This window comes from Nocardia sp. CA-128927 (assembly GCF_050955855.1).
Lineage (GTDB): Bacteria > Actinomycetota > Actinomycetes > Mycobacteriales > Mycobacteriaceae > Nocardia.
In genome coordinates this window covers 340,585-451,151 of the sequence record NZ_CP192087.1, presented here as the reverse complement: position 1 = coordinate 451,151, position 110,567 = coordinate 340,585, and the positions used below count along the sequence as shown (strand labels likewise).

Genomic DNA, 110,567 nt, shown 5'->3' with positions numbered 1-110,567 from the left:
CTCGGGGATCTCTGATCTGCTCGTCGGTGCGGTGGCCGATTGGGCTCGCGCAGCCGGGCACGCGCGGCTGCACCTGTGGTTCACCGAATCCAATGCCCACGCTCGCGCGCTGTATGTCCGCCTCGGCTTCACCATGACCGGCCGCACTCGGCAAGCCATGGACGCGCGGACCGTTACCGAGGTCGAGATGGAGCTGGCGCTGATTTCGGGCTCGCGCCCGGCACCGCTGTCGGGTGCACAGCCAGGTCTACGCCTGCGGCTGCTCGGCCCCTGTGACGAGGCGCAGTTCCTGGCTGTGCGTGCTCGGCTGCAGGCCGACGGGTTCGACTTCGCCAAGGACTATCGAGGCCCTTGGCCGTCGTATCTCGACCGCATCGAACGCGCTCGGCGGAGTATCGACCTGGATCCGGGGACGGTTCCGAGCACCTTCCTCATGGCCGTGGACGCCGCCGGGCAGATCGTCGGCAGCAGCGATATCCGACACGCTCTCACCGAGCGGCTCGCTCACTGGGGCGGCCATATCGGCTACGTCGTCGCCCCGGAGCATCGCGGGCTCGGTTACGGCACCGAGATCCTGCGCCGAACTCTGCCGCGGGCAAAGGCTCTCGGCATTGGGCGTGCCCTGCTGACCTGCCGCAGCGACAACGTCGCCTCCCGGCGCGTGATCACCGCCTGCGGCGGCGACCTCGACACCATCACCGACGACGGGATCTGCCACTACTGGTTGCCGACCTGACGGGCACGGCCCGGTCGACCCCGTGCGTGTCGACCGGGCCGTGACAGCTAAACGGCTCACAGATAGCCTGCGGATTAGTCTCGGCCGAAGCTGCTGCCACGAAGTTCTGCGAATATTTCGTGCCGCGCGAAGCTGACGATCGTGTCGTAGATCAGAATCGCCGTGATCGCATAGATCAGCGTGGCGACGAGGTTACACAAGCGGTCCAAGGTGTTCTCCTTGCACTATCGACGGAAAGTGCTGTCAGGCAGAAGTGTTCGATCCTGGCGACCAGGCCGTAGCCCTCATTCGGGCTGCTGAGCGGTGTGCGCGGGTTGCACGTCGGCGCATGACTCCACCGGATCGTGATCGGTCGCGGGTGGCGGGCTGGGCTCGGCTCGTTGTTGGGCTCGGGTGACCAGTCGTATTGCCTCCTGGCACAACCCCGCCATCTTGGTGTCCCACTTCTGGTTTGCGGCCTGCTCGGTGGCCACCGGCACCGCGCCGTATTCGGCGTTCAGGGTCGCGTCTGCCCGGCTGAGCGGCAGACACTGGCGCGGGCAGGCGTAATGCATGTGCATCGCAGCTATCGCCTCGGCACGGGTGAGTCGCCCCGGATCGATGAGGCAGTCACCGAAACTTGTGATGGCACTGCCATTATCGGAGATCGCTGCGTTCACGACACCGCCCGCTCGACCGCGATAGCGTCGTCGACGATGTGCCATCCGCTCCACCAGCACGGGAGCTTCTCCCATGTCAGATGCGGTCGGATCGTGTTGTCGTCCACCGACACCGACCCGCACCACACCGCCGGGCAAGCGACCCGGACCAGTTCGTTGTTCGCGTCGCATTCCGCTCGACCGCAATCAGCGTGGAGCCGAACGCAGCCAGGCTCACCCGCCGCGACGCCGCGCGGGACCGAGTGACAGTCGGAGTCCGCGACCGCCGAAATCTGGTGAGGAACGGTCAGCGGGTGGGCATGCAGCCAGCGTCGCCACCTCATAGGCATACCCCGGCTAGGCCCTCATGGAACCAATCCAAGAAACCGGAGTAGTCAACCGCGCTCGATACCTCCATCACGCGACCATCCAGATCGCGGTAGAGCCGGGCATCAGGTGCAATCCGAAGCCACTCGCTACGCAACCTCACGAACGGCAAGTTGAGGCCGAGGCTCAGTGCCAGCGGGTCATGCATCCAACTACCGCCCCGCCTTTCGAACCAGACGCCGAAGTTCGCCGCCAGAAGCTTCGCCGCCGGATGGACCGATGAGCGCAGGCTTCCCGTCAACGCCCATTCAGGGGTGATGTGAATCGCTGGCGCGTTGGTGAAATCCGACAGCATCAACCTCGGCTTGTGCGCGACCCGCAAACCCAATCCCGCAGAGACGGTGTCGGTGCGTAGGTTGTGGCTGGCACGGCTCTTGTCTTGATATTTGTCGATCCAACCGCCCATCTGGGTCAAGACGAACCGCTCAGCCAGCTCCGGGGCAGCGGTCACCACAGCGGTGTAGTTGGTCATCGGCCCCATCCCGACCCAGTCGATCGGGCCGGTCGTGGTGGCGCAAATCCGAGCTACCGCATCGACCAGATCATCAGGCTGCGCCTTCAGGCCACCGAGGTAATCGTCCATCAGGAACCGCCGCTCGCTGCCCGGGAGTTCGAGGCCGGCGATCACCGGCACATCGCCACGATCCAGCAGATCCAGCACGTGGCGGGCAAGCCGAGCGCGCCGACCGCCAGTCTCATCAGCGGTGATCACCACGAGATTCTGCACGGTCCCGGCGGCCAGGATCAACGCCGCGAGGTCATCCGGATCGTAGAAGATGTCGCTGTCCACGATCATCAGCCTGTCCAGCCAGCCAGTCATTGCACGGGTATACGCTGGCGTCATCAGATGGCCGTTCAGCGGTGGTGGGTCATCGAACATGTTCTGTCGCACTCCTTTTCACTGTGATATTGCGGATTTCGGAAGGAAAGTTCGGTGCCGAGCGGACACAGCGGGTCGGTCACCGACGCCCCCGAGCGCTTCGAGGAAGCCCCCGTCCGGTCTGCTCGTGGTCAATGGCGGTCCCCGAGAGCAGGAAGCCGTCGCGCCCGGTTGCTGACCTCGGTGCACAGGTCGGTGTAGCCGTCTGCGAGCTCGGCCAGCCGATACCAAGCGGCGTGGACTTTCACATCGTCGGGTTCGAGCGTCATCAACAGGTGATAGGAATGCACGACAGCGCCCGCGAATCTGTCGACCACCTGGCCGAGAGTCTCGGTGTGCAGGGTTGCGGACCGGTGCGGGATCGGCAGCCGAGCCGACACCCACGAGTCGACATCATGGATGAGTTCTGCTCTCTTACAATGGATTTCGGAAGCTGCAGGCTCGCCGACCAACTGTTGCCAGTGCAGCTGGCCCAGTTCATTGGCGAGCTGGCAGAGCCGATGCTCATCGGAGAGTTGGCCCCGTATCGCCAGGAACAACTCGTCATCGGACGGGAGAGACAGCACAGGTCACCGCCCGTCCGGCCGCGCGGATGCGCAGGCGCGCACCGGGATCACCGCTTCAGCGCTGGAGTAGACGACATTTCGTCCTGGTCGATCACAGCCAACGCCGTATGCAGCACCATCGGGAGCGTCGGCAGATCCGCACCCGGATGCGGCGGCGAAAACCACGTCCACTCGATCCCGGCATCGGTCATCGGCAACCACACACGGGTACGCGGTGACAGCACTGTTCCGTCATGGCGCATCAACTCTGGTACCGCGCGGTTACGCACACGCCCACGGCGGCTGGCAAGGAAGATCCAGTGACCGCCTCGTGGGAAGTGCCGGATGATCGGCACCGACACCTCGTCACTGAAAGCCTTCTTCACCCGCAGCCCCAACGGCGGCGGCATCAAGACCGCGCCAACCGTGTCACCAGTTGCGATGAACGCCCGCCGATCGAACAACTCGACCGGCAGCCCGAACCGGCGGCGGTAGACATGAGCCACCTCATTGGGGGTGTGACAGCTCTCGAACATCACTGCACCGCCTTCGCGTGGCGTCCATCCTGATTGCTGACGACCGTCAGCAGCGGTCGCAACTCGATCGGCTCCCACGCACACTCGGCAGCGTCCCGCCGCCCCTCCGCCGCACCCGCGCTGAAACCCTGAATCCGCCTACCGCGCAGCAACGCTCGGCCGTGCATCATCGTGAACCAATCCGCCCGAGGCGGGCGCGGATACCCGGCCCCCTAGAGAGCGCTGGCGTCGGCCAGGTGCATTCAAATGCCGCCAGGCCAACCAGCTCCAGCGCCGTCAAACCCAGCTCAAGGCCATACTCGCCGATTGCGACCAATTCTTCGGCAGCGCGCAGTGCAGCCACAGCCTGGTCCGCGGAGAGCATCCGCCCTGGCAGAAATGACACCGTCCATACGTCATCACCTGCCAACCTCGCCTGATGTGCGGACTTGTCGCTCAACATCAGCGAGCCGCCGCCGTCTACGTGTACTGCCATGACCCACCTGCTTCCCGCCCGGCTCACCGCCAGGTCAGCCGAAATGGTTTATGCCATGGTTTGATTTAAGCTTAACTGCATACGTAATGCCATAGTTATGGCGCAGATTGATGAGGTAGTTTGTGCGCAGGCATCTGCAGCAGCGAAAGGAAGAGATGCGCGACGAGCGTTCAGACCCGTCGGCGTTGCGCTTCCTGGTAGGCCACGACCTCCGGGCAGCCAGAGAGGCCGCGCGGATCAAGCAGTCCGAAGCAGCGAAACATGTGGGCTGCACACCAGCGAAGCTCAGCTACATGGAGAGCGGCAAGACCCTTCAGCAACCCGATGAGGTGGCCGCCCTGCTCCGCTTCTACGGAGTCAAGGTCGAGGACGTCGATCGCACTGTCACGCTCGCGGGACGAGCCGATCACGGCACCTGGTGGACGCCGTTCGGCGAAGTCTTGCCAGACTGGTTCAAGACTTTCGTTGGCTTGGAGGGACTGGCCGCAAGCCAGTTCGAGTACGCCGACAAGGTGCTTCCCGGCCAGGTTCAGACTCCCGGCTACGCGACGGCCCTCCTTGGAGACAGCCTTCACATCCCTGCGATGGATCTTGCTCAAGCGGTCCGCGCGAGAATGGCTCGTCAACGCCTGACCGGCACCGAGAACCCGCTTCAGCTTCGAGCAGTCATAGAGGAAGTGGCACTCGACCGTCCGGTGGGCGGACCGACTGTCATGCGCGAGCAACTGGAGTACCTGCATGAGTTGATGGGTCTCGACAATGTCGAGTTGCAGATCATCCCAACCGAAGTCGCGGTCCACGAAGGTCTGCCCGGATCGTTCATCGTCCTGGACTTCGCCGAGGCGCGCGGGATCGCTTACGTGGAGTACCACACCGGCGCTCTCTACCTGCAGGACCAGCCGCAAGTAGACTTGTACACACTGGCGGCTGATCGGCTGCGAGACAAAGCGTTGTCGGACTCCGACACCGCTGCTGCTATCAGGAGCCGGATCTCGCATTTCAAGAAAATGGAGCGACAATGACCACCTCAGTCCGTGAGAGCTGGCGGAAGAGTTCCTTCAGCAACAACGGCGGCGCGTCCTGTGTTGAAGTCAAAGTCGCTGGCGGCCAGGTCCTTCTGCGTGACAGCAAGTACCTCCGAGATCCGGCGAACAGTCCTGACACCCAGCCGGTCATCTCGGTGCACGCAAGTCTGTGGGCCATATTTCTTCAGCACTGCGTTCGCCCAACCACGCCTAGGGGTCACGGGATGCCAGCGATCGAACGCAAAGCCGACGGCTGGGTCATGATTCATGGCAGTGACGGCAGCGGAGTCGTCTTGGCCTTCAACCCGGACGAGTGGTCTGCGTTTGTTAACGGCGTGAACAGTGGAGAATTCGAACTCGCTGCCGCGTAGGCGCTCCTCAGCTGTAGGGTCTCAAAACTTGTGGCGGAATCTCAGAATGTTTGGCGGTGACTTGGCGGATCCGCCACGGTTCTGAGATTCCGCACCCTCGCTGGCAGATTGGCTTGCCCGACTATTGCGGTGATCGAACCAATCTTCGCCGACTGCCGGGCAGTCGGCATCTACGATCGGCTCGCAGCAGGGCAGTCCGACTGCCCTGTAATGCCGATTATGTGATGTTCGGGACCACGGGCTGCGGCCAGTTCGGTCAGGTGCGGGTGGCCTCTCCAACGTTCGCGGTTTACGGTGCAAGGGGCTCGTCGACGGTGCTCACGATGCCTGCTCGGCGACGTTCATCATGGCGATCCAGCTGTGGGGCGCGTTGTCGCCGAGCATGATGTCGTAGATGTCTTCGCCTCCCGCTTCGGCGGCGGCACGCGAGAACATGGCCTGCTCGTACTCGGCCAGCGCGGCCTCGATGCCGTCGGGGTGCGCGGCGATAGCCTGGCCGAGTTCGGCTCCGTCCTGCATGGCCGTGTTCGCGCCTTCGCCGTTCGGGGGTGCGAGGTGGGCGGCGTCGCCGATCAGGGTCGCCCCGGGCATCCGAGCCCAGCGGTGCCCAACCGGCAGTGTGCAAAGGGGGCGGATGGCCGGTGCGGTGTCGCTGTCGGTGATCAGCGTGGTGAGCTCGGACGCCCACCCGTCAAACTCGGCGACAATCCGCGCCGACACGGCTGCGCCGTCGGTCACGTCGGTGTCGACAAGCCAGTCCTGTGGCGCCGCGAGCTGTACGTAGGTGTGCAGAGTGCCTCCTCTTTCCCGGTAAACCAGCAAGCCCTTGCCTGGCGCGAGCGCGAACAACGACCCGGCGCCGACCACCTCGGCCGTGGCGCGATGACGGGTGTCCGCGTCGAACATGAAGTACTCGACGGAGGTGACGCCCACGTACTGCGGGGTGGCGTCAGATAACACCGGCCGGACCCGCGACCACGCCCCGTCCGCCCCGACCAGCACGCTCGTGACGACGGTGGCACCGTCGGTGAAGCCCAGCTCGTGGCGACCCTCGCCGAGTGCTCGCACACCGCTGACCTTGCGCCCCCATTGCACGATGCCGTCCGGAAGCGAGTCCAGCAGCATCTGGCGTAGCTCGCCGCGCGATACCTCAGGGCGCTCACCCGTGCCGTCGTCGGGTCGGTCGAGCAGAACAGTCCCTGCCCGGTCCAGAACGCGATAGGACTCGCGGCCGGGCAGGACGAGACCGCGGAATTTCTCGATCAAGCCGGCCGCCTCGAGCGCTGGCTGGCCGTTCCAGGGGTGGATGTCGAGCAACCCTCCCTGGGTGCGCGCGGTCGCCGAGGCCTCGGCTTCATAGACCGTGACCGGGATGCCATGCACGTGCAGGACCCGGGCCAGAACCAGACCGCCGAGACCGGCTCCGACGATGGTGATCGGTGTAGTCATCGTGTTCCTCCGAGATGTTTGGATTGCCACTCCAATGACGCTAGCAGAAGTTTGGAGCGGCGATCCATACGTGGCAGAATGGATCCCATGGCGACCAAGTCTCGACGAGCCCCCCGACGCAAGGAGGCGCTGTCCAGGGATGTGATAGTCGAGGCCGCTACCGAAATGCTCGACGCCGAAGGCGAGGACGCGCTGACCCTGCGAGCGCTCACCGTGCGGCTGTCCACCGGATACGGGGCGATATATCACCACGTCACGGACCGCAACGACCTGCTCGCCGCGGCCACCGACCACGTCATCACGCCCATCGTGACCGACCTCGTCGCCGACGCCGAGCCCCGACAAGTGCTGCGTGCCATCGCGCTCGGCCTGTTCGATGCGGTCGTCGCCCATCCCTGGGTCGGTGGCCAACTCACCGGAGAGCCTTGGCGACCGGCACTGTTGGACATCTACGAGAGCATCAGCGAGCAACTGCAGGCACTCGACGTGCCTGAACAGGGGTTGTCCGACTCCGCAGGGGTGCTCGTGAACTACATTCTCGGCGTCGCCGGGCAGAACGCCGCGAATGCCCGTGCTCTCGCCAACAGCAAGATGGACCGATCGACTTTCCTCGCCACCGTCGCCACGCAGTGGGCGCAGCTCGACCCCGCTAGATATCCATCCGTGCACAAAGCCAGGACGCACCTGCGCGACCACGACGACCACGAGCAGTTCCTCAACGGCATCGATCTCATCCTCGCCGGTATCGAGATCGTGCACCGTGCGGGCAAGAACAGCCCTGCCCGGTAGGAGCCAAGGCCTCACCGCAAGCCGACCCAGCTGCGGCGCCCCACGACCACATCGGTAGAGGCAGTGGACTTCAGACCGAACGCACGCGGTAGTAGCCGCTTATCAGGCGATCACCCGGCGGAGTTCGCGAGCAGTAGCGCGGTCCGAGGGCAGGATGTCGTGACCACGGACGAAGCGTGCGGAAATGCCACCGAATTGAGACCGGCAACGTCCGCAATGGCGTGAGACAAACCGGAAACAGCCAGGTCAGTCAGGTGGCGGTCCGCCACGAATTTCAAGACCCTACATCAGCCGTCAGATCCGTACCTGAAAGCTGTTGCACGGGGACGCCTTTGCCGCCCGATGGCCCCTGCCAGCCTGGCATCACTGGTACGCCTTCTTAATCCGTGGTTGTCATCGAGCCTTCAATGGCGTCGAAGATGTCAACGTCAACCTGTTGTTGCCAGCTGGGGAGCTGATCCCAGTCTGCGACGTAGGAGGGTTTCGGGTCGGGAAAATGCTTGTAGATCTGGCCGATCCAGCAGAGAGCGACAAAGCGTCCGCGTTGTTCGCGGTTGAGTTTCTTGGCGGCTCCGTCGGTGGCTTCTACGAATGCGGCGATCTGCTGGTAGACCGCGATAGCGCTGGCCTGTTCCCACTCTGGCATCTGTTCCCAGGGCGTGACGTAGCCCGCTTTCGGCTCTCCCGGGTAGTGCTCGGTGACACCAGTGATCCAAGCGGTGCGGAAGATGCGCCCGCGGTCGATGTCGATGTCGATGTCGATGTCGTGCAACGTATCTCCTGAGTGTTCAGCGGAGTTGTAGCCCCGCGATCTGACGGCCGAGATATCCAGGGTGCGTTCGGCATTCGACGTCGAGTGCCGCATTGCCATTAAGTCACGAGCTATATCGGGTCTCGGCGCAGCGCTGCGGCGGCGGCGAAGTCCATCCGACCAACGAAAGGGGGTTCAGGCGCCGTACACGTCGGGGTCCGGTCCGGTGCGGCTGCCGGTGTTGAGGACGGCAAGCTGATCGCGGTCATCAGAGTCGAGTTCGAAGTCGAACACGTCCAGGTTTGATGTGATTCGTTCTGGTGTAACGGATTTCGTGATGACGATGTTGCCGAGGTCGAGATTCCAGCGCAGGAGTATCTGGGCGGTGGTCTTGTTGAGTCGCTCGGCGACTGCAGTGACGACAGGGTCGTCGATGAGTTGTCCATGAGCGAGGGGGCTCCACGCTTGGGTCGCGATTCCGTGCAGTGTATTGAACTCGCGCAGGTCATCCTGGGGCAGTCGTGGGTGCAGCTCGATCTGATTGACCGCCGGAACGGTGCCGGTCTCGTCCAGAAGTCGCTGCAGGTGCGTTTGCTTGAAATTGGACACGCCGATTGACCGCGCCAACCCGTCGTTCTTGGCTTTTTCCAGCGCGCGCCAGGTGTCGACGTATCGGTCGTGGGCGGGGGCCGGCCAGTGGATCAAGATCAGGTCGAGGTAGTCGACCTTGAGGTTCGCGAGGCTTTGGTCGATAGCTCGAAGGGCGGTGTCGTACCCGTTGTCGGTGTGCCAGATCTTCGTGGTGAGTTGGATCTGATCGCGGGGTACGCCAGCCTCTGCGATAGCGGTTCCGGTCCCGGTTTCGTTGCGGTAGTAGGCCGCTGTATCGATCGCCCGGTAGCCGACTGCAAGTGCGGCGGCGACCGCGGAGGTTGCGTCGGCGTCGGGAACGCGAAAGACGCCGAATCCGAGCTGAGGGAGAGTGGTTCCGTCGTTGAGCGTGATACTGGGAATCGAGCTGGCAGACATGGGTTCTCCGTTGTTGATTTGCTTAGTCAGGGATCGCGAAGCGGTAGCTCATCCGTACGGTGTCGGCCGCGATGACGGCCAGCATGACTTCGACGGCGCGGCCCTGGGTGTCGTACACGATGCGAGTGAGGTCGAAGACCGGTGTTCCACCCGGTAGTTGAAGGGCAACGGTCTCGGGGCTGCTGGGCATTCGCGCGGCCCAGTCCTCGCTGATTTCGGCGAGTGGGTCGCCTGCTTCGTCGAGGCGAGCGAATCCGCCGCCTGGGCCAGAGTTCTCCTCGGTGAGGAGTGTGCCGATCGCGAGATCGAGCGGGTAATAGGAGTCGGCGAGTTGGTGGGGTCGGCCGTCGACGATGGTGGTGCGGCGGCGCACCCACACGGCTGTGCCCGCGCCGATCCCGAAAGCCTCCGCGACTGCGGGTGGGGCGGGGACTTCCCCGAGTTCGCGGTAGAGCTGTTTCACCGAGAGGCCCTGGCTTCCGGCCTCCGCGTCGTGGATAGCGGTTCCCTGCCGCCAGCGGCTGCGCGCATAGCGTTCGATGCCGTGTCGCTTCGGGCGAAGCCGGGTTCGAACGTAGACCCCTTTGCCTTGCTTGGAAATGACAAGGCCCTGCTGGCGCAGCAGATCGACTGCTTTCCGTGCGACTCCGACGCTGCACAGATAGGTCTGGCGAAGCTGCTCGTAGGTGGGGAGTTGGTCGCCTTCGGCGTACTCGCCCGACTCTATGCGTGCACGCATGTCGTCGGCGATGCGCGTCTGGATTGACCTCTCGTCCGTGATCTGGCTCGCCATAGTGCCGACGATATCAGCACCTCACTAGTTCGCCACTTTGCTAGCAAAGTGGTTGACTGGTTGTGTGACTCGCGTTACGGTAGAAGCCCACACGAGACGCATCGCGAGGGACGCCCCTGGTGAATGAGCTGCTTCCTCTCCCCCGAGCCCATCTGGCGCGAATCTGTGCCCTCAGTGAGGTCCAGCCGTTCAGGTCCCCGCAAGGGCGATAGCCTTCGCCGCCAGCGATGACCGCCTCACCCAGGGGCGAGCCGCCGGGCTGCACGTTGCGTAACTCCGAAGTAGATCCAGATTCCGCACGAATAGATCGTGAAGGTGTTTGTCATGAACAAGCATTTCGTCGACCCGAAAACCATGAGCATTAGCTCGTTCATCGCCGACATTGAACTACTTCATAAGATGACGTCTGAGCACTTCAACCTCGACAGCCCGCGAATGGCAAACGGGATCACGGAAACCTTCGCATCGCTTCTAGACAAAGAGTGCCTCAGTCAGGAATCTTCTTCGATCAGCGATGTTTACGCCGATCTCGCACGCTATACACAGGGCATACTCAAGTGGAACCACCCCGGGGCGATGATCAATGTAACCCCACCGCCTTCGGTACCGTCCACAGCCGCCGCGAGCTATCTATCTTTGTTCAATCCCAATGGCGCGCAAGATATGTCGAGCGGACACTTGCTCGTCACCGAGCTCGCGGTCGTAAAATTCCTCGCCGAACTCGCGGGATTCGATCCCAAGCGCGCGGGAGGAGTCTTCACCTTCGGCGGGAAGTCGACCAACTTGCACGCGGTCAAGCACGGGATCCAACGGATCGAACCAGAGGCAGCTAAGCACGGTGTCAGCGGTGACATCGTCATCGTCTCCTCGAAGCAGGGCCACCCTTGCCATAGCGAGGTGTGTGGCTGGCTCGGCATCGGCGAAACGAAGTCACTGCGAGTCGGCACCGACAGCCGTGGCGTAGTCGACCTCGGACTGCTCGAGGCGACCCTGGACTCTGCCTTGTCAAAGGGCCTCAAAATCGCCACTATCTTCGCCAACGGCGGCACAACGATCCAGATGGCGATCGACCCTATCTCGCAGATCGCAGCCCTGCGTAACCAGATGGTCGAGAAGTATGAGCTGCCATACACACCACGAGTGCATGTCGACTCCGTGATCGGGTGGATATTCCTCTTCTTCAAGACCTACGACTTCGTCAAAAACGACCTCGACCTTCACCCACGGGTGCTGGAGAAGATCGCCCGGCAGGTCACGCGTATACGTGACATCAGCTACGCGGATTCCTTCGGAGTCGACTTCCACAAAACGGGCTTCTGCTCGTATACGTCCAGTGTGTATATCGCTGCCAGTCGAGGCGAGATATACCAGCAAGGCGGTATCGAGGACCCCGACCATCCCATCGGTGGTGGAGGAAAATTCGCCACACCCTACGACGAGGTGAGGTTCGGCAACCATTCGCCATTCCAGTACACCCTGGAACTTTCCCGTGCGCTGAGCGGCCCGGTCGAGGCGTACGTCAACCTCAAGCTCTTCGGCATCACGGGATACCAAAAACTTGTCGGCGAACTATTCGACGCCACAGAACACTTCAGACAACAGCTAGCAGCCACTGGACGCTTCGAGATGGTCAGCGACGACGACAGCGACGGATTCGCCACACTCTTCGTCGCGCATCCGACGGTAGGGTTCCGTTCGTTCTTCGATCTCGGAGAAGACGACCGTGCCTCGTTCGAAGAGCTTGGGCTCTATAACTATCGCTTCTATCTCTACTGCTTCGAGCGGCAGGAGCTCGGCCGTTGCCGCGTCGCGTTCGACTACTCGTCCGGATACCACTCGTTCCGGAGCGGTTCGAAGATCGGAGTGCAGAAGGCTTACCCGGTCTCGCCCTTCTTCACAAGGATCGAAGCGGTGTTGATGGCCGACGAGCTGACGGCGCTTCTGCATGAATTCGACGGGCAGCAAGACACTTTCGTGCTGCGCACCTCGCCGCATCAGCCACGGCCGATGATCTTCCGGTAAGAGCAGCGACGATGGAACCCGGCTACTACATGTCCACTTTCTTCGACTACGGAGAACTGCGGAACATCTTGGAAATCAAGCTGCGCCACGACCACGCCGCCGCCCTCTGGCACTACAACGGCTCAACGCTGAGTCTGGTGCGGTATTGGGAGTTCGAACGTCTCAGCGGCATCAAACAACACCCGCACGCGCTCTACAACCGAACCGTTGCGCACGCACTGATGGAGGAGCTGCTACGCGAAGAAGGCTTGTCGGTCGGTGATCTGTGTGCTGTGTGGGGAACCCGCGCATTCAACACCGACACGGACTACCGGGCCCAGTTCGATCAGACGTTTGCTTTCCACGGCGTCGCGCATCTGATGACAGCCATCCACTACGGCAACGACAACCCGTTCGGTGACACCATCGTTGGCCTCACTCTCGACGCAGGACCGGACAGCATGTTCGAGCAGGACGCCTACAGCCGCCACTATTACCCCGGCTGCGTGATACAGAACGGTCAGATGACGATGTTCTCCGTCGAGTCGCCCGCACGGCTTTGGAGCTACTCCCGAAAGACGTTCGGACTGCGCGAGGGCACACTGATGGCACTGGCCAGCGCCATCCCAGCATCGTTGGACGTGCCGCTGGCTGCATACGACCAGTATTCGTTCGACGGGCCGGCGGCCCGGACGAGTGCGCGTTCGGTGGTCGAAGACATCGTGCGGCGAGCTGATACCGCGATCTCACTCGACGCTGACCTCTGCTTCGACCCGCGGTTCACTCCGGCCGAGAACCGGCTCAGCTTGATCATGAAGGTCGTCGCGGCGATGTCGGAGCGGATCGTGTCACGAAACCTCGACTCGATCTGCGCGCAGTACAGAGTCGACCCTTCTTCGTCGATTCTGGCGATGGCCGGTGGATTCGCCCTCAACTGCCCGACCAACACCGCGCTCATCGAGCGTTACCGGTTCGCGGACTACCAGATTCCTCCGTGCACCAGTGACACCGGAATAGCTCTCGGAGTCGGCCTAGCCGCGTTCCACTCCGAGCTACGCAGCGGCAGCGTGAAGGTGCGCCTCGATACGGCCTACTACGGGCAGACCGGCGGCGAGATCGATGCCGAGGTCGCCGAATTCGCGCGATACGTCGAAGGCATCGACGAAGTCTGCGCCGAGCAGATCGCCGCCGAGCTCGCTATCGGCTCGATTGTTGTGTGGGTCAACGGAAATGCAGAGATTGGTCCTCGCGCGCTCGGGAACCGATCGCTGCTCGCCGACCCGAGGTCAACCGCTGTCCGCGACAGGCTCAACCACATCAAGCGGCGGCAGTGGTGGCGGCCCGTCGCGCCGGTGGTGATGGACGCCCACGCAGCGGAGTACTTCAACGGCTACCGGGATTCGCCGTACATGCTGCTCAGCTTCGCCGTGAAACCTGAGGCAGCCGCCTCGATCCCCGGCGTAGTCCATCTGGATGGAACAGCGCGGGTTCAGTCGATCACCTGCGAGCGAAATCCCCATCTGTACAGCGTGATAGACCACTTCAGGAGCCTGACCGGAATACCGATGCTGGGCAACACCTCGCTCAACGACGCCGGTGAACCGATCGTCAACCGGCTCCGAGAGGCGATCGCCCTCGCACTACGCAAGGGACTCACCTCGGTGTACTACGAGGGCCGCTACAAGATATCGCTGTGCCAGGCGCCGACCGAGATGGGCAAGCCGACCGCGGCCCGCCAAAGTTCGCACTACTTCGGTATCCCCGCCGACGTCGACGCCATCGACGTCAGCCACGCGAACCCACACCAGCTCAGCATCGAAGAGCTCACCTTCTACTACGACAATCCCCTGCAGTTCCGCGATGGCGATATCTCAACGCTGGCAGTGGCGGACTCGATCAAGGCAGCGACAGTGCGCTACCTTCGCGTCAATCCCTGCGAACTGACGCGCTGATGCGAATCGTCGAGGCTGACGAGGACACCCTGGTCCGGTACCTCCACCTCTATCAAGGCTGTTCGATCGTCGAGAAGAATTCGATGTTCTTCTTGCTGCTGAAGAACTACATGTGGTCCCTGAAGCCCTGCCGCTTTAAGGACAGGTTGCGGGGTGAACTCATCGTTCTGCATCGAACCCTCCACGATGACGACGCTGTACCCCGCCTGGTACGCAACGTCTGCGGACCGCAGAACGGCCTCCGCGCACCCAAACTCAACGAAGCGGCCACCCTCCGAGACGTTGTCGACACGGTCACTTTTCTTGCCCGGCAACGCGATCACAAAGTCCGGGCGTGCCTGCGATTAGCGAACGCGATGCATCTTGCGGGCTTATGCCCCTTGATGTGCTACTCGTTCGGGCGGTGGCAGCTGTCAGAAAACACCACCGTCCGCCAGGTCCGCGAGCTGATCGAGTTCTCCGTCATGACCCTCTACCGCGTTGCCGCGCGTGACAGCACGAGCGATGCCGCTGAGAGGGTATTGATCAACAGCGACGGTTCCAACAGCGACATCTATGCCTCACCGGATCGCCTGCGCGTCTACAAGGTCCCAAAGAACATGGCTGCCTTCGAGTTTCTCTCCGAACAGGAATACGGCATCGCCAAGTTCCTTCGATCGACAGCGCTTGCACCATACGTTGCCGCTGATTACGCCTACGACCCAGCCCGTCGCGTCATTTCACACGAACTCATCGAAGGGCGAACCGGCGAGCATTACCTACTGCCGGACACGGGATTGACGGCGCAACAGGTCCGCTCGTTGGAGGTGTTCTACTACCGCCACCGCAGTCTCTACAACATGGTGCTGCTCGACATTCACCCCGGCAACTTCATCTGGAACGAGCGCGCCGCCTGCTGGACTCTGATAGATCTCGGCGCTATCCCCACGATCGGGCGCGAGTACTACGAGCACGAGACCTACTCCGACTACCTGTTTCACATTTGGCAGCAACGCCGCCACTACATGGCCCAGCATCCGATTAGGTCCCTGGATTTCAGTATCGACCTCAACGTCTGATCGGACACAACCCCGGCAGCGCCCTGCTGAACGCCGAGGCCGCACGCACCCGCGCTGACCCGCCGGAAGGTGCGCCGCAGGCAGATTTTGGCGAGACATATACTGCGCGGCAGGCCGACATGCTCCGGCTCGGCCGCGCCTCCAACCAGACAGCTACCAAGAGAAACGGAATCACATGCCCACTCCCGTCCTGAGTGATTCCGAGGCACTGGAGCTGGTTCGCCGCGGCTTGCACACCGAGCTTCCCGCCGACCGCCTCGAGCAGCGCATGAAGACCGGACCACTGCGCGTCAAGCTCGGTCTGGATCCCACCGCGTCCCGCGTACATCTCGGCTGGGCGGTTGTCCTGCGCAAGCTGCGCCACTTCCAAGAAGCAGGCCACACAGCCGTGCTGGTGGTCGGCGACTACACGGCACGCATCGGCGACCCCACCGGCAAATCGGCGACACGCAAGCGGCTAACCGCCGAGCAGGTCAAGGAGTACAGCGAGCAATGCTTGGCACGTGTGACGCCCTTGCTCCTTCAGGACCGGCTGGAGATCCGGTACAACTCCGAATGGCTTGAGAACTTCGCGTTCGACGAGGTGCTAGGGCTTATTTCCAAAGCGACAGTATCGCAAATCCTCGAACGCGACGACTTCTCGAAACGATTTAAAGAGAGCCGACCGATCTCCATGGTCGAGTTCATCTACCCGCTGCTCCAAGCCTACGACTCGGTACAGCTGAAGGCTGATATCGAGCTGGGCGGTTCCGACCAACTCTTCAACAATCTGATGGGCCGAACAATCCAGGAAGCCTACGGCCAGCAGTCACAACTCGTCTGCACTGTCCCGTTGCTCGTCGGGCTCGACGGCAAAGACAAAATGTCACAAAGCCTCGGCAACGACGTCGCCGTCGACGAGGCACCAGACGACATGTTCGGAAAGCTCATGTCCATACCCGATACGGCGATCGTGGACTACTGCACTCTCGCGGCCTGGATGCCGAAGAGCGAACTGGACCCGATCGCAACGGGTCTGGCCTCTGGCGAACTCAACCCAATGGCAGCCAAGCGCGCCATGGCTGGCGCTGTCGTAGACCTCTACCACGGCCCAGGGGCCGGCACTGGAGCGGAAGCTGCGTTCGACCGAGTCCACGTGCATCGTCAGGAACCAGAAGAAATGCCCGTCCGTACTATCTCGTCCGTCTACGGAGAAGAATCCGAAATCACGCTCGCCACGCTGATCGCCGCCCTGTTCTCTGTCAGCAAAAAAGAGGCACGGAGGCTTATCGATCAGGGCGGGATACGGCTCGACGGGGAGCCGGAGCCTGCCGATCGCCCGGTCTCGGCTACCGAGCTGCACGGTGTGACGGTCCAGCGGGGTCGCCGCATGTTCGTGAAGATGACTGCAGAGAGCAGCTGAGGCCTCAGATCATGCGCAGCAGGTCATGAATACTCCCGACTCTCGCAACGTCTCCAGGCGAAGTTGCATCTCCGATCTGGACCACCCGGCATCCCAGGTGGAGTGCGGGAGCCAGGTCGACCTCATAGTTGTCACCAGCCACAACCACCGATTGCGCAGGCATATTGCCCGCGCGTATTATATCCCCGTAGACTGGACCCTTTGAATTAATGGAAAGCTCTTCGAGCGAAACTATAGAATCGAATAGATCGCCGATAGCGAGATACTGAAGCACTCGCCGAATATGACGAACCGGCGACAATGACACTATAAACTTCGGTATCCGCAATACTTCAAACGCAGCTCGAAGCGCCGGATCCGGGTAAAGACAGTCGTCATAGGAGATTCTGTCGTATACCGTGCGATAGAATCGATCCCTCTCTATATTCGCCTCAACCAAGCCATCAAGCACGCACGGGAATTTGCGTTCGAGTTCGCGCAGGCCCCCCTGATGGCGCGCGACATAGTCGTCAAAGAGTCCTGCGACCAGTGCATCAATCCGAGCCGTAAGAGGGTTACTACGCGGATAAAAGGTTCCATCAAGATCAAGAATGAGCGCCGCAGATTCCATAATTCCTCCGCGCGGTCAGTTGCTGATGACGACGTCGACCACCGTGTGTGCGATTTCGCGCGTACCGCTGTCGAGAACGTTCTGTCGATAGGTTTCCCAGTCGGCAAGTTTCCCCCTATCTCGTTCGGCGCCACGCGTGATCATCCGCTGCTTGATCTGCACTGCCGAGCTGTCGAGCCAGACCGAGTGCACCACAAGCGAATCCGGAGCCTGCGCCACAGCCCGAATATGCTGCCCCAACGAAAGCCCCGCGTCGGCCGCCTGCCGGATGACCGACAGAAACGGACCATCGAGGACGATCGGATGATGGACCGCGATGCCTAACCCGGTACGAATCAATCCCTCGTAGATACCGGGAACCATCACCGACCAGTACAACTCACTATTTCGATCGCTTGGATCCCCCACGAGCGCGCCCATGACATCCCGCTCAAGACGTGAAGCAAAGTCATCCTTGTCCAGCACGTACGCCCCCGCCTGTGCAGCAACCCACGCTGCGGCTGTCGACTTCCCTGACCCCGGAAACCCACACATCACGAGTACACCGTGATCAGTCAAAGCCTCGGAGGCGTCTGCCAAGGCAGCCAGTACCGACTCGGTCAAACCCACCGCTCGAGAATCCTGCCCAGTCTGCACAGCACCTGAGCCTAGTGCTCAACGAGCACCAGCGGCCCGAGTTCCGATTCTGGAAGTCATTGGCCCCATGGCCTTCGACGAAGTCCTGGCACTCGTACGGCAGTGACTGGCCACCGAAATGGGCATCTCAACGATCGGGCACCTCGACCACGCGATTCCGAGTTATCCGTATCCCGTTGCAGCACAACGGTTTTAACTTTCGAATGACTCGATATCGGGGTTCCGGTGTCGGTCGGCCAGAGCTATGTTCCGTATATACATTTCACGCAATACGAAAGGAACGAGCGATGCCCGATGCTGCCCTACCGACAGTGACCGCAACCATCGACAACAGCTATGCCCCAACGGGTTCGAACGCCATGGTCCATCTCGTCGATACGGTCGCAATCCCGATCGCGTCCAGCACCGAGGCGTGCGGGCACGGTTTCACCATCTGCTCAGAGTGCACCGCTAGCTGGGCGATCGACTACGTGATCACCGGGCGGCTGCCATGGGATACGACGGTCTCGGTGCGCGATCTGCTTCCGTTCGATCGGTGGCACGAGGGCGATCGCCGGGTCGCGCGCGTGCTTCAGGATTCGCCGCGACCGGGGCGGGTCATGGTGCTGTTCACCGACCACACCTGGGTGGAGGCGGCGGCAGAATTGCGTATCGACCGCACGACGTCGGCAGCTCCTCACGTACCCGAGTTCGAGTTGGTGCCCTCACCGGAGGTGATCGTGGCGGCGATGGCGATCGTGGATGAACGAGGGCTGGACGGGTTGGGCGAATTCACACGGGAGGATTGGCTGGAGGCGCGGCGACGCGCGACCGGCGCGGGCCAGGTTCCATCCTGACCCCGACATGCGAAATGAGCCCCGGCCGTGAGGCCGGGGCTCGATCGCGTGCGAGGGTTGTGTCAGGTGGTGGGTGCGTCGCCGAGTTCATAGCCGAGCAGGCCGAGTGCCATGGTGTAGCAGCCTTCGAGGTAGTCGGCGGTGTCCGGATCACGGTGCAGGACAAAGCTTCCGGGTTGGCGAAGCATCGACCACGTGGCGCACGCACCGGTAGCGGTCGCGGCGACGACGCCGACTTCGGCCTGCTGGTGCGGTAAGCCGGGTTGGACCCATACGGTGACGTATTCGTGGTCGGTGTCGCCGAGGCGCACGGGTGGGTCAAGTTTGTAGCAGCGGGCGGGTCCGATGTACCCGCCGAGGCCGTCGACGTGGAGCACGGCATACGCCATGGGGTTACCTCTCTTCGGGTGGGACGTCCTGAAATAGGCAGGTACGCAAGGTATTTGAGTCAGGGCGTGGGTGGCGTCGGCTCGAAGAGGTATTCGATGAGGGTGAGTAGCCCTGCCGCGCCGGGTGCGCCCGCGCCGCCGCCACCGGCGGGGAAGCCGCCGGGTTGGCCGGTGTGGCCTCCGCCGCCGGATTGACCGGCCTGCCACCACACCGGATGGCTGGTGCCCGCGGGCACGAGTCCGGATGCGCCGCCGGTCGATCCGGATCCCGCACCGCCGCCGCCTCCGGCGAGTAAGGCGACGACGCCGGAGCTCACTGATTCGCCGGGTTGGCTTGGGCCGCCGCCGTTTCCGCCGCGCATGTTCGATCGCCCGCCGGTGCCGCCGTGGTCGGCACCGAGTCCTGGTGGGGCGGTGATGAGGTCACCGAGTGCGGTGAGGCCGCCGTCGAGTCCGATGTCGCCGCCGGGACCGACGATGATGGCGATGGAGTCGGGTAGCTGGCTGGCGCGGATGCGGCGGGGATGTACGGCGGAACCGCCGCCTCCGCCGTTGGTGGTGTTGCCGCCACCACCTCCGGCTCGGTCGATGACTTCGACTGATTCCAGCTCGGGTGGTTTGTGCCAGGTGTCGTTGGTGGAGTAGAGCCGCAGGACGGCACGCATCAGCTGAAACGCTCGACGACGTAGAGGATCCCGACGCCGCCGTTGCCGCCGTTGCCTCGGGGTGGGGTCATACCGGCGCCACCTCCACCGCCGCCACCGGAGGGGGCCGCGCCGTGGCCGCCGCTGGTGGTCGTGCTGGGTGCGCCTCCTCCACCGCCGCCGCCGGTGGTGACCACGCTCGACGGTGTGCGGCCGTCTTGTCCGGGGAGTCCGCCGAGGGAGATTCCGCCTTGTCCGCCCGACATTCCCGGACCGCCGATGCCCGCGCCGCCACCACCGCCCCCTCCGCCTCCGTTGAGGGAGTACGGCGAATAGGAGTTGCCGCCCGCGGCGGCCGGGTATTGGCTGCCCGAGGAGCACCCTTTGCCGCCGTCGCCGCCGCGCACCATGCCGACTCCGCCGGGGCCTCCGGTGCCGCCGATTTCGGCTTCAGCCAATCCACCGACGCCGCCGCCTGCGGTGAGGAAGTCACCGAATTTGGTATCGCCGCCACCGTTTCCGGGTTGGGCGTCGCCAGTGCCGCCACCTCCGCCGCGTCCGATGACGATAGCGATGGGCAGGAAGTTGCCGTCACGGTCGCGCGGGAGAAGGGAGGCGGGGATGCTGTAGTGGACTTCCCCGCCGCCGCCTCCGCCGCCCCCGGTCTTTCGATTCGCTCCGAGGATGTCCCAGCGGCCGGCCGCTCCTCCTGCTCCGCCGCCGAGGATGATGACGTCGACGAAGACGATGCCCTTGGTGGGCGTGTAGGTGGCGTTGCCAGGGAACACGATCGTGCGGCCGTGCAGGGTGAGTTGTTCGTAGGCTTGGCGCAGCTCGGTGATCGACTGGGAATGGTCGTTGATGACGTTGACGACCTGGTTGTGCAGCCGCTGCTGGTAGCGGGAGAACACCGCCAGCGTCGCCTCTTTGAGCACCGCCTTGGCGGAGTCCTCGTTGATGTTCTGGCCAAAAACAGAGCCCAACACGAACGAGCCGTCGGGAGCGGGCTGGCCGGGAGTGGTCATCTCACCTCCGGGCACGAGGTAGGTGGCGGCATGCCACATCTCGGCTCGCCGCGCGGATCGGCGGCAGAGCATGGGAAAGGTCAGAGACGCCAGCGGAATGGGCGCACGACGCCGGAGCGCAGCAGCGCCTCGGTTGATAGACCGGTGGGGCTCAGCCGTCAGCGAAGTCGGTGAGCCATGACGAGCGCGTGAGTCGCAGCAGGGACGTCAGCCACGGTCGAGTGAGGGCTGCCTTATAGTGCGAAGATGTTCTGAAAGGCGGCTGTCAGAGGGGAGGCGGGGTGTCCGAGCTGCAGGTCGAGGTGGATCGACTCCGTGAGACTGCACGTTTCATCTCGGATCGGGCCCAGCGCATCAAGGATGGTGTCGACAAGCTCGACGGCACGGTCGGTCGGGAATTGCTGGTCGATGGATGGCAAGGCACGGCGGCGTCGGCCTATGACGAGTCCTGGGTCGAGTGGAAGCTCGGTGCCGAGCAGATCGTCGCCGCGCTGCAGGATTCGGCGGCGAACCTGCTGACTGCGGCCAATCAATACGAGATGCGCGATGGCGCTTTCCGGGACGCGATCAACCAATCCGGCAGGCAGGTGTAGCCATGGTCGAGGACTACAGGGTCGATCTCGGGCAGCTCGACGACGCGGTCGCGACGATGGCCGCGTTCGGTGCCGAGGTCGAGGGCTTGCTGCGGGAGGTCGATACCAAGGTCGCTGAGTTGCACCTGTCGTGGGCGAGCGAGGCCGCACAAGCTCAGCGAGCCGCGCACGACCGGTGGATGGCCGGTGCGGCGGAGATGCAGGACAACCTCGGCGAGTTGCGTGAGGTGGCCCGGCGAGCGCACACGAGCTACACCACCGCAGTCCACACCAATGTGGGGATGTGGCCCCGGTGACACCGACAGTGCCGCTCATTGTTCACCGAGGCGAGGAATACACCTCCGCCGGTGAGGTTTTCGGCCAGATGTCCACCGATTCGGTGACCACGCACTCCGCGTTGGTCACGGTGCTGGCCGCGTACAAAGGGATGGCTGGCAGCGACAGCGTCGGTACTCAGTGGGCCGCGGGCTATGACGAGGCCGCCCAGCTGGCGATATCGACCTCATCGAAACTGGCGACCGCGTGCGGTCAGACCAGGGACATGATCGCTGTCGGAGCCTACAACCACCAGGTCGCCGAGACCGGCGCTGACCTGCGCGCTCCGTCGCCGCCGCCCACGCCAGGGCTGTCGATCGATCCCTGCCTCCCCGAAACCACACCCTCGGCCGGTGGGAACGGAATCCCTGAGCCGTTCGGATGGTCGTTCATCAAGGATGCTGTCGGGTTCGCCTGGCCGAACGGGTACCAAGACCAATTGAACGCCGCTGAGACCGCGTGGCACACGGCCGCCGCCGACTACCGAACTATCGCAGGTCAGGCCCCGCAGGCCATCGATCTTCTCAACAATCAGCAGGCGCCCGAGATCGAGATCGCTGTCAGCACCTGCCAGACCCGACAAACGGACTTCAACGCGTTGGCTGATGCGTGCCAAACCCTCGGCGACGCCTGTGGTGAATACGCACATCATCTCGATGAAGCGCACCACAAGATCCTCGAGGAACTCAAAGCCTTCGTCATAGAAACCGCGGCGGCCGAGACCGCTTTCGCGATCCTCGCGCCGTTCACTGCGACCGTGTCCGAATGGGTTGGCAACGCCGCCCTGGCCGGGCGTATCACGGTCCGCGCCCGCCGCATCACGACGTTCATCGGCGAGTTCGCGACCAAGGTGACGAAGCTGGTCACCGATGTCGTGAAACCACTGGCCGAACGACTCAAACCGCTGTTCGAGAAGGTCCGCAACTGGGTCAGCGCGGCCAAGATAAAAATGACTCCGTTCGCGCGACGCGAAGCTGTGTCAGTCGACGGAAAGCTATTCTCCCGGATGGGGCCTCGCACCAACCGGGAGGTTCTCGAAAGCGGAGACCATTTGCCGATGACTCAAGAGACCATCGAGGAATACGCCCGCCGTGCCGGTGTCGACCTCCGGGGTGTCCGGGTGGACGTGGCCAATTCCGCCGATGATGTGCGCTACTTCGACTCCATGGAGGCCAGCGCCAGCACAGCACCAGGACATATCGCGCTGGCCCCCAGCGCATTTGCCGATGAACAGACGCTGCTGCGGAACCTGGTACACGAGCGTGTCCACATCGAGCAGTACGAGCAGGGCAGAGTGGGACTGGGGGTAACGAGGGAGCTAGAGGAGGAAGCGTACCGGGCTGATGAGGAGTTCTGGCAACGTTATCTCACGGGGAAGACAGGGGAATGAGTGATGAGTGAGTTCTATGTCGAGGAGATCTTCCCGGTCAGCTTCAGACCGAATCCGTTCGTGGTCGGACGGGCAGTCGGGGACTTCGCGGTCGGCCAAGAGATCGAGTTGCGGAAGAAGGACGGAACGACCTATCGGGGAGTTCTGGAAGCACTCGACTTTCATCGGCCCGGGCCGGAGAAGTTCTCGCTCGTCTTCTCCGCCGAGGTGTCGTCGCGGGTCGAGCCGGGTGATGTGATTTATTCGGTTCCCTCCGGACAGAATGTCCAGTCGCGATGACGACCGATATCCAGGAGTGGGAGCGCCAGCTCCAGCGAGAACTCGCCGAGATCCGCCGCAGCGGCCAACAACTCGCCAAGGCTACCGCCGTCGTGCGGGGGAGCGGCGAAGTACGCGGTGTCATTGTCGAGGTCGACGCGGACGGCGACATCACCAACCTCCAAATCGCGCCCGCTGCCATGCGATGGAGCGGCAACCAGCTCACCACGGCCCTGCTCGACTGCCATCGCAAAGCCCGAGCCGACGCCAGAGCCAAGGTCACACGTCTACTCGCCAAGGCCGACCCGCGGCTCGGCGCGCAGCTTCCACGGCCACACAGCAAGCCCGCCCCCACCGGTCGCTCCCAGCCGACTGAAGACGAGATTCAGCGCGCAGACGACGAATACTTCGAACGTATGAACCACGGCTGGACGAATAACCGCTGACCACAGCCTGATCGAATTCCTGCAGCACGCCAGACCATCTCATTGGTCCCGTGCGGGCCTGGGCGGCTCGGCAGATTTGACGGGCCGGACAGCGCGGCGGATGAGCAGCCCGGCGATCAAGGGTGCGATCAGGGTGTAGAGGGTCAGCAGTGGCTCCACCCAGCTGGTATCGACTTGCCGATTGAGCAGATACGCCGCGACAGCAGTGAGCGTGACCAGCACCGAGCGCACCAGCGCGGGCTCGGGAAGCCTCGGCGAGGGCGCGGTCACGGCTTGATCTCCCGTAGGGCGGCGGCGATCTTGGCGGGCAGCTCATCGATGCTCTGCTGCAGCCGTTCGAGGGTGGCGGGCAGGTCGATCGAGGACTCGTGGACGCGGCCGTCGACGTTGAGCAGGTATCCGGCCATCGTGTCGGTGGGATCGTCGGAGTCGCGGTAGTGCGAGCGCGACGGGTAGAGCTGGGTGAGTTCGCGATGGATCTCGTCGAGCTTGCGTTCCTGGTCGGGGGTCATGTCGGTGGTGTCCTTTCCAAAAAGAGCGGCGAGGGCGGGTTCGCCCCCGCGCACGGCGTTGACGTCGATGAGTTGCCCGGCGACGCGGGCGGTGGAGGAGAACTGGAGGATGTCGATGCGCTGGCCACCCATCGGCTCCCAGCCGGGATGGCTGTCGCCGGGGTAGAGCTCGCTGGCGAAGCCGTCGCCGGTCACGTAGTGGCTGTTCCAGATCCCGACCGGCAGACCGCTCAGCGACGGCGAGCCCATGCGTGAGTCCCAGTACCAGCGCGGCAGATAGATCGGCAGCAACTCGAAGCCGCGGGCGGTGAGTGCGGTGATCCGCGCCCACAAGTCGGCGATGCTGCCGTCGGCGTCGAGGTCCTCGTAATCGATCTGCAGGCGGCAGGCGCCACCGGAGTGGGCCAGCGCTGTGTCGGCTTCCCGTTCGGGATCGGTGCCGACCTTGCAGAACACATAGCCGCCCCATGTGTCGGGGAAATGGGTGGCCATTTCGTCTCGGGCCAGGGGCCAGCACGGATCGCGCCAGGTGCCTTCGGAGATCTTGTGCGTGGCGAAGCTGAACCCTTCGCGCCGGGCCGCGCCGAAATCGAAGTCCCGCTGGTGATTGGAGACATCGATGCCGAACAGTGTTGACATGGTTGGCCTTTCGTTCGGATAGCTGGCTGCGCCGAGCCACAGCAGCGGCTCCATTCGGCCCGGACCTGGTGGCACCCAGACGAATTCGTGCACTTCGACGTGCACGTGCGGAGCGACGCCGCCGTTGGTGTCAGGGTCGGGATCGATGTGGGCGATGCGTTGACCGGCCTCGACGCGCTCGCCGATGGCGACTTCGGGCACGACGTGCCCGTACACGGTGTAGCCGCCGCCATCAGCGGTGTCGTGGTCCAGGCACACCCAGCGCCCGAACCCCCTAGCAGGTCCGGCGCGGTCGACTCGCCCGCCCGCCATCGCGTAGACAGCGCGTCCGCCGCTGCCGCCGGGCCAGCCGAAATCCACACCCCAGTGCCAGCCGCCCTCGCGGGGACCGAAGTAGGAGGTGACGCGGTGGCCGCGTTCCATCGGCCAATATCGGTTCATCCGAACCTCCGTAGGATTCCGTTGCGGACCTTGCTATTTCGCTCGGTATGGATGACGCGGCGATGTTCGATCGGGTCGTCGAGCGCACGCAGGTAGGCGTTGACCTCGGTGACCGAATGCGCGCTCGGGTCGAAGCGGGGCGGGGTGTCGAGGGTGTCGATGACCTGGGCGGTCGGTGTCGCAGGCTCGGGTTCGTTGATCCGGTAGCCGAGATAGCGCAGCCGCTCGACCTGGGCTTCGCGCTCGCGCACGGTCATCGTGGCCGGGTCCTGGATGACGACCGGCTCAGGGTCGGAGACGTCGAGGTCGACCCACTGGCCCGCCCCGTTGAGCGAGTGCTGCTCACCGCGATACGGGCGCTGAAACTTCTTGGTCGCCAACGCCGGATCCATCGGCGGGCATCCGGCCTCGGTGAGATGTTTGGAGATGGCGCGGGCCAAGGGTTCGACGAACACGATCGGAGTGCGACCGATGATCGGAATGCATTGCAGCGCAGGCAGAAACCTCTGTTCTGGATCGTCGGGGTCGATGTCTTCGATGCGCCAGAGCGTGTTCACAGAACCCCCAGATCTCGTGCGAGGCCGGCGAGTTCATCGAGCATTTCCAGTCCCTTCAGCAGTGGGTCGTCGGGCTCCCGCGCGCCGACGGTGATATCCCAGGTCGGAGTGGTGCTGCGGTCCCAGGCCAGGACGATTTCGGTGATCCGGTCGACATAAACCCGCCCCGGCATCCCCCAGTCGCGCACCGTGGTGCCGATGCGGGTGCCCAGCCAGGCGTTTCCGTGCCCGTTCTGGCCGACGCGCAGGTTGTCGTAGCCGTCGACGACCTTGACCGAATGCGTGACCTGCTCACGGGTCCGCCACCTGCCGGTGCGCAAGGCGATCAGCGCGTTCAGGGTGTAGGCGCGATCGGCTCCGGCACAGAAGGTTTCGTGATAATGCGACCAGCCGAGGCTGCGTTCACGCGCCGGGTCACCACGCTTCTGGAACGCCCCGAAAACATCACTGAACAGCGGCTTCAGGATTTCTGAGGCCGTGCCCCCAAGTGGGGGCAGCAGCAACGAAAGCGACACGAGATCACCCAGGAGGTTGACCGCCGCGCCGAGCATTTCGTTGATTCCAGGGGCGCTGTGGCCTCCGGTGATGAAGCCGACGTCGGTGGCGGGTCGCCAGTGAAAGTTGTTGGATACCAAGCCTGTTCGGTCGCCGTCGCGCAGGACGATCCCTGGCGCTCGCGGGACTGTGCCTTTCCAGCCGGGGCGGGAGTATTCCTCGGGGAAGGTGGGATCCTTGATCTCCTCGATGGTTTCGACCATGCCGTCGGAGCCGATGCGAGTGACCGCGCGCACCAGTCCGTCGAAAAGGTTTCCCGCGAAGGAGGTTTCGGTGTCCCAGCCCGAGGAATCGACTAGGTCCCAGACTAGCGTTCCGTGGCGTAGGCGTGCTCCGGGCCACGGCGGCGGGTCGCCGGTGAGCCAGCGGCGCGGTTCCCAGGTCAGTTGCGCGTCGGCGACGATGCGCTGACTGACTTCATACATGGACTTGAAGCGGCTGTGCACCACCGCGAACTGGGAATGGTCATCGAGGATCGAGAGCGGTTTGACCACCTGCGACCAGGTCGAGGTATCCAAATTCAGCCACGAACGCGGATCCAGCGGATCCCCCACCGGCAGCGTCCACAGACGTCCCTCAAGGCGGAGCAAATTCAAGAACAGGGTCAGCAGCAAACTCCACCGGGCGGGCCCGAAGCAGTTGTGCACGACAACCCCGTTGGCGACGAAGCGGTGCACATCAGCGACCGCTATGTCGAAAACCTCGGTCTCACCGATGAATTCGAACGCGGTGACCTGTTCGGGGACCTGGTGGTCGGCCATGACCCAGCCGCCGACACCGATGTCCTGCGCGGGTATGAACCCGTCGGGAGTGAGGACCTTGTGGTCGCCGGTGAGCTCGATGGACTTGCCGGTTGCGGTGGTGAGCCGATAGACCGGCTTGATGCCGTTGCTCCACGACCCGGTCGGCGAGTGGTGGATGCGCCCGTCGACCACAATCTGGCACGGGCGCCCGGCCAACTCCCGGATCGGGCGGAGGACGATCTGCTCGCCCTCGCAGACCTGCACGAGGGTCTGTCCCGATACACACGCCCACGTCTTCGGGAACTGAAATTCCGGCGGGGTGAACGGATTACAGTAGGCGGTGATATGGCGTAAGTGCTCTGTGTCGTGCTTGAACGTCGCCCGGACGATGCGCTGACCGTGCTCGTCGCGGTCCTGCTCGAGGTCGTCGAGCATCCCGGACCATCTCGCCCCGTCGCGGTCGACGGTGATGAAAATGTTCTTGGTCGTTCGGGCGTCGTGGTTGGTCATCCACCGCGCGAGGTAGTAGGTCGCGGGCAGCTCGACAGTGCCTATGCCGGTGTCGTTTTCGATCGCGGAGAACTTCGCCGAGATCTCGTTGTGGATCTCCCCGCGCAGCACCCAGTTGCCGTCCCAGATCCGCATCAACGGAGGCAGGATCCGGCGATCGGTGTCGCGCTTGAGGCGCGCGACGATGTCGTCGAAAACCCGCTCGAAATCGATGGTTTCGACGCTTGTGCTCAATCCAGCCCACCCCAGGGGCGCGGCCACGGCCGCGGGCAGCGCACTTGGATTCCGGCACCGATCGGCGCACCGGTCACCGACACCGGAATCCGTGTCTCGGGAGTACGTCCCGGCAGCGGGTACACGAACCGCTTGCCGCCCATGCGCGCGTAGAACTCGGTGTCGAGACTGGAGTTGGCTTGGCCGTTGCGCGCCATCCGGTCGGTGTCGATGACGATGTGCTCACCGGCCAGCAACGGCGGCATCACGATCTTGCGGTCGGCGTCGATCTCGGCGCGATCGAATTCGTCACTGCCCCAAGAGAAGTCCGGGATCGTCCACACGATTCCGGCGGTACCTTGGAACACCCAGCGTGGCCAGATCTCGTAGTCGATCGGTAGCGGGTTGGCGACGGTGACGAACCCGGTCTCGACACCGCCGCCGGTGGTGTCGGTGGCGGTAATGAAGGTGGAGGTGGCGTCGTCTTCGAGCCAGCGCGGGTACGCGCCGATCAGTGGCACGACGACCAGGCCGTAGTCGTGGATGTTCGGGTCGCCGACGATCTTGACGCGCGGTTTGGCGCCCAGGCGCACCGGCAGTCGACGTTGGGTGTCGCCGATCTGGACCCGGACCATTGAGTCGCGGCGGAACGAAAAGCCTTGCCGGAAGGCCGAATCGGCGTGCCGCCACGGCAGCTGCGGAGTGCCCAGAACATGGAAGGCGAGGGAGAAGTCGAACTTCTCCTCGCGCAGCCCGCCGAAGTCCGCGCCGATCTGATAGGCCGTGGCGTTCCAGATTGTGGTGGTCGCGGTCTCATACATCGCGTCGAAGTCGGTGCCCGAGTCCTCATCGGCGAGCACGACTCCGCGATCGCCCATACCCGGACCGGCGACGGTGAACTTCTCCGCGCCCGGACCCTCGATCACGATGCGGGTGTCGGGCGGTGGGGTGATCATCGGCCCTGCCAGGTCTTGGCCCGCTGACGCTGATCCAGAGTCATCAGCGCCCATTCACGCCGGAACTCCGAAGCGCTCATCCCGGTGGTGAGGTTCTCGATACGGACACTGGCATCCAGCGCGGGCTCGGCGGCGAACCCGCCCATGAACGCCTGCATCTGCCCCGGACTCGACAGCACCGGCTCCGGACGGCGAGACAGGTTGATCGCGGTCTCACCGGGCATCAACCAGCCACCACGGTCGAAGACCCTGGGCCGCAGCTTGTCCCACCACTCCGGTGGCGGTTGCCCCGCGACCGGGGTGTAGCCGAGCTGTGCGGCGATCGACTCCGCAGAGAACGACGGCAACGGCCCGATCGCCGCGCTCGCTTTCTGCGCGGCGCTCTGCCCGGCAGCGATCAGCGGCGCGTAGTCGATGGTCCACCAGCGGGTTTCACCGAGCCCGAACGGGAGCTGTTCGAGCAGCGCGTCGAACGCGATCCCAGCGGCATCAGTGACGAAGTCCCGGACCCGGCCATGGATCTTGCTGCCGGATTTACCTAGCTCGTCGAGCTTGGTCTGCGCCCGTGAGAGCTCGGCGTCGGCCTTGAGCCGATCGTTGGCACTGGCCTCGGGATCGGCGTAGACCTCGTTGCGGTGCGTATTGGCCGAATCGACCGACGCCTGGGCGTCGATGCGGGCCACCTCGTCGTCGCTGAATTTCCGTTCCAGCGCGGGTGCTTGGGGCGCGGGTCCATTCGCGGTCCCCGAGGCCGCGTCGTCCTTGCGCTGTTGCAGGCCGACGACCTTCTGCTCGGCCTTCTCCACGGCGAGGTCGGCTTGGCGGCGGTCGGCGTCGGACTTGTCGGTGTCGGCGTAGACCTTGTCGCGGCGCTGCTTGGCCTGCTCGACCGAGACCTGCGCCGATTCCAGGGTGGTCTGATCAGCGTCAGTCCACTCCGTCTTCTTGCCGTTCTTGCCCGCGGTGCCGGTGTCGCTGGCTCCTTCAGCCCAGCCCGCGATCAGCTCGTTGGGTAAGTGAAAGGCATTGGTGAACTGGGCGTCGGTCGCGCCGACCGCTGGTGATCCCCGACGTGAGGTGCCATGGGAGCCACCGGATTCGACGGGCTGGCCGTTGATCGACGCGGCCATGTGCTCGGCGTTCGCACCGACTTGGAACAAAGTGCCGGCCGGACCGAGCCCGACTTGCAAGCCCGCAAGCCGACCGGCCAGCAGGTCCAGGGTGGTGTAGAGGCGCACAGCCGGGTTCGCCATGCCCATCGCCACCCGCTGCAGGAAGGAGATGAACCCGCTGCAGTCGAAACGGTCCGGGCCGACGCCACCCCACTCGTAGGGGTTGCCGGTAACCGCCCTCGCGGCAGCGAGGGCGTCTCGAATGCCGCGCGGGACTGCGCCTCCGGCGGCGAAACGTAGTGCGCCCGAGCGCATCGCGGCGCGTAGCCGATACATCGCGCCCTGGCCGCCGACGGAGGCGACTTCGCGGGCGGTGACGACGTGCTCGCCTGCGGACAGCCGTGCCACGACGCTGTCGGAGGTCGGGCCGCCGGGACCGGCGATGGCTCCGCCGTCGGCGTGACCCGGCAAAATGCTCAGGACGCTGGACCCGATCCGGCCCGCGACGTCGGTGACCGTGCCGATGACGCCTTTGACCCGGTCCCAGTATTCGAGGATCTTCTCGATCGCGGAGACCACCACATCGCGTAGCGAGGTGAACCAGCCCTTGCCGGTCTCGATCGCGGCACCGATGATCGCCCACCCGGCGCGCAGGCCGTCGGCGAACCAGGACACCTTGTCTCCGGCCTCACCGATCCCGGCTCGCCAGGCCGCGAGGTAGACCTGCACCCCAGCCCACCAGCCGCTGATCAGATCCGATACGAATTCGAAGACCGGTTGGACCACGCTGGTCCACCACCAGGACACGATGTCTCCGGCTTCGCCGAGCGCGCTCTTCCAGGCCGCGAAGTAGCCCTGCACACCGGACCACCAGCCCGAGATCAGCGAGCCGATGAACCCGAAGACCGGAGAGACGACCGATCCCAGCCAGAGCACTTTGTCTCCGACCCAGCCCAGCGCGTCGAGGAAGCCGTCCCAGATCGGTCGGATATAGGACCAGGCAGCCGCGAGCGCGGATTGAATTGCGCCCCAGACGGTTTCCCAGATCGCGCGTCCGGTGTCGGTTTGGGTGAAGAACCAGACGAGTCCGGCGACCAGTGCCGCGATCGCGGCGATCACGATGCCGATGGGGTTGGCGGTGAGCGCGGCGTTCCACAACCACGTCGCGGCGGTAGCGACGCGAGACGCTGCCGCTGAGGCGAGCGCCGCGACTTTGGCTCGCAGGGTGGTGGCGGTCTGGGTGTTCTGGGCACCGGTATTCACGCTCGTGGCAACGGTATTCGCCGACAGCGCGGCAGTGTGCTGAACCAGCGCGCCGGTCAGCTGGCGCTGGACGACGAGCTGGGCGAACATCGCTGGCGTCTGGACGACCTTCGCGATTTGGTAGGCGGTCTGGGCGGTCTGGGAGACCGCGTAGGCGGCGGCGAGACCGAGCAGCAGCGGAGTAACCAACCCGGTGTGCTCGGCCAGAATGCCGAGGACATCGCTCATCGAGCCGAGGGCAGCGGTGAGCACGGTGATCGTGTCCACGCCGAGGTTGCCCAATGCGCCGCCGAGCCCGGCAAGTCCGGAGGTCAGACTGGACAGGAACCCGTTGTCCTCGCCTCCGGCACCGGCATCACCGATCTTGTTCAGTGAGTCGGTGACCGTGGCGAATCCGGCGGTGAGCTTCGAAAAGTCGAACTCGCCAATAGAACTGGTGACCCGCTCGATCGTGGCGGGCAGGTTGGCCATCCAGCCGGTGAACGTCTCGACTGCTTGGGAGTCGGCCAACCGCTGGGAGAAGGCTTGGATCTTCGGGGTGAGGGTGTCGAGACCACCGGCGAGCCCGGTCAGTGTCGTGGTGGCGACCGGCAGCCAGGGTGCCAGGATTCCTGCGCCGAAGCGGGCCATCGCGGCTTTGAAGCCGCCGCTGGCACCGGAGAGGGTTTGCCGGAGTCCGGCCATGGTGCCCGCATAGGCTTTGGTCGCCCCGGCGGCTCCGTCGGAGCCTTCCATGATCCCCTTGGTCAGGATATCGAGGGCCTTATCGGCAGGCACCGCTCCCTTGGAGATCATCTTCTGCATCTCGTCGGTGGTGACACCGAACCCGTTGGCGAGAATGGCCAGCGCGGGGACACCGGCTTCGGCGACCGACCAAACCTGATCCAGCGACACCTTGCCTGTGGCGGCCATCTTCCCGAACGCCGCCGACACCTGCTCGACGCCCTCGGCGCCCTTGCCCGACGCGGCGGCGGCCTCACCGATCGCGGTCAGGTATCCCGGTACTTTTGCCGCGGGCACGTTCATCGCGACCAGGTTCTTGCCCACAGTGGCGAACTGATCCAGGTTGAACGGGGTGCCGTTGACGGTCTTTTTGATGTCGTCCATCAGGCGGCTGGCCTCGGTGGCCGAGCCCATGATGGTGGTCAGCGAGGTGGTGGCGTTCTGGATCGTGGTCAGCCGGTCCAATCCGGACTTGAGTGCGGTACCACCGAACAGGGCCGCGCCGATCCCTCCGGCGGTGACGGCGGTCTTGAACACGGCACCGAAGCCCGAGGCGAACCGGGAACCCAGCGAGCGTCCGGCCTTGTCGGCGCTGCCTTGGGCCGCGACGAATGCGCCCTCGACACCGGGGGCGACCTTGGAGGTCTCCGGGACCAGCGACACGTAGCCGGTGGCCAGGTTCACTCCGCCGCTGGTCATAACCTGATCACCTCCCCTGGTTCTGGGTTCGTAAGGCGCGCAACCGGTCTCGCACCTCGTTCATCGGGACCGCGTGCCCGCTGACACGGCGCGAGCCCGGATCGTCGACGCCGGGACGGGGGTAGGGGCGCGGGCGGTTGCGGTTCTTCGCGCCGTCTTTGGTCTTGGCCCACAGCAGCAAGCTCGCGAGGTCGATCAGCTCGGCGAGCAGGAACTCGCCTTGGCCCCATCGGGTGACGTCGGGGTGCATGACGGCCATGAGCGCGGACTCGCGTGGGGATTGGCGGACCAGGACGAGCAGGTCGTGCCAGTTGAAGGACTCCGAGCCGACGTCGCGCAACCGGACACCGGCGCGGATGAGGTCGGCTTCCACGGCGTCGCGGTGCGCATCGACCAGGCTCAGGAGTCCGAAGATTCCCCCAGCTCGATACCGGAGTCCTTCTGCCAGGCATTCATCAGCTCATGCACCTCGGCCTGGGTCATCGTGTCGATCACCGCGAGATCCTTTGCGGCAGCGACACCTTCGATAAGCGCGAAGAACTGCTCGGTGTCGTTCTCTTTACGCAGTTTGCGGATCAACCCGAAGGGGATGTTCTCCATCCTCGGCAGTGAGATCGTCTTGGCGCCGCTGGTCTTGAAGGTGAACTTCTCCATCATGGACCGGACCCTTTCTGTTCGAATCCAACTGGGGGAGCGGGCCTTCGGCAAAGCCCGCCCGACGAGGGCAGGCCCGGTCCAGGGTGAGGAAAACCTCGTCGGGCGGGTATCGGAGCAGCAGGTGCTCATGGGTCGTCCAGGGCTGCTCCCCCTGGAGGTGTGTCGCAGCAGCAAACGGGGCAAAGACTTGCCGAAAATGGTCGTCAGCGGCAACGGCCGACATCGCCGCAGTCCGAAGGGGAATGATGATCACGCACCTGCTGACGTATTTCAGTTCTCTGGTTTTCACGACGACGGGCGCGGCGACCCTGCTCGTCGGGTGGGCCGCCTACACCGCGACCGGTCTACCGGAGTTCCACGCGGGGGCACTGGCGGCAATGAAGAGCCATATCCTCGATATTCGCGATGGGCAGCCGGACACCCGTGCACAACGTTGGCGCAACACGGCACGCCAGCTGGTTCCGCGCTTGAATCCGCTCACACGCACTACGACTGACGATTCGGTGGTGTGGGCGTATCGAATCAGTCAAGTGACCGCTGATAGTCAAGGCAATCAAGTCGAACGCGATTTGTTGTTCCAGCTTCTCGCGCAACCGCACGACGCTACCGCCGATGAGGCGTTCGCCATGATTCGGGCGCGGTCCGCCGCTGCTGCCAGCGCGATGCTCACCGATTTCACGGCCGTGTTCAGCTCCGATGACACTCTCGCCGACGCGCAGCGGCAATGGCATCAGCTAGAGACGGTTGTCCGGAATGTGTTGCTGCAAGAAACTTTCCGCAGCCCGGAGTGGAGAACGCTGTGCGCTCCGGTGATGTCGAAGTTTCTCGACTACACCGGCAGAGGCGCGTCAGCGGGGTTGATCGCTGGCGTGATGTACACGGGTAGTCGACAGATCACCGATATGGTGGCCATCGTTGGCTTCACGTCCCTACTCGGAGTCACGGTCAGTCACCTCGCTTTTCTCGGCGTGACCGCTGAACTGTTCAAGCCACGCTGTTCCGACGTCGCTCCTGGGTTTCGGTGGATCTTCGCGCACCCGGTTCTCGCGCCTATTGTCACGACGCTGGCCATCGGCACCTCTGTGTATTTCGGCGCTTATGTGTTCCCTGCCGTGGTCAGCAGTTTGCTGCATTGAACTTCCGATATCACCTGGCGGCGACAGTGAGCTTGGGCTGAGTGCCGCCGGTCAGCGCCGCTGAACCTGTGAGGGTTCCACCGCCTGCCAGAGTGATCTGGAACGGTCCTCCGGCCGAGCCGGTGACGGTGACTCCGTCGGTACCTACCTCGGCAAGCGCGGCGAGAGCGGACTTCACCACAGCGTTAGTCGCATCGAAAGCAACGGCGGCGGTGGGCTTTCCGTTCACCGTTAGGGTGAAGGTGCCCGCGGTCGGAGCGCCGGAAATCGTGACAGTCCATTGGGTCGGCGGGCGGCCTTTGTGCACCCACTCATACAGCGGGGTGCCGTCGGTGTCCTCGAACGCTTCCACGGTGACGGTGTAGGCGATGGTCTCGGTGTGCACGATCTGTACGTCGTCGACGGTGCTGATCTGCCCGTCGGGGATCCAGATCCGGCGCAGCGCGATATCGGAGTCGAGGGTGTCGATGATCCAGCTCGAATGCGGCAGTTGACGCTTGTTGTGCCGCACCGCAATCGAGTTGCCCGTCACGGTGACGTTCTCGTCGCCATACACGGCGCGCAAAACGAGCGCGTTGATGGATTCGAGGAATGCGAACTGCACCGTGAGGCTGTAGTCGGTCTGCAGGATCTTGACCGTGGAGCCGCCGAAGGCTTTCTTCTTGTCGACGTCGCGTGATTCGGCGAGGGTGTAGCCGTCTTCGCCGATATAGCCGTGATCAAGGAATGCAGGGTCCAGATCGCTGGTGGCGCTGCTCGGACCGGGAGTGCCCAGCGGTGCGCGCAGCAGCGAGCCGGTGGCGCGCGGCATGGCCGCGTAGATATTGGCAACGGTGCTTGCCATGGTCGGTAGCCCCTTTCAGGCGCAAGGCGGACCGGGCCTGCTCGAAAGGGTTGTGCGGCAAGAGAAAAGGACTCGACGCTCGTGTCGGCGAATGTGGTCAGAGTTGGCCGTACTCGCCGATACGGCGTCCGGCGATCCAGGTCTGCAGAACAGAGGTCCGCCACAGCTGTTGGCCAGCGCCGAGGCGGATCGGATCCTGGTCTGTGAGGATGACGTCGGCGAACTTACCCGCTTCGAGCGTGCCGAGGGAGCGCTGCTGGTGTGCGGCCCTGGCGGCATCGAGGGTGTAGGCGCGCAGCGCTTCCACCGGTGTCATGGCCTGCTCGCGATGCCAGCCCCCGAGAGGCTGGCCGTCGCGATCTGTCCTGGTGACTGCGGCATGCCAGCCATCGAACGGGCGATAGGAGGCGACCGGGAAATCACTGCCCGCCGCCAGGATCGTGCCTTGATCGAGGATTCGCCGCCACGCATAGGCACCGGCCAAACGTGGCTCGCCGATGCGTTTCTCGGCCATGAGCCGGTCATCGACCGCGTGCGACGGTTGCATGGACGCGATCAAGCCCAGCCGCCGTATGCGCGGGAAATCCGGGAGCGCGACCACCTGAGCGTGCTCGACCCGATGCCGCAGACCAGAGCGAGGGAAGGATCCCAGAACCTGCTCGAATGCGTTGAGTAGCAATCGGTTTGCGTGATCACCGATGGCGTGGACCGCGACCTGGTATCCGGCGGTAACGATCCGGCGGATCCGGGAGGTCAGTTCGTCCTGGGAGAGCTGCAGCAGTCCCGTCGTGGCGGGCTGGTCGCTGTAGGGATCCAGCAAGGCCGCCCCGTAGGACCCGAGCGCACCGTCGAGGATGAGCTTGACGGTCCGTACGCGCATCAGATCGTTGGCGACGGAGTCGGTGCGGGCCTGGGCTCCGTAGCGGTTGAACGCATCCCAGTTGAGAAATACGTTGTGCCGCAGCGTGAGCCGTCCCCGGTTGATAGCGTCGTAGAGGGTCGCGAGCTGCTCGGGGTTGGTGGACGCCTCGCTCACCGAGGTGAGGCCGGCCTGGTGCAGCATCTGCTGTGCGGCTTGAAGCCGGTGCGCGTACTCGTTCTGGGTCGCCGCCGGGATCACCTGTTCGATCAGCGCCTTGGCGGTGTCGACGAACACGCCCGTGGGTCGGCCGTCGGTGTCTCGCTCGATGTGCCCGCCCGGTGGGTCGGTGTGGCCGGGGCCTGGGACCCCGGCGGCGAGCAGGGCTGCCCGGTTGGCCAATCCGGCGTGGTTGTCGCGGCGTTTGAGCCACATCGGGCGACCATCGAGCGCTGCGTCGATTGGGGCGAGGTCGGCAGCGGTGGGCATCCGGCCCATCCCCCACGCCTCTTGATCCCATCCCCAGCCCAAGATCCACGGCATCTCCGGGTGCGCACGCGCCCACACTGTGATCGCCGCAAGCGCTGCGGGCAGCGACGTGGCCCCCGACAGATCCACTTGGGTGGCCAGAGCACCGAGGGACCAGATGTGGCCGTGCGCATCATGCATGCCAGGCAGGGCGACTCGTCCGCGGCCGTCGATGCGCCGCGCACCCCCCGTCGAGGCGGGGTCCAGTGCGGCGACTCGTCCATCCGCGCCGATGAGCAGGGAGCCGAATTCGCGCAGCGCTCCGTTGCTGGTGCAGGTGTAGCCGCGCACATCGTCCAGCAGCACCGGTTCGACCGGATCGGGATGCGGCCGTGACGGATCCGAGCACGCGGTGATCAACCCGTTCGCGGCGGTGATCGTCGCGGCGGCTCCGATCACGCCGAGCATTCGGCGGCGGCTCACAGTCGTAGGCGGCACCGGTTGGTCATGGTCCAGGCACATGGGTGTGTCCTCTATCGGCAGGTGTTCGGAAAGCGGGTCGCGATGCCGGTGACCGAGTGCTGCAGCGCGCCAGGGCAGACATCAGGTGAGCTGGCCGCGCACGTCGAGGCTGACCGTGGTCTGGTAGCGCGGGTGTCGGGTGTCGGGATCCGCGTGGTTGACCGGGGCACCGACCGTGACGGCGGCACGGATGCGGGGCTCGTGAGGATCGCGGGGCGCGCCCAGCAGCAGGGCGTGACACAGCTCGGCCAGCTGCGCGGCGTCGGGCTCGCGCGAGTCCCAGCATTCGATGATCACCATGCGGGAGGCCAGGATCAGTCGGTCGTCGCCACCGCCAGCGGCGCTGACGCGCACCAGCCGATCCGGGCGCGGGTTAGGGACTTGCGTCGCGACGACGGCGCGATCGGTTCGCGCCGCCAGCCGCGTGCTCAGGTATGCGACGATGAGGGCTTCGATCGCTGGGTAGACGACCAGTTCGCTCACCGGCCGCGCCCGGCGTTGAGCGCTTTGACCAGCGTGTTGTCTTTGGCATTGCGGCGAGCGGCCTTGATCGTGCGGGCGGAGATGGTGACTCGCCAGCGGCCCTGTGGGTGGCGGGCGCCCTGGCGGGAGGCCATCTCGAAGCCTTCGCCCGCGGCTGCTTTCACGCGTCGGCCGCGCGCTTCGACGTCGCGGACCACGCCGGACGCGCGGCGCAGGTTGTAGAAGCCGTCGGGTGCCCATTGGATCTTCGGCTTGGGCATTATCCGTCCACCTTTCGCAGCGTGATGACGTTGCCCGGCGTCCAGCCGAACGGGCCGTGGTTGGCATCGGCGGCGACGCCGATCACCTCGAAACGACCGGCGGGTCCGGACGGCAGATCGATGAGATCTGCTGGTGCGGGCTGGAATTGGGCCGGTACGTACACCTCGACCTCGGTGATGACCCGGTTGTGTCCGTCGAGGTCGGGTTCGCTGGACCGCGATGGCCCCCACCCGTACACGCGCACCGAGATACCGGGTTCGTCCAGGGGCGGGGTGTAGAGCGAGACGGGGTTGCCGTGGGAGTCGGTGCCGCCGTCGCGGTGGCGGTAATGGTTCAGGGTGTGGCGTAGCGGCAGGTTCATGCGACCGGGACGATGCGGTAGTCGGCGAGCAGGTCGCGTTCGACCTGGGTCAGCGCCACTCCGCCGATCGAGCCGTCCGCGCTGACGGTGAGTTGTTCGCTGAACGGTCCTGCGGTGCGGGCGCGCACCGCCGAGGCCGGAGTGTCTTTGGCGCGCTTGGCGATTCCGAGCACGACTCCGACGAGTAGCGGTGGAGGCGTGGGCCATCCGTGGGTGATTTCGATCCGGATGCCGCGTTCTCGGGTCGTCCAGGCGATCGTGCGGCGCAGGTATCCCGTCGGTGACCAGCGGATCTTGGCAAGGTCGATCGGGCGGTCGTTCTCGGTGACCGAGTGCAGATCGAGCAGGCGCAGCGTCGGCACCATCTGTACCCGATCGCCGGAGCCGTCCAGGATGAGGGTCTCGGTGAGGGTCGGGGCGATGTGCCAGCCGCACCAGTCACGCACCAGAGCGTTGGCGATCGCCAATGCCATTGCGGGACTCCCATTTTCGTAGTCGGACAGCGCTGCCTCGTCGGCCAGCGGCGGGAGTGGCGCGGCCAGGGCCGCAGCCGAGGTAGGTGAGCCCGCGTCGGTCATCTCAATCGTGGACGGTCGCCTCGGGGGCCGGTGCTGGAGTGGCCTTCGTCTTCGGTGGGCGAGGCCGGCGAGGGGCTGCGGTGGAGTCGGTTGCGGTTTCGGTCTGCGAGGACGTGGCCTCTACTTCGTGGCCGAACCGGCTGCGCAGTACCTGCGCGATCCGGGACGCTTCCTCGGTCCGGCCCGCCTGGCGGGCGCGGATGTACTGCTCGAGGTACGCGTGAAGGTAGTCTGCTTCGACATCTCGGCTGCTCACGGCGTATGTCCTCCTCAAAGGATGGCTCAAAGGACGAGTAGGTGCCGCTCGCTCCGGCCCAGTTCGTCGGGCCGGAGCGAGGGACTGTGGTGGGTCAGGCGGGCCCGCCGGTACCGGGCTCTTCCTCGCCCGGCTCGCCGCTGGGGACGTCGGGGTTGAGGCCGTCCAGGTCGGCGACCAGACCGGAGAGGGTCGTGAAGTCGAGTTCGCCGGTGCCGTTGTCGATCTGGTCCTTGAGGCGGGCGATCTCGGCGACGATCTCGGCCTTGGCCTTGGTCAGCTGCTTCGCGAGGGCGTCGATCTTGTCCTGATTTGCCATGAACATGCTCCTGATCTCGGTGAACGGATCACTGGTCGTGATCGTGATGTGCCACATCGGCACTCCTCCCTTTCGGTAGGGGGGTCTGAGGGCCTTACTGAGGGCTCACGTGCTGAAACCTGTTGTCCCCGAACGGTGTGCCGCCGCTCGGGGACCAGGTCCCCGCGAGAGATGTCAGCCGCCGAAGTCGGGCGGGGTGAGCCCGCCGATCTCGACGATCGACTGCGGGTAGCGCGCGGCTGTGAAGGCCAGGTATCCGTAGACCTGCAGTCGGGTGGTCAGCGTCGCCGAGCGTGGCGAGGGGAAAACCCTTGTGCGGATACCGGATTCGTAGAGGCGCAGATCCGAGGCGCGCATCACGAGGATGACGTCTTCGTTGTTGGCGGCGCCGAGGGTGATGGGCAGGTTCGGGTCGGTGATGACCGGCAGCCCGTGCAGGTTGCCGACGATCTGTTCGGCGGCGACCGCACCCAGGGTGGCGAGCGCGTTCTGCGGCGAGTTCTGTTGCGGCAGAACCAACGGTCGCTGGGTGTCGTCGAGCTGTGCGAGCAGCCAGCCCCAGCGGCGCGGGTGCATGGCGATCACGGTCGGCGGCTGCAGCCGCTTGGTGTGCACGCGCTGGACCGCGTCGGCGATCGCCCCGTAGACCGAGCGAACCGTCGGGGTCGCGGTGATGGTCGCGATGCCCGCCGTGCGCCGAACGCCCAGCACCTGCCCGGCAGTGCCGGACCCGCCGATCACCTGAATGTCGAGCTTGGCCGCGTAGTCAGCGATCAAGTCCGAAAAGATCACCTGGTCGAAATTGATCGGCGACTGGTCCAGCAGCTGGACGGCGATGTCCTGCTGACCGGCCACGGTGCGCACCGGTGCGGAGACGTAGGTGTCGGTCAGGTCGGTGTCGGCGATCTGGGTGTTGTCGGCGGTCTGGGGTTCGGTCGCGGTGCCGGTGGCGACCTTGGGGATGTTGATCGAGTCGGTGCCCGGTGGCAGTACATCGGATTCGGCGAGGTTGGCGACCGCGCGTCCGGCACGAGCGAGTTCGATGAATTGGTTCATCAACCAGATCGGCGGGACGAAGAACCCGCCGGTGCCGTCGACGCGGTCGAGGTCGCGGTACTCCGGAGAGCGGGTCACGTCCTCGCCGTGGTTACGCAGGCGGTCCTCGGCGGTGCCGTCGGCATCCATCCGGAACGAGAACCGGATCAGGTCCTGGAGGTAGGAGTGGCCGTTGCCGCGCACGTAGGTCGCTGGCTGCTCGGTCACCTGCACGCGGGCCTGGGCGCGGCGCAGTGCGACCGCGCCTTCATCGATCGCGCGGGCGCGTTCGATTTCCTCGTTCAGCTCGGCGATGCGTTGGTCGCAGCCGGTGATCTCGGTGTCGGCGGTGCGGATCTGGTCGGTGAGGTCGCGGAACGCTTGGTCTTCGTCCTCGGTGAGGTCTTCGCGGCCGTTGTCGGCGGCCGTGGCGAGGATCGTGGTACGTGCCGCGAGCAGTGTCGTGCGGTTTTCTCCTGCTTGCTCGCGCAGCGCGATGAGCCTGTTGAGCCGCTCATCCATGATGAGGTGTCCTTTGCTGGGTTCGGGAATGGGTGAATGGCGGCCAGTGCCAGGCCATTTCGCCCAGTGCCAGGGCTTGTGAAGCCCCCGATCCAGTGCCAGGACTCGGGAAACATGGTGTGGGAGTTGGGGGATAAAGCTGTGAGTGGGTGTTGACTACTTCAGTTCGGTGCCCTCACCGAGGGCGATGAGCTGCGCGACACGCAGGGTGTCGGAACGCTTCGGTCGTAGTGCGCCACGCAACCGGCCCAGCAGTTCGTGGGCGGAGCCCAGGCGGTCCGCGCCGACCGATCGGGCCTCGGCCAGCAGGGCGTCATCGACTTCGACGTCGGCCAGCGCGTCGAGAAGTCCGCGCAGGGTGGCCGAGGTGGCGGGGTTCGCGCCGAAGTTCACGACGCTGACATCGCCTTTGTGCAGGCTGATCTCGGTGATGCGGCGCGTGGTCTGTTCACGGTTCCAGGCGTCGTCCTTGACCCGGAACGCGAAGCTCATCTCGTCCATGTCACCGCGCGCCATCTTGGTTTCCAGCCGCTGCACGTCGGGGTCGCGGCGGTCGAGGTCGGCTTCCACGGCCAGGCCCTGCCGGTCGGCCGACAGGCGCAGCGTCCCGGATTTCGTTCTCGCTAGGGGCATTCCGTCGTGGTTGATGAGCAGGTGCAGGTCGGGGCGTTCGCGCAGGGTGACGTCGAAGGCACCGGGGTCGACGGTCTCGTCCCATCCGCCGGCCTCGGATCCGCCATACATCTCGTACGGGGAGTCGAAGATGCTGGCGTATCCGCGCAGCGTGAGTTCGTCGTCGCGGCTGCGTAGCTGCACGTGATGGGCTGCGTAGGAACGGATCTCGCGTGAGTCACGCAGCTTCGTCGAGCGGTCCACTCGGGTCCTCCTGGGGTGTCGGCTCGTCAGAGCTGGCGGGGTCCGCGCCGAGCGGGCCGTAGTTGAGGGGCTGGATGTAGGAGTCGCCGCCGGGGATCGGTGGCAGGTCTTCCAGCGCGCGGATTTCGTTGACGCTCATCCATCCGGCGTTGCGCGCGGAGGCGTAGGCGTCATAGCGGGCTCGCTGGTCTCCGCGCAGCAGGCCGCCGACGTTGAACTTGGCGAACTGCCCGCGGGGCAGCAGGTCTGAGAGGGCGTCTTCGATGCAGGCCAGCCATGGGCGCAGGGTGAAGGTGGTGAACCCGATGCCTTGGGCTTCGATGCCCGCGCCCCAGCTGGTCGATTTCTGGGTGTCGCCGATCATGTGCGGCGGGATGCCGTAGAGCATCGCGATCTCGGCGCGCTGGAATTCGCGGGTGGCCAGGAACTGCGACTCTTCGGGGGTGATGGAGATCGGGCGCCACTTCACCCCGCCGGAGAGCACCGCTGGGTGGCGGCGTCCGCCGTGGGAGGAGATCCACTGCTTTTGCAGGTGGGTCACGGCATCGGCCGAGAGTGGTTGATCGGTCTCGAGCACGGAGCTGGGGTTGGCGCTTTGCCCGAACCAGCGTGCCCCGAACCGTTCGGCGGCCAGCCCGAGTCCGATGCTCTGGCGGGCCTGTGTGATGGGGCTGAGCCCGATCATGCTGCCGGGGAGTACGAAGCGGCGCAGGTGCACGATGTCGGCGGCCGGGATCGGCTGGCCGAGCACGGAGTAGAAGATCTTGCCGCCGGTGGGGACACCTCGGGAGTCGACCCCGTGCAGGATCACCTCGTCGGGGTGCAGCGGTTCGAGCACGGTCGGGAACTGGCTCAGGTCGCGTGCGGTGATGTGCAGGTAGGCGTTGCCGCGCAATGCCAGCGAGCACACCACCTGGAACAACCACTCGAAGCGGGTCCAGCGCGGATCCGGACGCCGTACCCACAGCGGTGCGGGCGAGATCTCCTCACGGACCTGCCCGCGTTTGCGATAGGCGTCGACCGGCAGCGACGCGACCGCGTCGGCCAGCAGGCGCACGCAGGCGTAGACGGTGACGTGCTGCAGGGCGGTGCGTTCGGAGACCGCGATACCGGATTCGGAGATGCCCGCCCAGTTCGCGGGGATCGAGGACAGCTCGGTGAGGGCCCGCGCCTCGCCATCAGTGCCGAGCAGGCGCGAGAGCCAGCTCACGAGCGATCGACTCGCCGGTCGATCAGCGCCGCCGCGATGAGGCAGATCGCTCCAGCGCCGATGATGGCGAATGCTGGCCCTAATAGGCACAGTCCGCCCAATATCGCCGCTGTCCCCGAAATATCGAGCAACAGTATTGTTTTGGCTCTCATACGCTGGTTTCCTCCCACAATTCCTCGGGCCAGTCATGGATCTGCGGGGCCGGGTCATCCGGTGAGAGCAGCGCCCACAACGCCGCGATCGCGGCGACCAGCGGTGCGGCGTCGCTCGGTGAGCGTTTGCGGTCGATCACCCACGCATCCCCCACCGGACGCACCGACGCTGTGGTCGCGGCCAGGTCGAGTCCGGGGTGTGGGAGGTGGCGTAGGCGTTTGTTGTCGACCAGGTCGAACGCTTGGCCGGTCGCGCGCCCGAGATCGGGTCCGGCCCAGGCGATCACGGGAAGTCCGGCGGCGCTCAGCGCGTCGAGCAGGCTCGATACCGGTGCGCCGTTGGCTTGCAGCACCACCGCCTCGATCCGGTCGCGGCGCTCCAGCAGCCAGTCGAGGACCCAGTCAGTTCCGGCGCGGTCGGCGGTGATCTCCACGTGTGCGCGGCCGTCGGCGCGCAACCCTGCCAACGCGATATAGGTGCTCGACCTGTTCCACGACACGTCCACACCCACGACCCGCCGCGATCCCTCGGCGATGCGAGAGCCAGCGTCCAGGCTCGCCGCCCACGTGCCGTCGCCGAATGGTCCGGCGGCGGCCGATTCCAGCCACCTGCACAGCACCTCGACGCTGAACACCGCCGGTGGGTCGGTGCGCAGGGCGGCGGCGATCGCGCGTTCGGTGATCGTGTAGCCCAGGCTGGGGTTGGCCTGCGCCCACGCGTCGCGGTCGCGGCGATCCGCGCTCGGCGGCGCGGACCATTCGAACAGCGCCAGCGAATCGTCCTCGTCGGGTTCGTCGACAAGGTCGTCGGCGACGAGTTCGAGCGCGGTGGCGTCAGCGTCTCCGTCGGGCCAGTCGAGTGCCTGGTGGGCAAGGGCGCGCAGGTAGCGCAGTACCACCGACAGCGAGTCGCCCGCGTTGGAGAAGCCCCACACCTGGGCGTGCGGCCTAGCGAGGGTGGTCTTGGTCGAGGCTCCCCACGCGTCCCAGGACTGGTGCTCGCGTAGCTCGTCGAGTAGTACGAGGTCGCCGGAGAAGCCGCGGGCGCCTCTACGTGACGCGGCGGCGACCCGGTATTGCTCTCCGGCTTGCAGTTTCAGTGACTTCTTGCCGTTGACCTTGACTACGTGCCGGATTCCGGCTGCGAGATCGGGTACGGCTTCGGCGATGTCGACCGCTTCGCCCCATGCCTTTTCAGCGTTGGCGAGATCTTGGGCGGTGCCGATCACGGTTCGCGAGCCGCGCACGTAGATGTGCCACAACGCCAGGATCAGCATGCACAGCGTCTTGCCGTTCTGGCGGGCTATGAGGACGAGAACTGTCCGGAACCGGTACAGGCCGTCGGGGCGTAGCTCGAGGGCGTGGATGAACAGCCACTTCTGCCACGGCAGCAACCGGATCCCCAGCGTTGTCTCGGCGAAGTCGATGACCGAGAAGCCGTGGGTCGTCTCGCGTGTCAGCTCCCGCAGCGGCGGGGTGAAGATGCGTGGCTGTTCACAGCCCCTACGCGGGGTGTCCAAACTCGCGCCGCAAACTGGTCAGCGTCGACTCGACTCCGTTGCCGCCGCCGTCACCGAACGCTCGCCGGCCTCCCGGAGTGCCGCCCAGCTCGGCGAGCGCCCGCAGCAGGTGCGGACCGAGGTACAGGGCCTTGGTCGCATCCTGACCGCCGCGACTGATCCCGGCTTCGATCTGCACCGCGTAGCGCAGTGCCAAATCGACCGCCGCCTGATCGGCGGGAGTCAGCCACGTCATCTCCTCGACCGCTGCGGCGACCGACTCCGGTAGCGAGCGCGCCATCAGGACTCCACTGCCCGCAACCGCGTTACAGCGCTCTGTTTGTTCTCTCGCGCAGCGGCTTTCACCGATTCCAAGTAGTCGCCGACCTCGCTGCCGTCACCAGGTGCGGCACGACCGGCGAGCATGTCGGCGCGCATCCGCATCACCTCCAGGCCCTGCTCGACTGCTTTCGGATCGCCCTGGCCGATGTACTTCCACAGACCGAGCAGCATCGCGTCCAGACGTTCGAGGTCCAGGCGGGTACGGGTCTCGGGCGCTTCCTCGTGCGCCTGCAGCGCGGCGGTCACCATGTCGTAGGCGTCGGCTTCAGTGATATCGAGCTGTTCGGCGATCTTCGGGTAGGAAACCCCGGCCTTGCGGAGCTGCAGCGCATGTTGTGGCGCACCGGATTTCGATCGATTCACGTCGGCTCACCCCTTTCGAAGTTGCGCGTACGTCGCATCAAGATTCAGGTGCGCTAACACGTTGTGCCACAACGGATTGACTCGCTCAGAACGGCGGGTTTCGGTGGGTGATAGGCGAGCGGCGGTCCGCGCTCCCCTGCCCTTTCCGTTCGGAGCTACCCGTCGGGTCCAGGCCGGGCAGCGCAGGCCGCCGCCAGCTCCGGCGAGGCGTGCGTCCCCGCCGGGGTCGGGGTCCGTAGCGAGCGGATGCCCCGTCCGTGTGGAGTCCGAGACTCGAACTCGGCGCCCCTGCCCACTGGCAGGCTCCAACCCTGGCTCCACCCCGCCGCCCGTCGACTGCGGGTCCATCTGCCGGTCGCGATCCGGAAGCGATCACACCATATCTCCGTAATACATTGTGCAGCAACATATTACGGTGTTCTATGGCGCTTGACTTCGTTCCCGGTCAGAGCGTTCATGGTGGTGTACCTAGACCAGGAGGGGAGCACCACGATGACCGTGGATCGACGCAAAGAGGAGCTGGAGGTCGAGTGGAACGACGAGCCGGATCCCGACGCTGGCGACTGGATGGACTGGGAGGGCGTCACGGTTGATGACTGGGGCCACGCCCTGGTCGACGTACGCGGCGGCACCGTACGGATCGCGGTCTATGACGCCATCAACGGCAACGACGTGATCTTGACGCTGCTGCCCGAGCAGGCGACGGAGTTCGCCGAGTGGGTCGACACGGCCGTCGCGTCGGCCATCGAGAACCAGAGGCGAGCATGATCCCCGGCACGCTGATCTACTGGCTCGGAGCGACCGGCGTCGACGCGACCGTCGGCAAAGTCATCGCCTGCCCAGCGATCGACCCCGACGGGTTCGCCCACCACGGCCTCGCCGAGGTCCGCTGGGCGGACGGCGAATTCGACCTGTGCACCCTCGACGAGATCGAGGAAATCCCGGCTCCGACACCCGAACAGGTCGCCCAGTTCTGACCGCGAGACCGACACACCCTCGCGAGGCCGTGAGTTCCACGGCCTCGCGTCCGTCGACGTGCGTCACCGGCCTCGAAGGCCGGGTTTCCGTCCGTTTCAGGTTAATAGGTTGTGCCGCAATATCTTTCGAGTCGTGATGCGCTTGACTTCACCTACCGGCAGAGCATTCATGGTGTTGCCACCAAAGACGATCACGCGCGCAATGGCGACCGCCCAGTTCAACTGGGGAATTCATTCTCTTTGAAAGATGTGCCACGATACGAGCGACCGCCCACCAAGCTGTCACACTTCGGGCGGTTTCGTTGAGCCAGAGGGCATTTCGATAGATCGAGCGTCGAATGTGTCCAACGAATGGCGACCTGGAGGGGATCATGACATTCAGTCAGCAGCACCAGAGGCACGGTCGACGACGAACCCGCATAGTCCGGGCCGCCGCCATCCTCGCGACGATCATCACACTCACTCTCGATGCCGCTGGCGCATCAGCACGGCCAGCCGATCCGCCATACCCTATCGGTGGCTCGATCAAGGTCGAATACGACGAGACCGGAGGATTCGACTTCTTCGGCAACGCGACCAACCCGGAATCCGACGCCGCACGAGGAGGCCGCTGGCAAGCCTTCGAGAAGAACAGCTCCATCTACTGGCACCCCTTGGTCACCGGCGGCCACGCCCACCAGATCGGCGGTAGCATTCGAGACAAGTGGGGTCAACTCGGCTGGGAGAACGGGACGTTGAAGTATCCGACTAGCAGGGAGGTGCCAGCCGGGAAGCCCGGAAGGTTCAACAACTTCGAGGGCGGGGCGATCTACTGGTCGGGTAACACCGGGGCACACAGCATCTGGGGCTCGATTTTCGACAAGTGGGGTAACTACGGCTGGGAGAACGGTCGGCTCGGCTTCCCGACCAGCGACGAGTTCGGCACTCGCGACAACGGCGCTGGTCAGCACATGGAAGGCGGCGAGATCTATTACTCACCGCGCAACGGTGCCTATGCAGTGTGGGGGGCGATCCGTGACCAATGGGTGAAAGCCGGGTGGGAGAACGGACAATACGGATACCCAACCACCGACGAAGTCGACGGCGGGAACACCAGCAACACCCCGACCGGGTACGAAGGCAAGTGCCAATCCTTCGAGAAGGGGGTCATCACCTGGAATTTCGCGCTGCCGCTCTACGACAAAAACTTCTCATCGGTCTCCACGAACCCGACACCTGTGCTGACCATCTTCAATCAGTCCAAATACAAGAGCGAAGTCGACAACGCAATCCAGTCGTGGAACTCCAAGGGGCGCGTAAAAGTGGTGTCGGTCGGTGACCGGCAACCCATCATCCATGTGTTCGACGAAAATCGTGCCGACGTCTCCTACGTCGGGCTTTACACCAAGAACTCCGACATCAGGCTCAACTCGCACTACATGGACACATACGGCCCCGACCTGAACAAAAACACCGTCCTGCACGAGATGGGTCATGCGCTAGGGCTGCGTCACAGCTGCAAGAACAACATCATGTTCGCCAGTGTCACACCAAAACTCGACTTCGGAGACATCGATAACAGTTCCTACCGAACGATGTGGGGAGCGTCCTGATCATGCACGGAACCATCAAATCTGCCGCCGCGCGAGTCGTTCATTTCGCCGTCGCCGCGCTCGCCACAGCTGTCGTGGCAGGCTGTGTAGGGCCGCAGCCGTCACCGGAACCACCGGCACCGAACGTCGTCCAGGTCACAAGCGATACAGCATTCGATCCGGGCGATCCCAAAGCAGTCGCCGGTTGGGCCGACGCCATCTTCGTCGGAACCGTAGAGAAGTACCTGTACACCGAGGCTCCGACGTCCGGCACGCCCGAGACTCAGTTCCAGGTGTCGGTCGTCACGGAACTCAAAGGTGACCTGCCTGCCAAAGTGGTGGTAAACCAGTTCGGCGGCATCGCACGCAACCACGACCTCATCGTCGTCGACGGTATGCCGCTGATCTCCGCCGGGAAGTCCTACCTGTTCATCGCTAGGTACTACGCCGAAAAGAAATGGCTCACCATCGCCAACGGGCTCGGTGCTACTGAACTGACCGGCCCGAACCGGGCAAACCGTGAGGCCGAACCGGATGCCGTCAAACGCATGCGCGACGCCATCGCCCATCAGAAACCATTCGCAGACGAGAACACACGGCCGAAACTGCCGGACCCCGCAAGCCTTCCCTCGGACGTGACCGGCACACCGACACCGCAGAAGACTCCGACCACGAGCCCTCCGTCGACCACCCCAACCAGATAGCCGCCCGCACTGACGGGCACCTCAACCCAGAACCCGAGCAGATCGCCCAGGTGGCCGAATTCTGACCAACAGACGATCGAACATCAACCGTGCGAGGCCGTGAAATCTACGGCCTCGCCGTCGTTTCGGTGCGGGACCGTACGTGTGTGCTCCTGGAACCGGCGGCAGATGACATCGGCGTAGCGCGGATCCAGCTCGACCAGGCGCGCGGCTGACCCGTGCTGGTGGGCGGCGATGAGGGTGGAGCCACTGCCACCGAACAGGTCCAGGACCCGGCCGCCGGAGCGCAGCGAGTTCGCCAGCATCGCCTCGATCAGCGCGACCGGCTTCATCGTCGGATGCTCACGGTTGGCCGAGGGCTTGTCGAACTCGAACACCGTGGCCTGGGCGTTGTCGCCCTGCCAGCGATCCCCACCACGTCCGAGCCGCCCCTCGCCCCCGGGTGTGAATCCGTAGAGGATCGGCTCGTGCTTGTAGTGATAGTCCGACCGGCCCATGACGATCGTGTTCTTCACCCACACCAGGTTCTGCCGCACCAGCACTCCGGCCTCGCGCAACGCGGTCTCGAACCGCAAGCGTTCGGAGTCGGCGTGTGCGACATAGACCGGCGCACCGGGCCGGGCGACCGCGACCATCGAGGCGAACGCTCCGGAAAGCAGTTCGTCGAGGTCGGCGACGGCGTCGCCCTGGATCCGCAGGGCGTCCTTGGTCTTGCCGACGTAGTCGACACCGTAGGGCGGGTCGGTCCATACACAGTCGGCCTGCTCGCCATCCATCAGCGCTTCGACCGCAGCGAAGTCGGTGGCGTCGCCGACCGCGAGCCTGTGCGGCCCCAGCTGCCAGATATCGCCGGACACGCTGATCGGGGCGTCGGGTAGTTCCGGGATGTCGTCGGGGTCGGTGTGGGTCTCGCGCGGAATGATCTCGGCGACGAGCTTGTCGAAATCGTCGGGGCTGTAACCGGTTCCAGCGAGGTCATCGAGACCGTCGAGGAGTTCGAACAACGCGGCGTGATCGTAGTCGCCGAGGTCGGCAGTGCGGTTGTCGGCGGCGACGATGCGCCGCGCGGTTTGCTCATCGACGTCGATGATCCCAACGGCCAACTCCTCCCAGCCGAGCTGGCGCGCAGCGAGCAGGGTGTGGTTGCCCGCGAGCACCTCCATGGCCCGGCCGGTGAGAGTGCCTTCGTTGACTACGACGGGCCGATACTGGCCGGTGGCGTCGAGGGACTGCGCGATCGCGTCGACGTTGCCTCGGCGTGGGTTGCCCTCGAAGGTGCGCAGTCGATCCACGGCGAGGGTGTCGAATCGGATCGAGGTGACCGGGCGACTCACGCGCACACCTCGCCGGCCACTGGAAGTTCCGCGTGCCTCGCGCGATGGGGGTATGCCCGCGGGGGGAGATTGCCCAGTGCCCGGGAGTAGACAAGCCCGATCGCGTTCAACTTTCCACCCGCCCCTCCCCGCCAGCGGCGGTTGTCGGATACGCTCACGTCGCCTTTCAACTCGACTCCAGCCCCTCGCGCGCGGGGGCTGGAGATGAGATGGGAGGTGATGTTGATGTCGAAGTCGGACAAGAGCGCTCGTAGCCAACGGGCGCAATGGGCAGACCGAGTCGCGAAATGGGGACCGCTGGTCCTCGCGGTCTACCGAACTTTCCGTGACATCTGCGATCGGCTGCACGGCTAGTCACCGGGCATCCAAATTGCCAGCCGGGTCTGACTAACCCGATCTGGCCACCATCATTACCCTTCGTGGGGCTGTCTTCCTGGGGACCAGGACCGGAGCGCTCGACAGGCACGGACTGGGGAAGAAGTTGATAGATTGTGGCGTCCGGACGATCGAGGGCGCCACACTGTCTCGCCAGCTCACAGTCCAATTCATCTAGCACGAACCGCATTCGGATCGTCAGAAGTCCGACCGCACCCACTCCCCAGCCACTGGCGCGGTGTTGCCGCGAGACCGGTTGCAGCGCAGGTGACTTGGACGCGCGTTGGTCGGATCCAGGGCCAGGTGTGAGTGGGTGCTGACCGGATAGAAGTGATCGGCCTCGAAGCCCTCCGGCGCGAACCTGGCGGCGTCGTAGTCGATCGGCTGCCCGCAGCGCCAGCACGGCAGCCTCCGGGCACGAAGGTCCGCGACGATGACCCGCCACCGATGGGTTTGGCGCGGGTCCGTCGTCACCGTTGTCGGTGCTAGCTGCCGGTCGGGATGCCAGCCGAGCCGCTACCGAGCTCGGTGAGCGAGATCAGGAACAGGATCCACTGAATGAACAAAGGCATATCGATTCCTCTCGATGAAATATCTACTGCGCGAACGGCATTGGATGCATGAGCCGTTCGATTCCCCTACGACGCCACCGAGGCGATCCGGCCCTACAGCACAGAGCAAAGGTCAACGCCGGATCACTTCAGCAACAAGGGCTTTGAGCACCGGACCGGATACCCCTCTGGGAGGCCACCATCGGAAGCGATGCGGGACAACGAGCACCCTCGATCGGAGGGCTACAGATGCCCTTCCACGACGAAACCCCGGTCCGAAAGGGAAGGACCGGGGTTTCAGGTACACGTGTACCACTTGCTTACAGCGTCCCTGAGACGAGCGGTGGATGTCAAGGGCTTACCGCTCAACCGGCCCATGGGCGACGCCGCACGGCTATCGTAGGGCCGACATCCAGCTGGGCTCGGACGTGCTCGACGCTGACGGTAGAGGGGACGGCATGCGCAACTTCGCAGCGAAGATCTGGGCGCCTGAAGGCGCTCGCCCACATATCTTCGTGACGCCGATGCGTTGCAATTCTGATTGATCTTGAGCCGTGGTCAGCTCACCTGCCGTGGTTGCGGTGGGCCGCCCTGTTGCGTGAGGACCTCACCGACGGGATAGACCAACACGCCGTGGGGGCCGGGTTTGCCGGTGATCAGTCCGCGGGATGCCCAGGTGCGGATGGTCGAGACAGGGATGCGCCAGAAGTGCTCGATATCGGCGGCCGACAACTCGGCATCAAGCGCGTGTTCGACCAGGTGCGCGGGCAGCTCGACCGGTGCCACCCAGCCTTGTCCGAGTTCGACGGCACGCCGGTCGAGTTCACTACATCGCTGCGGAGCGGCTGCGTACAGTGCGGCGCGGTAGGAGCCTGCGATCTTGCGGGCGCGCTGTAGCGCGGTGTCGCCGGGGAAGGGCCAGGGGTCGCTGGTCACGATGCTCGTTTCGTGTCGAGGACACCGACGCCGTTGAGTCGGGCGAATTCTTCTTTGGCCCAGACGGCTCGGCACGCCTGGCAGGTGACCTTCTCCTGGTCTGATGAGGAGGTCAAGGCTTTCACACCGCAGACGTGACACGGGTCCGGCAACCAGATGCGGGTCTCGTTGAGGCCGAGCACTTCTCGGGTGCGCCGGTGAAGGTCGGCGAGACCGAGGACCGCGTCGACGCCGTCGAGGCCGACATGGATGAGTTCGTCGCCCCCGTCGGCGCGTGGCGTCATTCGCCAATGGTGTCGCCATGTCTGGTCGATCAGGGTGCCGAGGTTTGCTGCCACGATCGCCACACACTTCTGGACGCACTTCTGACGTTGAGTCGGCACGGGGTCGCCGCGGGTGATGATCCTGGCCCAGGTGAGGGTTTCGTCTTCGATAGCGGATTGGAGGGTGTCGATATCGAGGCGGATCGGGATCGAGTACGGCGTCGAGTGGGTGACCTTCGGTGCTCGATCCTTTGGTGGGGGCTGGAGTTTCGCGGCTTCGAGCAGCAGCCAGTCGTCGTAGAGCTGGCGGATCGAGGCGAACGCGGACTCCTCGCAGGATCGACACAGTGTGTCGGGGCGTTCGATTCCGCCGCCGTGCCAGCGTCCCTCGTCGTCACGGACGCGGGAATGGCAGCGGGTGCCTTGGCGGCATTCGTGGATCGGTTCGCCATTGGTCATGAGGCGGCTCCGAGGTCGAATTCACCCTGGTCGAGCCTGGTGCGAAGTGACAGATCGAGGTAGGCGCTGTTGAGGTCGATGCCGATGTAGGCGCGGCCGTGGCGGTGGGCGGCCAGGCCGGTGGTGCCGCTGCCGGAGAACGGATCCAGCACGATGCCTCGCCGGTAGTCGTTATGGCCGCAGTCGCTCCAGCCGGTCGTGCTCGGGCGGGCAAGCAGGTATTCGCGGAAGTAGCCGCCGAGGGCCTGCTTGGCCTCAGCGGCCAGGCGCTGGACCTCGTCGGTGTTCTTGCCGGTCCCGGTCTGAGACTCGGCCGCCTTGCCGCTGTCGGTGATCCCGACCGCACGGATCGCGTTGATGTGCTCGTCGGTCAGTCCGGCGGCCTCGGCGAGGGCTTGTGCGCGGCGGGCCTGCGTGCGGGAAAGATCGAGGACAGCAACGCCTTTTGTTCTGGTCGGCGCTGCACCGCAAGTGCGGCAGCGGCGAGGCGGGCAACCCGCTCGGACACAGCGTTCGGCGATCGCGGTGGCCATGACCGCGAAGTGCGCGTCGGCGAACGGCTGGTTGGCTTGCTCCCAGAGATCGCCGGGGTTGCCGCCGGCCGGATGTGCGGCGGTGTGGCGGGCTCCGTTGGCGGCGAGGTTGGTCTGGGCGTTCCACGGTGAGGCGATCGAGTTCGGTTTGGTGGTGCGCCCGCTGCGGGAACGCCGCGACGCCGAACGATCTCCGGTGTAGGGCTTGCGGATCGCGTCGAGGTCGAACCAGTACCGCTTGGAGCGGGTGAGCAAGAAGATCAGCTCATACCGCGAGGACAGCCGGTCGGCCGCGCTCGAGGGCATGGCGTTGGTTTTGTACCAGACCACCGCGTTACGGCGGATCCAGCCGTCGCGCCCCAGTGCGAGGGCCACCATCCACGGTATGCCGACCAGGCTCTTGTCGAGGTAGGTGTCGCCGAGGTTGAGCCAGCACGTCCCATCGATGGTCAGGACGCGCCGAACCTCCGCGAACACCGCCCGGAGCGTCTCGACATACTGCTCAGGTGTCACTTCCTGCCCGTATTGGCCGCGTACGCCGTAGTCGCGCAGCCCCCAGTACGGTGGCGAGGTCACCACGCAGTCGACGCTGTTGGCAGGCAGGTCGCATAGCACCTCGAGCGCGTCGCCCAGGTGCAAGGTGGTGACGTCGTCGCGGTGATAGGGGCTCACGATGGTTCCTGTTCGGTCTGGGTGCGAGTTACCTCCGCGATGAGCGCGGCGACCGCGCGAGCGCAATCGGTAGACAGCGAAACGATGTCTCCGGTCGTGGTGCGCCAGACGCAGGGTTCGGCATTGAACAGCGAGAGCTCGTCGGCCCATTGCGCGAATTGTTCAGGCGCGTCGATGGTTTCGGTGTCATGGTCCCAGCGGACTCGCCACCACATGATCTGCTCGGGCGCGGTCTGGGTGATCGCCCATTCCTCGACGCGTGCCGGGTCATTGTCCGGGCGTGCGTTGTGCCCGATCAGGAAAATTCCGGCCTCGACAGGGTCGGTGAAGACGCGCACGATCTGGTAGTCGGCCCCGGTACCGCTGATGATCACATGCACGGCCGGACCGTCATGGTTGAGGGCCAGAAGCGGTCGTCGGGTGGTGGGTGCCATCAGGATGCCTCCTCGTCGAGATCGAACAATTGGAGCTCGCAGTCGCTGCACAGCGGTCCGGCGCGGCGGGATCGGGGGCCGCAGCCATGGCCCCATCGGTTGAGCGGTGGTCGATGTCCGGCGGCGGTGACCTCGGCGGTGATCGAGTCGATCTCGGCGGCGGTCTCGGGGTACCAGGCGCGGATCTGTTCGAGCTCACCGGGTTTGGCGAAGGCACCGCACAGGCACTCCCCGGACATGTGCAGCAGCTGGCCCACGGGATTGACCGGAACATCTCCGGCGAGCTGGCGGTAGGTGTTCAGGTCCAGCACGGTCCAGTTCGCGATCGGTGAGATCCAGATGACCGAGCCGTCGCGCTCGTGCAGAGGGACGCGGGCTCGGCGGCGTGACTCCTGGCGCCTGCGTCCGGCCAGGAACACCACGCGCTCGTGGCGCGCGTCGGTAACCAGCTTGCGGCGGGCTTGGCGCAAGCCGCGTTCCTTGAGCCGGGAATACATCTTCGGATGCATCGGCGGCCCAGGAAATCCATGCTCGATCACCAACTGGCGAAACGTTTTCGGTGCGATCTCTTCCAGCAGCGGCAGTCCCCATTCGAGGCAGGTCGCGCGCACGAACTCGCGGGTGGCTTCGATGCCGATGGTGGTGTTGCAGTGGATCGCGTGCGTGGCGCGGTGCCGGAACAGGTGCGCGAGGGCGGTGGAGTCGTTGCCGCCGGAGAACAGCACGCACACCGCGACGACGCGGTGTGCGCCCAGATGCGTCGCGAGGGCATCGCTGAAGATCTGCTCGGCCTGCTGTCGCAGTCGCAGGACACGTTCGGTGCGACCGGCCGCGTCGAGTCGGGCGACGTCCTGGATCGGGGTCGGAGCGTGGAGGCCGGGGCGTAGCGGGTCGACGGCGTCGAAGAGGGTGTGCTCAGCCACGGTGGTCCTCGGTGGTGTGCCAGTGATCGAGGCTGGTCGGGGTGCGGTGGTCGCATCGCACGACCGGCGGATCCGGATGCCGGACCAGCAGCTCGGCGGGCGGGTTGCGCCAGCGGCCGTCACACATTCCGCACTCGTGGCCAGCGTCGCGGTCGGCCCGGACGGTGGAGCGAATCTCGTTGGTATGGGCGCGTTCCCACGCATCACGTGCCTTACGTGTCTCGCCGCAGGAGCGGCACGGCGGCGGCGAGGGTTCGTCGCGGTGCTGTGGGCAGCGCCGTGGCGGAGGTTCGCTGCCCGCGGGTGCGACGTGAGCTTCCGTAGTTACGTCACCACCACTAGAAGGTGTGGGGTGTGGGGTGTGGGTGCTGGGAATCGGGACCGAATTCGATGGGTGATTCGATTGGTGTTCTTCGCTCGGGCCAGGAACGGTATCGGCGACCGGTTCAGGATCGGTGTTGTGAACCGGATCGGTATTGGTGATCGGATTGGTATTCGAGATCGGTTCGGTAATGGTGTCGGGAACCTGAATTGTGTTGGTGTAGCCGACCGTATCGAGATTGGGCATCCTCAGCAGTTGCCCGAGCCGCTCGGCGGAGTCCTTATGGCTCCACGAGCTGTACTCGGGATGCTCGCGGCGCACCCGTTGGATCTCGGTGACGATGGCCGCACGCAGGGTCCGCGACGCGGCACCGTAATAGGCGGTGGTGACCGCAGCGGCCATCTTCGGGTTGCGCAGCAGGTTGTCGCGGCGAATGAGCGAGCGGACCAGCACTTCCTCGGTCATGATGTCGACCAGGATGTAGCGGCGTCGTTCGAGTTCGCTTGCGGCGGTGAGGATCCTGGGCAGAGTGAGATCGCTGGCTCGGCCCACGAGCCTGTTCGGGCGCCAGTCGGCGATCCCGCAGTAGGACAGGGTGGGTTCGGCCAAAAGCACTCGGGTATAGAACATTTGCGCGTCCGCCGTCAGCGATTCGAAGTCGACGTCGCCATTGATGCTGAGAAAGAGTTTCGCGAACTCGCGAGCCACAGCTCCTCCTTTCGGTGTCGTGCGGGAAGCAGGAATCGCGGTGGGCGCGCCGCGCGGACGCGGAAGGTGTTCATGCCGCGCTCCTCTCGCGAGAGAGCCGTCGCCGTTCTGCGGCGGCGTGGTAGTCGCTCCAGCGCTGGGCGGAGGAGAAGCCGAGTGCTCGCGCGATTGTTTCGAGGTCGCTTTCGGACACGACGGTGCCGTCGGCGTAGCGCAGGACCCTCATGCCACCTCGTCCAATGGCTGGCGCCCGCGCAGATACCGGTACGCGGTGACCGCGCACGGAACGAGGACGCTGTTGCCGATGATGCGCAGCTGCTGTACTCGGGAGAGTCCGATCTCGGGATCGGTGACCCATGACGGGGGCATCATCATCATCCATTCCGCGAAACCTGGTGACAGGCGAGGGTTTCCGTCACGATTCGGCTCGGCGGGCGGCGGGGCTGGACGGGTCAGTGCCTCCTGCCGGGCGATCGCGTCCGCGTAGATGCCCCAGGTGCTGGCCTCGGATCCCGATGCGTGCTCGGTGTCGGTCCTGTCGACGCCTAGCCCGCGGTACGGGTCGTGGGTGAGTGCGTAGATCTCTGAAGGCAGCATGAAATCACCGCCGGATCCTCGTTGGCGTGGTGAGCCTTTCGCTCCGTCGCTGGCTCGCGGCGTCGGCAGCAGCGTTCCCTGGGCGTGCGCGCGGGCGATGCCGCCGAGCAGCAGCTCCCCGATCCGGGCACCGGAGCGCGAGACGTGTCCGCCGGTGCCATCGGACACCGAGGGCACCGGCAACAACCTCAGATCCGGTCCACCGCGTCGGGCAGAGTGTCGTCGCCTCGTGTACGCGGTCTGCCCTTTCGAGTCCGTCCGGGCGGATTGGCCTTGCCCTTGTGATCGCGCGACATCGGAGTGGGCAGCAGCGTGGGCGAGGATGAAGATTCGGCTTCGTCGGTGGCAGGCTCCGATGGCGGACGCACGTAAGCTCGTCCACTCCGCATCGAGCCCGAGCGTGGCCAGCGCGCCGAGAACGGCACCGGCAGCTCGGACACTAGATCGATCTCGGTGCTCTCCCACAGCATCCGGTGGGGATTCCATTGCGCGTACGGCGTAGGCACTTAGTATTCCTTCGACATTCTCGATGAGCACATGTCGAGGTTCGAGTGCCACGATTGCCTCGGCCATGTAGGACCAGAGCCCGGAGCGTGTTCCCTCGCCAAGGCCGGCGAGATGACCGGCGAGAGAGACGTCCTGGCAGGGAAACCCGCCGACGAGGACGTCGACGGGTTCTACGTCGTGCCAGCGGACTGCGGTGATATCGCCCAGGTTGGGCACCTGCGGCCAGTGGTGGGCGAGTACCCGGCTGGCGGCGGGGTCGTTGTCGCAGTGCCAGACCAGCCGTGATCCCGGAAAGAGCTGTAGTGCTGCGAGATCGAGTGTTCCAGCGCCGGAGAATAGCGACCCGATCTTGATCTCATTCATCACCGTCGATGCCTTCGTCTGTGTCGAGTGGTGGTTCGCTGGCATCACTGGCGGATGGTCCAGTGGCTGGCTGAGCAGAGCCTGGCAGCAGGTGCGCCTTGACGCGCGTCGGCTCTTTAGGACTGATGTGTCGCCGTCCGAGTTGGTGCGTCATGCAGGGATGCCTGCGGTCGAAGCTGGTGAGCTGGCGGCCGTCCGCGACCAGCGTCGGCTTCTGGGGTGTCGACGAGATCCAGGTGCGATTCCCGGGTGGGACACTCACTCGGGAAGGCGCGTGCCCCCGCGAGATAGAAGCCTTGTGGTGCGGGTTGCTCGCGAGGTCGGCGAGGGGCGCGGTCTCTTCGTCGGCGGTTGTCTGCGTGCTGAGGTAGCTGGCTGTCGGCTGGTTCGCCGCGATTGCGGTCATGGTCACATTTGTCTCCGATTCGATCGGGTTGAGTTGTCTCAGCGAGGCTGGGGGAAGTTCTCGCGAGTCCAGCCGCCCTTGGGGCGTTGGAGTTTGGAGACAGAGCGGTTGTCGCGCCACAGGTTCCACGCGGTCACGCCCAAGCCGAGGACCTCACGATCGGAGGTCCGGACCTTGGTGGCACGAATGTTGTCGAGACGCTCGCGCAGCGCCAGGATCGGCGACCCGGTGATCAGTCCCGCCCCGGAGTCGAGCATCGTCAGGAACTCGGTGGCCGCGGTAGGGTCGATCTCGGACAGACGGATCCCCAGCGCGCAGGCCACGGCGGGGCGGCATTTGATGCGCACCGCGACACCGGAGAGGTCCTCGGCGCTGCGGACGATTTCGGGATAGGCATCGGCGAACTCGACCACCCTGGTGGCCGAGATTGCGGTGCGCACCCGGTCGCCGAAGAGTCCGTCTTCCATCCAGACGATGTAGACGCGCAGCGCGGCGGCGACCAGTGTGGTGTTGCGGCGTGAGAGCCCGGACAAGGCCAGTTGGTCACCCGGAGTGCGTTTGGCGCCTTGGTCCATGGTGATCTGCGATTCCTCGGGCAAGCCCCGAACGACCAGCATCGGCAACACCAGCCCGCTGCCCTTTGTGCGCTCCAGCGCACTCAGTCGATGTTGGCCGTCGAGGAGCTGGCCGCCGATACTGAACTTGATCGTCTCCCCGTTGAATCGCCAACGGCCACCAACCATGTCGGCGAGGCACTGCTCGACGCGCGCCGCGCGCAGGGGCCGGTTCTTGTGGTTGCGTGTCAACCACCGGGAGGCGATGTCGGCGTCGACCATCACCAGTTCGGCCAAGACGTTCTCGCTGGGATCGGGAGACGTGGCCACCAGGTGCATGCTCATGGCGTTCCTTCTGTATCGGGTTGCGGCAGAAGATCAATGACGGTTTGGACGGCGTCGCGGGCTCGGAGGAGATCGCTGTGATGTTGTGTGCCGAGCTGCGCGGCATAGCCCTCGAAGCGGTCGTCGCCGCAGAGCCGTTGGAGCCGTTCGATGCTTTTGCGGAGCTCGCGGGCGGCGGCCCAGAACGAGTCCGGCAGCGGGGTGCGGCGAGCGCGTGGAGGTGAGGTGGCTTCTGGTTCCGGCACGCCGGGGCCGGGCGTTGATGGCGGGGTTGTGGCTGAACCGGTTTCGGAGCCGGGATCGGCCGGCGAGCTTGCAGGTGTCGGTTTGGTGAGCACTGCTGGGTAGGACTTGCCGTCGAGGCCGGTCACCGTGGCGCCAGGTGTGGTCCTGGAAGACACCTGGCCCAGGTCGGTGCCGATGGTGCGGGTGCTGGATCGCAGCGCGGAGGCGATGGCGCGGGTGGACATGCCGATCTCGTGCATCGAGGCCACGACCTCGCGGCGCTGTTCCCGAGGTAGACGCAATCGAGTGGTGTCGAACTCCTTGGCGCAGTACTCGTCCCAGGACGCGTAGCCCAACGCGGTCCAGACACGGGTGGTGAACGCGCGCATGATCAGCTCCCACACCGCGTCTACCCCCGCACGGATGCGGTCGGTCAGCTCGCGTGCCGCCGAAGCGGAAACCAGGGACTCTGCGGTGCTCACCGCCTCGTGGCCTGCCGGTCCGGTTGCGAGCGAGTACCACCAGCCTCGAGGTCAGTCATCGAGGAAAGTGCCAGCAGGTCGATCAGCTCGAGCAAATTTTTGCGTGCGTCACGATTTTCGAGGTCGATGCCTGCATAGACCCCGTGTTTCCACCCTCGTTTGACAGTGGCCAGGCCGAGTCGGGCGCAGTTGAGTCGCACCGGGCAGCTTTCACAGATGCGGCGCGGGGTTTCCCGGTCGGCCGGAATGGGTCTCGAGCCCGCCCTGGTGTGGGAGATGGGAAAGAAGACTTCCGAATGCACGCTGCGGCATTCGGCGCGCTCATGCCAGTCGTCGTGGCTCATCGGCTGCCCTCGGCGATGGCGGCTAGATCTCGGCCGAGTTGGTGCAGGTCACTGCCGACCGGACTCGACAGCAGTCGTCGCGCGAGATTGCCGACCTGCTCGACCATTGACGGGCCATCGGCGCGGTCACCATCAGTGTTCGAGGCGAGGGTGACCAGTGCGAGCTTGGCTGCCTCGGATTCATAGATCGCTGCCGCCAAGGTGATCGCCATCGACGCTTCTTGCAGGTGTCGGTGCCGATCGAGCACTCCGGCCGCGGCATCGAGATTCTCTGGCAGGCTCCGGTTGCGTTGGGGCCCTTGCGGAGACTGTGCCAGCGCAAGGCGCACCGAGCCGATTGTCGCCGCTTCCAGCAGATCGGCCACTTGCCGAAGATCCTCATTGGCCTTCATGCCGCCGACCCCCCGCCGTCGTAGTCGTAATCGGTGTCCTCGGACGGTCGGTTCGACGGCTCTGGATCTGTGTCGTCGTTCTGGCGGCGCAACCGCGCTTGAAGGTCGGTCACCGGCACTGCGTGCGGGCGGTCGTGGCGATGGCGTCCACCGCGTTGTTTGTTCGACATCTGTTCTCCCACAATGTTGTTCGATGTGATGTGCGTCCTGGGAGCGCGAGCTCTGAGGGACTCGCGTGGCCTCTCCCAGGACGCACGCCCCCGGCGCGGGTCGGCGCGGCCTGAACCGAGGGAGCCTGTTCGGGCGCTCATGCGCGCCGAGGAGGTCGCTTTCGGCGACGAAATGCTGGCGCGGGCGGCAGCGTGGCGGGCGCACCGGCAGGCCGGGCGGTCAGGGCCTGCGCTTGCTGGATGTCGGATTCGGTCAGATACCACTGGCGGCCAGCCCGATGACCGGGCAGCTCACCGCTGCGCAACCTGCCCAGATACCAGCCCTCGGTCTGCTTGAGGATCGCTGCGCCCTCGGCGACGGTGAACGTCGGCTCGACCTGGGCCGCTGGGCGGCCCTCGTCGTCGGGGTCAGTCAGTGCACTCACACTGCACCACTCATGTTGCGTGCATATATATCGCTGACTGTGTGTTCTTTGGACACGAAGAGAAGATCTGTGGGTACCGCGAGAGCCTCCGCGATACGCGCGGCCAGTTCTGGCGTGCAGCTGCGTTTGTCTTCCTTGCAGAGCTGCCCGATGAAGCTCCGCGAACATCCAGCTTTCCTTGCCAACGAGTCCATGGTGCCGCCTCTTTGGCGCATCAGCGCCCGAAGTGTCTCCCCTGATGTCAATCGCATCGCGATCCTTCCCGCCCCGGTGGACCTATGTTCGAATGCGACCGATCGTGCCAGGTAGACGCGCTGATTTCAAAGAGTCTGTGAGGTTTCTGAATGTTGCCGGTGGATGAAAGCTTATGCTTGCTGTTGGTACATACCTCACAGCCTGCGTATTCTCCGACTCGGCGTTGCGTCAGCCGGTGGATAAAAAGTTCGCCTTCTGGTCGAGCGAAATGGTGGGCAGGCCAGTGGAATCGGGCGTCGCGCAAACAGACGACGCCGGAACGGAGGGCGATCATGAGCGAGTTGCTACGGCTCGTGCAGAACCACCTCGACCGCTGGGGGGTGAAGAAAGCGGAGTTCGCCCGGCGGGCAGGCACCACACCGCAAACCCTGTACACCTGGGCAAGCCGTCCCCTGCGGCAACTTCCCGACAAACACATCCTCGACGGGATCGCCCGCCAAGCGCGGTACCCGGACTGGCTCGTCTTGGATGCCGCGTTGATCGACGCGGGCTATCGCAGCAGCTATCCCGAGGTAGCCGAGATCCGTCAGCGGCTCCGCATGCTCACTCCAGATGATTGCCGTGAAATTGCCCGCGAGGCAGGCGATCTGGCCGACTACGCTGAACTCAGACAACAGCGAACCCTCAGTGACCCAGACCACGTTGCAGGGGGTGCAACGTTACCGCACACTCAGGCACGAACAGCGGACTCTGGCTACCAGCCCAGCCCGTGGATCGAAGATCTGCTGGACAACGGGCGGAAGGCGCGACAGGCGATCGCGCCGGAGAGCGAGGGGGAACACGCTCGCGAGGGCTGAAACGACCAGGGAGGGGAAGCATGGGTCTGCCGAGATGGACCGCCGACGGTCTACTACCGACGGGTTGCTGGCCAGCAACTTTGGCCGAGGTCCACGAGAGGCTCGTGGTCGACGCGAAGCACTCCGACACCCGACAGGTGGTCTTCTACGGATTACAGGCATATCTCGGTCAACTACGGGAATTCATGACCAGGGGACACATCTGGCTCGACGGAAGCTTCGTCACCCGCGACGGCCAACCAGGCGCCGGGCGGGATCCGGCGTTAACACTTGCCGTGTTTCCCGCGAACCTGGCCGAGTTGGAGTTGCTGACAGGGGAAGGACGCAGCCGGTTGAGACGACTGTTCACGATGAGCGATGTGGTCATCGGCGGGGACGGCCGCACGAGCTCATACCTCGGGGCAATCCATCCCGTCGGCTTTCACATCGCCGCATACCTGGGCACCGACACCGACAAAGAGCACTGGCTACGTGGGTGGGCTACCGGACTCGACGCGGAGGAGGCCGCGCTCGCCGACCGAGGGTTTGTGGAGGTGCCATGGTAGATAGCACCCCGTTTCGCAAAGCCATGGCGCGCCACCATGGCAGCAGCCTGGTCGAAGAATTGCTCAGATCCTCACTCTGGGCCGCCGAGGCTCAATACTTCCCAGAGGCTCACCCGCGGCTGATCGTGGATTCCGACGACGGCGTGTCTGCTCGCGATGCGCGCAAGATCGCCCTCGCGCTGACCAACGCCACCGCGCTGTTCGCCCACCACCGCATCTCCCCACATATCACCCGGACTATCCACGACCTCGACCAGTCGCTCGTGCCAGAGCTCACTCGGCTGGTAATGACTCCCCACATGATGGTTTTCGGGCTCCCGCCCGAAGCCCGTCCGGCGAACCTTTCTCCCGAGACCAATGCCGCGTCGAGCGTGCGCGCGGCGTTGGAGTTGTGTCAGACGCTTCCGTCGACCGCCGACGACTGGCTGACCGTGGAAACACTGCAGTCGCTGCCGAGCAGCTTGCGAACGGCCGTCGGGTTAGTGATCTCGGTGATAGCCGAGACGAACCGATCACTGGGAATCGAAATCCAGTCCTCAATAGGTGCGGACCGTTCGTTGGTGACCTGCGAGCACGCGCTCGCGCTGCTCAACTCGCCCCTGCTAGACGATCCCCTGGCCAAGGAAACCATCACGAGCACAGGCATTCTCGACGCCAGCAGGACCAGCCGCCGAACGTTCTATCTCGTCAGCCCTGACGACCCAGGCGACAGCGACATCTACGGCACGGTAGTCGAGTCCGCACTGCCGTGCCTTCCTCCATTGTTCGGACGAAAGGTCACAGCACTCATCAGCTCATCGATGTATCGCACCGCCGAGGGGCAGATACAGGCGAGCTACCGTCTCCTGTCCGTCGCCCCCGAGGACGAGCAGTAGGACTGTATGCCGCGTTGAACGCGAGGGGGGAACCTTCACCCTGGCCGGCGAGGCTCCAAAGCCTCGGCGGCCACCGTCTGCGGGCTGGTGATCGCGTAGGTCTTGTCACGAACAGGCTGGCGGCTGGTACGTACGCCGTCGGCTACCGCCCCGCTCCACGACGAGTCACCGAGTGGAAGCAGCAGTGATGAGTGAAACAGGTACGGTCCGCGAATGGCACGCCGACGAAGGCTGGGGCGTGATCGGCGCCGCGTCGGTCCCCGGTGGATGCTGGGCGTGGTTCGCTGCGCTGAAGACCGGGCGCAGGCATCTGGTCGCCGGTGAGCAGGTGGAGTTCGAATGGGAGCCCGCCGAGCAGGACGGGTTCGAGTTCCGGGCACTGCGCCTGTGGCCCGCGGGAGCAAGTCCTGTCGAGCCAACTCTTGATCGCGACGCGGGAGTCACCACCATGGCCGCATGGGACATCGACCCCGAGACCTTGCAGCGCCATCGAATAGACGAATAGACGATCTCAGTGGTCCGAATGCGCATCCCCACAGCGCATCGCCGACTTGGCGGCCCCGGACGTGTGGCGAGCCGATCGCGGCTCCCCACACGTCTTTGCTCCCCTTGGATCAGCGGCTTTCAGGTGTCGAGTGCCCGGACCGATGCGGACTCGACAGCTCTGCCTTCGACGCACAACACACAACACCACCTCGAGAAGCTTGCTATCAACTTCTTTCGGCATTCATGACACACCCAGAGTCATGCTCAGCCGTTCTGGTCGGTCGTCGTTACTACGGAAGCGAAGAGTTTCCCGCCGATCTCGATCACCGAGTGCGATATGGAAACAACTGTTTCGTTCTCCCGTTCGAAGCCGACAGTCGCCGCTGTTGCGGCATGATTCGATAGGTCCCGATGCAGCTCTGCGAGGGTATCGTACGGGCCGAGTTCGATGGTGTAGACCTCATAGACGTGATCGTCACTCATAGGCGTGACGATACAGACCGCGCGGTCCTCAGGTGGCAGTGCCTGTAGTCCGGTCCGGTGCGGTCTGCAGACCGTAAACCCTGCAGACCGCACCGGACAAGCGAGCACTCAGCGGTGAGGTGTGGTTAGACCCCACGAGGAGGTCGGCGCTTTCGCGATATCGAGATCTCGCTGCCCGGGATCGACCCAATTGACAGCGACAACCACATAAGGCGTTTCACCGACGTCCACGGCGACGTTCACCGCGCCGCTTTCCCTCGCATAGTGACAGCGCCCGGGATGCGATGGTGCGACATTCGGTTCCTCGATGCACTGCACGATATCGGCGTCCATTTCGTTCGGCGCACCGTCCGCCCCGACCGACCGGTACTTCTGCACGATCACCGCCCATGGCTCGAATGGTGAATCGATAGTGAGCGCGAAACCACTCGATGCGATCGGGTTCCATTCGACGGGAAGCGCCGGTTCGAAAGTTCCGCCGCCCCATCTGTCCGGCCAGGAAAGAGCAAGCAGCGGGATCGGGCTTCCGTCGACCGATGCGCGCGGCCGCTGTGTCGGATGATCCCGTGCCGATGGTGGCTGGCCCGCAGTCGATGCCTGAGGGGGCGCGTGCGAGCAACCCGTCAGCGCCCACAACGCGAGCGCACAGGCCAGGATGGATCTCAGTTTGTCTGGCAGGTCAATTCACCGCCCGGCGGATTGTCCATGTAGGCGGCCTTACGGTCGGTCTGACCGTTGGGGAAGGTGTACTCCCCGCTGCCGATGGTCATGTATCGGAAGAATCGTCCCGGCTCACACGCGACGGCGGAAACGACCTTCACGGTTCGCGAGGTCTTCACATTTTGTGCCGCTTTACCGCCATCGACGATTTGCTTCCCGGACTTAGGAATCTGCGGCAAGCTCTGCGGAACTCCCCACCACCTCAGCCGATAGCCCGCAGCTTTGGCGAGGTTCCGTAACGGAACCACGGTGCTCGGACAGGTCGACTTGACTTGTGTGTGAATCTCCTTGGGATACAGCAGCGCCCCATTGGCACGTGCTCGGGAATCGTGTGGATTGGCGACGATGATCCGGCACCCGATCTCGGGAAGTGGGTCGCCGTCAGGATCGGTTTCTCCGTCGTCATTCACGCGGAGGCTCTCGGGGTCCTCGACCGGCGGGACATCCTCCTCGACCGGCGGGACGTCCTCCCGGACGGTGGGGGTTCCGGGGTCGCGGTAGTCGGCCGAGCCACGCGGAAGGTTCGACGGTGCTACATCACCCGGCCTGCTCGGATCGCCGGGACGCCAATCGAGGGTGCCCCGATTGAAATTCTGCGCCCAGCCACCCTCGAACTCGTACTCGTTGGTGGTCGGGTAGCCGAAGCGACCCGCCTCCCAGCCGCGACCCGACCAGTTGTCCCGGATCGCGCCCCACACCGTGAATGCGGCCGGACCGTTGGACGGATGCCAGTAGATCGATGAGTTCTTCTGAAAGTGGTTGTATCTGCCGGTGTTATCCGGGGGACGTAGCTCATCGGTCGTCGGATAGCCGTGGGCGCCGCCTTCCCAGCCTTTCCGTGCCCACTCGGCTCCGATAGCGCCACCGATCTGATGCGCGTCAGTGGCCAGTGACCAGTAGATCGAGGAGTCATTGGTGAACGACGTGCGCTTTCCCGCGCCGTCGAGGTTGGTCAACTCATTCGACGTGGGCAGTCCCAGAGCGCCTCCCTCGCCACCCAATTCGTTGTACTTGTCCAGGATGCGTCCACACACCATGAACCAACTGTTCAGCGCCGGATTCCAAAAATCGGCACACCCCGGCAACGCCCGCACCTGCGGATTGTGCTCAGTCTCCTTGCGCGGCTTGGCCACATTCCCGTTCGGCCCATCGGACTCAGGCCTCGGCGGCATCGTCTCACTCGGTTGCGCTGCAGGGGCGGTGTTCGCATTCTCCGGCGCGGGAGTCCGGTTCGACGGGGTAACCGATCCGGTGTCGGTCGGTGCCACGGGCGGGTTGTTCGCGTCCGTGGGAGCGGGTGTTGTAGTGGATGCCGATGCACTGGGGGTGGGTGTCGTCGTGGGTGGTTCGGCAGCGGCGGTAGCCGTCAGCGTGAGCGTCGAGAGCACAGCACCGGTGAGTGCGAGTACTCGGGCATCGAGGCGTGGTCCACGCCCGGGGCGAGAGAGATTGGGAGTCATACCACTTCCTGTGTTGCGGGCCCCGTTCCCGGAGTCGCCGCTGGTTAACTATTCAGTCGGCAATCGTTGAACAGACCGGGACGTTATCAGTTCGTAACACTCGCCTTCAAGCGCGTATATACGAATTAACCTGGTCTAACAACGCCGATATCGCGCCTGAGGCAGCGAAGCAAGCCTCAAGCCGTAAGTTAGCTAGCAATTCGCTATAAAGTGCTTCGTGCGGGCGACTCAGGTGTCATGAACAATCGCCTCACTGGCCACCGACGCACCCAAAGTGGTGGCCGCCATCGCTTCCTCCCGCGTCGACGCCCAGTCCGGACATGGACCCGGCCGGATCCCATGCCCCCGATAACCGGATCGGTTCGGATTAGCAACGACCCCCTGACGAAACAAACGGGACAAAGATGAGACTGTCACCTGACTCGCCGCCAGCATCCGCAGCGCACGCTCCGCCGGGGATATCGGAGCTACCCCACTCCGGGCAGGGCCGAATGACTCGGCTCAGGCGTTGACCGCGTCAACACCTGACCCTAACGTTTGAATTGTGGAATGCGCTGAATCACGCTGAATTGCAACGAGTTTCGCTGGTCGCAGGACTTTCCTGCGGAAATGGATGGGTTCAAATCCCCTATCCTCCGCCACAGGATGCCCCTGATCTGCGACATGCTCGCAAATCAGGGGCATTTTCGTTACGGCTGCCGGTGATCCCTCAGCGCTGCCACGAGCCGATGACTGTCGGCGTCACAAGGCGGCGAGCAGCATGGGCAGGGATCGGTCGAGTTCGCGTTGCCAGTAGGGCGGGCTGTGGGTGCCGCGAGTGAGGTGGACGATCGGTTGTGCGCCCAGCTGCTGGAGTCGGTCGGCGACCGCGCGGGTGCTTTCGTGCATTACGGCCTCGGTGAGATCGACCGCATCCGGGAATTCGGCTGCGTGCCGGTCGATTTCGCCGAACAGTGGTTCACGCTGGAGGTCCGGCGGATCGAATTCGCCTGGCGCGCCGTCACCGCTGGACAGGAAAACCGGTATGCCAGTGAGCTTGTCGGAGAGGTAGTACGGGTCGTGGGCTGTAGAACCCGAACATCGGCATCCCAGGGACGACGACCAGCACGTCACGCAGTTGTGGCAGGTCTGCGACGTTGGTGTCGGTGGTCCAACCGGTGTGGTCGCCGTCCCCGCCCGGCAGCAGATACAGCACCGGCCATCTCCGGTGTGGTTCGCGATCGCGCCATCCCTGCGGCGTGATCAATCGGACGACCGCATCCGCACCGAGACTCGGCGAGTGCAGCACCAGATCGACAATGCGGGAGTTCATCTGGGGAATTCACTCTGTTCGAAATGTGCCACGCTATGGGCGACCGCCCATCGAGCGGGACATCTGGGGGCGGCTTCATTGAGCCAGTAGGCATTTCGATAGATCGAGCCATCGAATGTCTGCTGACGAAGGTGACTAGGAGGGGACATGACATCCAGTCAGCACAATCAGCGACGACGACGGACTTCCGCGGTCCGTGCAGCCGCCGTACTCGCGACGATCATCACACTCGCCCTCGATCCGATCGGCGCGTCGGCACGTCCGGCTGATCCGCCCTACCCCATCGGCGGCGCGATCAAGGTCGAATACGACGAAGCAGGCGGGTTCGGCTTCTTCGGCAACGCCACCAACCCGGAGTCCGATGCCAGCCGCGGCGGCCGCTGGCAGGCATTCGAGCGGAATTCCTCAATCTACTGGCACCCCTTGGTTTCCAATGGTCACGCGAATCAGATCGGCGGTACCATTCGAGACAAATGGGGTGAACTCGGCTGGGAGAACGGGGCGTTGAAGTATCCGACGACCAGAGAACTCCTGACACGCAAACCTGGACGGTTCAACAACTTCGAGGGCGGGTCGATCTACTGGTCCGGTGGCACCGGAGCACACAACATCTGGGGTGGTATCCGGGACAAGTGGGCCACACTGGACTGGGAGAACGGCAAACTCGGCTTCCCGACCAGCGACGAGTTCGGCACCCGCAACAACGGCGCCGGTCAGCACATGGAAGGCGGCGAGATCTACTACTCACCACGCAACGGCGTGTACCCGGTGTGGGGAGCGATCCGCGACCAGTGGGTAAAAGCAGGCTGGGAGAACGGGCGATATGGGTACCCGACAAGCGATGAAGTCGATGGCGGGAACGCACGCGGCGACAACGGGTTCGAGGGCAAGTGCCAGTACTTCGAAAACGACGTGATCACCTGGGGCTTCTCGAACCCGCTCTACAACAAGTCGTTCTCGTCGGTCTACACGGGCCCGGCGGGGACTCAGCTGGGCCTGTTCAACCGCTCCAAATACAAAGCCGAAGTCGAGAACGGCGTCAACAAGTGGAACTCGAAGGGCCGGGTGCGGGTGGTGATGCCCGGTGCCGAGAACCCGGTACTGCAGGTGGTGGACGTCAATCGGTCCGACGGCGAATTCGTCGGACACTACGACCCGGCCGTCCAGATTCAACTCAATTCGTACTACCTCGACCAAGACAAGTACCGCGGTGACCCGACCCGCAATGTCATCCTGCACGAGATGGGTCATGCCCTAGGGCTGCACCACAGTTGCGAGAACAACATCATGATCGCCCGAGTCAGCTCACAACTCGAGTTCGGTCCGCTCGATAACAGTTCCTACCAGGCGATGTGGGGAGGGGCCTGACATGCACACACCCAGCAAGTCGATATCCACCTGGGTTGTTCACTTGTTCGCCGTCTCGGTGGCGGCGGCAATCGTGACAGGTTGCGGCGACACCGACTCGCCGCCGCCCCTACCACCGGCGACGATCAAGCACGTCGAGACCGATTTGGCCGTCGACCCCGCTGATCGCGAAGCAGTCGCCGGCTGGGCAGATGCCATCTTCGTTGGAACAGTGGAGGAGAACCTGCACACCGAGGCTTCAGGGAACGCACTGCCAGAGACCCAATTCCGGGTGTCGGTCGCGAACGAGCTGAAGGGTGATCTACCCGCGAAAGTGGTGGTCAACCAGTTCGGCGGTCTCAACCATCGCGGGGAAATCGTCGTCGTCAACAACGCGCCGCTGATCGGCCCTGGGAAGACCTACCTCTTCATTACCCGCTACTACGCCGAGAAGAAATGGCTCACCATAGCGACCGGATTGGGTACCCGCGAACTCACCGGTCCGGAAGCCGACGCCGCAAAGCGGGCAGGCAACAATCCCGCCCTCCGTGCGGCCGAACCCGACGTTGTCAAAAGTACCCGCGATGCCATCGCCCACCAGAAGCCCTTCGGCGACGAGGCCGCACGACCGAAACTTCCTGACCCAGCAAGCCTTCCGTCGAACGTCACCGGCATACCAACGCCGACGAAGACGCCGAGCACCACACCGAAACCGACTGGCAGCACTACCCCGAACACGAGCCCTCCGTCACCCACCCCAACCAGATAGCCGCCCGCGCTGAGGACCGACCGCCCACCTCCACACCAGGAGGGCGGTCGATTCTCCTAGGTGTGATCACCCCTTCAACGCGCGGATCATGTCCACCAGTGTTTGCGCGCCCGCTCGGGTCAGTTGGTCATCTCGCGTCGTTTGGTCTTCGGTTGCTCTGAAGTGGAGTTCACCCTTCCAGCCGTCGATGGTGGCGGTGAGGTCGACGGTGAGCAGTGCGGTGGCGGGATCACCTCCCTTGGGCAGCGGCTCGGTGACAACCTTGACGTTCACGCCGTCCACGGTCAGAACCTTGGTCGGGTAGTTCTCGTTCGTCGGCGGAGGTTGGGACAGGGTGTGATCACCGTCGACGATGCGAAACAGCGATACGTATCCAAGGTTCGGCCACGCGGACCCGTCGGCCATCTCATAGAAGCACCCGTTGCCGCCGCCGATTTTGTCGGTCAACACTTTTCCGCCCGCACCAGGACTGACCTTCAGGCTCTCGGTACCAGCTCGGGTGGCGAAGAACTGCTTCGTAGAGTTGCACAACTCCCCGATGGTGTGGTTGCTCGGCGGTATCTCATCGCCTCCGGGATGATCGCGGGTCAACAGACCACAGCCCGAAAGCAATGCTGCCAGCACCGAAATTACAAGCAGCTTGCGCAGGTTCATGTCGCCTGCCATTCAGTGCTGGGAGAGTTTATATTGAAGTCGCCGGAATCACTGCTCGGCCAATGGTTATTGTAGAATCCCTTCGGGTTAGACGTAGCGATAACAATATCGTTGATAGCTCCCCGTTGAGATATTAGGGCCCGGATGAACTGCTCGGTATATTCTATGGCGTTGTTGATTATCTTTTCGAGAGCATCAATTGCATCCGATATTCCGAACGGTGCGGCGACGAAGGTTGCAATCTTGAGGAGAGCCGACCCTAGGGAGGTAATTAGCTCCGCTACGTCCTGGACAATCGTAGAGTAGAAGTCCCATGCCGTATCCGACACCTTGGCGAGCGCCGAGCTCAGCTTGGTGCAGGTCGATCTCGCGGAGTCCATAACGGTGTCCTGAAGCGTGCGGGCCGCTGTATACTTGAGGGCCGCTGCACCTGCCCAGTAACCGGTGACGCTGCCTTTGGCCACCTCGTTGCTCTGCGCCTTTCCGATCTGGATCTCCAGTTGGGACCATGCCTCGCTTGTCTGTAAGAAGGCGATGGGTGCCTTCAAACTGTCGACCGCACTCTGCAGTTTGTCCAAGAGTTCCTGGATCTTCTTCTTGATCTCTTCCTTGTGTTCCTGCAGGTAGCCGGTGAAGTCGTCCTCGGTTGTCGCGCCGTAGATGGCACCGGCAACTGCACCGGCCAATCCGAAGAAGGTCGCTGCCTCGACCTCGGCTGCGGCGATGGCCGCCTTCCGAAACGCGTCATCTACTTTGGCAGGCTGGTCCCTGATCTCCGCAATCTGGTCCGAGAACTGATCGAGTACGGTGTTGATCTCGTCCAGAGATTTCTTTCCGTCCATCAGTTATCCTTTTCCAGCTCGATCAAGACGTTCGCGAAGTTCTGATCCTGCTCCTGAAATACCTTGGCGACATGGTCCAGAACTCTGGCGATGGAATCTGTTTCATCTCTGCCCTCGACCAGCCTGTCGTACATATATCGTGCCGCCGTCATCTGGGCGTCCCAGGTTTCCCGGAACAGGCCCCAGGCAATGTCCTGATGACTGAAATGGATACTCTGTGCCTGCATGGCGGCGACAGTGAGAGCATCCGACGCGTGATCCCAGTTTCGGGCAGCCTGCACCAGCTGGTTCAGATCCGCTGAGAAATTGACCATTACGAGTTCCTCATCAGGTAGCGCTTGTATTCCGCGAATTCGTGTTCGAGCTCATCGTCGGTGCGGTCGGCCCATGCCCCGTCTTCGTGGAACCGTGGGCGCTGTTGCCGGATCTGATTCGCGCAGTCGAGGATGTCGTACGCGATGTAGGACGGGCTGGCCGTGGCAGCCCATCGCGGATCGATCTCGATGCTGGCGATGCGAGAGAGGCTGGCGGCCAACGTCATCGAGGGCACTCCGAAGTCGGTGACCGGTCCTCGCCCGACGAATTCGTCACCCTGCCGCAACGAACGTTCAACCATCTCGAATTCAGTGCGGGACCGGGTGTCGAGGAGCGTGATCAGTTCTGTACGACGAGAAGGAGATACGGTCAATTCGGTCCACCTGCCCGAGGCGATGACAGGCGCGTCATGCCGCCAGAGCGCCACGTAATAGCCGGTCATCGCCGCCTCGGAGAGATCGGGTGGATCCAGGCGGTCGTGGATATTCTGGCTGACCTCGACATCCGTCGGAAGGCGACCTTCGTCGAGATTCATTGTGAACAGGCCGATTCCGATCAAGCCAGTGGCCACTTCTTCCCCCTTCTGTCTCCACTGCAGTGGGATCGTTCCGCCGAATTGCCGCGATCGAATCGAGTGAGAACGGGCAGCAATTCATCGCGCGAACCCGTAATTCACCAGCCCCCTCGCGGCACCCGCGATGCTCCAGCATCCAGTGGTTCGTCCCCTCAGGCTGTCGCCGACCGACCCTACCGTTCTGCTGATCGCCCGGGCAAGGGCTACGACGCCGCTGATCGGTCGGTCCTACCACTGCGCGCTTCCACGCGAATCAGGTCGGGGGTAGCGTTCGCAACACATAGGGTGAACTCGGTTGGGGGAACGGGATTTGAAGTATCCGATGACCAGAGAACTCCCGTCACACACGCCTGGACGGTTCCAACGTTTCGAGGGTTACTGGTCCGGTGGCGCCGGGATTTGTCTGATGGTTGCCGCACTTCTGACCGCAGTGGTTTTGGCGGGTTGCGGTGCGGCGGTGATTCATGAACCGCCGCCGGGGAAGATTGTGCACGTCACGGTGGACTCGGCTGTCGATCCAAATGATCGCGAAGCTGTCGCGGGTTGGGCCGATGCGATCTTCGTCGGAACGGTGCAGAAGTACCTGAGCACCGAGGCCCCTGAGTCCAGAACCCCGGAGACCCAATACCAGGTGTCAGTCGTGGACGAACTCAAAGGTGACCTGCCCGCCACAGTGGTAGTCAACCAACTCGGCGGCACAGCGCGTAACGGCGACATTGTCGTGGTCGACAACGTGCCACCGCTCGACCGCGAGAAGACCTACTTGTTCACCACGCGCTACTACGCCGAGAAGAAATGGCTCACCATGGCGTTCGCTCGCGAACTGGCCGGCCCAGAAGCCGAGGCCGCACAGCGGGCCGGTAAGAATCCAGCCGACCGTGCAGCTGAGCCGGAGGCCGTGAAACGCATGCGCGACGCCATCACCCATGAGAAACCGTTCGGAGACGAGGTCACCCGACCGAAACTTCCTGACCCCGCAAGCCTTCCGTCGAACGTCACCGGCATACCGACGCCGACGAAGACGCCGAGCACCACACCGAAACCGACTGGCAGCACCAACCCGCCCTCCCCAACCAGATAGCCACCCGCGCTGACGGGCTGCTCCGCCACCGAAAGGCCCTGACCGCCAGGGTCGGGTGGCCCGAGGGGATTGCACCCTCGGGCTCCCGCAGATCCCGGCGTGAAGGTCTCCCTTCACCGGGCTCCTGTCGTCTTGATCATCAGCGGATAGGCCACCCAACGCCAGTGGGCGAAGGCACGCGGGTACTCGGTGGTGGTGCGTTCCCAGTACTCCCTGGCCTTGCGGCGCGGCCGTAACCGTTTGAACTTCTTGCGGATCCACCGCACCAGGTAGGTGTTGATGCGGGCCAGAAGGTTATGTATCGCCGAAGGGTAGAACGCCCCGTAATAGTTCATCCAACCCCGGACGACCGGATTGATCATCGCGGCGAGTTCAGCCCAACCGAGATCGGTGCGGCGATGTAACCGCCACCCCCGTACCGTACGACCGAGCCTGGTCAAAGCGTCCTTACTGATCGCGGGCAGAAACGAGGTGAACACCCTGCCCTGCTTGTCGCGAGCACTGCGAGCGCGGAATGTGTAACCGAGGAACGTGAACGACGTATGCTCAGCCGAGCCCCGCCGTTTGCCGCCCTTGCAGTACACGATCCGGGTCTTGTCCGGATGCAACCGCAACCCGACCTCGCTCATCCTGTTCTCGATCGCGGCCAGCACCAGGCGAGCCTGGCGTTCGCTGACGCAGTGCACGATCGCATCGTCGGCATAACGTTCGAACACGACATCGGGGAACTCCCGGACCATCCACATGTCGAACGCGTAATGCAGGAACAGGTTCGCGAGTACAGGCGAGACCGCGGACCCCTGCGGGGTACCTCGATCTCGTTGCGCCACAGTGCCATCGGGCAGTTGAAGCGGCGCTTCGAGCCACCGCTTCACATACAGCACCACCCAACGCTGATCGGTGTGCGCCTGGACCGCTTTGAGCACGAGATCCCAAGGGACACTGTCGAAGAACTTCTCCACGTCCAAGTCGATGACCCAGTCGTATCTCCAACACCGCTGCCGAGCCACCCCGACCGCGTCCAACTGCGACCGCCCCGGCCGGTAACCATAAGAATCCGGATGAAAGATCGGCTCGACCCTCTTCTCCAGCCTCGCGGCCACCACCGTTTGAGCGATCCTGTCCGCAATCGTGGGCACCCCGAGCATCCTCGTGCCCGCGCCATGCGATTTCGGTATCTCCACCGCTTTGACCGGAGGCGGAAAGTAGCTGCCCGACGACATCCGATTCCAGATCCGATACAGATTGTTCTTCAGATCGGTTTCGAACTCCGCCAAGCTCACCGCGTCCACTCCCGGCGCACCCTTGTTCGCTTTGACCTTCTCGTATGCCTCCTGAACTTCCCACTTGAAAATCTCGAACGACTTCGCTGACGACTTCAGCTCGCTCACCACAGCTCCTCCCGGACCACACGGCCCGGTTGACAGGACAAACAACAGCCACAGACGACCCGGCCCCTTCGCTCCACACCCATTACAGAAGCTTCACCACTACTACGAGCCGGTCCGCCGGCGCACCCCGCGACGGGGGTTTCCCTCTCGCCGCCGATCTACTCGACGAAAACGGTTTCAGGGCACGCCTTCCCACGTTCCATGCCAAAGCCGCAGACCAGGCTCATGCCGCCTCAATGCCGGACGCCACCTGACCATCAATCGGGACAACCTGTCAGGCCCAGCTCCCGCAGCCCGGAACATGGCCACGGTTTCGACGTCACTTCGAACGTAACGACACGTCAACAGCGGTTCGGGTTCACTCATCTTCCTGGTCCCCACCTGACGCCTCTCACGACGCCTTTTCCACATCGCTCACCACGACGGTCTTCAGCCAACGCAGCATGTGGCGGTTTGAAGCCTCCGCCCGAGCGGCGACTCCGAAGGGCCAAACCTTCATCTCTGGCACAGCATCAACTCCAAGCTCAGCTACCTACACTGACCTCCTCGTTGTTCGTGGCACACGCTCCGGCGTTGGCGCCGTCGTTCAACTCGTATTGGACGATGTCGCCGGGCTTCAAGCCTGCCTTGCTCAATGCCAGCGGATCTGCGGAAGCAGTCGTGGTGTTGATCGCACCGGTTTGTACCTCGGTGCCGCTGGGGGTTCCCGATTGAGGATTGTCCCTGAGCAGATATTCGTGCAGATTGGGTGCACCGCCCCACGTATACGACTTGTCGACTTTGACGGTGTCATCGTCGTAGTACCACCGGCCGTTGTCATCGCGGTGCATTTGCGGGACGCCACCGTCCCCCTCATCCTTGAATCCGCCGGCGCGCAGACACTGTGAGACGAAGTTGGTGCAATCCGCGTCACCCAGGTTCTCGTAGTCAGGATTGCGACCCAATGCCCAGCGGTTCGCGTACTCGACGGCCGCAGCTCTTTCCGGCGAGAGGACCGGGTTGCCGTTGCTGTCAACGTTGTTGGTAATGGGCGCCATTCGACGAATCTCGTCGATGGCCTCCTGGATCTTCGGTTTCCACTGGGCGTCCGCCTCGGCGATGGTGGTGGCGAAGCTGACGAGGCTGCTACTGAGGTTGGCTGCCTCGTTCTCGTCGGTCATGCCGTACACGGTCCATGCCTGATCGTTGCCGATGACGACCGGCTCTACCTCGTGCATCCTGACGAGTTGCTCGAGCTGCTCGACCGAGTATTCGATTGCCCTGTGCAGACTTTCGGATGCGCTCTCGAGGTCGAAGTATGCCGTTGCCACGGCGCGCATTTCGCGTTGCTCTCGGTCGGCCCGGTCCTCGGCGGCATTCTTCGCGGCGCCCGACCAGCTGAGGTCGTCGTGCAGCGTGCTGTGTACCGAGGTGGAAGCCGCGGCAATGGCGTCACCGATCTTGCCCGCGTTGGCGGCCACATCTTTCAGGGCTGCCACGTTCCACGATGTCACTTGATCCCGTGTCGGGATCGATCCGGTAGGACTCATCGTCATCGGCCCCCGTGCGGATCTCCCGAGTTCAGATCACTGAATGCGGCCAACTTGCCGGCCGTCGCGGTGTCGGTATCGGTGTATTCATCAGCAGAGATCTTCAGGAGGTTGCCGAGTTCCTTCATCCTGGCCTGGAGTACCGCTTTGGCCTGGCGGCTTGCATTATCGGCGTCGGTGAACAAAGCAGCACAACCCAATCCGTTCAACTGGGTGGCTACAGTGGCTCCGCCGAGCCGAGTCCAATGGTCGACATTGCCCGACTCCGTGAACAACTTTGTGGCCGCTGCACGCAAGCTGGCCGGTTCGACTTTCACAAGGCACCCCCTTCAGCCGAAGAGACTATCCTAGGAGTTCGCGACATCGTTGCTGGGTCTGCTGACTGAAGTCACGTTGTTCACGGCTCCAGGTTTCGCCAGGCGGCGGAAATGGCAGGGCAGGACACACATTTCGCATCCCGACCTGCCATTTTCAGACCACCACTGCCGATCCGCCGCCACCTTCGCACGTCCAGGATGCCGATCGAGCTGGCGGCAGCCTAATTCGACAAGCTGTCAGCCGACCACCACAACCAAATAGCCGTCCTCAGCGCGGGTTCGGGAGGCGGCGGCGGGGTGTGGTTGCGGCTTGTTCGCGTAGTGCCGCGGCGATTTTGGTGGGTAGGTCGTCGATGGCGCGTTGCAGGCGTTCCAGGGCGGCGGGGAGGTCGATGGAGGATTCGTGGACGCGGCCGTCGACGTTGAGCAGGTATCCGGCCATGGTGTCGAGGGGTTGGTCGGTGTCGCTGTAGTGGGATCGGGACGGGTAGAGCTGAGTGAGTTCGCGGTGGATCTCGTCGAGCTGGCGTTCTTGGTCGGGGGTCATGTCGGTGTCCTTTCCGAAGAGGGTGTCGAGGGCGGGTTCGCCGCCGCGTACGGCATTGACGTCGATGAGGTGACCTGCGACGTTGGCCGTGGAGGAGAACTGGAGGATGTCGATGTGCTTGCCACCCATGGGCGCCCAGCCAGGGTGCTCGTCGCCCGGGTAGAGGTGGCTCGCGAAGCCTTCGCCGGACACGTAGTGGCTGTTCCAGATTCCGACGGGCAGGTCGGCCAGGGAGGGTGAGCACATGTGCCCTGACCAGTACCAGCGCGGGAGGTAGATGGGCAGCAACTCGAAGCCGCGGGCGGTGAGTGCGGTGATCCGTGCCGACAGGTCTTCGATGCTGCCGTCGGTCTCGAGGTCCTCGTAGTCGATCTGCAGGCGGCAGGCGCCGCCGGAGTGCGCCAGCGCGGTGTCGGCCTCCAACTCGGGATCGGTGCCGACCTTGCAGAACACGTAGCCGCCCCAGGCTTCGGGGAAGTGGGTCTGCATCTCGGTGCGGGCGCGCGGCCAGCAGGGATCGGGCCAGGTGCCTTCGGAGATCTTGTGGGTCGCGAACGCGAAGCCTTCGCGCCGGGCCGCACCGAAATCGAAGCCCCGTTGATGGTTCGAGATATCGATGCCGAACATCGTTGACATGCTTGGCCTTTCGTTCGGATAAGCGGCCGCGCCGAGCCAGGGCAGCGGCTCCAGACGACCCGGACCCGGTGGTACCCAGGTGAATTCGTGCACTTCGACGTGCACGTGCGGGGCGACGCCCGCGTTGGTGGCGGGATCGGGATCGATGTGGGCGATGCGTTGCCCTGCCTCGACGCGCTGGCCGACAGCGACTTCGGGCACGACGTGCCCATAGACGGTGTAACCGCCACCATCGGTGACGTCGTGGTTCAGGCACACCCAGCGGCCGAACCCGTTCGCCGGTCCGACGTGGTCGACCCGCCCGCCCGCCATCGCGTAGACGGCGCGGCCACCGCTGCCGCCGGGCCAGCCGAAATCGACGCCCCAGTGCCAGCCGCCGTCTCGAAGCCCGAAGCCGGAGGTGACGCGGTAGCCGCGTTCCATCGGCCAGTATCTGTTCATCTGATCCCCCCTGGAATTCCGTTGCAGCCCTTACCGTTTCATCAACGGGTCGTCGGACTCTCGTGCGCCGATGTCGCGGGCAGTGTGGTACCTGGCCAGGGCAATCTCGATGCGACGATCGACGAGGCCGCACCCTGCTGCGCCTCGGTCAAACGCGGCCGCGCCAAGGCAGGTACCCAGGAAGTGGCGCCCTTGCGGTCGCGGCGGACTGTGCCGAAAACCACGTCGGCGAAATGGATTCCGGCCGCGAGGTCGCCGGTGTCGGCGAGCTCGTCGACGAGCTGACGGCGCTGGACCACCCCGCGAACCGGATCCAGATCCGCGGCGCACGCCCACTCGGGGTGGCGGATCTGGATGGGCGAATGCAGAACGTCACCGAAGACGCGCATCGTTCGCCCGCGCGAGGTCAGCGTGTATCCGCTATGGCCCGCGGTATGCCCGTCGGTCAGGACGGCGGTGACGCCCGGCACGAGTTCTGCTCCGTCACTGACGGTTTCGACGCGCGGCGCCAGCACCGAGGATCTGGGCGAGGTCGATCTTTCCCTTCGCCCAGGGCGCCATGCGCTCGAGCAACTTCTCGAACTCCTCTGGTGTCAGCGCGTTCCACCAGGCCCACTCCGGAGCGGGGATGCGCAGCCGGGTCTGCGCGAAGGCCGGGTGCAGCGCCCAGCCGATGTGGTCGATGTGCATGTGCGTGATGGCGATCGCGTCGAGCCGCTCCGGGCGGATACCGACGTGCGCGAGGTTGTCGAGCAGTGCGCCGCCACGCAAGGCGCCCGGTCAGCGGGTTGGCAGGGTCCGCCGGCACCGAGATGGCGCCGACGCCCGCATCGATCAGCAGGCGATGGGCCCTGGTTTCCACCAGCAGCCCACCGATTCCGGCGACCAGACATCCATCGGGGCCGAGGTAGTGGGCGTGCGTGCGCCAGTCGGCGGCGGTGGTCTCGGGTAGCCAGCCGCGTGGGCGCAGACCGACCATGCCATCGGGCACATAGGTGACGCGCACGTCGCCGAGTCGCAGCGATCGCAGTCGCGGCGGGCGGCGCAGCCGTATGCCGCGGTACGCCGGCGGAAATAGGTTCATCTGTATTGCCCCCTCCGGTGATGCGGCGGCCGCGAGTGAATGCGCCGCCGCATGCCCCTCATTCGATACTTCGGCGGCTGGATCGCGCCGACATGCTCATGATCCGGGAGGGTGGTCGGAGTGCCTTGGATAAACCTGCTACGGGCCCTTGGCATTTCCACCAGGTAGGTCAGAAGCGGTAAGCGTCGACCTCGCCGAGATAGCGCGCGCGAGTGTCCGCGTCGATGAACGAAGCCTCGAAGGAATTGCGGGCCAGGGTGCGCAACTGATCAACGCTCAGGTCCAGGGCATCCCGGATCCCGTCGAAGTTGTCGTGCACATACCCACCGAAGTAGGCCGGGTCGTCGGAGTTCACCGTGGCGAGCAGGCCGAGTTCGAGCATCTGCCGCAGCGGATGGTCGGTCAGCTTGTCGATCACCCGCAACCGCACATTGGAGAGCGGGCACACCGTCAACGGGATCCGCTCCCGCACCAGGCGCGCGACCAACGCCGGATCCTCCAGCACGCGGATCCCGTGGTCGATCCGCTCGACGCGGAGCACGTCCAGCGCCTCGGCCACATACGCCGCCGGTCCCTCCTCGCCGGCGTGCGCCACCGCGCGCAGCCCCAGCTCGCGAGCCCGGTCATAGACCGCGGCGAACTTGGCGGGCGGATGCCCGACCTCCGCCGAATCGAGCCCGACGGCAACGATCCGATCCAGATACGGCTCGGCCGCGCGCAAGGTTTCCAGAGCGGACTCGACCGAGAGATCGCGCAAGAAGCACAGGATGAGCTTCGTCGTGATGCCGTACCGCCGCTCGCTGTCGCGCAGCGCCTGCCACAAGCCGTCGATGACGGTCGAGAAGGGCACCCCGCGCGCGGTGTGCGCCTGCGGATCGAAGAAGATCTCGGCGTGCCGGACCCCCGCGGCCTGCGCGCGCACCAGATAGGCCTCAGCCAGCTCGGTGAAATCCTGCTCGACCCGCAGCACATCCGTCAGCCGGTAGTACAGATCGAGAAACGACTGCAGATCCTCGAACCGGTAGGCGTGGTGCAACTCGTCCACCGAAGCGAACGGCAGCTGTGCCCCGTTGCGCTCGGCCAGCGCGAACGCCAGCTCCGGCTCCAGCGTTCCCTCGATGTGCAGATGCAGTTCGGCTTTCGGTACGGGCATTCCGAGGATCCTAGCCTCGGTCGGTGGCTGGCATGCCACGTGCGGACGACCGGCGATCATGTCAGGAGCGGCGACTCTCGAGACGAGTTGCCCACGTCACAGTACGTCGCCTCGCCTTGTCCGGCGGTCGCGCGGGCCAACACGATATTGGCCGGTTTCACATCACGCCCGCATGCATCGTCGAGGCAATACTAGCTGCGAGATATCCTGCCGCACTCTAGAATCGGGCGCTGGGAGGGGATTGCATGCTGGTCGAGTTGGCCGTGGGGGACGCCTATGGCGCTGGTTTCGAGTACGCGAATCCGAGGCTTGTCGCCGAACACAACACGTTGGCCGGGTACATCCAACATCCGACACATCTCGGTGTCCGGCCGGGTGCGTACACCGATGACACCCAGATGACCTTGGCGATCGCGGAACTGCTGGTCTCGGGTGAGCCGTGGGAGCTGGCGCAGTTGGCCGAACACTTCGTGCGGGCCTATCACCGTGATCCGCGTGACGGCTATGCCACTCGTTTCCAGCAGTTCCTCGACACCGTGCATACCGGCGCGGACCTGTTGCGCCGCATCGACCCGTCCAGCGACAAGAGCGGATCCGCGATGCGGGCCGGCCCGATCGGGCTGCTGCCAACCGTCGACCAGGTGCTGCATTACGCGGAAGTCCAGGCGCGCGTCACTCACGACACCCCCGCCGGAATTTCGGCGGCACAGGCCGCCGCGCTGGCCGTGCACTACTGCCATCGACAGCTCGGGCCGGTATCCGACCTACCCGACTGGATCGGTGCTCGACTCGACCCGAGCTGGGCCAAGCCGTGGCGCGGCAAGGTCGGCTCGAAGGGCTGGATGAGCGTGCGTGCCGCGCTGACCGCACTCACATCGAGCAACAGACTCAGCGAAATCCTGCACACCTCAGTCGCTTTCACCGGCGATGTCGACACCGTCGCGACGATCGCACTAGCCGCCGGATCACGTTCGCCGGAAATCGAGCAGGACCTGCCGAACGCCTTGCTGATCGGACTCGAAAACGGCCCTTTCGGAAGTGACTACCTACGACACTTGGACACACGCCTGCTCGCGAACTTTGCCTAGCCGCGAAACAGCGCTAATCGAGCACGACGATTTGGACACCACCGGCGAGCAGTCCGCTTGGGGTGAGTCCGCACATGGCGTGGAAGGTATCGCTGAAGTGCGAAGGGCTGGCGAAACCCGCGTCCGCGGCTGCGGTCGTGAGATCGGCACCCTTCGCAACAGCACGGCCGACGCTGAGCATGCGCGCCCACATCCGATAACGGCGGAAGCTGGTGCCCGCGTGCAGGGCGAACAGGTGCAGGAACCGCGAGGTCGACAGGTGCGCCTCGGCGGCTAGTTCGGCAGCCGAGTTCGGCCGAGCCGGGTGGGCTTGCAGCGTCGCCGCAGCCGCCGCGATCCTGCCGTCGATCTGCGCCGCGCCGGGACCGCAGGCCAAGTCGATCGCGGCCTTGGGATCGAAATCCGGTTGTGTGGCAAGGCTTTTCAGGTCGGTTTCATCGCGGTGGTCCAGCCCGAATCCGGCGGAGCGAGTGGTCATCCGATCCCAGCATGTCTTCGCCTGCGGCGAGCTGGGATCGATGTAGCAGAACAGCATCTGCTCGCCGTTGGCCACGATCTGATGGACCATGCGGGGCGGAATCACCGCGCTACCAACGGTCTTCTCCAGCCCGTCGGCGCGCAGCGTGAACGGCGCGTCGAGGCCGACCGCCAAACAGTGCACCGAGCCGCAGTGCGCGTCGAGCCGCAGCGACGGGCCCCGATACACGGCATGACCCGGCCACAGCCACACGGTCGCGAGACAGCGTGTTTCTGGAAGTGCCGCGCCACCCATACTCGCCATGCTTGCACGACCTACGGAAAGGGCGGATATGCGATTCGAATACCTCGCGCAGGCAGTGCTGGTGCTGATCGGTGTGATCCATGTGGTCCCCGGCATCGTCGCCTGCACACCTCGCCGCGCTGTCGCGGTTTACGGCACCGATCTCGGCAATCGCGACCAAGAGCTGCTGTTGCGGCATCGCGCACTGCTGCTCGCGCTGGTCGGAGCCGGAGTTATCGTCGGCGCCTTCGTTGCCCCGATTCGAGTTGCTGCGATCATCGCGGCCGCGATCAGCATGAGTAGCTTCGTCGCGCTCGCGCTCACCGTCGGATTCCGCGAGCTCAACGAAAAGGCCAAGCGCGTGGCGTGGGTGGACGTGTTCGCGCTGGTCGGCCTCGCGATTGCAGCCTTGGCATTCATCGAGTGAAGGTGGGGTGCCGTTGGACGGCACCCCACGCCGGTAGATCTACTCCCCCAGGTACACCGGTAGTTGGCGGTGGCCGTTGGAGACGAAGCTGCCCACGGGCTGCAACTCCGCCGGGTCTACCGCCAGCCTGAGGTTGGGGAAGCGCTCGAAGAGGGCGGGGAGGGCGATCGCCGCTTCGAGGCGGGCCAGCGGGGCGCCGATGCAGTGGTGGGCGCCGTGGCCGAAGGACAGGTGGTCCTTGTTGGTGCGGTGTATGTCGAACCGGTCGGCCGTTGCGCCGTGCAGGTTCGGGTCGCGGCCGGCGCCCGCGTAGGAGGCGAGGATGGCCTCCCCCTTGGGGATTCGGATGTCGCCGATGTCGATGTCGTCGACGGCGTAGCGCAATGGCAGGTGCGCGACCGGTGCCTCGTAGCGCAGTGTTTCCTCCACCACGTCGGACCAGGGCACTCGGCCCTCGACCACGTCGGCGCGTTGCTCGGGGTGGGTCAGCAGCGCGAAGATCGCCTGGTCGAGGAGGTTGACGGTGGTTTCGTGACCCGCGTTGATGACCAGCATGAGGGTGTCGACGAGTTCCTTCTCGACCAGCTGTGAGCCGTCGTCCTCGGCGCGGGTGGCGATCAAAACGCTGGTGACGTCGTCGCCGGGCGTCTCGCGCCGGTAGGCGACGAGTTCGCTGATGAGCCGGTACATTTCGAGGTAGTTGGCTTGTGCCTGCTCGGGCGTGAACGAGGTGTCGAAGAATCCGTCGACGCATTTGTGCAGGCCGCCGCCCAGATGTTCGGGCACGCCCATCATCTCGGTGATCACCTGGATCGGCACCGGGTACGCGAATCCCGCACGGAGGTCTACTGATTCGCCGGGCAGAGTGGCCGCCAGGGCGTTCAGCAGGTTCTCGGTGATCGCCTCGATTCGCGGGCGCAGCGCCGTGGTGCGGCGGTGGGTGAACGCGGGCGAGACCAGTTTCCGGAGCCGCCGATGGTCCGTGCCGTAGGCGGTGAACATGTTGTCCACCGCGACCCAGGGCAGCAACGGCCATGCCTCGGTGATCTCGCCGTTGATGAACGAAGACCAGTGCTGCCGAGGATCTTTGGACACGCGCGGATCCGCAAGCAGGCTCTTGAGCACGGTCGCGTCGGTGGCCGACCAGGCGGGCACGCCGCCGGGTAATTCCACTACCGCGACGGGCCCGCGCGCCCGGATCCGCGCGGACTCGCCTTGGATGTCGGCACCGGTCGTGTCCAGAACTATCGGTTCATGCTCCATCGGACGCTCCTTACATCATGTTCAACGGAGGGGACTTGGGGAAGACGACCGGCAGTGCCGCGACCGCGCGGTGGAAAGGCCCTGGCCGCCACACCAATTCGTGCGCGGGCACCGCGAGTTCCATCTCGGGCAGCGCGTCGAGCAGCTGGTCGATGGCGTCCTGCACGATCAGGTAGGCAACGGATTTGGCCGGGCAGGCGTGCGGTCCGGCGGCCCACGCCAGGTGCGAGCGGTTGCCGGTGCGGTCGCCGCCGCGGATCTCGGGGTCGTTGTTGCAGCCTGCGAGGCTGATCAGGACCGGCTGGTGCGCGGGTAACCAGTTGTTGTCGATCAGGATCGGCTGCCTCGGGTACGAGGTGCAGAAGTTCGCCATCGGCGGGTCGTTGAACAGGACCTCGTCCAGCGCGTCGCGGGTCGACAGGCTGCCGCCGAGGACGTCACCGCCGAAGCGGTCGTCGGTGACCATCAGGAGCAGGGTGTTGATGATCAGGTTCTGCTGCGGTTCGATGCCCGCGCCGTAGAAACTGATCAGCTGGCACAGCATTTCGGTGTCGTCGAGTTCGGCCGGGTGATGCGCTAGTCGGGAGGTGACGTCGTCGCCGGGCTCCGCGCGCCGCAGGCCGATCAGCTCCAGCAGCGCCTCGCTGAGCATCTGCATGCCCTGGGCGGCGTTGACGGTGTCGAACAGCGCGGCCATGCCGGTTGCGACCCGCTGGCCCAATTCCGCTGAGCAGCCCACCATTTGGTTGAGCACCTCGAAGACCAGCGGAAACGCGTATTGGGTCACCAGGTCGGCCGAGCCGGTCTGGCAGAAGGTGTTGATCAGCGGGATAGCAATGCGCTCGACGGTGGAATGCAGGGCGTGCAGGTCGATTCCGTCGATGGCGGCGGTGTATGCCTGCCGATAGCGGGCGTGCGCGGCGCCGCTGTTGCGCAGCGCGTTCGGGTACCACTCCATCATCGGCTTGATGGGTGAGTCGTCGGGGATGTGCTGCTGCCAGGTCCGCGGATCGGCCGGAAAGTGCTCGGGGTCGTTGAGGATTCGCAGCGCGGCCTGGTAACCGACCACCAGCGTCGCCGGTACATCCGGGGCCAGCTCGATCGGCACCAGCGAGCCGTACTGGCGGCGCATCTCGGCGTAAGCGCGATGCGGATCGGCGGCGAACTCCGGGGTGTGCAGCAGCACTCGGGGGCCATCGGTATCGATGGGTGATCCGTGTTGGACGGGGCAGACCCCAGGTGCGGCGTTGTCGGACACGGTGAATGGTGACGTGGTCAAGGACGTGACTCCAGACGGTCGGTGCGCGGGCACGCGGCTCGGTCACGTGCCTCGGGAAAGGTCGGAGGTGTATCAGGTGTCAACCGACCATAGGTGACCATTGCTAACGATTGCACGTCGAGGACCGGAATGCTGTGCGGTAAACGCAGATTCACCGTGCCCACCTCACAGTCCCTGCTGGACACGCGATTTCGACGAGTGAAACACCGTTCGAATCCGGAAAGTCCTGGCAGCCGCCCAGAACCTGACGGCTCACTCACGGTAGCAGCATTGCGACAAAGTCTCCCTCGATGCAGCAACAGGTTGCAGGAGGTGCGGAGTGGCAAACATGCTGCGCTACCTGGAGACAGACCGAGGTAGTTACTTGACCTTGTAGAGCCAGGTTTGGGGTGTTGCCAGTTCGCCGGTGGTGGACCAGCGGTAGGTGCGGGCGAGGCCGGTGCCCTCGTAGCCGCGGAGGTAGTCGATGAGGTCGGCGCGGGAGGCGCGGTCGGAGGTGATGCCCTGCAAGAGGATGGTGGTGAGGTCGTAGGCCTCGACGGAACTCGGGCCGGGGGCATGACCATTGAGAGCCTGGTAGTCGCTGGCGAACTGAGTGACCACCGGGCCGCAAGAGCAGGACACGAGTGCGGCTGCCGACGAATCGCCTGCCTGGGCAATGAAATCCGGGGTTACGGTGCTTTCCGCGGAGACGAAGGGGGCGGTGATGCCCGCTTGCCTCAGCTGCTTCAGCAGTACAGCGGCCGCTTCGTAGAAGCCGGAGTAGAAGATCGCGTCCGGCTTGGCGACGGCGATATCTGTTGTCACCGTGGTGAAGTCACGGTCGTCCTTGCCGATGTTCGCCGCGCAGTTCGGGTCGGCGGCCGAGCCGAGGCTGGAGACGGCACTGCCCGCCAGGCTTCTGCCGTAGCCGGTCTTGTCCTGGATGACGCAGATCTTGCGGAAGTGAGCGGTGTTGACCAGGTACTTCGCCAGCGCGGTGCCCTGGACATCGTCGGCGGCCAAGCCGCGGAAGAAGGAGTGCCAACCGTTGGTGGACAGCGCGGGGTCGGTCGCCGACGGGGTCAGGAACGGGAGCCCCGCATCGTTGAAAACCTTTCCGGCGGCCTGGATTTCCGTGGAGAACACCGGACCGATCAGCGCGACGATCGACGGGTCGTTCACGATCTGCGCGGCCACTCCCGCGGCGGCCTGAGAGCCGCCCGCGGAGTCGAATTCCCGCAGTGCGACATGGCATCCCGGGTTCGCCTTCGTGAACTGGTCGATGGCCAACTTCACGCCGCCGTCGGCGCTGCCACCGGCGCCTGCGTCGGAGCCGGTGAAAACGGCTGTCGTGGCGATGGTTACCGGCGCGCACGTCGCCTTACCATCGCCAGCCGGAGTGTTGGCGGCGCTCGGTTTCGCGACTTCCTTGCCTTGGAGGTCGACCTGCGTCACGGGCTCGATGGCGCGGGGCGCACCGGCAGTGCCCGGAGCGACGGCCCCAGACCAGTCGATCGGCCGCGATGCGCCGGGACCGGATGGTGTGGTCGGCGACGACGGCGTGCGGGATCCCGTATTGCCCCAGATGATTCCCACCACGACCGCGGCCACGACGAGTACCGCCGCCCCGGCGATACCGGCATTGCGCGCGGTTCGCCCGGCAGGACGTCGTTCTGCCAGCGCCTGCTGCGGGTCTTCAGTCGACTCCGCCCATTGCGTGCGCTGACTTGGCTCCTGCTCTGGCGCAACCGATTCCGACTGCCGCGTGGGCTCATTTGCCCGGCGCGTCGGCTCGTTCGAGGCCTGTGTGCGCGGGGGCACCCATGATTGCGGCACGGTAGGAGGGGCGTGGCCGGTTGTCGACTCGCTCGGGGATCGGCTGGCCGAGTTGGCAGTTGCGCCGGGGGTCAGTGCTCGGCGTACTGCGGTGGCGAATTCCGAGCAGGAGTCGAAACGTTCGGCGGGCTGCTTGGCCAGGGCCTTGGTCAGGACCGCGTCTATGGCGGGCGGTAGGGATGGGCGGCGGGTGGTGATCCGGGGCGGGGGTTGTTGGAGGTGGCCGGCGATCATTGCGGCGGGGTTGTCCGCGGCGAAGGGGGCGGTGTTGGACAGGAGCCAGAAGAGGGTGCAGGCCAGGGCGTATTGGTCGGATCGGTGGTCGACGGCGGCGGCTGAGAGTTGTTCGGGGGACGCGTAGGCCAGTGTGGCGGCGAACATCCCGGTTCGGGTCAGTTGGTGGGAGTCGTCGCGCAGGCGGGCTATGCCGAAGTCGGTCAACAGGACTCGCTCGTCCTGACCGGCGGTCGCGCGGGCCAGCATGATGTTGGCCGGTTTCACGTCGCGGTGCAGGACGCCAACGGCGTGTGCGTAGTCGAGGGCCTTCGCCGTCTCGGCGATGATCTCGACGGCACGGGCCGGGTCCAGCGAGCGGGGGTCGAGGACCCCGGCGTCGATGCCGTCGACGTACTGCATGGAAATCCAGCGGACGCCGTCTTCGACGCCGCGGTCGTACACCGCAACGATATTCGGGTGGTCCAGCTGTGCGACCAGTTCCGCCTCGCGCTCGAACCGTGCGCGCATTTCGTCGTTGGCGTGCAAGTCCGGGCTGAGCAGCTTCAGCGCGATTCGGCGGGGCAGCCGCGGATGGCGCGCGAGATATACCGAACCCATACCGCCGCGACCCAGCTGGCGCTCGATCACGTACCCGGCGAAAACCTCACCAGCGCGCAGCATCCCGTCCTCTCAGACGTCGAGTCACCCGACCACATCCCGCTCGACCGGCTCGCTGCCGATCCTGAGCCGAATCGATCATCCGCGCAGGTGGCCGCCCCGATCCGAGCACGCCGGTCGTTCACCCGGCCATCGTAGCCTGCGTGTTTCCAGGCTGGATGACCGTGAATGCGCTAGCTGGACCCGCTGGAGCCTGGCTTGTCGCCCGGCACAATGACTTCCTGGTCGGGTGCCTTTCGTTGATCCCGTGAGGTCGCCGACGAGCCGCAGTAGCCGCTGAGGCGGTAGCGGTCCGCGGGAAGATCGTGCCGGGTTACTTGAATGGTCCGCCCTGCGGGTGCGTAGCCGGTGCCGTCGTGTTCGGCGAACTCGTGGACCGACGTATCGAGGCCGATGATGGCGTAACAGATGCCGGTCGCGTTGGGGTTGCGAATCGTCGCGGTGATCTCGTGCGGGCCGGTGGCGACGAAGGTGAGTTCCGGTGGCTGATATTCGACCGGGGCCGCGCCTGCGCCGGTCGTCGAAGTCAGCGAGAGCACGCCTGCTGTCACGATGAGGCCGACCACCAGGCCCGTGCGTTGAATCGAGAACTTCACGTCGAATCCCCCATAACTCGGCATATCGGCCCGCGCGGTGACGGCGTTCGGACCTGTTACCACTCCCCCAGTAGGAGCCCGCGTCGCACAGTCTGCCAGAGCGGAGCGGCGGTCTGCGCGGTCAATTCATAAGTGGCACACTCATTTTGAGTGTTGCACGACATCGGCAGGCTAGCGCTGCAGGAATTCCGTTGACCTGGGCATCGCCGGTCCAGGAGGCTCGGTGTTGTGGACAGGGATATGGCGACGGTCAGACTCGAGCCGCTGACGGAGGACAACCTCACGCTGCTGCTCGAGGCGGCGGTTGCCGATGCGGATCCGTTGGAGGTGATGCCGCCGGTGGCGGGTGAGCCGGGGTGGAATGCGGAGCGCCGGCAGGCGTTTCTCGAATTCCATCGTGGGCGGGCGCTGCTGGCGGAGGTGCCGGTGGAGTACACGTATCTGATTGCGGTGGATGGTCGGGTGGTGGGGGCGGCGCGGTTGCAGCCCGGCGCGGAAGGGTTCGAGGCGGGGGTGTGGATCGGTCGTTCGGATCGCGGGCGTGGTGTGGGCCGGGCCGTGGCCGAGCAGCTGCGGGTGGTTGCGGTGGAGATCGGGGCGCGCCGGGTTGTGGCTGTCACCACGGTTGACAACTCGGCAGCGCGCAGGCTGCTCGGGGCGGCGACGTCGACGGTCAGCGGCGACACGGTGACGGCGACGCTAACGCTCGACTAGTGCCGTCGGCTCGGCAGCGATGCTCGGAAATCCTGTGGCAGAGTGGGATTGATGGCTGGACTCGAGTGGAACCACAACACCTTCTACCACCGGTTTCTCGTGCGGCAACTGCCGAAGCCGTGCGCTCGGGTGCTGGATGTCGGGTGCGGGTCCGGTGCGTTCGCGGTCGAGCTGGCGCGGCATGCCGAACAGGTGGACGCCATCGATCGGTCACCGGTGATGATCGATGCCGCGAAGCAGGCGACGCCGGGCAATGTCACCTGCATTCTCGGGGACGTGCTGGAGCAGCCGCTGCCTGCGGCGAGCTACGATGCGATCGTGTCGATCAGCACGTTGCACCATATGCCGCTCGACAAGGCGTTGCCGGTCTTGGCTGACGCGCTGCGGCCGGGCGGGGTTCTCGCCGTCGTTGCGTTGCCGCGGGCGGACGTTGCTCGGGAACTGCCGGTGGAATTCGCGGCGGCGGTCGGTCATCGGGTTCTCGGGATCGGGTTTGCGGTTCTCCGTAGGTTCGGTCGCGGGAAATGGCATGCCATCGAGCCGAGTCACAGTGCTATGCCGGTGGTGATGGATCCGCCGCTGACGACTCGTCAGGTGCGGCAGCAGGCGGCCGCGATCCTGCCCGGGGCGCGGGTGCGGCGGCTCGTTTACTGGCGGTACTCACTGGTGTGGCACAAACCCGCCGAGGGCTAGATACCGAATTCTGCTGTAGCGCAATTACTTCAAGCTTTGCGCTGCCTCGTCCAACGCGGCACCCAGCAGCTCCGCGTAAACGTCGAGATCCGGAAGTGTCGCGGTATCCGCATGGAGTGAGATCGTGACTGTCTCGCCGAGTCCGTGCACACCGTGGGTCAAGCGCATGACCGAGCCGATCGCCGGGAAGCCGCCGGTGAAGCAGACCCGGCCGCCGAAGGTGAGGTTCGCCGGGCCGCGGTGCACGCTGGAAACGACCGTGTGTCCGGCGATCGAATCGGGCACCGCATCAAGGGGATAGCGGGCGATATCGCGGCGGAGCATCGGTGCGGGGACGACGGCGGTGACGCGATCCTGCGCCATCAACAGGGGATGCTGTGCACGTAAGCGCCGGTCGGCCATGGCCGCGGCGATCTTGTCGGCACGAAGGCGGAGATCGGGTTCATCGATGCAGAGATCGACACTGAGGCTGCGATAGTTGTTGCGCGCGTTCGGCATTGCGGTGTCGGACAGCGCCATGGGCACCTGCGCTCCGAGCCGCTCCACCGGACCGCCCCGTTCTTCGAGGTAGCGCGCGAGCGCGAGCGACACGGCGGTCAGCACGACAACAGTCACCGTGCGTTCAGGAACACGCAACGATGCGGCCTCGCACACGATCATTCGCACCTGATGAGCCGAATCCGCGTCCACCGCAGCCTGATTGACCAGGCTGGGCGGAAAGTCAGGCCCGGGCGGCGGCAGCCGACCCGCCGTGGTGAGCCCGGCAAGCTCCTGCTGCGCGCGAAACGCCTGATAACCACGGAAAGCCGTCCGGGCCAGCCGAATCGGCATTCGTGGCACCGCCAACACCGCATCCACTGGCGCGGAGGTCGCTAAACCGATCGGAACGCGAAGCAGATCAGCCGCCGAATCCCCGAGCGTGGCAGAAGGTCCGAATTCGGCCACCTCGGCACCGGCCGACTTCGCATCGACCGCCCTGGAACCGAACGACCTCGCGCGCGCCACCAAGGCGGCCAGCGCCCGCGCTCCGGGCAGTCGATCGGTGAGCGGAACGCCCACCATGGGCTCCGGTGTTGCGCCAACTTCCATGTCCGCCTCGGCAAACAGCGCCCGCGCGATTTCGGCGGCGCGACGACCATCAGCGAGGGCATGCGACATCTGCAGAACCGCTACGAGTGCCGGGCTCGTGTGTTCCTGCGCAGGCGCATCAGTGATGCCGCGGAACACGTGCAATCGCCACGGCCGCACCGCCGCATCCACCCCGGTATCGACCACCTCGCCGAGCGCGGCCTGAAGGTGCGCCCAATCCGGCTTCGGCAGCACATGCTCGACGAACTGATCGGGGGTGAACTCGCACGGCACCCATGACGGGTAGTCGAGATCGCGCGGCACGGAACGCGCCCGGACCCGCAGGTCGGCGATTCGCGCGCTACGTTCGCCGACGAAGGCGCGCAGATCCGCGGACGGGCACCCGCTGTCGGTGAAGCAGTACAGCAGGAACAGATCGTTACGAGTACGGCCCGACAGCCAGTACATCGTCGCGTCCTGCGGCGCCATCGAACTCACCGCCCGACACTATCGAACCCGCCAGTCAGCGGCTCGCGCCCAACGGGACATGACCGCGGCAATCGTCGAGAAGGTCCGCCCTCATGTCCCGTTCGAGAGCAGAGTTGACGACGGGCGAGCGGCGAATGATCTTGGTCTGCAAGTAGATCCGGGAAAAGCTATCGATTCCGTACGGGGTACCTGCTACCGTCTGTAGTAGAACGCATACCACTCTCCCAGGGGCGGGGTGTCGACCATGGCAACTCAACTCGGTCGCAAGGTCAGCGCGCAGGCGAATTCCGCCGACGAGCGATATCAGGCCGCCAACTTCCTCAAGCGCTCGATCAACAAGGTCTTTCCGACGCACTGGTCGTTCTTGCTCGGCGAGATCGCGCTGTACAGCTTCATCATCCTGCTGCTGTCCGGCGTGTATCTGACCTTGTACTTCGACCCGTCCATGACCGAGGTGGTCTACGACGGCTCCTACCAGCCGTTACGCGGCGTGACCATGTCGCGGGCCTACGAGACGGCGCTGAACATCTCGTTCGAGGTGCGTGGCGGATTGTTCGTGCGGCAGGTACACCATTGGGCCGCACTGCTTTTCGCGGCGTCGATCATCGTGCACCTGTTCCGGGTCTTCTTCACCGGCGCGTTCCGCAAGCCGCGTGAGGCGAACTGGGTGATCGGCTCGCTGTTGCTGATCCTGGCGATGTTCGAGGGGTACTTCGGCTACTCGCTGCCCGACGACCTGCTCTCGGGGACCGGCCTGCGGGCGGCGTTCTCGTCCATCACGCTCGGCATCCCGATCATGGGCACCTGGATGCACTGGCTGATGTTCGGCGGCGACTATCCGGGCACCATCATCATCCCGCGCCTGTTCATCGCGCATGTGCTGCTTTTCCCCGGCATCATGCTCGCACTGATCGCGGCACACGTCGCGCTGGTCTGGTACCAGAAGCACACCCAGTTCCCCGGTCCGGGCCGCACCGAGAACAACGTGGTCGGCGCCCGTATCGTGCCGGTGTTCTCGCTGGATCAGGGCTCGTTCTTCGCGTTCACCCTCGGCATCGTCGCCATCATGGGCGGGTTGTTGCAGATCAACCCGATCTGGAACATGGGCCCGTACAACCCTTCTCAGATCTCCTCGGGTTCACAGCCGGACTTCTACATGATGTGGACCGACGGCATGATGCGCCTCATCCCGCCATGGGAGCTATATCTGGGCCGCTATACGGTGCCCGCCCCGGTGTGGGGCGCGCTGATCATGGGCTTGGTGTTCACGGTACTGATCACCTATCCGTGGATCGAGAAGCGGCTCACCGGCGACAGGGACGTCAACCACAACCTGCTGCAACGCCCGCGTGACGTGCCGGTGCGCACCGCGATCGGTGCGATGTCGATCGCGTTCTATGTCGTGCTCACATTGTCGTGCGTGAACGACATCGTCGCCTACAAGTTCGACATCTCGCTGAACGCGACGACCTGGATCGGCCGGATCGGCATCCTGCTGGTCCCGCCGCTGGCCTACTTCGCGGCCTATCGAATCTGCCTGGGTCTGCAACGCGGCGACCGGGAGGTGCTGGCGCACGGCGTCGAGACCGGCGTGGTCCGGCGACTGCCGCACGGCGAGTACATCGAGCTCCATCAGCCGCTCGGCCCGGTGGACGACCACGGTCATCCGATTCCGCTGGAGTACCAGGGCGCGCCGGTGCCGAAGAAGATGAGCAAGCTCGGCTTGGCGGGCAAGCCGGGGACCGGCAGCTTCTTCCGGGCCGATCCGTGGCAGGAGTCCGAGCGCAATCACGAGACCGACCACGAGGAAGAGCGGCGGCAGCTCGCGGTGCTACGGAATTACCAGGAACGCGGTAGCCGGGATGGGAACGGCTCGGGCGGTAACGGCTCGGCCCGATAGCCGACGGCCATTAGCTGACGCACGCGCATTATCCCGACACGCAAGTATTCGGACGCCGGAAAACCCCGGTGCCCGAATATTGCGAAGGCCCCGAGTCCGTGCCGACCCGGGGCCCATAGTGCCTGTTCAAGCGACCTGCTGTTATCAGGCGCGACCGAACTCCCCCTGCGCCACTCCAGTTAGGAATGCATCCCACTGACCCGGGGCAAACGCCAGTACCGGGCCATATCCGTTGTCCTTGGTGTCACGGACCGCGATTTTGCCGTCGACCAGAAAGGCGACTTCCACACAGTTCCCATCAGGGCCGCTGTATGTGCTCTTGCGCCACACAGCATCCGTCAAATCAACCTCCACGGCACTAGCTCCTTTGCTGCGTCGAGAACGAGATTTCTTCTGACATCGTTCAACTAGCACCGGCACCCGGCCAAGCAACGCCGAATCCCCTGTGCGCCTATCGGAAGCACGCAACTACACGGTGCGTCGTTATCGCACTGTACGTCGGGGTGGAATACACCCCACGAGGTTGCCCCCGCGCGATAAACACTAGCAGGTCGTTCGAAAGTTTGCCCGCCTCTTGCTTATTGAATCATCGCAATTGCCAAGTTTGCGAAGATGAAATGTTGCGGAAACATTGCCAGCAGGTATCGACCATTCCCTTGATCGGTCAACCGCAAACTTTTCGGCCGATGTGATTGCTCCGTGATCCGTGATTGTTTCTTTCTGTGGACACTGGCGCATCGACGCCACCGCCGGGGGCGGGCATGATGGAAGGCATGGTTGACCGCGATCGCGACGACGCAGGTCGCGCCCATAACTCTCGTCCGCGTGACCGATTGGGCCGTCCGCTACCACCCGGCAGTGTCGGAGTTGCCCGAATTCCCGACGATCTGGACCTACCGCCACAGCAAACCCTCACCTTCGCTCAGCAACTGCTGGACGACGGTTTGGCATTCAACGCGCACGAGGTATTAGAGGCCGCATGGAAGAACGGACCGTTCGCCGAGCGGATGCTGTGGCAGGCACTTGCCCAGCTTGCTGTCGGCGTCACACACATCCAGCGCGGTAATCCCAAGGGCGCGCGCACCCTGCTCACCCGTGCGGTCACCCGGCTGACCGAGTACCGGCCAGCCGACGGCGCGGACACGTACGGCATCGACCACGCCGGACTGATCTCACACTCCCAGGCACTGATCGACGCCCTGGACGCGCAGACACCGATCTCGCCGGAGGAGCTGACGCCGCAGCTGCGCGGCTGATATCTACGATGGGCACCGTGTCCACGTCATCGCGCCCGAGCCAGGCCCGTGCCTGAGCCGGGTGCGGGCCGGTACGCGCCGAGCCCGTCCGGGGATCTGCACGTGGGAAACCTGCGCACGGCACTGCTCGCCTGGGCCTTCGCCCGCTCGACCGGTCGGCGCTTCCTGATCCGGGTGGAAGATCTGGACCGAGTCCGCCCGGGCGCCGAACAGCGGCAGCTGGACGACCTGGCCGCGATCGGCCTCGACTGGGACGGCCCGGTGGTCCGGCAATCCGAGCGTCTGCCGTACTACCAGGCAGCCATCGACCGACTCACCGCCGCCGGACTCACCTACGAATGTTTCTGCACGCGAAGAGAAATCCAGCAGGCGGCAACGGCGCCACACGGCCCGCTCGGCGCCTATCCGGGCACCTGCCGCGCCCTGACCGACCAGGCACGCACCAGGTTTCGCGAAGAAGGCCGTCCGGCCGCGCTGCGTTTGCGTGCCGCGGCAACCGAATTCGAGATCATCGACGACCTGCACGAGCGCTACCGCGCACCGGTGGATGACGTGGTGCTGCGGCGCGGCGACGGCATCCCGGCCTACAACCTCGCGGTGGTGGTCGACGACGCGGCGCAGGGCATCGATCAGGTGGTGCGCGGCGACGACCTGCTACCGTCCACCCCGCGTCAGGCCTATCTCACGACACTGCTCGAGCTTCCGGTGCCGCACTATGCCCATGTTCCACTGGTTCTCAACGCCGAGGGACAACGTCTGGCAAAGCGCGACGGTGCGGTGACCCTCGCCGATCAACGCGCGCTCGGCAACACGCCCGACCAGGTCGTGGCCGCGCTGGCCCACTCGCTCGGCTACCTGGCGACCTCGGCGGCGGAGTTGCTGGACAGCTTCGACCCGGCACATCTGCCGCGCGAACCGTGGATACTCGACGGGAATGGGTTGTTGCAACGCAGTCGATGTCCGTAACGTACGCATTCGTCCAACTACTGATCACTCGACGAGGACAAACTATGACAAGCGGTGGGTACGACCCCAACCAATATCCGCAGGGCGGGCAGCCGTATGGGCAGCAGCCGTACCCGCAAGGCGGCCAGCAGCATCCGCAGGGCGGGCAGCAGTTCCCGCAAGGCGGCCAACAGTTCCCCCAGGGCGGCCAGCAGTACGGTCAGCAGCCGCCGCAATACGGCCAGCAGCCCCCGCAGTATGGCCAGCAGCCCCAGTACGGCCAGCAGCCGCAGTACGGCCAGCCGGATCAGTACGGCCAGTACCCGCAGCAGCCGGGCGGTTTCAACCAGTACGGTGGGCAGCCGGGTGACCTCGGCACCCGCATCGGTGCGCGCGTCATCGACGCACTCATCCTCTACATTCCGTACCTGATCATCTACTTCCTGGTGAAGAACAGCTTCGGGCTGATCATCGGCCTCGGCCTGGTCTGGACCCTGGTGCAGCTCGCCTACTTCGTCGGCATGGAGACCTCGCAGGGCACCACCATCGGCAAGAAGGTGCTGGGCCTGAAGGTGCTCGCCCCCGGCGGCGCGGCCAAGATCGAGCCGGTCACCTCGCTGAAGCGCAACGTGTTCATCGCGGCGAGCATCATCCCGTGCGTCGGTGGACTGGTCTCGCTCGGCCTCGCCATCTACATCATGGTCACCATCTCGCAGGACCCGAACAAGCAGGGTTGGCACGACAAGTTCGCCGGTGGTACCCAGGTCGTCAAGTCCTGACGCCGATCGGCTGAAGACACGCGCAGGGGCGCACCCGTTATCGGGTGCGCCCCTGACGTTTTGGTGGGGGTCGCGGCTACGTAGTGCCTGCGACGAGCACGACGACGAACCACAGGATGGCGAGCACGATCGCGCCGACGCCGATCCAGATACCGGCCAGCGCCATGCCTTTGCCTTCCTGGCCGCTCTGCTTGACCTGGTTCAACGCGATGACGCCGAGGATGATCCCGACGATCGAGCCGAGGCCACAGGTGACGAACCCGGCCAGCGAGGAGATCAGCGCGCCGATCGCCATGCCGTTGGTGCCCTGCGACTGCGGCACCCCGTACGGCTGATAGGCGGGCTGGTAACCGTAGTTCGGCGGCTGGCCATACGGCTGCTGAGGCTGCTGCCCATACGGTTGTTGCGGCTGCTGATAGCCCGGGTATTGCTGTTGCGGCGGCGGCGTCATGGGCTGGGCGGGCTGTTGCGGGTACTGCGGCGCCGACGGGTACCCCGATGGCTGTTCAGCGTTCGGGTATTGCGGAACCGAGCTCTGCGCACCGGATTCCGGCGATACGCCTTGGCCGCCGTACTGTTTCCACCATTCGTCGGAATCGCCGGGATTCGTCATTGCTACAGGGTATTCCACAACCTGGTTGGATGATGCGGGTGAGTGAGCCGAATAAAACCGAAGTCCCCGAATCTGGGCACCCCGCGCCGGACCATGCGGCATTCGCCCAGGTAGCGCGGGGGTACTACACACCGATCGTGGCGTTGTTCACGGCGACGCTGATCATCTCTAACATCTGTGCGACCAAGGGCGTGCAGTTCTTCACCGACCACTCGGTGCAGCTCGGGCCCATCGAGGTGCTACCGATCAGCACCGACGGCGCCTGGTTCCTTTTCCCCCTGGCCTACATCCTCGGCGACGTGCTGAGCGAGATCTACGGCTTCAAGTCCGCGCGCCGGGCCATCTACTACGGCTTCGCCATCCTGCTGCTGGTCGCGGTGTGCTTCAAGATCGCGATCGAGTTGCCCGCAGCGTCGTTCTACGAGAACCAGGACGCGTTCCGCACCGTCATCGGCACCACGCCACAGCTGGTCGCGGCGGGCCTGGCCGGCTATTTCGTCGGCGAGATGCTGAACTCCGCGACGCTGGTGCTGATCAAGGAACGAACCAAGGAAAAGCACCTGTGGGCGCGCCTGATCGGCTCCACCGTGGTCGGCGAGTTCGGTGACACGCTGATCTTCTGCTCGATCGCGGCCACCGCCATCGGCATCGACTCGTGGAGTCAGTTCGTGAACTACGTGATCGTCGGCTTCCTGTGGAAGACGCTCGCGGAGATCATCGTGCTGCCGATCACCTATCGAGTGATCGCCTGGCTCAAGAAGCACGAACCGACCTATGCACCGAGCAAAGAACCCGCGCTACTCAGCTGAAAGATGTTGGCGGCCACCGAACTTCACGCTGTGGAGTTCGGGGCCACCGGATTACGGGGTCGGAATGCGGCCCTTCCAGCGCCCCAGCGTCTCGGCCTTGTGTTCGTCGAAATAGCCGCCCTCGATGCTTGCGCGAATACGGTCGACCAGCCGAATGGTGTAGCGCTCGTTGTGGATTGTGCACAGGGTGGCCGCGAGGATTTCCTTGGCCTTGAACAGATGGTGCAGGTAGGCGCGGGTGTAATTGGCGCAGGTGTAGCAGTCGCAGGTGTCGTCGATCGAGGTGAAGTCGCGCCGGAACCGGCTGGTGTTGATATTGAATCGGCCCTCGGCGACATAGATGGCGGCATTGCGGGCGACCCGGGACGGGTTCACGCAGTCGAAGGTGTCGGCGCCGTGCTCCACCGCGGTGAAGATGTCCTCGGGCTCGCTGATGCCGAGCATGTGCCGCGGCTTGTCCTCGGGCAGCTCGTCGCAACACCAGCCGACGATGGTGCCGAGGTTGCTCTTCTCCAGCGCGCCACCGATGCCGTAACCGTCGAAACTCGTTCCCTCGCTACCGCGCAACGACTCCAGCCCGCGACAGGCCTTGCGCCGCAGGTCTTCGTACTGCGCGCCCTGGATCACCCCGAACAGCGCCTGGTACGGGCGGTGCGTGCGGGCCGCGGTCAGTCGTTCGTGCTCGTCGATGCAACGCTGCGCCCACTCGTGCGTGCGCTGCAGCGACTTCTCTTGGTAGCCGCGGGTATTGAGCAGGGTGGTGAGCTCGTCGAAGGCGAACATGATGTCGGCGCCGAGCTGGTGCTGGATGCCCATGGACACCTCGGGGGTGAACCGGTGCTTCGAGCCGTCCAGGTGCGAGCGGAAGGTGACGCCGTCGTCGTCGACGGTGGCCAGCCGCTCCTTGCCCTTCGCGATCACGTCGTCGCTGCGGACGTCGACCGCCTCCATCGCGAGCACCTTCTTGAAACCGACACCCAGCGACATCACCTGGAAGCCGCCGCTGTCGGTGAAGGTGGGGCCGGGCCAGTTCATGAACTTGCCGAGCCCGCCCGCCTCGTCCACGATGTCGGAGCCCGGCTGCAGGTAGAGGTGGTAGGCGTTGGCCAGCAGCGCCTGCGCGCCGATCTCCCGCATCGTCTCCGGCAGCACCGCCTTCACCGTCGCCTTGGTGCCCACCGGGATGAACGCGGGGGTGGCGATCGAGCCGTGCGGGGTGTTGATCACGCCCGATCGGCCGTGCCGCCCATCGAGGCGGGTACCGACGGTGAACGAGAAGGAACCGGGGTCTGACACCCGGACATCCTCCCAGGCACGAACACCCCGGCCGAAGGCGGTGGTCGGCAAGACAGCACAGGGGCCGCCCCGCCGATGCGAACGGCGAAGCGGCCCTTGATCTAGCGCTATACGTCGGCCGAGGCCGCCGCGAACTGTGCGTTGTAGAGGCGGTAGTAGGCGCCGCGCTCCTCCAGCAGGCGTTCGTGCGTGCCGTGCTCGACGATCCGGCCCGCCTCCATGACGACGATCAGATCGGCGTCGCGGATGGTGGACAGGCGATGCGCGATGACGAAGCTGGTGCGGTCGCGGCGCAGGGCCGCGGTCGCGTGCTGCACCAGCAGTTCGGTGCGGGTATCCACCGAGCTGGTCGCCTCGTCCAGGATCAGGATGGACGGCTTCGCCAGGAACGCCCTGGCGATGGTGATCAGCTGCTTCTCACCGGCGCTGACGCCGGAGCCCTCCTCGTCGATGACGGTGTCGTAGCCATCGGGCAGCGCGTGCACGAAACGGTCCACATAGGCGGCCCGCGCGGCGGCGAGGATGTCTTCCTCGCTGGCGTTCGGGTTGCCGTAGGCGATGTTCTCCCGGATGGTGCCCTTGAACAACCAGGTGTCCTGCAGCACCATGCCGATGCGGGAACGCAGGTTGTCGCGGGTGATCCGGGTGATGTCGACACCGTCGATGGTGATCGCGCCGGAGTCGAGCTCGTAGAACCGCATCAGCAGATTCACCAGCGTGGTCTTGCCCGCGCCGGTGGGACCGACGATGGCGACCACGTGGCCGGGCTCGGCGATCAGCGACAGCCGCTCGATCACCGGCTTCTCCTCCTCGTAGCGGAAGGAGATGCCCTCGAACTCGACCTCGCCGCGATCGACCGGCCGGGTATCGGCCGCGATCGGATCCGGGCTCTGCTCCTCGGCGTCGAGGATCTCGAAGATCCGCTCGGCCGAGGCGACGCCGGACTGCAGCAGGTTGGCCATCGCGCCGATCTGGGTGAGCGGCTGGCTGAACTGACGCGAGTACTGGATGAAGGCCTGCACCTCGCCGAGCGAGAGCTGACCCGTCGCCACCCGCAGGCCGCCGACCAGCGCCACCAGCACGAAGTTCACGTTCCCGAGGAACATGATCGCGGGCATGATCAGCCCGGAGATGAACTGCGCCTTGAAGCTCGACTGGTAGAGCTCCTCGTTGCGCTTGTCGAACTCCGCGCCGACCTCCCGGCTGCGACCGAACGCGGTGACGATCTCGTGCCCGGTGTAGGCCTCCTCGACCTGGGCGTTCACCAGACCGGTGTGCTTCCACTGGTCCACGAAGTGCGGCTTGGAGCGTTTCGCGATCAGTGCGGTGACGGTGATCGCGGCGGGCACGGTGAGCAGGGCGATCAGCGCCAGCATCGGCGAGATCCAGAACATCATCACCAGGATGCCGATCACGGTGAACACCGAGACGATCAGCTGACTCATCGTCTGCTGCAGGCTCTGCGACACGTTGTCGACGTCGTTGGTGACTCGGCTCAGCATGTCACCGCGCGGCTGGGAATCGAAGTAGCGCAACGGAAGTCGATGGATCTTGTCCTCGATGTCGCTGCGCAGCCGCTTGACCGTCCGGTTGATCACCATGTTCAGCAGGAAGGCCTGCAACCAGCCGAACACCGAGGCGCCGATGTAGAGCGCGAGCACCAGCATGAGCACATGGCCGACGGCGGTGAAGTCGATGCCGACGCCGGGCACGACATCCATCGCGCTGAGCATGTCGGCAAAGGTGTTGTCGCCCTTGGACCGCAGGTACTCGACCGCCTGATCCTTGGTGGTCCCCGGCGGGAACTTCAGCTGCTTGCCGACCACGCCGTCGAAGACGAGGTTGGTCGCCTTGCCGAGCATGTACGGGCCGAGCGTGTTCAGCACCACCGAGGTGATGGCGAGCAACACCACCAGCCAGACGAACTTCTTCTCCGGTGCGAGCCTGCGCAGCAGCCGCTTCAGCGACGGGCCGAACGACTTCGCCTTGGCATCCGGCGCACCGGGAGCCGGCATTCCTGGCCTCATCGCACCTCCTCCGCGCTCAGCTGGGACGAAACGATCTCTTGGTATTCCTTACAGTCCCGCATCAACTGCTCGTGACTGCCGATTCCGGCCATCTCGCCGTCCTCCAGCACCACGATCTGGTCCGCGTCGCGGATCGTCGTGATCCGTTGCGCCACAATGATGACCGCGGCATCCCTGGTCACCGGGCGCAGCGCGTCGCGCAACCTGGCATCGGTCGCCTGGTCCAGTGCGGAGAACGAGTCGTCGAACAGATAGACCCGCGGCTGCTTGACCAGTGCCCGCGCGATGGCGAGCCGCTGGCGCTGGCCACCCGAGACGGTGGTGCCGCCCTGGGCGACCGGAGTCTCCAAGCCCTGCGCCATCTCTCGAACGAAGTCGTCCGCCTGCGCGATCTCCAGCGCACGCCACAGGTCCTCGTCGGTGGCGTCCGGATTGCCGTAGCGCAGGTTGCTGGCCACCGTGCCGGAGAACAGGTAGGCCTTCTGCGGGATCAGGCCGATCTGTGCGCGCAGCAGCTCCAGGTCGATGTGCCGGACATCGGTGCCACCGAGGTAGACCGAGCCGTCGGTGACGTCCATCAACCGCGGGATCAGGTTGAGCAGCGTGGTCTTGCCCGAACCGGTGGAACCGACGATCGCGGTGGTCGTGCCCGGCTTCACCTGGAACCGAATCGCTTTCAGCACCGGCTTCTCCGCGCCGGGGTAGGCGAACTCGGCGAACTGGAAGTCGACATCGGCCGCGTCGCCCTTGAACGGCTGCGGCAGCTTCGGCGGCACCACCGAGGACTCGGTCTCCAGCACCTCGCCGATCCGGTCGGCCGAGACCGCGGCGCGCGGCGCCATCATGGCCAGGAACGACGCCATCATCACGGCCATCAGGATCTGCATGATGTAGGACAGCATCGCGGTGAGCGAGCCGATCTGCATGGTGCCCGCGTCGACGGCGTGCCCGCCGAACCAGATCACCGCCACCGCGGTGACATTGCTGATCAGCATGACCAGCGGGAACATCAGTGCCATCAGCCTGCCGACGCGCAACGCGGTATCGGTCAGCTCCGAGTTGGCGACGCCGAAGCGCCAGGTCTCCTGGCGTTCCCGGACGAAGGCGCGGACGACTCGGATGCCGGTGATCTGCTCGCGCAGTACCCGGTTCACCTCGTCGATCCTGGTCTGCATGTCCCGGAAGCCGGGCACCATCCGGCTGATGATCCAACCCATCGACAGCCCGAGCGCGGGCACCGCGATGAGCAGCAGCCAGGACAGGCCGAGATCCTCGCGCAACGCCATGATGATGCCGCCGATGCACATGATCGGGGCCATCACCAGGATGGTCGCCGACATCGCGATGAGCAGCTGAACCTGCTGAATGTCGTTGGTATTGCGGGTGATCAACGACGGCGCGCCGAACATGCCGACCTCACGCGCGGAGAAGGTGCCGACGCGATGCAGCAGCGCACCGCGCATATCGCGGCCCGCGCTCATCGCCGCCTGCGCGCCGAAGTACACCGAGCAGCCGGAGGCGACGATCTGTACGCCGGTGACCGCGAGCATCCGTAGACCGGTGCTCCAGATATATCCGATATCGCCCTTGGTTACGCCGTTGTCGATGAGATCGGCGTTGAGACTCGGCAGATACAACATCGCGATCACCGAGATCAACTGCAGCACAACGACCCCCGCCAGCTGGGCGCGGTAGGGGTACAGATAGGTGCGCAGAAGTCGAATCAGCATGATGAATCGCAGAATACCGGCGAACAGTGACGTGCGTCGCAAAGATTTCTGACCTGCATAAATGCCCTCCCGTCGAGGCGCTCAGCCGCGCCTGGCGTCCAATTCAGTGGCCCTGGCAACTGATTCAGCGGGTGCTTTGCCTGATTCAGCGGACCTAATTCAGCGGGCGCTCTCTACGCGCCCATGCGCCCGGATCATTGGTGAGCGCGTCGACGAACTCGGGTAGCCGATTGTTGGCGACGTCGTCGATCGACACATTCTCCAGTACCGCACGGATATTCACGCGCAAGGCGATCCAGACACGCTGCAGCGATTCGGCCGCGCCCTGGTAGGTGACGTCCTCGGGACGCTCGCCGCGCACCGAGGCCAGCGGACCCTCGATCGCCCTGATCACATCGGCGACGGAGATCTCGGTGGCCGGACGGGCCAGCCAGTAGCCGCCGTCGGGGCCGCGCCTGCTGATCACCAGTTCGGCGCGGCGCAGGTCACCCAGCACCGTCTCCAGCACCTTCGGTGGAATTCGCTGGGCCGTTGCGATCGCGTCGGCCTTCACCACCGGCGCCGCCTGGACGACGGGGCCGAGCACAGCCGGGTTCAGCTGCGGTGCGCGGGCGATCTCGAGCAACGTCCGTACCGCGTAGTCGACCTTCGCGGTGATGTGCACAGCTTCTCCTGGCGTTTTCCGGTTGGTCCGTCGAGTAGCTGCAATCTACGCGCTGCCGCGCGGGTTGAGCACGCAGGTCGCCGCATCGAGCAGCGTGGTTTCCACCAGGGCGTCGTCGGCGCCCGGCGCGAACTCCCTGGACATCAGCGCGACACCGAGCATCGCGAGTGCCGCGCTCGCGCGAAGTTTGGCCTCATCGGTGGCGTCCGGTCCGGCGAGCCATTCGCGCAGGGTCTGATCGTCGTCGACGAGATCGGGATGTCGGTCGGCCATCGCGTTGACGATCGTCACGGTGTCGCGCAGCACCAATGCCCCTGCGGCGCGGTGGTGCACCATGCCGCGGAGGTAGTTGCGCAGCACGTCCCGAATGCCGTCCGCGTCGCGCGGCGACTGGTCGAGATCGACCACCACCGAGCGCAGGTGATCGATGATCGGATCGATGATCGCGTGCAGCAGATCGAGCTTCGAAGCGTAGTGATAGTAGAGCGATGCCTTTGTGATTCCCACCGCATCCGCGACCTCACGCAGGCTCGTCTGCTCGAATCCTTTGTCGCCGAATAGCTTCACCGCGGCGTCGCGGATCGCGGATTTCGTACCCCGACCAGCGGCAACGGTGGCGGGGGTGGAACGGGCGGCCATCGGATGATCCTCTCACCATTCGTGCGCCGAGCTAACGGTGCCAGCAAAATTGAGGTTGTGCCTCCGCTTAGACCTCGGATAGTCTACCTACCGCACGGTAGGCAGAAAGCGTCACGTGGAGGCGGGGGCATGCAGGGCACCCCGCGAGTGCTGTCACCGGCCCCGAATCAGCACGCCCCCAGCATCGCTAGGAGATCCTTCGTGTCCGTTTATCTCTATAGATGGGGAAAGTTCGCTTTCCGAAGAAAGTGGATAGTCCTTCCCGTCTGGCTCATCCTCTTCGTCATCCTCGGCGGCTTGGGTTCGCAGCTCAGCAAGCCGATGACCAACGACTTCAGCATGCCGGACCTGCCGTCCGCGCGCGCGAACGACATTCTCGACAAGCACTTTCCGGGCGCGTCCGCCGCGTTCAAGTTCGACGCCGTCACCGGCACCTATGTGGTCGGGGCCCCGGCGGGCCAGAAGCTCACCGACCCGGCGAACCGGACGGCCGTCGACGCGTTCATCGCCAAGCTCGGCGAACTCGACATCGTCGACCACAGCAAGCCGATCATGAACCCGGTCGAGGCGGCCGAGAAGATGGGCTGTCTGGCCGATCCGGATCCGGGCAAGTGCAGTGGCGCGCCGCTAAACGTGCTCAGCAAGACCGTGCCCGATTCGGTAGCGGTGATGAACGTGCCGTTCACCATCAAGAAGTTCACCGACGTCACCGACAAGGAGCGCGACGCGGCCTACGCGGTGGCCGCCGACGCGCGCAATGCCGGGCTGACCGTCGAGATGAGCGGCTCGATCGCGATGAAGCAGGAGGCGCCGAGCGGTAAGTCCGAGATGATCGGCATGGGCGTCGCGCTGGTAGTGATGATCGTGGCGTTCGGTGCAATCGTCGCCGCCTTCGTGCCGATCATCACCGCGATCGTCGGCCTGGGCGCGTCCATCTCGCTGATCACGTTGGGTACCTCGGTGATCGAGGTGCCGAGCTTCACCACGTTCCTCGCGTCGATGATCGGTATCGCGTTGTCCATCGACTACGCGCTCTTCATCGTCTCGCGATACAAACACGAACTGGCAGTACAGGATTCGGCGGAGGAGGCGGCCGGTACCGCGCTCGGCACCGCCGGGTCCGCGGTGGTGTTCGCCGGTCTCACGGTGATCATCGCACTCGGCGGGCTCAGCATCGTCGGCGTGCAGTTCATGACCTTCATGGGTCTCGGCGGTGCGATCGCCGCGGGATTCGCGGTGCTCACCGCGATCACGCTGATGCCCGCGCTGCTCGGTGCGTTCGGCCGATCCCTGTTCAAGCCGAAGCTGCCGATCGTCGCCCAGCACGATCCGGAGGACGACCACTCGGTCACCAACGGCATGCGCTTCGGCCGGTTGATCGGCAAGGCGCCGTGGCTCGCTCTGGGCCTCAGCGTCCTGGTGCTCGGTGCGCTCGCCGCGCCCGCGGCCGGACTCAACCTCGGCCTGCCCGGCGACGACAGCCAGCCCAAGACCTCCACCATCCGCAAGGCCTACGAGCTGCGCACCGAGGGGTTCGGTGAGGGCAGCAACGGCGTGCTGAACGTGGCGGCCGACCTGTCCAAGGTGCCGGTGGAGAACCGGGACAATGCGGTCAAGGCGTTGCGCGACAAGCTCTCCGCCTACCCGGGCATGGATTACGTGACCGAGCCGAAGTGGAGCGAGGACAAGCAGGGCGTGCTGCTCGACGGCGTGCCGAAGTCGGGGCCGAACAACCAGGCCACCAAGGACCTGGTCAGCGACGCCCGCAGCGCGGAAGGTCAGCTGCAGGCCGAGTTCGGGATCGAATACGGCATCACCGGATCCACCGCGATCTACGCCGATGTCGACCACGTGTTGCTCGGCAAGATCGTGCCGTATCTGGCGATCGTCGCCGGTGCCGCGTTCGTGCTGCTGATCCTGGTGTTCCGCTCGATCCTGGTGCCGTTGACCGCGGCGCTCGGCTTCCTGCTGTCCATGGGTGCGACGTTCGGCGCGACGGTGCTGATCTTCCAGCAGGGCAAGTTCGGGCTGATCGAGGACCCGCATCCGCTGATCAGCTTCCTGCCGATCATGTTGATCGGCTTGGTGTTCGGTCTCGCGATGGATTACCAGGTGTTCCTGGTGACCCGGATGCGCGAGGAGTTCGTCAACGGCAAGTCACCGAAGGAAGCGGTCGTCGCCGGTTATCACCACGGTGCCCGCGTGGTGACCTCGGCCGCGATCATCATGATCACGGTGTTCGGCTCGTTCCTGCTGGAGACCGACGTGACGGCGAAGTCGTTCGGCTTCGCGCTGGCCGCCGGTGTGCTGTTCGACGCGTTCATCGTCCGGATGGTGCTCATCCCGTCGCTGCTGATCCTGATGGGCAAGTGGGCCTGGTGGATGCCCAAGTGGCTGGACCGGATCATCCCCGATATCGACGTCGAAGGCGCCAAGCTGCGGGAACTGCAGCAGCGCTCGGCGGAAACGCTGAAGGTGCCGGTCGGCGTCAGCTGATCGCCGGTAGAACTCGGCCCCGCACTCGTTCTTCGGGTGCGGGGCCGAGTCGTTTCCGGGCTCGGTTCTTGATCTTGTGCGCCGTCCACAGCAGACTCAGAAGAAGTTCGACCTCTCCAGCTCGGTAGTTCCTCGGCGGGCGCAGTCGGCCCGCAGGGGTTCAGTCGCTCGATCCGGCACGACTCGATCACCGCGAGGAGAACCCTGTGTCCGTCTATCTGTATCGGTGGGGCAAGTTCGCCTTCCGTCACAAGTGGATAGTGCTGCCCATCTGGATCATCGGTTTCCTGGTCCTCGGCGCGCTGGGCACTCAGCTGAAGGAGCCGATGAGCGACGACTTCAGAATGCCCAACCTGCCGTCGGAGCGCGCGACGCAGATCCTCGACCAGCACTTCCCCGGCATGTCCGAGGGGTTCAAGTTCGACGCCGTCACCGGGACCTATGTGATCGGGGCGCCCGCGGGGCAGAAGCTGACCGACCCGGTCAACCGGCAGGCCATCGACGCGTTGATCGACAAGCTGAACCAGCTCGGCATCGTGGACCACAGCAAGCCGATCCCGAATCCGATCACCGCCACCGAGGAGATGGGTTGCCTCGTCCCGGAGCCGGACGCATCCAAGTGCAGCGGCGCACCGTTGAACGTGCTCAACAAGACCGAGCGGGACACGGTCGCGTTCTTCAGCGTGCCGTTCGGCATCAAGAACTTCACCGACGTCACCGCCGAGACCCGCAAGGCCGCCTATGACGTGGCGGACCAGGCGCGCGGCTCGGGTTTGACGGTCGAGCTGAGTGGCACCATCGCGATGGAACAGCAGGCGCCGAGCGGTAAATCGGAGATGATCGGCATGGCCGTCGCGCTGGTCGTGATGATCGTGGCGTTCGGTGCGATCGTCGCCGCGTTCGTGCCGATCATCACCGCGGTTGTCGGGCTGAGTGCGGCAACCGCGCTGATCTTCCTCGGCACCTCGTTCCTGTCCATCCCCAGCTTCACCACGTTCCTCGCGTCGATGATCGGTATCGCGTTGTCGATCGACTACGCGTTGTTCATCGTCTCGCGATACAAACATGAACTGGCAGTACAGGATTCACCGGATGAAGCAGCGGGGACCGCGCTCGGGACCGCAGGCTCGGCGGTGGTGTTCGCCGGTCTGACGGTCATCATCGCGCTGGTCGGGCTGAGCATCGTTGGCGTTCGATTCCTTACCTTCATGGGTCTCGGTGGCGCGATCGCCGCGGGGTTCGCGGTGCTCACGGCGATCACGTTGATGCCCGCGCTGCTCGGCGCGTTCGGGCGGTTCCTGTTCAAGCCGAAGCTGCCGCTCATCGCCCAGCACGATCCGGAAGACGACGACTCGATCACCAATGGCATGCGGTTCGCCCAGGCCATCGGCAAGGCGCCTGCCGTCGCGTTGGTCCTGAGCATCGTCGTGCTCGGGCTGCTCGCCCTGCCCGCGACGAATATGAACCTCGGGCTGCCGGGTGAGGACAGCATGCCCAAGACCTCCACCGTCCGGAAGGCCTACGAGCTACGCACGGCCGGGTTCGGCGAGGGCAGCAACGGTGTCCTGCAGGTCGCGGTCGACCTCGCGAACGTGCCGGCGGAGAAACGCACCGAGGCGCTGAATTCGCTGCATGATGAGCTCGCGGCCCCGTCGGACATGGATTACGTGACCGAGCCGCGGCTGAGTCAGGACGGGCTCGGCGCGCTGATCAACGGCGTGCCGAAGTCAGGCCCGAACGACCAATCCACCAAGGACTTGGTCAGCGATGCTCGCGCCGCCGAGGGTCGACTCGAATCGCAGTACGGGATGAAGTACGGCATCACCGGCACCACCGCCATCTACGCCGACATCGACCACGTGCTGCTCGGCAAGATCGTGCCGTACATGGCGATCGTGGCGGGTGCCGCGTTCATCCTGCTGATCCTGGTCTTCCGATCCATCCTGGTGCCGCTGACCGCCGCACTCGGCTTCCTGCTGTCGATGGCGGCCACCTTCGGTGCGACGGTGCTGATCTTCCAGGAGGGCAAGCTCGGATTGATCCAGGATCCACGAGCAATCGTGAGCTTCCTACCGATCATGCTGGTGGGGTTGGTGTTCGGGCTCGCGATGGATTACCAGGTGTTCCTGGTGACTCGCATGCGCGAGGAATACGTGCACGGTAAGCCGCCGAAAGAGGCGATGATCAGCGGTTATCACCACGGGGCCCGGGTGGTCACCTCGGCGGCGGTCATCATGATCTCGGTGTTCGGCTCGTTCCTGCTGGAGACCGATGTCACCGCGAAGATGATGGGTTTCGCGCTGGCGGCCGGCGTGCTGTTCGACGCCTTCCTGGTTCGCATGGTGTTGATTCCGTCGCTGCTCGCGCTGATGGGCAAGTGGGCCTGGTGGATGCCCCAGTGGCTGGACAAGATCGTGCCGGATATCGATGTGGAGGGTGCGAAGCTGCCCGCGTTGCGCGGGCAGCCGACACCGGGCGACGCGAAGCTACCCGCCGACGTCGGCTGATTCTGCAGAATTCGCCCCCACTCGGCTTTCCGGGTGGGGGCTCTTTTTACTGGCTCGGCTGCGGCAACGTGCAGTCATCGACCTTCGGGTTCATACCCATGTAGTTGAGCGGACCGGCAATCGCCGTGACGGCGATCGTGCCCCAACCCGCGCAGTTCGTCGGGCTGCTCTCGAAATAGTGACGCTGACCCGCGGCGATCAAGCCGATGGCCAACCAGATGAGCAGCAGCGTGCTGAACAGCCGGGTCCCGGTGTGGCGCACTGCTCGGCCGCGGAAACCGCGGTCGCGAATCTCTTGGTCGCGCATGTCGTCGCTCCCTTTCCGTGCTCCCCACCTGAGAATACCCCGCCTGATCAGCGTTTATTCTCTTACTGGCTGGGCTGCGGAACGTTGCAGTCGGCGACCTTCGGGTTCACGCCCACGTAGTTGAGCGGACCGGCGAGGACGGTGAGCGCGGTATTGCCGAATCCGGCGCAGTTGATCGGGCCACTGTCGAAGTAGTGGCGCTGGCCCGCGGCGACCACGCCGATGACCAGCCAGAGCACGACAATCAGGCTTCCAAGTCGCATCTTGCCTCATTCGTCGGCGTCCCTCGAGCAACCTCATTATGGGATGCCGCATGCGACGCGCCGAGCGCGACGGGATTGCCTGCGTGCCGCACACAGTCGGCGGACCTCGCGCCCGTTGCCGAGCGCGAGGTCACCGAATGGGTTGGGCCGGTGCGCGGTACGCGATCACCGGTTCCGTTGATTACGGACTTGGTTGCGGCACATTGCAATCGTCGACCTTGGGGTTCACGCCCATGTAGTTGAGCGGGCCCGCGATCACGGTGACGGCGATGGTGCCGAATCCGGCGCAATTCACCGGTCCGCTGTCGAAGTAGTCCCGCTGAGCTGCGGCGACAACGCCGACCAGCAACCAGACCAGGACAATAATGCTTCCGATTCTCATGTTTCTCTCGCTCATCGGTCTCGAGCGGACTGCACGACGGCGCATGGGCCACCAC

126 protein-coding genes and 1 pseudogene (1 of these 127 running past the window's edge) are annotated in these 110,567 nt (G+C 64.7%); 38 read left to right on the top strand and 89 right to left on the bottom strand.

All coding sequences use genetic code 11. From position 1 onward, the window contains the following. On the top strand, nt 1-736 hold the 3' portion of the coding sequence (locus ACQPW1_RS02260) for a GNAT family N-acetyltransferase (RefSeq protein WP_433661121.1). The gene continues 266 nt to the left of window position 1, outside the view; the window shows 736 of its 1,002 coding nt (coding positions 267-1,002); the start codon falls outside the window, past its left edge; its stop codon occupies nt 734-736. Between the two features lie 74 nt (nt 737-810). Here the strand turns inward: ACQPW1_RS02260 and ACQPW1_RS02255 are convergent, their stop codons facing one another. The 7 genes from ACQPW1_RS02255 to ACQPW1_RS02225 form a co-directional block, all read right to left on the bottom strand. Continuing rightward, the gene (locus ACQPW1_RS02255) at nt 811-945 is read right to left on the bottom strand and encodes a hypothetical protein (protein WP_433661120.1); all 135 of its coding nucleotides are present in this window, start codon (nt 943-945) and stop codon (nt 811-813) included. A gap of 75 nt (nt 946-1,020) precedes the next feature. Then, complete coding sequence (locus ACQPW1_RS02250; protein ID WP_433661119.1) at nt 1,021-1,470, bottom strand: hypothetical protein; 450 nt, start codon at nt 1,468-1,470, stop codon at nt 1,021-1,023. 244 nt (nt 1,471-1,714) lie between these two features. Continuing rightward, a complete protein-coding gene (locus tag ACQPW1_RS02245) occupies nt 1,715-2,641 on the bottom strand; it encodes a nucleoside hydrolase (protein ID WP_433661118.1) in 927 nt (308 codons plus the stop codon). A 131-nt stretch (nt 2,642-2,772) separates the two neighbouring features. After that, nucleotides 2,773-3,207 (bottom strand): DUF4254 domain-containing protein, encoded by a 435-nt coding sequence (locus ACQPW1_RS02240; protein ID WP_433661117.1) that lies wholly within the window; start codon nt 3,205-3,207, stop codon nt 2,773-2,775. A 47-nt stretch (nt 3,208-3,254) separates the two neighbouring features. Further along, nucleotides 3,255-3,722, bottom strand: a complete 468-nt coding sequence (locus ACQPW1_RS02235; protein WP_433661116.1) for a hypothetical protein — start codon at nt 3,720-3,722, stop codon at nt 3,255-3,257. Further along, nucleotides 3,722-3,892 (bottom strand): hypothetical protein, encoded by a 171-nt coding sequence (locus ACQPW1_RS02230; RefSeq protein WP_433661115.1) that lies wholly within the window; start codon nt 3,890-3,892, stop codon nt 3,722-3,724. Before ACQPW1_RS02230 ends, ACQPW1_RS02235 begins: the two co-directional genes overlap by 1 nt. Next, complete coding sequence (locus ACQPW1_RS02225; protein ID WP_433661114.1) at nt 3,889-4,197, bottom strand: hypothetical protein; 309 nt, start codon at nt 4,195-4,197, stop codon at nt 3,889-3,891. The genes ACQPW1_RS02230 and ACQPW1_RS02225 overlap by 4 nt, the downstream gene beginning before the upstream one ends. A 122-nt stretch (nt 4,198-4,319) precedes the next feature. Here ACQPW1_RS02225 and ACQPW1_RS02220 point away from each other — a divergent pair, with 122 nt between their 5' ends. Both ACQPW1_RS02220 and ACQPW1_RS02215 read left to right on the top strand, forming a co-directional pair. Then, a complete protein-coding gene (locus ACQPW1_RS02220; RefSeq protein WP_433661113.1) occupies nt 4,320-5,219 on the top strand; it encodes a helix-turn-helix domain-containing protein in 900 nt (299 codons plus the stop codon). Continuing rightward, nucleotides 5,216-5,593 (top strand): DUF397 domain-containing protein, encoded by a 378-nt coding sequence (locus ACQPW1_RS02215; protein WP_433661112.1) that lies wholly within the window; start codon nt 5,216-5,218, stop codon nt 5,591-5,593. Before ACQPW1_RS02220 ends, ACQPW1_RS02215 begins: the two co-directional genes overlap by 4 nt. Before the next feature lie 318 nt (nt 5,594-5,911). Here ACQPW1_RS02215 and ACQPW1_RS02210 read toward each other — a convergent pair whose 3' ends face one another. Beyond that, entirely contained in the window at nt 5,912-7,042 is a 1,131-nt protein-coding gene (locus ACQPW1_RS02210; protein WP_433661111.1) for an FAD-dependent oxidoreductase, read from the bottom strand. A gap of 87 nt (nt 7,043-7,129) precedes the next feature. On the opposite strand from ACQPW1_RS02210, the gene ACQPW1_RS02205 reads away from it, so the two are divergent. Beyond that, on the top strand, nt 7,130-7,831 hold the full coding sequence (locus ACQPW1_RS02205) for a TetR/AcrR family transcriptional regulator (RefSeq protein ID WP_433661110.1): 702 nt from the start codon (nt 7,130-7,132) through the stop codon (nt 7,829-7,831). 379 nt (nt 7,832-8,210) lie between these two features. Here the strand turns inward: ACQPW1_RS02205 and ACQPW1_RS02200 are convergent, their stop codons facing one another. The 3 genes from ACQPW1_RS02200 to ACQPW1_RS02190 all read right to left on the bottom strand — a co-directional run bounded on the left by ACQPW1_RS02200 (nt 8,211) and on the right by ACQPW1_RS02190 (nt 10,404). Beyond that, nucleotides 8,211-8,603 carry a hypothetical protein gene (locus tag ACQPW1_RS02200; protein ID WP_433661109.1) on the bottom strand — a complete coding sequence of 131 codons (393 nt, stop codon included), beginning with the start codon at nt 8,601-8,603 and terminating at the stop codon, nt 8,211-8,213. Between the two features lie 174 nt (nt 8,604-8,777). Next, nucleotides 8,778-9,611, bottom strand: a complete 834-nt coding sequence (locus tag ACQPW1_RS02195) for an aldo/keto reductase (protein WP_433661108.1) — start codon at nt 9,609-9,611, stop codon at nt 8,778-8,780. A gap of 22 nt (nt 9,612-9,633) precedes the next feature. Continuing rightward, nucleotides 9,634-10,404 carry a GntR family transcriptional regulator gene (locus ACQPW1_RS02190; protein WP_433661107.1) on the bottom strand — a complete coding sequence of 257 codons (771 nt, stop codon included), beginning with the start codon at nt 10,402-10,404 and terminating at the stop codon, nt 9,634-9,636. Between the two features lie 324 nt (nt 10,405-10,728). Between ACQPW1_RS02190 and ACQPW1_RS02185 the strand changes: the two genes are divergently transcribed. From ACQPW1_RS02185 to tyrS, 4 genes are all read left to right on the top strand, one after another. Then, nucleotides 10,729-12,426, top strand: coding sequence for a pyridoxal phosphate-dependent decarboxylase family protein (locus tag ACQPW1_RS02185; RefSeq protein ID WP_433661106.1), 1,698 nt, complete (start codon nt 10,729-10,731; stop codon nt 12,424-12,426). 11 nt (nt 12,427-12,437) lie between these two features. After that, complete coding sequence (locus ACQPW1_RS02180; RefSeq protein ID WP_433661105.1) at nt 12,438-14,357, top strand: carbamoyltransferase C-terminal domain-containing protein; 1,920 nt, start codon at nt 12,438-12,440, stop codon at nt 14,355-14,357. Beyond that, entirely contained in the window at nt 14,357-15,415 is a 1,059-nt protein-coding gene (locus tag ACQPW1_RS02175) for a hypothetical protein (protein WP_433661104.1), read from the top strand. The genes ACQPW1_RS02180 and ACQPW1_RS02175 overlap by 1 nt, the downstream gene beginning before the upstream one ends. Nucleotides 15,416-15,590: 175 nt before the next feature. Further along, on the top strand, nt 15,591-16,817 hold the full coding sequence (gene tyrS / locus ACQPW1_RS02170) for a tyrosine--tRNA ligase (RefSeq protein WP_433661103.1): 1,227 nt from the start codon (nt 15,591-15,593) through the stop codon (nt 16,815-16,817). Between the two features lie 4 nt (nt 16,818-16,821). On the opposite strand, the gene ACQPW1_RS02165 is transcribed toward tyrS, so the two are convergent. Then, nucleotides 16,822-17,427 (bottom strand): HAD family hydrolase, encoded by a 606-nt coding sequence (locus ACQPW1_RS02165; RefSeq protein ID WP_433661102.1) that lies wholly within the window; start codon nt 17,425-17,427, stop codon nt 16,822-16,824. Nucleotides 17,428-17,442: 15 nt separating this feature from the next. Further along, nucleotides 17,443-18,036, bottom strand: a complete 594-nt coding sequence (locus ACQPW1_RS02160) for an AAA family ATPase (protein WP_433661101.1) — start codon at nt 18,034-18,036, stop codon at nt 17,443-17,445. A gap of 314 nt (nt 18,037-18,350) precedes the next feature. On the opposite strand from ACQPW1_RS02160, the gene ACQPW1_RS02155 reads away from it, so the two are divergent. Beyond that, complete coding sequence (locus ACQPW1_RS02155) at nt 18,351-18,899, top strand: hypothetical protein (protein WP_433661100.1); 549 nt, start codon at nt 18,351-18,353, stop codon at nt 18,897-18,899. 62 nt (nt 18,900-18,961) lie between these two features. Here the strand turns inward: ACQPW1_RS02155 and ACQPW1_RS02150 are convergent, their stop codons facing one another. Genes ACQPW1_RS02150 through ACQPW1_RS02140 form a run of 3 tightly spaced genes read right to left on the bottom strand, consistent with a single transcriptional unit; the run spans nt 18,962 to nt 20,957 of the window. Then, on the bottom strand, nt 18,962-19,288 hold the full coding sequence (locus ACQPW1_RS02150) for a hypothetical protein (protein WP_433661099.1): 327 nt from the start codon (nt 19,286-19,288) through the stop codon (nt 18,962-18,964). Between the two features lie 59 nt (nt 19,289-19,347). Further along, entirely contained in the window at nt 19,348-19,953 is a 606-nt protein-coding gene (locus tag ACQPW1_RS02145) for a hypothetical protein (protein WP_433661098.1), read from the bottom strand. Further along, the gene (locus ACQPW1_RS02140) at nt 19,953-20,957 is read right to left on the bottom strand and encodes a hypothetical protein (protein WP_433661097.1); all 1,005 of its coding nucleotides are present in this window, start codon (nt 20,955-20,957) and stop codon (nt 19,953-19,955) included. The genes ACQPW1_RS02145 and ACQPW1_RS02140 overlap by 1 nt, the downstream gene beginning before the upstream one ends. Before the next feature lie 281 nt (nt 20,958-21,238). Between ACQPW1_RS02140 and ACQPW1_RS02135 the strand changes: the two genes are divergently transcribed. The 5 genes from ACQPW1_RS02135 to ACQPW1_RS02115 all read left to right on the top strand — a co-directional run bounded on the left by ACQPW1_RS02135 (nt 21,239) and on the right by ACQPW1_RS02115 (nt 23,959). Next, nucleotides 21,239-21,550: a WXG100 family type VII secretion target gene (locus tag ACQPW1_RS02135; RefSeq protein ID WP_433661096.1), complete on the top strand. Its 312-nt coding sequence runs from the start codon at nt 21,239-21,241 to the stop codon at nt 21,548-21,550. A gap of 2 nt (nt 21,551-21,552) precedes the next feature. Then, nucleotides 21,553-21,846, top strand: a complete 294-nt coding sequence (locus ACQPW1_RS02130) for a WXG100 family type VII secretion target (RefSeq protein ID WP_433661095.1) — start codon at nt 21,553-21,555, stop codon at nt 21,844-21,846. 110 nt (nt 21,847-21,956) lie between these two features. Next, on the top strand, nt 21,957-23,255 hold the full coding sequence (locus ACQPW1_RS02125) for an eCIS core domain-containing protein (RefSeq protein WP_433665590.1): 1,299 nt from the start codon (nt 21,957-21,959) through the stop codon (nt 23,253-23,255). A gap of 3 nt (nt 23,256-23,258) precedes the next feature. Continuing rightward, entirely contained in the window at nt 23,259-23,534 is a 276-nt protein-coding gene (locus ACQPW1_RS02120; protein WP_433661094.1) for a hypothetical protein, read from the top strand. Further along, a complete protein-coding gene (locus ACQPW1_RS02115) occupies nt 23,531-23,959 on the top strand; it encodes a hypothetical protein (protein WP_433661093.1) in 429 nt (142 codons plus the stop codon). The genes ACQPW1_RS02120 and ACQPW1_RS02115 overlap by 4 nt, the downstream gene beginning before the upstream one ends. A gap of 39 nt (nt 23,960-23,998) precedes the next feature. On the opposite strand, the gene ACQPW1_RS02110 is transcribed toward ACQPW1_RS02115, so the two are convergent. Genes ACQPW1_RS02110 through ACQPW1_RS02075 form a run of 8 tightly spaced genes read right to left on the bottom strand, consistent with a single transcriptional unit; the run spans nt 23,999 to nt 33,539 of the window. Further along, nucleotides 23,999-24,229: a hypothetical protein gene (locus ACQPW1_RS02110; protein ID WP_433661092.1), complete on the bottom strand. Its 231-nt coding sequence runs from the start codon at nt 24,227-24,229 to the stop codon at nt 23,999-24,001. After that, entirely contained in the window at nt 24,226-25,551 is a 1,326-nt protein-coding gene (locus ACQPW1_RS02105; protein ID WP_433661091.1) for a peptidoglycan DD-metalloendopeptidase family protein, read from the bottom strand. The genes ACQPW1_RS02110 and ACQPW1_RS02105 overlap by 4 nt, the downstream gene beginning before the upstream one ends. Beyond that, nucleotides 25,548-26,108 (bottom strand): phage gene 29 protein family protein, encoded by a 561-nt coding sequence (locus ACQPW1_RS02100; RefSeq protein ID WP_433661090.1) that lies wholly within the window; start codon nt 26,106-26,108, stop codon nt 25,548-25,550. Before ACQPW1_RS02100 ends, ACQPW1_RS02105 begins: the two co-directional genes overlap by 4 nt. Next, on the bottom strand, nt 26,105-28,150 hold the full coding sequence (locus ACQPW1_RS02095; RefSeq protein ID WP_433661089.1) for a hypothetical protein: 2,046 nt from the start codon (nt 28,148-28,150) through the stop codon (nt 26,105-26,107). Before ACQPW1_RS02095 ends, ACQPW1_RS02100 begins: the two co-directional genes overlap by 4 nt. Then, nucleotides 28,147-29,085 (bottom strand): phage tail protein, encoded by a 939-nt coding sequence (locus ACQPW1_RS02090; protein WP_433661088.1) that lies wholly within the window; start codon nt 29,083-29,085, stop codon nt 28,147-28,149. Before ACQPW1_RS02090 ends, ACQPW1_RS02095 begins: the two co-directional genes overlap by 4 nt. Further along, a complete protein-coding gene (locus ACQPW1_RS02085) occupies nt 29,082-32,882 on the bottom strand; it encodes a tape measure protein (protein WP_433661087.1) in 3,801 nt (1,266 codons plus the stop codon). The genes ACQPW1_RS02090 and ACQPW1_RS02085 overlap by 4 nt, the downstream gene beginning before the upstream one ends. Before the next feature lie 7 nt (nt 32,883-32,889). Beyond that, the gene (locus ACQPW1_RS02080) at nt 32,890-33,255 is read right to left on the bottom strand and encodes a DUF5361 domain-containing protein (RefSeq protein WP_433661086.1); all 366 of its coding nucleotides are present in this window, start codon (nt 33,253-33,255) and stop codon (nt 32,890-32,892) included. 26 nt (nt 33,256-33,281) lie between these two features. Further along, nucleotides 33,282-33,539: a hypothetical protein gene (locus ACQPW1_RS02075; RefSeq protein WP_433661085.1), complete on the bottom strand. Its 258-nt coding sequence runs from the start codon at nt 33,537-33,539 to the stop codon at nt 33,282-33,284. Between the two features lie 245 nt (nt 33,540-33,784). Here ACQPW1_RS02075 and ACQPW1_RS02070 point away from each other — a divergent pair, with 245 nt between their 5' ends. Next, nucleotides 33,785-34,675 carry a hypothetical protein gene (locus tag ACQPW1_RS02070; RefSeq protein WP_433661084.1) on the top strand — a complete coding sequence of 297 codons (891 nt, stop codon included), beginning with the start codon at nt 33,785-33,787 and terminating at the stop codon, nt 34,673-34,675. Nucleotides 34,676-34,685: 10 nt separating this feature from the next. Here ACQPW1_RS02070 and ACQPW1_RS02065 read toward each other — a convergent pair whose 3' ends face one another. From ACQPW1_RS02065 to ACQPW1_RS02000, 14 genes are all read right to left on the bottom strand, one after another. Next, on the bottom strand, nt 34,686-35,519 hold the full coding sequence (locus ACQPW1_RS02065; protein WP_433661083.1) for a hypothetical protein: 834 nt from the start codon (nt 35,517-35,519) through the stop codon (nt 34,686-34,688). A gap of 97 nt (nt 35,520-35,616) precedes the next feature. Continuing rightward, the gene (locus tag ACQPW1_RS02060; RefSeq protein WP_433661082.1) at nt 35,617-37,368 is read right to left on the bottom strand and encodes an amidohydrolase; all 1,752 of its coding nucleotides are present in this window, start codon (nt 37,366-37,368) and stop codon (nt 35,617-35,619) included. Nucleotides 37,369-37,449: 81 nt separating this feature from the next. Next, a complete protein-coding gene (locus ACQPW1_RS02055) occupies nt 37,450-37,851 on the bottom strand; it encodes a hypothetical protein (protein ID WP_433661081.1) in 402 nt (133 codons plus the stop codon). Further along, nucleotides 37,848-38,111: a hypothetical protein gene (locus ACQPW1_RS02050; protein ID WP_433661080.1), complete on the bottom strand. Its 264-nt coding sequence runs from the start codon at nt 38,109-38,111 to the stop codon at nt 37,848-37,850. The genes ACQPW1_RS02055 and ACQPW1_RS02050 overlap by 4 nt, the downstream gene beginning before the upstream one ends. Beyond that, the gene (locus ACQPW1_RS02045) at nt 38,111-38,473 is read right to left on the bottom strand and encodes a hypothetical protein (RefSeq protein ID WP_433661079.1); all 363 of its coding nucleotides are present in this window, start codon (nt 38,471-38,473) and stop codon (nt 38,111-38,113) included. Before ACQPW1_RS02045 ends, ACQPW1_RS02050 begins: the two co-directional genes overlap by 1 nt. Further along, nucleotides 38,470-39,051: a hypothetical protein gene (locus ACQPW1_RS02040; RefSeq protein WP_433661078.1), complete on the bottom strand. Its 582-nt coding sequence runs from the start codon at nt 39,049-39,051 to the stop codon at nt 38,470-38,472. The genes ACQPW1_RS02045 and ACQPW1_RS02040 overlap by 4 nt, the downstream gene beginning before the upstream one ends. Nucleotide 39,052: 1 nt before the next feature. Beyond that, nucleotides 39,053-39,307 (bottom strand): hypothetical protein, encoded by a 255-nt coding sequence (locus tag ACQPW1_RS02035; RefSeq protein ID WP_433661077.1) that lies wholly within the window; start codon nt 39,305-39,307, stop codon nt 39,053-39,055. Between the two features lie 94 nt (nt 39,308-39,401). After that, nucleotides 39,402-39,683, bottom strand: coding sequence for a hypothetical protein (locus tag ACQPW1_RS02030; RefSeq protein WP_433661076.1), 282 nt, complete (start codon nt 39,681-39,683; stop codon nt 39,402-39,404). Nucleotides 39,684-39,800: 117 nt separating this feature from the next. Then, entirely contained in the window at nt 39,801-41,183 is a 1,383-nt protein-coding gene (locus tag ACQPW1_RS02025) for a phage major capsid protein (RefSeq protein WP_433661075.1), read from the bottom strand. Between the two features lie 156 nt (nt 41,184-41,339). Then, a complete protein-coding gene (locus tag ACQPW1_RS02020) occupies nt 41,340-42,059 on the bottom strand; it encodes an HK97 family phage prohead protease (protein WP_433661074.1) in 720 nt (239 codons plus the stop codon). Continuing rightward, a complete protein-coding gene (locus ACQPW1_RS02015) occupies nt 42,034-43,269 on the bottom strand; it encodes a phage portal protein (RefSeq protein ID WP_433661073.1) in 1,236 nt (411 codons plus the stop codon). The genes ACQPW1_RS02020 and ACQPW1_RS02015 overlap by 26 nt, the downstream gene beginning before the upstream one ends. 148 nt (nt 43,270-43,417) lie before the next feature. Further along, nucleotides 43,418-44,941: a terminase large subunit domain-containing protein gene (locus ACQPW1_RS02010; RefSeq protein ID WP_433661072.1), complete on the bottom strand. Its 1,524-nt coding sequence runs from the start codon at nt 44,939-44,941 to the stop codon at nt 43,418-43,420. Then, complete coding sequence (locus tag ACQPW1_RS02005) at nt 44,925-45,221, bottom strand: terminase small subunit (protein ID WP_433661071.1); 297 nt, start codon at nt 45,219-45,221, stop codon at nt 44,925-44,927. Before ACQPW1_RS02005 ends, ACQPW1_RS02010 begins: the two co-directional genes overlap by 17 nt. After that, nucleotides 45,221-45,625: a hypothetical protein gene (locus tag ACQPW1_RS02000; RefSeq protein ID WP_433661070.1), complete on the bottom strand. Its 405-nt coding sequence runs from the start codon at nt 45,623-45,625 to the stop codon at nt 45,221-45,223. Before ACQPW1_RS02000 ends, ACQPW1_RS02005 begins: the two co-directional genes overlap by 1 nt. 492 nt (nt 45,626-46,117) lie before the next feature. On the opposite strand from ACQPW1_RS02000, the gene ACQPW1_RS01995 reads away from it, so the two are divergent. The 4 genes from ACQPW1_RS01995 to ACQPW1_RS01980 all read left to right on the top strand — a co-directional run bounded on the left by ACQPW1_RS01995 (nt 46,118) and on the right by ACQPW1_RS01980 (nt 48,877). Next, complete coding sequence (locus tag ACQPW1_RS01995) at nt 46,118-46,393, top strand: hypothetical protein (protein WP_433661069.1); 276 nt, start codon at nt 46,118-46,120, stop codon at nt 46,391-46,393. Beyond that, complete coding sequence (locus ACQPW1_RS01990; RefSeq protein WP_433661068.1) at nt 46,390-46,602, top strand: hypothetical protein; 213 nt, start codon at nt 46,390-46,392, stop codon at nt 46,600-46,602. Before ACQPW1_RS01995 ends, ACQPW1_RS01990 begins: the two co-directional genes overlap by 4 nt. A gap of 371 nt (nt 46,603-46,973) precedes the next feature. Beyond that, complete coding sequence (locus ACQPW1_RS01985) at nt 46,974-48,194, top strand: hypothetical protein (protein WP_433661067.1); 1,221 nt, start codon at nt 46,974-46,976, stop codon at nt 48,192-48,194. A gap of 2 nt (nt 48,195-48,196) precedes the next feature. Then, entirely contained in the window at nt 48,197-48,877 is a 681-nt protein-coding gene (locus ACQPW1_RS01980; protein WP_433661066.1) for a hypothetical protein, read from the top strand. Between the two features lie 83 nt (nt 48,878-48,960). Here the strand turns inward: ACQPW1_RS01980 and ACQPW1_RS01975 are convergent, their stop codons facing one another. Beyond that, nucleotides 48,961-50,211, bottom strand: coding sequence for a DNA modification methylase (locus ACQPW1_RS01975; RefSeq protein ID WP_433661065.1), 1,251 nt, complete (start codon nt 50,209-50,211; stop codon nt 48,961-48,963). Between the two features lie 225 nt (nt 50,212-50,436). Between ACQPW1_RS01975 and ACQPW1_RS01970 the strand changes: the two genes are divergently transcribed. Beyond that, nucleotides 50,437-50,565 (top strand): hypothetical protein, encoded by a 129-nt coding sequence (locus tag ACQPW1_RS01970; RefSeq protein WP_433661064.1) that lies wholly within the window; start codon nt 50,437-50,439, stop codon nt 50,563-50,565. 219 nt (nt 50,566-50,784) lie between these two features. Here the strand turns inward: ACQPW1_RS01970 and ACQPW1_RS01965 are convergent, their stop codons facing one another. The 18 genes and pseudogenes from ACQPW1_RS01965 to ACQPW1_RS01880 form a co-directional block, all read right to left on the bottom strand. Beyond that, complete coding sequence (locus ACQPW1_RS01965) at nt 50,785-51,060, bottom strand: HNH endonuclease (protein WP_433661063.1); 276 nt, start codon at nt 51,058-51,060, stop codon at nt 50,785-50,787. A 635-nt stretch (nt 51,061-51,695) separates the two neighbouring features. Continuing rightward, a complete protein-coding gene (locus tag ACQPW1_RS01960) occupies nt 51,696-52,073 on the bottom strand; it encodes a hypothetical protein (RefSeq protein ID WP_433661062.1) in 378 nt (125 codons plus the stop codon). Continuing rightward, nucleotides 52,070-52,795, bottom strand: coding sequence for a hypothetical protein (locus tag ACQPW1_RS01955; RefSeq protein ID WP_433661061.1), 726 nt, complete (start codon nt 52,793-52,795; stop codon nt 52,070-52,072). The genes ACQPW1_RS01960 and ACQPW1_RS01955 overlap by 4 nt, the downstream gene beginning before the upstream one ends. Further along, on the bottom strand, nt 52,792-54,000 hold the full coding sequence (locus ACQPW1_RS01950; RefSeq protein WP_433661060.1) for a DNA-methyltransferase: 1,209 nt from the start codon (nt 53,998-54,000) through the stop codon (nt 52,792-52,794). Before ACQPW1_RS01950 ends, ACQPW1_RS01955 begins: the two co-directional genes overlap by 4 nt. Next, nucleotides 53,997-54,434, bottom strand: a complete 438-nt coding sequence (locus ACQPW1_RS01945) for a hypothetical protein (RefSeq protein WP_433661059.1) — start codon at nt 54,432-54,434, stop codon at nt 53,997-53,999. The genes ACQPW1_RS01950 and ACQPW1_RS01945 overlap by 4 nt, the downstream gene beginning before the upstream one ends. Next, nucleotides 54,434-55,357, bottom strand: coding sequence for a phosphoadenosine phosphosulfate reductase family protein (locus tag ACQPW1_RS01940; protein WP_433661058.1), 924 nt, complete (start codon nt 55,355-55,357; stop codon nt 54,434-54,436). The genes ACQPW1_RS01945 and ACQPW1_RS01940 overlap by 1 nt, the downstream gene beginning before the upstream one ends. Beyond that, nucleotides 55,350-56,387 carry a hypothetical protein gene (locus ACQPW1_RS01935; protein ID WP_433661057.1) on the bottom strand — a complete coding sequence of 346 codons (1,038 nt, stop codon included), beginning with the start codon at nt 56,385-56,387 and terminating at the stop codon, nt 55,350-55,352. Before ACQPW1_RS01935 ends, ACQPW1_RS01940 begins: the two co-directional genes overlap by 8 nt. A gap of 70 nt (nt 56,388-56,457) precedes the next feature. Beyond that, complete coding sequence (locus ACQPW1_RS01930; RefSeq protein WP_433661056.1) at nt 56,458-56,613, bottom strand: hypothetical protein; 156 nt, start codon at nt 56,611-56,613, stop codon at nt 56,458-56,460. Beyond that, nucleotides 56,610-57,152, bottom strand: a complete 543-nt coding sequence (locus ACQPW1_RS01925; RefSeq protein ID WP_433665598.1) for a hypothetical protein — start codon at nt 57,150-57,152, stop codon at nt 56,610-56,612. The genes ACQPW1_RS01930 and ACQPW1_RS01925 overlap by 4 nt, the downstream gene beginning before the upstream one ends. Before the next feature lie 198 nt (nt 57,153-57,350). Beyond that, a pseudogene (locus ACQPW1_RS01920) lies at nt 57,351-57,854 on the bottom strand (DNA cytosine methyltransferase); the annotation flags it as partial. Further along, nucleotides 57,847-58,266 (bottom strand): hypothetical protein, encoded by a 420-nt coding sequence (locus ACQPW1_RS01915; protein WP_433661055.1) that lies wholly within the window; start codon nt 58,264-58,266, stop codon nt 57,847-57,849. The gene ACQPW1_RS01915 and the pseudogene ACQPW1_RS01920, both read right to left, overlap by 8 nt. Nucleotides 58,267-58,298: 32 nt before the next feature. Next, on the bottom strand, nt 58,299-59,159 hold the full coding sequence (locus tag ACQPW1_RS01910) for a hypothetical protein (RefSeq protein WP_433661054.1): 861 nt from the start codon (nt 59,157-59,159) through the stop codon (nt 58,299-58,301). After that, nucleotides 59,156-59,866, bottom strand: a complete 711-nt coding sequence (locus ACQPW1_RS01905) for a hypothetical protein (protein ID WP_433661053.1) — start codon at nt 59,864-59,866, stop codon at nt 59,156-59,158. The genes ACQPW1_RS01910 and ACQPW1_RS01905 overlap by 4 nt, the downstream gene beginning before the upstream one ends. After that, nucleotides 59,863-60,210, bottom strand: a complete 348-nt coding sequence (locus tag ACQPW1_RS01900) for a WhiB family transcriptional regulator (RefSeq protein ID WP_433661052.1) — start codon at nt 60,208-60,210, stop codon at nt 59,863-59,865. The genes ACQPW1_RS01905 and ACQPW1_RS01900 overlap by 4 nt, the downstream gene beginning before the upstream one ends. Beyond that, nucleotides 60,207-60,602: a hypothetical protein gene (locus ACQPW1_RS01895; protein ID WP_433661051.1), complete on the bottom strand. Its 396-nt coding sequence runs from the start codon at nt 60,600-60,602 to the stop codon at nt 60,207-60,209. Before ACQPW1_RS01895 ends, ACQPW1_RS01900 begins: the two co-directional genes overlap by 4 nt. After that, complete coding sequence (locus ACQPW1_RS01890) at nt 60,599-60,772, bottom strand: hypothetical protein (protein WP_433661050.1); 174 nt, start codon at nt 60,770-60,772, stop codon at nt 60,599-60,601. Before ACQPW1_RS01890 ends, ACQPW1_RS01895 begins: the two co-directional genes overlap by 4 nt. A gap of 137 nt (nt 60,773-60,909) precedes the next feature. After that, nucleotides 60,910-61,197 carry a helix-turn-helix domain-containing protein gene (locus ACQPW1_RS01885; protein ID WP_433661049.1) on the bottom strand — a complete coding sequence of 96 codons (288 nt, stop codon included), beginning with the start codon at nt 61,195-61,197 and terminating at the stop codon, nt 60,910-60,912. After that, nucleotides 61,194-61,448 carry a helix-turn-helix domain-containing protein gene (locus ACQPW1_RS01880; RefSeq protein ID WP_433661048.1) on the bottom strand — a complete coding sequence of 85 codons (255 nt, stop codon included), beginning with the start codon at nt 61,446-61,448 and terminating at the stop codon, nt 61,194-61,196. Before ACQPW1_RS01880 ends, ACQPW1_RS01885 begins: the two co-directional genes overlap by 4 nt. 276 nt (nt 61,449-61,724) lie before the next feature. Between ACQPW1_RS01880 and ACQPW1_RS01875 the strand changes: the two genes are divergently transcribed. The 4 genes from ACQPW1_RS01875 (at nt 61,725) to ACQPW1_RS01860 (ending at nt 64,174) form a co-directional block, all read left to right on the top strand. Beyond that, nucleotides 61,725-62,249 (top strand): hypothetical protein, encoded by a 525-nt coding sequence (locus ACQPW1_RS01875; RefSeq protein ID WP_433661047.1) that lies wholly within the window; start codon nt 61,725-61,727, stop codon nt 62,247-62,249. A gap of 20 nt (nt 62,250-62,269) precedes the next feature. After that, nucleotides 62,270-62,794 carry a DUF6932 family protein gene (locus ACQPW1_RS01870; RefSeq protein WP_433661046.1) on the top strand — a complete coding sequence of 175 codons (525 nt, stop codon included), beginning with the start codon at nt 62,270-62,272 and terminating at the stop codon, nt 62,792-62,794. Then, entirely contained in the window at nt 62,788-63,669 is an 882-nt protein-coding gene (locus ACQPW1_RS01865; RefSeq protein ID WP_433661045.1) for a hypothetical protein, read from the top strand. Before ACQPW1_RS01870 ends, ACQPW1_RS01865 begins: the two co-directional genes overlap by 7 nt. Before the next feature lie 187 nt (nt 63,670-63,856). Further along, nucleotides 63,857-64,174, top strand: a complete 318-nt coding sequence (locus tag ACQPW1_RS01860) for a hypothetical protein (RefSeq protein ID WP_433661044.1) — start codon at nt 63,857-63,859, stop codon at nt 64,172-64,174. 245 nt (nt 64,175-64,419) lie between these two features. Here the strand turns inward: ACQPW1_RS01860 and ACQPW1_RS01855 are convergent, their stop codons facing one another. From ACQPW1_RS01855 to ACQPW1_RS01835, 5 genes are all read right to left on the bottom strand, one after another. Further along, nucleotides 64,420-64,638 (bottom strand): hypothetical protein, encoded by a 219-nt coding sequence (locus ACQPW1_RS01855; RefSeq protein ID WP_433661043.1) that lies wholly within the window; start codon nt 64,636-64,638, stop codon nt 64,420-64,422. A gap of 108 nt (nt 64,639-64,746) precedes the next feature. Further along, nucleotides 64,747-64,971: a hypothetical protein gene (locus tag ACQPW1_RS01850; RefSeq protein WP_433661042.1), complete on the bottom strand. Its 225-nt coding sequence runs from the start codon at nt 64,969-64,971 to the stop codon at nt 64,747-64,749. A 329-nt stretch (nt 64,972-65,300) separates the two neighbouring features. Beyond that, nucleotides 65,301-66,395 carry an LGFP repeat-containing protein gene (locus ACQPW1_RS01845; RefSeq protein WP_433661041.1) on the bottom strand — a complete coding sequence of 365 codons (1,095 nt, stop codon included), beginning with the start codon at nt 66,393-66,395 and terminating at the stop codon, nt 65,301-65,303. Nucleotides 66,396-67,559: 1,164 nt separating this feature from the next. Further along, entirely contained in the window at nt 67,560-67,706 is a 147-nt protein-coding gene (locus ACQPW1_RS01840) for a hypothetical protein (RefSeq protein WP_433661040.1), read from the bottom strand. Nucleotides 67,707-67,818: 112 nt separating this feature from the next. Then, the gene (locus ACQPW1_RS01835) at nt 67,819-68,130 is read right to left on the bottom strand and encodes a hypothetical protein (RefSeq protein ID WP_433661039.1); all 312 of its coding nucleotides are present in this window, start codon (nt 68,128-68,130) and stop codon (nt 67,819-67,821) included. Between the two features lie 147 nt (nt 68,131-68,277). On the opposite strand from ACQPW1_RS01835, the gene ACQPW1_RS01830 reads away from it, so the two are divergent. Then, nucleotides 68,278-69,498, top strand: a complete 1,221-nt coding sequence (locus tag ACQPW1_RS01830) for a matrixin family metalloprotease (RefSeq protein WP_433661038.1) — start codon at nt 68,278-68,280, stop codon at nt 69,496-69,498. 1 nt (nt 69,499) lies between these two features. Continuing rightward, the gene (locus tag ACQPW1_RS01825; RefSeq protein WP_433661037.1) at nt 69,500-70,246 is read left to right on the top strand and encodes a hypothetical protein; all 747 of its coding nucleotides are present in this window, start codon (nt 69,500-69,502) and stop codon (nt 70,244-70,246) included. Between the two features lie 66 nt (nt 70,247-70,312). On the opposite strand, the gene ACQPW1_RS01820 is transcribed toward ACQPW1_RS01825, so the two are convergent. The 4 genes from ACQPW1_RS01820 to ACQPW1_RS01805 are packed head-to-tail and all read right to left on the bottom strand — an operon-like array spanning nt 70,313 to nt 72,628. Beyond that, complete coding sequence (locus ACQPW1_RS01820; RefSeq protein WP_433661036.1) at nt 70,313-70,912, bottom strand: hypothetical protein; 600 nt, start codon at nt 70,910-70,912, stop codon at nt 70,313-70,315. After that, on the bottom strand, nt 70,897-71,742 hold the full coding sequence (locus ACQPW1_RS01815) for a hypothetical protein (protein WP_433661035.1): 846 nt from the start codon (nt 71,740-71,742) through the stop codon (nt 70,897-70,899). The genes ACQPW1_RS01820 and ACQPW1_RS01815 overlap by 16 nt, the downstream gene beginning before the upstream one ends. Next, a complete protein-coding gene (locus ACQPW1_RS01810; protein ID WP_433661034.1) occupies nt 71,742-72,056 on the bottom strand; it encodes a hypothetical protein in 315 nt (104 codons plus the stop codon). Before ACQPW1_RS01810 ends, ACQPW1_RS01815 begins: the two co-directional genes overlap by 1 nt. Beyond that, the gene (locus tag ACQPW1_RS01805; RefSeq protein WP_433661033.1) at nt 72,056-72,628 is read right to left on the bottom strand and encodes a hypothetical protein; all 573 of its coding nucleotides are present in this window, start codon (nt 72,626-72,628) and stop codon (nt 72,056-72,058) included. Before ACQPW1_RS01805 ends, ACQPW1_RS01810 begins: the two co-directional genes overlap by 1 nt. A gap of 409 nt (nt 72,629-73,037) precedes the next feature. Here ACQPW1_RS01805 and ACQPW1_RS01800 point away from each other — a divergent pair, with 409 nt between their 5' ends. Beyond that, entirely contained in the window at nt 73,038-73,712 is a 675-nt protein-coding gene (locus ACQPW1_RS01800; protein ID WP_433661032.1) for a hypothetical protein, read from the top strand. A gap of 113 nt (nt 73,713-73,825) precedes the next feature. On the opposite strand, the gene ltrA is transcribed toward ACQPW1_RS01800, so the two are convergent. The 7 genes from ltrA to ACQPW1_RS01765 form a co-directional block, all read right to left on the bottom strand. Then, a complete protein-coding gene (ltrA, locus tag ACQPW1_RS01795) occupies nt 73,826-75,103 on the bottom strand; it encodes a group II intron reverse transcriptase/maturase (protein ID WP_433655162.1) in 1,278 nt (425 codons plus the stop codon). A 524-nt stretch (nt 75,104-75,627) separates the two neighbouring features. Then, nucleotides 75,628-76,581, bottom strand: a complete 954-nt coding sequence (locus ACQPW1_RS01790) for an amidase domain-containing protein (RefSeq protein ID WP_433661031.1) — start codon at nt 76,579-76,581, stop codon at nt 75,628-75,630. A gap of 53 nt (nt 76,582-76,634) precedes the next feature. Further along, complete coding sequence (locus ACQPW1_RS01785; RefSeq protein ID WP_433661030.1) at nt 76,635-76,949, bottom strand: type VII secretion target; 315 nt, start codon at nt 76,947-76,949, stop codon at nt 76,635-76,637. A gap of 268 nt (nt 76,950-77,217) precedes the next feature. After that, entirely contained in the window at nt 77,218-78,573 is a 1,356-nt protein-coding gene (locus ACQPW1_RS01780) for a peptidoglycan DD-metalloendopeptidase family protein (protein ID WP_433661029.1), read from the bottom strand. Between the two features lie 41 nt (nt 78,574-78,614). Further along, nucleotides 78,615-79,043, bottom strand: coding sequence for a hypothetical protein (locus ACQPW1_RS01775; protein WP_433661028.1), 429 nt, complete (start codon nt 79,041-79,043; stop codon nt 78,615-78,617). A 13-nt stretch (nt 79,044-79,056) separates the two neighbouring features. Further along, entirely contained in the window at nt 79,057-79,344 is a 288-nt protein-coding gene (locus tag ACQPW1_RS01770) for an MBL fold metallo-hydrolase (RefSeq protein ID WP_433661027.1), read from the bottom strand. A gap of 482 nt (nt 79,345-79,826) precedes the next feature. Further along, nucleotides 79,827-80,810 (bottom strand): adenosine deaminase, encoded by a 984-nt coding sequence (locus ACQPW1_RS01765; protein WP_433661026.1) that lies wholly within the window; start codon nt 80,808-80,810, stop codon nt 79,827-79,829. A gap of 245 nt (nt 80,811-81,055) precedes the next feature. Here ACQPW1_RS01765 and ACQPW1_RS01760 point away from each other — a divergent pair, with 245 nt between their 5' ends. Continuing rightward, the gene (locus tag ACQPW1_RS01760) at nt 81,056-81,898 is read left to right on the top strand and encodes an ADP-ribosylglycohydrolase family protein (protein ID WP_433661025.1); all 843 of its coding nucleotides are present in this window, start codon (nt 81,056-81,058) and stop codon (nt 81,896-81,898) included. A 13-nt stretch (nt 81,899-81,911) separates the two neighbouring features. Here the strand turns inward: ACQPW1_RS01760 and ACQPW1_RS01755 are convergent, their stop codons facing one another. Further along, nucleotides 81,912-82,679 (bottom strand): helix-turn-helix domain-containing protein, encoded by a 768-nt coding sequence (locus tag ACQPW1_RS01755; protein WP_433661024.1) that lies wholly within the window; start codon nt 82,677-82,679, stop codon nt 81,912-81,914. A 28-nt stretch (nt 82,680-82,707) separates the two neighbouring features. Here ACQPW1_RS01755 and ACQPW1_RS01750 point away from each other — a divergent pair, with 28 nt between their 5' ends. Next, the gene (locus tag ACQPW1_RS01750) at nt 82,708-83,085 is read left to right on the top strand and encodes a hypothetical protein (RefSeq protein ID WP_433661023.1); all 378 of its coding nucleotides are present in this window, start codon (nt 82,708-82,710) and stop codon (nt 83,083-83,085) included. 39 nt (nt 83,086-83,124) lie between these two features. Here ACQPW1_RS01750 and ACQPW1_RS01745 read toward each other — a convergent pair whose 3' ends face one another. The 4 genes from ACQPW1_RS01745 to ACQPW1_RS01730 form a co-directional block, all read right to left on the bottom strand. Continuing rightward, nucleotides 83,125-84,348 (bottom strand): cytochrome P450 family protein, encoded by a 1,224-nt coding sequence (locus ACQPW1_RS01745; RefSeq protein ID WP_433661022.1) that lies wholly within the window; start codon nt 84,346-84,348, stop codon nt 83,125-83,127. A 10-nt stretch (nt 84,349-84,358) separates the two neighbouring features. Next, nucleotides 84,359-85,627 carry a cytochrome P450 gene (locus ACQPW1_RS01740; RefSeq protein WP_433661021.1) on the bottom strand — a complete coding sequence of 423 codons (1,269 nt, stop codon included), beginning with the start codon at nt 85,625-85,627 and terminating at the stop codon, nt 84,359-84,361. 360 nt (nt 85,628-85,987) lie between these two features. After that, on the bottom strand, nt 85,988-88,342 hold the full coding sequence (locus ACQPW1_RS01735; RefSeq protein ID WP_433661020.1) for a protein kinase domain-containing protein: 2,355 nt from the start codon (nt 88,340-88,342) through the stop codon (nt 85,988-85,990). A gap of 170 nt (nt 88,343-88,512) precedes the next feature. Continuing rightward, nucleotides 88,513-88,998, bottom strand: a complete 486-nt coding sequence (locus ACQPW1_RS01730; protein WP_433661019.1) for a hypothetical protein — start codon at nt 88,996-88,998, stop codon at nt 88,513-88,515. 177 nt (nt 88,999-89,175) lie between these two features. Here ACQPW1_RS01730 and ACQPW1_RS01725 point away from each other — a divergent pair, with 177 nt between their 5' ends. Then, nucleotides 89,176-89,649: a GNAT family N-acetyltransferase gene (locus ACQPW1_RS01725; RefSeq protein WP_433661018.1), complete on the top strand. Its 474-nt coding sequence runs from the start codon at nt 89,176-89,178 to the stop codon at nt 89,647-89,649. A gap of 51 nt (nt 89,650-89,700) precedes the next feature. Beyond that, nucleotides 89,701-90,342, top strand: a complete 642-nt coding sequence (locus ACQPW1_RS01720; protein ID WP_433661017.1) for a class I SAM-dependent methyltransferase — start codon at nt 89,701-89,703, stop codon at nt 90,340-90,342. 24 nt (nt 90,343-90,366) lie between these two features. Here the strand turns inward: ACQPW1_RS01720 and ACQPW1_RS01715 are convergent, their stop codons facing one another. Then, nucleotides 90,367-91,899: a wax ester/triacylglycerol synthase domain-containing protein gene (locus tag ACQPW1_RS01715; protein ID WP_433665589.1), complete on the bottom strand. Its 1,533-nt coding sequence runs from the start codon at nt 91,897-91,899 to the stop codon at nt 90,367-90,369. 244 nt (nt 91,900-92,143) lie between these two features. On the opposite strand from ACQPW1_RS01715, the gene qcrB reads away from it, so the two are divergent. Next, nucleotides 92,144-93,799, top strand: coding sequence for a cytochrome bc1 complex cytochrome b subunit (qcrB, locus tag ACQPW1_RS01710; RefSeq protein ID WP_433661016.1), 1,656 nt, complete (start codon nt 92,144-92,146; stop codon nt 93,797-93,799). A 144-nt stretch (nt 93,800-93,943) separates the two neighbouring features. Here qcrB and ACQPW1_RS01705 read toward each other — a convergent pair whose 3' ends face one another. Next, nucleotides 93,944-94,153: a DUF397 domain-containing protein gene (locus ACQPW1_RS01705; RefSeq protein WP_357379921.1), complete on the bottom strand. Its 210-nt coding sequence runs from the start codon at nt 94,151-94,153 to the stop codon at nt 93,944-93,946. A gap of 419 nt (nt 94,154-94,572) precedes the next feature. Between ACQPW1_RS01705 and ACQPW1_RS01700 the strand changes: the two genes are divergently transcribed. Genes ACQPW1_RS01700 through ACQPW1_RS01690 form a run of 3 tightly spaced genes read left to right on the top strand, consistent with a single transcriptional unit; the run spans nt 94,573 to nt 96,779 of the window. After that, a complete protein-coding gene (locus ACQPW1_RS01700; RefSeq protein ID WP_433661015.1) occupies nt 94,573-95,055 on the top strand; it encodes a DUF309 domain-containing protein in 483 nt (160 codons plus the stop codon). Nucleotides 95,056-95,103: 48 nt separating this feature from the next. Beyond that, complete coding sequence (gene gluQRS / locus ACQPW1_RS01695) at nt 95,104-96,021, top strand: tRNA glutamyl-Q(34) synthetase GluQRS (RefSeq protein WP_433661014.1); 918 nt, start codon at nt 95,104-95,106, stop codon at nt 96,019-96,021. A gap of 44 nt (nt 96,022-96,065) precedes the next feature. Continuing rightward, nucleotides 96,066-96,779, top strand: a complete 714-nt coding sequence (locus ACQPW1_RS01690; RefSeq protein WP_433661013.1) for an RDD family protein — start codon at nt 96,066-96,068, stop codon at nt 96,777-96,779. Between the two features lie 76 nt (nt 96,780-96,855). On the opposite strand, the gene ACQPW1_RS01685 is transcribed toward ACQPW1_RS01690, so the two are convergent. Then, complete coding sequence (locus ACQPW1_RS01685) at nt 96,856-97,392, bottom strand: DUF4190 domain-containing protein (protein WP_433661012.1); 537 nt, start codon at nt 97,390-97,392, stop codon at nt 96,856-96,858. Nucleotides 97,393-97,424: 32 nt separating this feature from the next. Between ACQPW1_RS01685 and ACQPW1_RS01680 the strand changes: the two genes are divergently transcribed. Next, nucleotides 97,425-98,201 (top strand): queuosine precursor transporter, encoded by a 777-nt coding sequence (locus ACQPW1_RS01680; RefSeq protein WP_433665588.1) that lies wholly within the window; start codon nt 97,425-97,427, stop codon nt 98,199-98,201. Nucleotides 98,202-98,252: 51 nt separating this feature from the next. Here ACQPW1_RS01680 and tgt read toward each other — a convergent pair whose 3' ends face one another. From tgt to ACQPW1_RS01655, 5 genes are all read right to left on the bottom strand, one after another. Next, nucleotides 98,253-99,497 carry a tRNA guanosine(34) transglycosylase Tgt gene (gene tgt / locus ACQPW1_RS01675; RefSeq protein ID WP_433661011.1) on the bottom strand — a complete coding sequence of 415 codons (1,245 nt, stop codon included), beginning with the start codon at nt 99,495-99,497 and terminating at the stop codon, nt 98,253-98,255. A 107-nt stretch (nt 99,498-99,604) separates the two neighbouring features. Further along, nucleotides 99,605-101,524 (bottom strand): ABC transporter ATP-binding protein, encoded by a 1,920-nt coding sequence (locus tag ACQPW1_RS01670; RefSeq protein ID WP_433661010.1) that lies wholly within the window; start codon nt 101,522-101,524, stop codon nt 99,605-99,607. Next, on the bottom strand, nt 101,521-103,254 hold the full coding sequence (locus ACQPW1_RS01665; protein WP_433661009.1) for an ABC transporter ATP-binding protein: 1,734 nt from the start codon (nt 103,252-103,254) through the stop codon (nt 101,521-101,523). The genes ACQPW1_RS01670 and ACQPW1_RS01665 overlap by 4 nt, the downstream gene beginning before the upstream one ends. Before the next feature lie 154 nt (nt 103,255-103,408). Further along, a complete protein-coding gene (locus ACQPW1_RS01660) occupies nt 103,409-103,918 on the bottom strand; it encodes an RrF2 family transcriptional regulator (RefSeq protein ID WP_433661008.1) in 510 nt (169 codons plus the stop codon). 45 nt (nt 103,919-103,963) lie between these two features. Further along, complete coding sequence (locus ACQPW1_RS01655; protein ID WP_433661007.1) at nt 103,964-104,557, bottom strand: TetR/AcrR family transcriptional regulator; 594 nt, start codon at nt 104,555-104,557, stop codon at nt 103,964-103,966. Between the two features lie 201 nt (nt 104,558-104,758). Here ACQPW1_RS01655 and ACQPW1_RS01650 point away from each other — a divergent pair, with 201 nt between their 5' ends. Continuing rightward, on the top strand, nt 104,759-107,053 hold the full coding sequence (locus tag ACQPW1_RS01650) for an MMPL family transporter (RefSeq protein ID WP_433661006.1): 2,295 nt from the start codon (nt 104,759-104,761) through the stop codon (nt 107,051-107,053). A gap of 206 nt (nt 107,054-107,259) precedes the next feature. Next, complete coding sequence (locus ACQPW1_RS01645) at nt 107,260-109,560, top strand: MMPL family transporter (RefSeq protein ID WP_433661005.1); 2,301 nt, start codon at nt 107,260-107,262, stop codon at nt 109,558-109,560. A 46-nt stretch (nt 109,561-109,606) separates the two neighbouring features. Here the strand turns inward: ACQPW1_RS01645 and ACQPW1_RS01640 are convergent, their stop codons facing one another. From ACQPW1_RS01640 to ACQPW1_RS01630, 3 genes are all read right to left on the bottom strand, one after another. Next, nucleotides 109,607-109,867, bottom strand: coding sequence for a hypothetical protein (locus tag ACQPW1_RS01640; RefSeq protein WP_433661004.1), 261 nt, complete (start codon nt 109,865-109,867; stop codon nt 109,607-109,609). A gap of 62 nt (nt 109,868-109,929) precedes the next feature. Then, nucleotides 109,930-110,130: a hypothetical protein gene (locus tag ACQPW1_RS01635; RefSeq protein ID WP_433661003.1), complete on the bottom strand. Its 201-nt coding sequence runs from the start codon at nt 110,128-110,130 to the stop codon at nt 109,930-109,932. Between the two features lie 181 nt (nt 110,131-110,311). Continuing rightward, on the bottom strand, nt 110,312-110,512 hold the full coding sequence (locus ACQPW1_RS01630) for a hypothetical protein (protein ID WP_150400662.1): 201 nt from the start codon (nt 110,510-110,512) through the stop codon (nt 110,312-110,314). Nucleotides 110,513-110,567 lie beyond the last annotated feature (55 nt).

Coding starts and splice junctions, on each gene's coding strand:
- ACQPW1_RS01860 (WP_433661044.1), top strand. CDS start 63,857: ATGAGTGAAACAGGTACGGTCCGCGAATGGCACGCCGACGAAGGCTGG.
- ACQPW1_RS02065 (WP_433661083.1), bottom strand. CDS start 35,519: ATGGCAAGCACCGTTGCCAATATCTACGCGGCCATGCCGCGCGCCACC.
- ACQPW1_RS01980 (WP_433661066.1), top strand. CDS start 48,197: ATGCACGGAACCATCAAATCTGCCGCCGCGCGAGTCGTTCATTTCGCC.
- ACQPW1_RS02180 (WP_433661105.1), top strand. CDS start 12,438: ATGGAACCCGGCTACTACATGTCCACTTTCTTCGACTACGGAGAACTG.
- ACQPW1_RS01865 (WP_433661045.1), top strand. CDS start 62,788: ATGGTAGATAGCACCCCGTTTCGCAAAGCCATGGCGCGCCACCATGGC.
- ACQPW1_RS01870 (WP_433661046.1), top strand. CDS start 62,270: ATGGGTCTGCCGAGATGGACCGCCGACGGTCTACTACCGACGGGTTGC.
- ACQPW1_RS02115 (WP_433661093.1), top strand. CDS start 23,531: ATGACGACCGATATCCAGGAGTGGGAGCGCCAGCTCCAGCGAGAACTC.
- ACQPW1_RS01810 (WP_433661034.1), bottom strand. CDS start 72,056: ATGGTCAATTTCTCAGCGGATCTGAACCAGCTGGTGCAGGCTGCCCGA.
- ACQPW1_RS02030 (WP_433661076.1), bottom strand. CDS start 39,683: ATGTGGCACATCACGATCACGACCAGTGATCCGTTCACCGAGATCAGG.
- ACQPW1_RS02185 (WP_433661106.1), top strand. CDS start 10,729: ATGAACAAGCATTTCGTCGACCCGAAAACCATGAGCATTAGCTCGTTC.
- ACQPW1_RS02225 (WP_433661114.1), bottom strand. CDS start 4,197: ATGGCAGTACACGTAGACGGCGGCGGCTCGCTGATGTTGAGCGACAAG.
- ACQPW1_RS02230 (WP_433661115.1), bottom strand. CDS start 3,892: ATGATGCACGGCCGAGCGTTGCTGCGCGGTAGGCGGATTCAGGGTTTC.
- ACQPW1_RS02090 (WP_433661088.1), bottom strand. CDS start 29,085: ATGATCACCCCACCGCCCGACACCCGCATCGTGATCGAGGGTCCGGGC.
- ACQPW1_RS02205 (WP_433661110.1), top strand. CDS start 7,130: ATGGCGACCAAGTCTCGACGAGCCCCCCGACGCAAGGAGGCGCTGTCC.
- ACQPW1_RS01900 (WP_433661052.1), bottom strand. CDS start 60,210: ATGAGCCACGACGACTGGCATGAGCGCGCCGAATGCCGCAGCGTGCAT.
- ACQPW1_RS01855 (WP_433661043.1), bottom strand. CDS start 64,638: ATGAGTGACGATCACGTCTATGAGGTCTACACCATCGAACTCGGCCCG.
- ACQPW1_RS02245 (WP_433661118.1), bottom strand. CDS start 2,641: ATGTTCGATGACCCACCACCGCTGAACGGCCATCTGATGACGCCAGCG.
- ACQPW1_RS02005 (WP_433661071.1), bottom strand. CDS start 45,221: ATGGCGCGCTCGCTACCGGAGTCGGTCGCCGCAGCGGTCGAGGAGATG.
- ACQPW1_RS01700 (WP_433661015.1), top strand. CDS start 94,573: ATGGTTGACCGCGATCGCGACGACGCAGGTCGCGCCCATAACTCTCGT.
- ACQPW1_RS02130 (WP_433661095.1), top strand. CDS start 21,553: ATGGTCGAGGACTACAGGGTCGATCTCGGGCAGCTCGACGACGCGGTC.
- ACQPW1_RS02085 (WP_433661087.1), bottom strand. CDS start 32,882: ATGACCAGCGGCGGAGTGAACCTGGCCACCGGCTACGTGTCGCTGGTC.
- ACQPW1_RS01825 (WP_433661037.1), top strand. CDS start 69,500: ATGCACACACCCAGCAAGTCGATATCCACCTGGGTTGTTCACTTGTTC.
- ACQPW1_RS01800 (WP_433661032.1), top strand. CDS start 73,038: ATGGTTGCCGCACTTCTGACCGCAGTGGTTTTGGCGGGTTGCGGTGCG.
- ACQPW1_RS02145 (WP_433661098.1), bottom strand. CDS start 19,953: ATGCGTGCCGTCCTGCGGCTCTACTCCACCAACGACACCTGGCACAAA.
- ACQPW1_RS01990 (WP_433661068.1), top strand. CDS start 46,390: ATGATCCCCGGCACGCTGATCTACTGGCTCGGAGCGACCGGCGTCGAC.
- ACQPW1_RS02235 (WP_433661116.1), bottom strand. CDS start 3,722: ATGTTCGAGAGCTGTCACACCCCCAATGAGGTGGCTCATGTCTACCGC.
- ACQPW1_RS02075 (WP_433661085.1), bottom strand. CDS start 33,539: ATGATGGAGAAGTTCACCTTCAAGACCAGCGGCGCCAAGACGATCTCA.
- ACQPW1_RS01755 (WP_433661024.1), bottom strand. CDS start 82,679: ATGGCGAGTATGGGTGGCGCGGCACTTCCAGAAACACGCTGTCTCGCG.
- ACQPW1_RS02050 (WP_433661080.1), bottom strand. CDS start 38,111: ATGCCCAAGCCGAAGATCCAATGGGCACCCGACGGCTTCTACAACCTG.
- ACQPW1_RS01955 (WP_433661061.1), bottom strand. CDS start 52,795: ATGACCAATGGCGAACCGATCCACGAATGCCGCCAAGGCACCCGCTGC.
- ACQPW1_RS02250 (WP_433661119.1), bottom strand. CDS start 1,470: ATGGGAGAAGCTCCCGTGCTGGTGGAGCGGATGGCACATCGTCGACGA.
- ACQPW1_RS01655 (WP_433661007.1), bottom strand. CDS start 104,557: ATGGCCGCCCGTTCCACCCCCGCCACCGTTGCCGCTGGTCGGGGTACG.
- ACQPW1_RS01720 (WP_433661017.1), top strand. CDS start 89,701: ATGGCTGGACTCGAGTGGAACCACAACACCTTCTACCACCGGTTTCTC.
- ACQPW1_RS01680 (WP_433665588.1), top strand. CDS start 97,425: ATGCGGGTGAGTGAGCCGAATAAAACCGAAGTCCCCGAATCTGGGCAC.
- ACQPW1_RS01780 (WP_433661029.1), bottom strand. CDS start 78,573: ATGAACAGATACTGGCCGATGGAACGCGGCTACCGCGTCACCTCCGGC.
- ACQPW1_RS01640 (WP_433661004.1), bottom strand. CDS start 109,867: ATGCGCGACCAAGAGATTCGCGACCGCGGTTTCCGCGGCCGAGCAGTG.
- ACQPW1_RS02155 (WP_433661100.1), top strand. CDS start 18,351: ATGCCCGATGCTGCCCTACCGACAGTGACCGCAACCATCGACAACAGC.
- ACQPW1_RS02210 (WP_433661111.1), bottom strand. CDS start 7,042: ATGACTACACCGATCACCATCGTCGGAGCCGGTCTCGGCGGTCTGGTT.
- ACQPW1_RS02105 (WP_433661091.1), bottom strand. CDS start 25,551: ATGAACCGATATTGGCCGATGGAACGCGGCCACCGCGTCACCTCCTAC.
- ACQPW1_RS01930 (WP_433661056.1), bottom strand. CDS start 56,613: ATGAGGGTCCTGCGCTACGCCGACGGCACCGTCGTGTCCGAAAGCGAC.
- ACQPW1_RS01630 (WP_150400662.1), bottom strand. CDS start 110,512: ATGAGAATCGGAAGCATTATTGTCCTGGTCTGGTTGCTGGTCGGCGTT.
- ACQPW1_RS02040 (WP_433661078.1), bottom strand. CDS start 39,051: ATGACCGACGCGGGCTCACCTACCTCGGCTGCGGCCCTGGCCGCGCCA.
- ACQPW1_RS01760 (WP_433661025.1), top strand. CDS start 81,056: ATGCTGGTCGAGTTGGCCGTGGGGGACGCCTATGGCGCTGGTTTCGAG.
- ACQPW1_RS02190 (WP_433661107.1), bottom strand. CDS start 10,404: ATGGCGAGCCAGATCACGGACGAGAGGTCAATCCAGACGCGCATCGCC.
- ACQPW1_RS01995 (WP_433661069.1), top strand. CDS start 46,118: ATGACCGTGGATCGACGCAAAGAGGAGCTGGAGGTCGAGTGGAACGAC.
- ACQPW1_RS01685 (WP_433661012.1), bottom strand. CDS start 97,392: ATGACGAATCCCGGCGATTCCGACGAATGGTGGAAACAGTACGGCGGC.
- ACQPW1_RS02140 (WP_433661097.1), bottom strand. CDS start 20,957: ATGACCACTCCCGGCCAGCCCGCTCCCGACGGCTCGTTCGTGTTGGGC.
- ACQPW1_RS01895 (WP_433661051.1), bottom strand. CDS start 60,602: ATGAAGGCCAATGAGGATCTTCGGCAAGTGGCCGATCTGCTGGAAGCG.
- ACQPW1_RS01635 (WP_433661003.1), bottom strand. CDS start 110,130: ATGCGACTTGGAAGCCTGATTGTCGTGCTCTGGCTGGTCATCGGCGTG.
- ACQPW1_RS01970 (WP_433661064.1), top strand. CDS start 50,437: ATGTCGAAGTCGGACAAGAGCGCTCGTAGCCAACGGGCGCAATGGGCA.
- ACQPW1_RS01765 (WP_433661026.1), bottom strand. CDS start 80,810: ATGCCCGTACCGAAAGCCGAACTGCATCTGCACATCGAGGGAACGCTG.
- ACQPW1_RS01815 (WP_433661035.1), bottom strand. CDS start 71,742: ATGGACGGAAAGAAATCTCTGGACGAGATCAACACCGTACTCGATCAG.
- ACQPW1_RS02165 (WP_433661102.1), bottom strand. CDS start 17,427: ATGGAATCTGCGGCGCTCATTCTTGATCTTGATGGAACCTTTTATCCG.
- ACQPW1_RS01850 (WP_433661042.1), bottom strand. CDS start 64,971: ATGGACGCCGATATCGTGCAGTGCATCGAGGAACCGAATGTCGCACCA.
- ACQPW1_RS02195 (WP_433661108.1), bottom strand. CDS start 9,611: ATGTCTGCCAGCTCGATTCCCAGTATCACGCTCAACGACGGAACCACT.
- ACQPW1_RS01830 (WP_433661038.1), top strand. CDS start 68,278: ATGACATCCAGTCAGCACAATCAGCGACGACGACGGACTTCCGCGGTC.
- ACQPW1_RS02215 (WP_433661112.1), top strand. CDS start 5,216: ATGACCACCTCAGTCCGTGAGAGCTGGCGGAAGAGTTCCTTCAGCAAC.
- ACQPW1_RS01665 (WP_433661009.1), bottom strand. CDS start 103,254: ATGCTGATTCGACTTCTGCGCACCTATCTGTACCCCTACCGCGCCCAG.
- ACQPW1_RS01835 (WP_433661039.1), bottom strand. CDS start 68,130: ATGAACTCCCGCATTGTCGATCTGGTGCTGCACTCGCCGAGTCTCGGT.
- ACQPW1_RS01985 (WP_433661067.1), top strand. CDS start 46,974: ATGACATTCAGTCAGCAGCACCAGAGGCACGGTCGACGACGAACCCGC.
- ACQPW1_RS01670 (WP_433661010.1), bottom strand. CDS start 101,524: ATGAGGCCAGGAATGCCGGCTCCCGGTGCGCCGGATGCCAAGGCGAAG.
- ACQPW1_RS02045 (WP_433661079.1), bottom strand. CDS start 38,473: ATGAACCTGCCGCTACGCCACACCCTGAACCATTACCGCCACCGCGAC.
- ACQPW1_RS01880 (WP_433661048.1), bottom strand. CDS start 61,448: ATGCGATTGACATCAGGGGAGACACTTCGGGCGCTGATGCGCCAAAGA.
- ACQPW1_RS01890 (WP_433661050.1), bottom strand. CDS start 60,772: ATGTCGAACAAACAACGCGGTGGACGCCATCGCCACGACCGCCCGCAC.
- ACQPW1_RS02060 (WP_433661082.1), bottom strand. CDS start 37,368: ATGTGCCTGGACCATGACCAACCGGTGCCGCCTACGACTGTGAGCCGC.
- ACQPW1_RS01945 (WP_433661059.1), bottom strand. CDS start 54,434: ATGGCACCCACCACCCGACGACCGCTTCTGGCCCTCAACCATGACGGT.
- ACQPW1_RS01690 (WP_433661013.1), top strand. CDS start 96,066: ATGACAAGCGGTGGGTACGACCCCAACCAATATCCGCAGGGCGGGCAG.
- ACQPW1_RS01745 (WP_433661022.1), bottom strand. CDS start 84,348: ATGGAGCATGAACCGATAGTTCTGGACACGACCGGTGCCGACATCCAA.
- tyrS (WP_433661103.1), top strand. CDS start 15,591: ATGCCCACTCCCGTCCTGAGTGATTCCGAGGCACTGGAGCTGGTTCGC.
- ACQPW1_RS01820 (WP_433661036.1), bottom strand. CDS start 70,912: ATGGCAGGCGACATGAACCTGCGCAAGCTGCTTGTAATTTCGGTGCTG.
- ACQPW1_RS01750 (WP_433661023.1), top strand. CDS start 82,708: ATGCGATTCGAATACCTCGCGCAGGCAGTGCTGGTGCTGATCGGTGTG.
- ACQPW1_RS01725 (WP_433661018.1), top strand. CDS start 89,176: ATGGCGACGGTCAGACTCGAGCCGCTGACGGAGGACAACCTCACGCTG.
- ACQPW1_RS02025 (WP_433661075.1), bottom strand. CDS start 41,183: ATGGATGAGCGGCTCAACAGGCTCATCGCGCTGCGCGAGCAAGCAGGA.
- ACQPW1_RS01840 (WP_433661040.1), bottom strand. CDS start 67,706: ATGCACGAAAGCACCCGCGCGGTCGCCGACCGACTCCAGCAGCTGGGC.
- ACQPW1_RS01735 (WP_433661020.1), bottom strand. CDS start 88,342: ATGCTGCGCGCTGGTGAGGTTTTCGCCGGGTACGTGATCGAGCGCCAG.
- ACQPW1_RS02175 (WP_433661104.1), top strand. CDS start 14,357: ATGCGAATCGTCGAGGCTGACGAGGACACCCTGGTCCGGTACCTCCAC.
- ACQPW1_RS01845 (WP_433661041.1), bottom strand. CDS start 66,395: ATGGTGTGTGGACGCATCCTGGACAAGTACAACGAATTGGGTGGCGAG.
- ACQPW1_RS01715 (WP_433665589.1), bottom strand. CDS start 91,899: ATGGCGCCGCAGGACGCGACGATGTACTGGCTGTCGGGCCGTACTCGT.
- qcrB (WP_433661016.1), top strand. CDS start 92,144: ATGGCAACTCAACTCGGTCGCAAGGTCAGCGCGCAGGCGAATTCCGCC.
- ACQPW1_RS02120 (WP_433661094.1), top strand. CDS start 23,259: ATGAGTGAGTTCTATGTCGAGGAGATCTTCCCGGTCAGCTTCAGACCG.
- ACQPW1_RS02070 (WP_433661084.1), top strand. CDS start 33,785: ATGATCACGCACCTGCTGACGTATTTCAGTTCTCTGGTTTTCACGACG.
- ACQPW1_RS01875 (WP_433661047.1), top strand. CDS start 61,725: ATGAGCGAGTTGCTACGGCTCGTGCAGAACCACCTCGACCGCTGGGGG.
- ACQPW1_RS01910 (WP_433661054.1), bottom strand. CDS start 59,159: ATGAGCATGCACCTGGTGGCCACGTCTCCCGATCCCAGCGAGAACGTC.
- ACQPW1_RS02150 (WP_433661099.1), bottom strand. CDS start 19,288: ATGGCGTATGCCGTGCTCCACGTCGACGGCCTCGGCGGGTACATCGGA.